The sequence below is a fragment of the Salinimicrobium xinjiangense DSM 19287 genome (assembly GCF_000423585.1).
Taxonomy (GTDB): Bacteria; Bacteroidota; Bacteroidia; order Flavobacteriales; family Flavobacteriaceae; genus Salinimicrobium; species Salinimicrobium xinjiangense.
Genome location: NZ_AUIG01000023.1, coordinates 1 through 87,657, shown reverse-complemented (window position 1 = coordinate 87,657; position 87,657 = coordinate 1). Strand labels below are relative to the sequence as shown.

Genomic DNA, 87,657 nt, shown 5'->3' with positions numbered 1-87,657 from the left:
GAATAAAATAAAAGTGCTTACAGGCGTAGCCTGAAGCAATTAAAGTATGTAGGTTCCCCCCTCCGGGGATCACCTTTAGGTAATCCCTCTTTCTCGCAAAGAAATTACCCTCACCGTCGAAGGCTAAAATTATCAGGGAGCAGAGAAAAAGTTATATTTCTGTAACAAATTATAGAAAATTCCTACTAAATAATAAAGTCTTTTGCTTAAATGCTTTTGGCGTGTCATAAAAATTTAGAAATATGATCTGGTATAACATTAAAGGATTAGAAGATCTGCTCATAAACGGAAAGCTTTCCGATAAAGTGGCTTTCAATTACCTCTTCATTCATGTCACACTGTTTACTGTGACAGGTTATCTTCCTGAAGGCGACGGACCTTTCTGGGCCACCTGGGCACATTTGATCATAAGTGTAGTGGCAGTGGTCTGGGGAGTTAGAAAGACCTTTCAGATCAACCAGGCAGGAGATGGCAAAGATTACTTTAAACGCTTCATTTCGCTCTCCTTTGTGGCCGCAATTAATACCATTTTTGTGGCATTTGGATTAACTTTCATCCTGGTAATTTTCTACTTTATAGCAGAATACGTTTTTATTCCTTCCAATCAATTTCCGGTTTGGAAAGAGATCATTCAACTAGTTATGTACGCCCTGTTGAATGTTTACTACTTCTACATTCTCATCTCCTCTTTTCGGCGAATAAATGCTGCCGGGGAAAGCACCGGTGCCGTAGAGGTAGCTTAACAAAATTATCTGTGTTGGAAAGAAATCAAAAACAAACCATCAGGATTAACTGTGCTTGCAAAGGGCACATGGTTTATTTATGGAGCTAGCCCGGGCATTACAATTTGTAGTAACTTTTAAAAACCAAAACCATGTTCAAAAATTATTACCTTCCTCTACTCCTTCCAGTTACAGTACTTTTATTTTCCTGCGAAAAAGAAGACAATGTTCCGCCAACCGACTACTCAATTGGATCTACTTCACATTTCGAGCTTATCGATCAACACGAGAACGGCTGGATAAAACAAGGCAGATACCAGCTTTCAGGGAATCCTACCGAAGAATTCGAATATTATGAAAACGGGTATATTAAATCGGCCAAAGTATACGCCAGTTATCCGCAGCACCACCTGTATATGGAAGTTAGCCGTAGTGAAGATAATAAACCGCTCTGGTCCAAATATTATCTACCCGACGGAACTTTATGGTTTGAAACAGAATATAAGAACGGACTTCCTTCAGTAAAGAAAATTTATAGTGAGGAAGGTACGGCCATTCACACCTATACCGATGGAGAGTTGAGTTTGGTTGAATTTACTGCGGCTGATGATAGCAGCACTGCCATCACCTCTTACAATCAACCCGAGGGAAGCCGGAATGTAATCGTTACAAGTAATGGAGAAACTGTTCTTGATGAAAACTATGCTTACCGGGAGCAGGTTGGTGCGGGAATTTACACAGGCACTCAGGTTCCGGTCGCAAATCCTTTTGGTGCTACTGAAACCTCCTACTTTAAAATTAATCAGTCATCTTCCCAAACTCCTTCCTGGGAAAACGATGCCGACCCAATAGCATTTATGTTTCCTTACCGGCTATTCGATGAATACTACAATCCAGGAAATTATTTTGCCACAAGGTTTGCTGTAAGCACTGAACTGTACCAGGCGGTCATTGAACAGTACCCGGTAACCGAAAGAGGTGTATTGATTGGTGGAGGCAAATATGGGGACGGTTATGAGTCCTTTCAAAACAATTGGGAGGTACGGGATTCTCTTGCCAAAGTGTATGATGAAAATCCGGAGCTGTACAAGCTGAAATACGGAAACGAATATGTTGAGAAGGTCGGCTACGGAAAGATATTTTTTGTAGTAGGAGCAATCCGCAATCTGCCTACCGGTGGTAATGTAGCCGATGATATAAAAGATATTGCCCGTAAACATATGGAGGCAATGATTAACGGCAGCACCGGCATCACATCCAAAGAGCAGGAAATTCTTAACAAAGTCTGGTTTGAGGTGAAGGTTTTCTCCACCTTGAAAGAACACCTGCAAGGAGTGGTGATCGATTCTGCTGAGGATTATAAAAATGCCGTTCAGAAAGTCAACGATGCAGAACTTTCGGTAATTCAACTGAAATACAGATCGGTTGATAGTTTATAGAGAGGAAACTTTAAATAGAGCAAAAGTCAAAAGACTTGCTAATTGAAATCATTGCTGTAAGGGAAAAGAATCAAGATCGCTGCGCTTCTGGAATCAAGAGCCAAGACTTTTTTGGTGTTTGATCCTTAGTAGTACTTGATTAATCTATTGTTTTAAAATGGAAAAATCACCAAGATCTAAAGACCACCCCCTATACGGAAAGAAACAACTTCAAACGTACTGTTTTCCAGGCTCCTGATATTCATTTATTTTTAATCGGACAACAATAAATTGAAATCTGCAATCCTGCCCGCCGGGCAGGGTCACGCCTGCTACAATTCTCTTACACCCAGATCTCTCAAGATTCTTAAAACCCTTGAGGTCTGATTTTAAACTCAAATATCATCGACAAGAAAAAGATGCAAATTCCTCTGTGTAGAGGTTAAACAGATCACCTCTTTTTAATTCACGGTTGGAGTGTTAGAAGAAGTTCAGATTAGAGGATATCTTATCCTTTTAATTTATCTTTATAAAGCTTTACTCCACAATGGAAAATACAGGATTTGACTTCTGGATGTTTTTTGCCGGTTTGGGGATCTTCCTCTTTGGAATGCGTCATTTGGAGGATAGCATAAAGGCCCTCGCAGGAAAATCTTTTAAAGACTTACTACAACGCTTTACAAACCGAAGCTGGAAAGGTATTCTCACCGGCACTGCAGTTACCGCAATTCTACAAAGCAGTACAATGGTAACATTATTGGTACTGGCTTTTTTGGGTGGAGGGATTATTGCTCTTAAAAATGCTGTAGGTATAGTTTTGGGAGCTAATCTCGGCACTACCTTCACCGCCTGGATCGTCGCCACCTTTGGTTTTAAACTTGATATAGCAGATTTCTCCTTTCCATTTCTCGCAGTAGGTATTTTGAGTTACCTGTTTCTGGATACAAGACCGTTTCTACGGAATACCGGCGGACTCCTTGTGGGTTTCGGTCTGCTATTCCTGGGACTGGATTTTATGAAGGTTTCTATTGAAAATATCGCTGCCCAAATAGATCTCTCTCAATTCGCGGATTACGGATTGTGGATTTTTTTACTATTGGGCATTTTAATTACTGCCCTTATACAGTCTAGCTCTGCGGTTATAGTCATCATCTTAAGTGCACTTAATGCAGATCTTATTGATATTTATCAGAGTGTGGCGATGGTTATTGGTGCTAATATTGGCACTACCTCCACCCTTATATTTATTTCTATTGGCGGCAATGCAGATACCAAACGACTTATGCTGGCGCACGTGATCTTCAATGTGACAACAGGTATGCTGGTCTTCTTTTTTATAAAACCTCTTGTACATATTACTTATTCTGTTTTTGGAGTTGACGATCCTTTAATTGAGCTTGTACTTCTTAATACCGTTCTTAATGCTTTGGGAATTCTTCTGTTCTATCCTGTTCTCAATCACTTCGGAAAATTTCTCAACAAGCGGTTCAAACATGCTGCACCACCCGGAGAAACACTCTATATAAAGAATATCTCTCCCAAAGTGGCCGATGTTGCTCTCCAGGCCCTGGATAAAGAAATATTCCAGGTCTATACTTATACCGGTAATTATATAACTGAGAATTTTGGCAGAAAGGAAGCAGATAAACCTTTGGAATCCAGGTGGAAAAAACTCTTTGCGAGCGCCGGTGACCTTGCTAAAAAATACGAAAGGATAAAACGTCTTGAGGACGAACTCACCTCCTATTATGCCAGGCTACACCGGGAAAATCTGAGTCCGCAGGAAGCTGAACAATTAACAGCAATAATGATGGGCCTGAGATCACTTATATATAGTGCCAAAGATATCAAAGATATCACCCATAACATTATGTTCATGAGAGAGCAAAACGATCCCATAGCCTCCCGAATCATTCAGGATCTAAGGCAGGTTATTAATCAGAGGCTGGCAGAGATACAGCAGGCACTCGAAACAGAGGAAAATATGGAACAGCCCGAAAAATGGCTGCAGGAAAATGAACAGGCCTACAATAAATTGATCGAGGAACTTTATGAGCATATTAAAACTCACAGTACGGCAGTGCCGGTAAGCACCATGACTAACGTGATCAATCAGTCAATTTCATCTCTAAATAATCTTTGCAGTGCGATAATCTACTGGAAATTCCGGCACGTAAATGCTCTTGACGGAGAGATAAAAGGAGAAGAGGATACTTCATCCTGAATTCCAATACTTTGGTCCGGAAATTTAAAAAACACAACCAATTCCAAAAAATATTTTGGAAGTTAAGAAATTCCCTGCATAACAATAGACAGGAAGAATTGTACTATCAAGAAACTTCCTACAGCTTCTGTTAAATGCAGGTTAAACCCTACAGTAGAGTTATTATTCGTAGGATAAAAAAATTTAAATTGGGAAGCAAAGCATTAGCCTGAAAAAGGCACATAAGTGAGAAGTGTATCCCCCTACAGTACTCTTCTCACTTTTTTCTACCTGTTATGATGTTCTTCAAGATAATACCTTATGACATCAGATGTGGTAACAATACCCGTGAGACAGTCGTCATCCACCACAGGAAGGGCGTGAAATTCATATTCCAGGAAGAGACGGGAAGCTTCGGCCACCGTGGTTTTTGAAGAAATCCATTCCACTTTTTTAGTCATTACCTGTTCTATGGTGAACATATCATAAACAGAAGTCTCTACTTCCTCTCCCTGGGCATCCACTGCATCTGCAAAAGAGATCCTTAACAGATCGTTGAGACTCACCATACCTACAATACGCTCATTTTCTACCACCGGTAAATGCCTTATATGGTTTTTCTTCATCAGTGACTCAGCAGTAGAAAGATCGTCCTTTAAAGAAAGCCGCAGAATGTTCTTTGTCATTATTTCTGAAATGGGGATATCTGTTTTCATAAGGCGAAGATTTAGTCAATCCTGTTCCTTTAAAAATACGACAAAATCCTCTTATTTCTGAATTGTTGAAGCTAATTTTTATTACCTGAAGTAAGGTTTTCAAAGGATAATTCCGAAGTTTCTCAAAATCTATTATCTTGGCTGCCTTATCTTAAACTATAAAACAAAAATGAAAAAAGTATTAATATTTTCTCTTGCTGTAAGTCTTATTGGATGTAAGGCACAGCAGTCGCGGGATATCGGCGATGCAAATCCTATGGAATATGCCAACACCATAACAGCGGGAGAACTTAAGGAACATCTTTACACCTTTGCAAGCGATGAATTTCAGGGAAGGGATACAGGAGAACCCGGACAAAAAATGGCTGCAGAGTATTTAAAAACCGAATACAAAAAACTGGATATTGCTTCTCCATTTGGGGAAGATGACTATTACCAGGAAATTCCCGGCTCCTATTTCACCCGTGGAGAGATCAAGGACACTGAAAACGTGCTGGCATACATTAAAGGCAGCAGTAATCCTGAGGAAGTACTTGTTATTTCCTCTCATTATGATCACGTGGGTGTGGATGCCGAAGGAAATATCTTTAATGGTGCAGATGATGACGGTTCGGGAACGGTAGCCATTCTGGAAATAGCTGAAGCTTTTAAGAAAGCTCAGGCTGATGGATATACTCCCAAAAGATCCATTCTGTTCCTGAATGTCACCGGTGAAGAAAAAGGCCTCGTAGGTTCAAAGTTTTATTCTGAAAATCCTGTTTTCCCACTTGCAAACACAGTTGCCAACCTGAATATTGACATGATTGGAAGAATTGGAGAAGGAATGGAAAGTGCCGGAGATTACGTATACCTGATTGGAAGTGACAGGTTAAGTACCGAACTTCATGAGATAAGTGAGGAAGTAAATAAGAAATACATGAACCTCAACCTGGATTACACTTTTAATGAAGAAAACGATCCAAACAGATTTTACTACAGAAGTGATCACTATCACTTTGCCAAGCATGATATACCAATCATCTTCTACTTTAATGGAGTACACGAAGATTATCACAGGCCAACAGATACACCAGATAAGATAGAATATGACCTGCTTGAGAAGAGAGCAAAACTTATTTTTCTTACTGCCTGGGAAATTGCTAACCGGGAAACAAGACCTTTTGTTGACAAACCAACCTTGACAGAGGCGGCGGAGTAATTCCTGTCGTTACGATAAAAACAAACCTCACACGTCTTTGAGACCTGTGAGGTTTTTAGTTTCCACAACCGCTGTCAGGGTTTGTAACCGCTGACAGGGTTAATCTCACTCCGAAGCTGCGTGAAGTCTGCGACATTGCGTGAGGTCTGCCCCTCGCGCCTATTAAATTCTGACAAAAGTAAAAAGCTCTTGAAGTCCCTGGACTTCTTGTTACAGTATTTTAAATAAGGCTATTACTTCTTATCAAAAGTAGTTTCAACGTCAGGAGACGTTGTTGAGCATTCGACTTTGAAACGGACTGTATAAAGCTCAAAGTCATGAGACTTTGAGCAGCGGAGAAAAAGGTCGGCTGCGCTCAGGACAGGCTTCTCACCCGGTCTTCCACTCTGTTCAAGATTAATTTTTTTGCAAAAAAAAGCTCCTTTGTTTCCAAAGGAGCCTTTAAAACGGGTGGAAGACCGGGTTCGAACCGGCGACCTCCTGAACCACAATCAGGCGCTCTAACCAGCTGAGCTACAACCACCATTTTAATCGGAGGCAAATGTAGCATAAATCCTTTCTTTTACAAAAGAAAAAATTCTCTTTTTTTACTTCAGATCAAACAATGAATCCACCGCCACGTAACGGCTGGTGTTGAATCCTTCAGCATATTCCACATCAATTAATCTGCCTAGATCTCTGGCCCTGTAGCTAATACTGTCGAAAAAATTGCTGCTTGAAATTGGCGTTTCCGGCTCCTCACTGTTCTCATCAAAAAATTGAGATCTGTAGGCTTTTACCGCTTCCATTTTCTTTTCCATAAATCCGCTGACATCCACTACCACATCTGGTTTCAGATTTTTCCACTGAATATAATGAAAGACCTGTTTTGGCCGCCAGGCCTTTTGCGAATTTCCATTGTAAATGGTCTCGATCTTTCTCAGGCCGCTTAAAAAACAAGCATCGTTTGCGAGCTGTGCTCCTTTAGCGTGATCTATATGCCGGTCTTCTATGGCGTTACAGAGCACAATTTCCGGTTTATACCTGCGCAGCACTTTAATGATCTCCAGTTGATGAGCCACATTATTCACAAAAAATCCGTCACTGAACTCCAGGTTTTCACGCATGGATACTCCCAGGATACGGGCAGCATCCTGCGCTTCCTGATCTCTGATTTCGGCAGTTCCCCGGGTTCCCAATTCTCCCCTGGTAAGATCCAGGATCCCGACCTTCTTTCCGCGGGAGATCTCTTTCGCCAGAGTGGCGGCACAACTGAGCTCTACATCATCGGGATGGGAACCTATGGCAAGTATGTCTAATTTCATTATTTTATTTTGTCAATCTTTATTCTCATTCCTTTTCCCGGCTAAAAGTAGCCACAGATACACAGGTATTTTTTATTCTCTGATCACTGACCACTGACCACTCTTTCGCCTTGTGACTCTCTATTTTAGCCACGGATACACGGATATTTTTTATTCTCTGATCACTGAACACTGAACACTGATCACTCAATCAGTCTAGATTCTAGTCTCCAGACTCTAGCATCTTTTCTAAAGCCTCACATCCAGCATATCCTTCCTGGTTTCTTCCAGCGCCTGCTCTATATCTGCAATGAGGTCTTCGGGCTCTTCAATCCCCACAGAAAATCTCATTAGCTGATCGCTTATCCCCTGCTCTTCCCTTTCTTCAGGAGAAAGCAGTCCGTGAGAGGTTTTAGCGGGAGAAAGAATTGTAGATTCCACTCCGGCAAGGCTCATAGATGGCTTTATTAACTTCAGGTATTTCATAAAAGTGGTGGCGTCAAGATCCTTCAGCTCAAAAGAAAGCATTCCTCCAAAGCCTTTCATCTGCTTTTTCGCCAGCTCATGGTCTTCATGCGAAGGCAAGCCCGGATAATAAACTTTTTTCACCAACTCATTTCCTTCAAGGAATTCTGCCAGGTGTTGGGCATTGGCATTCTGTGCTTTCACTCGTATACCCATTGTTTTTATACTCCTTTCCAGAAGCCACACCGTGTAATCACTCAGGCTTCCCCCAAAGTTCTTGGCCAGTTGAAAGACCCGGTCAATGTTCTCGCCCGAAGAGATCACCGTTCCTGCCAGGATATCACTGTGCCCGCCCATGTATTTGGTCGCAGAATGAATTGCCACATCAATTCCAAAATCCAGCGGATTTTGATTCACGGGAGAAGCAAAAGTATTATCTATCATACTTATGAGTCCGTGCTTTTTGGCAAGGTTCGCCACAGCATCCATACCGGTTATAGTAAGCAAGGGATTTGAAGGAGTCTCAATATAGATCACCTTTGTATTCTCTTTTATCTCATCTTCAAAAGCCTGAACAGAAAGATCTTTTGAAAAGCTAAATTCGATCCCGAACTTCTCAAACTCCTCGGTCACCAGATTACTGGTACCACCATAGAGTGTTTTTTGAAGCACCACGTGATCGCCTTTATGAAGAAAAGCGAGAAGGGAAGTACTCACAGCTGCCATTCCGCTGCCAAAAATAAGGGCAGCTTCCCCGTTTTCCAAAGCGGCCATTTTTTGCGCCAGGGCTTTTTGATTGGGAGTATTAAAATATCTGGGATATCTTTTGACCTCCACATCCTCGAAGGCATAAGAGGTTGACATATAGAGGGGTGAAACCGCACCTTTGAAAGTCTCGTCCTTTAGCTCGCCTGTGTGGGTGCAAATGGTATTTATTCCGGGTTTTTTACTGCTCATGATCGTATAAAAAATTCTCCTCTAAGGTAAAAATAATTACTGAAAACACAGGGGTCTCAAAAATACCATTTTTAGCAGCTTATTATTGGAAAGCCTGCGGTTTCTCTCACTTCTTTTCTATATTTACTCTATGAAAACTTTATTTACGAACCTTAAACAGCTTGTACAGGTTAGAGAGGAAACACTTAAGCCTTTAAAAGGCAGTGAAATGAAGGAACTTCCGGTGTTGAACGACGCCTGGCTGCTGGTAGAAGACGGAAAAATAGCCGACTTCGGAAGGATGTCAGAAATTCCCTTTTTTGAAGATGCTACGGAAATAGACGCCTCCGGAAAAATGTTGTTACCCGGTTGGATCGACTCCCACACACACCTGGTTTACGCCGGAAACCGTGAACAGGAATTCGTGGACCGCATCAACGGCCTTACTTATGAGGAAATCGCTGCAAAAGGCGGAGGTATAGTAAATTCGGCTAAAAAACTACAGCAAACTTCTGAAGATGATCTTTATCTGCAATCGGAAAGCCGGCTTAAAGAGGTAATGAAAATGGGAACCACGGCCATCGAGATCAAATCAGGCTACGGCCTTACCACGGAAGCCGAACTTAAAATGCTTCGGGTCATCCAAAGATTGAAGAAGAATTTTGATCTGCCAATAAAAGCTACTTTTCTGGGAGCACACGCGCTTCCGCCGGAATATAAAGAGAATAAGGAGGCTTACATAGACCTGCTCATCAATGAAATGATGCCACAGGTCATGGAAGAAGGACTTGCCGAATATGTAGATGTCTTCTGTGAAAAAGGATATTTCTCGGTAGAAGACACAGACAGAATTCTGGAAGCCGGCAAAAAACTGGGCTTGATCCCCAAGATACATGTGAATCAGTTCAATGCGATTGGGGGAATAAAAACTGCTGTACAACATGGTGCATTGTCTGTAGATCACCTGGAGGTGCTGCAAACAGATGACCTCGATGTACTGGAGGACAGCGAAACGATGCCGGTGGCACTTCCCTCCTGCTCGCTTTTCCTTGGAATTCCCTACACGCCGGCGCGAAAGATCATTGACACCGGATTACCCCTGGCGCTGGCGACCGACTATAATCCAGGCAGCACGCCAAGCGGAAATATGAATCTCGTGGTATCCCTCGCCTGCATTAAAATGAAGATGAATCCCGAGGAAGCTATAAACGCCGCCACCATCAATGCGGCATACGCAATGGGGATTCTTGACACTCACGGCAGTATCACTAAAGGCAAGGCTGCAAATTTAATTCTCACAGAGCCTATCCCTTCCTATGGTTTCCTGCCCTACTCTTTTGGTGCAAATCATATTGATTCGGTTTATATTAACGGAAAAAAGGTGTAGATGAAGGAGCTAAAGCTTTATTCTGAAAAACATCTCTCCCGCTATCTTTCCGTGAGACCTGGTGAGACCAAGCTGGGTGAGAAAGTGCAATTCTGCAACAGTTTCGAAGATCTGGAAAAAACTCCGGCTAAAATTGTCATTTTTGGGATCCCTGAAGATATAGGCGTCCGGGCTAACTATGGAAAACCGGGAACTGCCGGAGCCTGGAAAGAATTTTTGAAGTCATTCCTGAACGTGCAGGAAAATGAATATAATTCAGGTGATAAAATACTGTTACTTGGAGAGATCACCACTTCAGAATTAATGCAAAAAGCCGGAAATATCGATATTTCAGATCCTAATTATGTTCAGAAGCTGGGAGATCTTGTGCTGCAGCTTGACACCATGGTCAGTGAGGTGGTCAAAAAGGTGATTTTAGCAGGGAAATTTCCGGTGATCATTGGCGGCGGACACAACAATGCCTATGGAAATATCAAAGGAGCTTCGGAAGCCTTCAGCAAACCCATAAACGTCCTGAATATCGACGCCCACACCGATCTGCGGAAAACCGATTATCGCCACAGCGGAAACGGCTTCAGCTACGCCTTCAAAAATGGCTTTTTAGAGAGGTATTCCGTTTTTGGTTTACATAAGAATTACACTCCGCATTACATTTTTGAGGAAATGAAACAATCGGAAAATATTCATTTCAACCTGTTGGAAGAACTTCCGAAGCAAGGCAGAGAAAAGACTTTTCTAGAGCATCTGAATTTTGTGAGGAGTGAAAAATTTGGGCTGGAATTGGATTGTGACGCTATTGAGAATTTTCCCAGCAGTGCAGTTTCTCCGGCAGGATTAGGTATGGAAGAGATCCGCAAACTGCTGCAGGAGGTGGCAAATGAAGAAAATTGTTGCTACCTTCATATTTGCGAAGCAATGGCTGCGGAGTATTTTTCCACAGGAAAGGCCCTTAGCTATTTAGTGACCGATTTTCTAAGACACAGAACCTATGCATGAGATCATTAAAGAATACATAGATATTGCAGCTTTAATTATTGAGGTTGCCGGAGTTTTAGTAATGGTTATCGGACCTTTTTTCGCACTTTGGAGGTATTTTTTTGAGCAACATGAAGATGGTAGTACCTACCGCACCTTTCGCCATGATCTTGGAAAAGCAATTCTGCTGGGACTGGAATTTCTTGTAGCTGCCGATATTATTGCCACCGTAAGCACAGCACCAACGATGGAAAATGTGCTGGTTCTTGGAATGATCGTATTGATAAGAACCTTTTTAAGCCTTTCTTTGCAGGTGGAACTCGAGGGAAAATGGCCCTGGCAAAAAAGAGAAATAGGAGAATAATTAATGGAGATTATAGCATACGAACCCAGATTCGCGAAAGATTTCAGGGATCTGAACATTGAATGGCTGGAAAAATACTTTTGGGTTGAACCTCACGATGAGGAAGTTCTTGGAAACCCGGAAAAATACATCATTGAACCCGGCGGCACGATCTTTTTTGTGCGGGATCACAGAAACATTGTGGGGACAGTAGCCCTAATGAAAATAGACGAGGGAATATTTGAGCTTACTAAAATGGCTGTTGTACCGGCTGTACAGGGAAAGAATGTGGGCCAAAGACTTATGCGTTACACGCTCGATTATGCGAGGAGTAAAGGATGGAACAAACTCATCATCTACTCTAACCGGAAGCTCGAAAACGCTATTCATATTTATAAAAAATCTGGATTCAAAGAAATTCCCATTGGAGAAAACAATCCGTACGCCCGTGGAGATATAAAAATGGAACTATCACTTTCTTAAAGTACTATTAAATCAGTGGTAAAAAGATTCATTTTTAGGTAGTTTTATTCAAACTTCTTAATTATGAAACGAATTCTACTAGTCTTTTTAATTTCACTGATCTCACTTTCCTGCAGAGATGAAAAAAGTGACACACCTGCCGTTACAGGACAGGATGTTTTACAGGGAGAAACCCGCGCAACCGCTGAAAGTTCACAGATTGAAATAAATCCCATTTCTCATGCCACTGCAGTGATCAACTGGGGTGAAACCACTATTTATCTAGATCCCGTGGGAGGAGCGGAAGCTTTTTCGGGCATGGACAGGCCGGATATGGTCCTGATCACAGATATTCATGGAGATCATATGAGTGCTGAAACATTAGGGAATCTCCAATTGGGAAATGTTCCTATAATAGCACCCCAGGCCGTTAAAGATGAACTGCCGGACTCTCTTGCCGCAAAAATCACCGTCATGAATAACGGCGAAATGAGAGATCAAAACGGAATTTCCATTGAGGCCATTCCCATGTATAATCTGCGGGAAGAAGCAAAACAATTTCATCCCAAAGGTCGCGGAAATGGATATTTACTGGAAAAGGACGGACAAAGACTTTATATAGCCGGCGACACAGAGGATATTCCCGAAATGCGGAACCTGGAGGATATAGACATTGCTCTGGTTCCTATGAACCTGCCTTATACCATGCCTGTGGATGCCGCAGCAGATGCCGTAATAGAATTTGCACCCGAAAAAGTTTACCCTTATCATTTCAGAGGACAGGATGGAAAGGCCGATGTTCAAAGATTCAAGCAGCTGGTAAACGAGGGCAACTCTGAGGTAGAGGTTGTTATGGCCAACTGGTATCCTGAAGATTCCGAATAATAATTTCAACCAGTAATACCTGAACCCCGCCTTCATCGCGGGGTTTTATTTATCCTTTCAGTAATGAAAAACTTTTTCTCAAACCTTTACAGTTTTTACCGGAAGCTAAAAAGTAAAATAGCTTTTTACCCTACCCTATTTGCTCTTTCAGGCTTAGTGTTCGCATTTCTTATGATGTATCTGGAGAAACGGGGAATCTCCGATTATCTTGTGGAGAACGCACCTTTTCTCGTAGTCAATAATGGCGATACTGCAATGGTGATCCTCAGCGCCTGTATCACGGGACTTATCTCCATGATGGTTTTTAGTTTCTCAATGGTTATGCTACTTCTTAACCAGGCAGCCAATAATTATTCTCCCCGCCTGCTTCCCGGATTAATATCTGATTACCGCCACCAGATCATCCTGGGAATATATCTGTTTTCAATTCTCTACTGTATATTTATACTTTTCTATATACAACCTACTGGAGATAAATATCAGATCCCCGGCTTTTCGGTCCTTTTGGGAATTTTAGCAACGGTTGTTTCCTTATACTCCTTCATATATTTTATTCACAATATCTCGCAGAGTATACAGATCACCTATATTCTTGATGAGATCTACAGCTCGGCAAAAACGAGACTACATGAAGTCCTGGAGCGGGAAAAGAATGTTTCAACCGGATTTCCTGATTCTCATGACTGGCAAGACTATTACACTAAAACAAGTGGATACTTCCGGCACCTGAACCGGCAAAAACTCATTGCATTCTGTAAAGAAAAAGATACACTGATAGAAATTCTTCCGGTGCGGGGTATGTTTGTACTTCAGGGAATTTCGCTGTTCCGAAGCAAAAAAGCCTTAACCCAAAAGGAAATTGAAACCGTTCTGGATTGTTTCCATTTTTCCCGGAAGGAATTGGTTGCTGATAATTATGTGCTGGCGTTTAAACAGATTGCCGAAGTAATTGCCAAAGCTATGTCTCCGGGTATTAACGATCCCGGAACTGCTTTAAATGCTATAGATTATCTCACCGAACTTCTACGAATGAGGATGTTGATGACCGATGAGTCCTATATTCATGACAATGGAAAAACCTATGCGCGGGAACGGCCCGTAAAATTTGAAGAATTGCTGTACAATCTCCTGGCATCTATTCGAACCTATAGTAAACAGGATATTGTGGTGGTGCAAAAATTGGGTTATATGTTTATTTACCTCCAACAACAAGAAGCAAAAGAAAAAGCATATCATAAAAACCTGAATACTGAAGCAGAAAGGCTTCTTCTCGATGCCCGTAATTCTCTGGATAATAAAACGGATATTGATGTAATCGAAAAACTGGCAAAAAAACTGAAACTTAATCTCCCAATGGAAGAAAATAAAAAACTGCCCTAGAATTCCTTCAGGGGCAGTTTAATTTTAACCTGTAAATTTTATCTCACAAGCTTCTTATACTTGATACGTTTTGGAGTGACATCTCCAAGCCGCTTCTTCTTGTTCTCTTCGTATTCAGAGAAGCTGCCTTCAAAGAAATAAACCTCAGAATTTCCTTCGAACGCCAGGATGTGAGTACAAACCCTGTCCATAAACCAACGGTCGTGAGAGATGATCACCGCACAACCGGCGAAGTTCTCTAAACCTTCTTCCAGGGCACGTAAGGTATTTACGTCAAGGTCGTTGGTAGGCTCATCCAGTAACAGCACGTTTCCTTCTTCTTTCAGGGTCATGGCCAGGTGAAGACGGTTTCTTTCCCCTCCGGAAAGTTTACTAACTTTCTTGTTTTGCTCACTTCCGCTGAAGTTGAACCGGCTTAAATAAGCTCTCGAGTTTACTTGTCGGCCGCCCATGAGAATCAATTCCTGCTCATCGCTGAAGTTTTGCCAGATCGTTTTCTCGGGATCAATATTGGTATGACTTTGGTCCACATAAGCGATCTTAGCTGTTTCCCCTACTTCAAAAGTTCCTTTGTCGGGCTTTTCTTCTCCCATGATCATCTTGAAAATTGTGGTTTTACCGGCACCGTTTGGTCCAATAATACCCACAATTCCTGCCTGGGGAAGTTTAAAATTGAGATCGTCGTAAAGTAACTTGTCTCCAAAGGCTTTGCTCACACCTTGAGCCTCGATCACATTAGTTCCCAGGCGGGGCCCGTTTGGAATATAGATCTCCAGCTGCTCATCCATTTGTTTCTGATCCTGGCTTAGCAGTTTGTCATAATTGTTAAGACGTGCCTTTTGCTTGGCCTGTCTTCCTTTCGGTGCCATTCGGGACCATTCAAGCTCCCTTTCCAGAGTCTTTTGGCGTTTGCTGGCCTGTTTCTGCTCCTGTGCAAGGCGCTTAGACTTTTGATCCAACCAGGACGAATAATTCCCCTTCCACGGAATACCCTCTCCCCTGTCTAATTCAAGGATCCAGCCAGCAACATTGTCAAGGAAGTAACGGTCGTGCGTTACGGCGATCACAGTTCCTTTATACTGCTGAAGATGTTGTTCGAGCCACAGCACAGATTCCGCATCCAGGTGGTTTGTAGGCTCATCGAGCAGAAGCACATCGGGCTCCTGAAGCAATAGTCTGCAAAGGGCAACCCTTCTTCTTTCCCCACCCGAAAGCACACCGATCTTTTTATCGGGCTCAGGAGTTCTTAGCGCATCCATTGCTATCTCCAGTTTTGTATCCAGTTCCCAGGCGTTGCTGGCATCGATCTGGTCCTGAAGTGCAGCCTGTTTATCCATAAGCTTCTGCATCTTATCGGGATCTTCATAAACTTCGGGAAGGCCAAACATGTCATTGATCTTATTGTATTCCTCCAGGATAGCTACTGTTTCGGCTGCACCTTCCTTGACCACTTCCAGAACTGTCTTATCATCATCCAGCTCGGGCTCCTGCTCCAGCATCCCAACAGAATATCCCGGTGCAAATACAACATCCCCCTGGTAATTCTTTTCTTTCCCTGCTATGATCTTTAAAAGGGTGGATTTTCCTGAACCATTCAGTCCAAGGATACCAATCTTAGCCCCATAAAAGAAGCTGAGATAGATATTTTTTAAAACCGGAGTATTCTCCCCCTTGTAGGTCTTTGTCAAACCAGACATGGAGAAAATCACTTTCTTATCGTCTGCCATAAAATGTAATTTTTAATTTTTTCTGAAGATCTTCCAGACCTCCACTTTATTTTCCTGTAAACAGGCAAATATCACAATTTTAGACCGGATAATAATACAGCTGCGGAATAATTTCAGGAGGAATGAAGTCCCAGGTGCCTCAGGATTATTAATAACTGACCGCTATGATATGACGTGTGCTCAATTACCAGCAGGATCTCTCTGAATATAGTATGCTCCTCATTTGATGGCACAGGGTCATTAAGGGCAGTGTCTTCAGAAAGGATTAGTCTACTCAGCTTTTCCCGGTCTTCAAAAAAGGCCTTTTGCAGCTCTATCCACTCAGGCTCCCTGGCAGGGGCCACTTTTTTTGGCCAGTAATCATCTGGCCAGGAAGGCGAAGAATAAGAAGAATTTGTGCAGTACCCGAGAATATCCTTTTGAGTGAACCACATGTGAAAAAAAAGCTCATAAAACGAGTAAGGCAGGCCCTTTGGGCGTATATGAACCTGGGTAAAAGAAATTTTCTTCAGCATTTCATCAACCGGCATAAAGGCTTCCCCTCCAAAAAGCTGCTTTTCAAGTTGTTTTTTAATTATATCTTCCTTTGCCATAGTTTTCAGTTTGATTAAAAAGATAAAGAGAAATTCTGAGAGTTAAATTTTAAGAAGGGCAATATTTTTCTCATTTGAAACCATATTTTTGGAACTCTGTAACAATTGTGGGAACCTATAGTCTCTATAGATGTGAATTAAAAAAAAATCAAAACGATCAAAATGAAAACAAAATTTTATTTACCGCTAATGTTTCTGTTCTTCCTGGGTCTGACCTCCTGTTCGATTGATGACGATAACGGCGAAATAGGTTCTGTTGAAGCTCATTTAATGGGAAGATGGGATCTGGAAGGATACACTGTGAACGGAACTTTTATGGCTGCTCAAGGTGATATTCTGGAGTTTAAAACCGGAGGGGTAGTTGTGTGGCATTCGGGGGAAGAAGAAGTCACAGGTAACTATACTCTTTCCGGAAATCAGCTGGCTTTAAATTTTCCTGACGGGGGAGATATCTTTACTATGCAAACCCTGAACATTACTACACTTCTTCTTTACAATGAAGAAGAATTTGACGATGTTGAAGGTGTTGATGAAGTTCAATATCATTTCAAAAAGTTGCCCGAATAGTCTAATGGCCTGTCCAAATAAAAGTGGGTACCGATAAGACCGGTACCCACTTTTGTTTTCAAAGAAATATGGTTCTATACTCTTCCTTTTAAGGCATTAAATGCCCAGGACATTACAAAAAATCCAATTCCCACTGTAGAAAAGCCTATCGCGTAATCTTCATATTTAAGTACTCCTAATAATACCAGGGCGATCCCTATTAAGAGCATACAAAAAGATGCCCAGGCAAAAATCGAATTCTTATTCATTCCCATTGGACTGCAGTTATTATAATTAATCTAGAAAAATTGCTGATTTAAGGGGGTAAATTTATCTGGGCGCAGCAAACGATCCTATGACAAATATCGCATTTTTAATTATTTTTCTGAACATTTTTAGTTGCGGGGTTTTTGTATTTTAGCAACCATTCCTGATTTCGCCCCCAAAAGGGGCCCTAATTGCGAAGCAGAAACTAAAAACCCGACTATTAAATCTTATTAATGGACATCCAATTTAACAAAAACGAAGACCACAATAAATTATTAGTATCAGATCTTAAACAACGTTTAAAAGAGATCAAACTCGGAGGCGGTGAAAAGCGTATTCAAAAACATCACGCAAAAGGTAAAATGACCGCCCGGGAGAGGATAGATTATCTTCTTGACGATTCTAAGGAAGCAATTGAGATAGGTGCTTTTGCAGGGGACGGAATGTACGAAGAGCACGGCGGCTGTCCCAGTGGAGGTGTGGTAGTGAAAATTGGAAAAGTCTCGGGCAAACAGTGTATAGTTGTGGCCAATGACGCCACCGTCAAGGCCGGAGCCTGGTTTCCTATTACAGCAAAGAAAAATCTTAGAGCGCAGGAAATATCGATCGAAAACCGGATCCCAATAGTTTACCTTGTGGATTCCGCCGGGGTTTATCTGCCTATGCAGGATGAAATATTTCCAGATAAAGAACATTTTGGAAGGATCTTCAGGAACAATGCGGTTATGAGCAGCATGGGAATTACCCAGATCTCTGCCGTAATGGGCAGCTGTGTAGCCGGGGGGGCTTATTTGCCAATTATGAGTGATGAAGCCTTAATTGTGGAAAAAACCGGAAGTATTTTTCTGGCAGGAAGTTATCTTGTCAAAGCAGCAATTGGGGAATCCATAGATAATGAAACCCTAGGCGGAGCTACAACGCACAGTGAAATTAGCGGAGTAACCGATTATAAGGCAAAAGACGATAAGGACGCACTTGATACCATCAAAGGTTTAATGGACAAGATTGGTGACTATGACAAGGCAGGTTACAATAGAAAAACACCGGTAAAACCCGCAAAAGATCCACAGGATATCTACGGAATTCTTCCGAAGCTGCGACACGAGCAGTATGACATGCGGGAGATCATTGCCAGATTAGTGGACAATTCAGAGTTTCAGGAATACAAGGAAGGTTATGGCCAAACCATCATCACCGCCTACGCCCGAATCGATGGCTGGGCAGTGGGAATAGTGGCCAACCAGCGGAAGATCGTCAAAAATGCTAAAAAAGAGATGCAATTCGGCGGAGTGATCTACTCAGATTCTGCAGATAAAGCAACAAGATTTATTGCCAACTGTAATCAAAAAAAGATTCCGTTAGTGTTTCTTCAGGATGTGACAGGTTTTATGGTGGGCAGCAAAAGTGAACATGGTGGGATCATAAAAGACGGTGCAAAAATGGTAAATGCGGTGAGTAATTCGGTGGTACCGAAATTTACTGTGATCATTGGGAACTCCTATGGGGCCGGAAATTATGCTATGTGCGGAAAAGCATATGATCCAAGACTCATCTTTGCCTGGCCAAGTGCAGAACTCGCCGTGATGGGGGGAACCCAGGCAGCAAAAGTGCTGGCACAAATCGAAACCGCCTCCATGGAGAAAAAGGGTCAAAAAGTCGACGCCGAAAAAGAAAAAGAAGTCTTTGAGGCAATTAAAGCGAGATATGACCGGCAAACTTCCGCTTACTATGCTGCAGCACATTTATGGACAGATGCCGTGATAGACCCTTTAGAAACCAGAAAGTGGATCTCTACAGGTATCGAAGCAGCCAACCACGCTCCTATTGAAAAAGATTTTAATCTTGGTGTAATTCAAACATAAATGAAACTTTTTCCGCTCTTTATGTTCCTGTTTTTAAGTCTTGGTTTTAAATCTTATACCCAGAAAGTTCCTGAAGAGTTTGATCATAGTAAAGTCCGCAGGTATATATCTTTAAAACATATAAAGGAAAGAGAAATTGCTTTAACTAAGATGGATTCCAGCAATTTTCAATATCGGGAAGGTGATACCTTAGTTTTAATTAGTGCGGCTCTAAAAATGTATTTCCCTGATGGAGTAAAGGTTCAGATTGAGCCCCAGGATTCTCTTTTTATAGAAAAATATAAAGCTGCTGTCTATGGTGCCAGGAACAAACGGGATCGTGCAAAACAAAGTATTAAGGTATGGAAAGAAGGAATTAGAATTCATTTTGATGAGTCGGTTCCGGAAGAACATCAAAAAGAGCTAATCAAATTCGGAAAAGAGCTGGCATCGCAAATTGACTCTTTAAATATGAGAGAAGTTTCAAATAGAAATGAAGCCAATTATTTCGTCTTCTACAGGAATGATCCGGACGATTTCGATCTTGATCCGAGAATAACGGATAAGGAATCGGGATATTATCTTAATTGGGAAAGACATTATTTCACTCGAGCTTCCCTCAAGGTTAATACATACGCTTATGCATACGAACAACAAGCTTTAATGAATCTCAAAAAGCGCTTTTTTGAAACCCTGGGTTATTTTAAAAGTATTCTTTCAAATTCCTGTAAAAGTTTTCTGGCTGCATGTGGAATAGTTAAGGAATTATCTGCCGAAGATCTTGAGATCCTCAAGTATCATTACTCCTATCAAAACTGTATTGGTATAGGCATAAAAGAATTTGAAACCCAGCATGAATATCGCCGAAAGAGATTTGCAGAACATCCTTATATCGTAATGTTTGTTTCTCATCCTAAACATTAAATTATAATGAAAATTTACCTTCTTATCCTGCTTTTGTTCTCTTCGGCCTGTTTATCGGCTCAGGTGTTATCAAATAAAAAACAATTTACTGAAGCCGACACTTTGCGGGGTTCTCTGCGGCCCGAAAGGAATTACGATGTTCTCAAGTACAAGCTCGATGTGCGGGTAGTTCCTGAAGAGAAATTCATTTCGGGATCCAATACAATTACCTTTAAAGCTGAAGAAGATCTGCCGGTAATGCAGGTAGATCTATTCCAGAACATGAAAGTGGATTCCATCCTGTACAAAGGAGAGAAAATGGATTTCAACAGGAGATACAATGCGGTCTTTGTTGATCTGGTTCCAAAAATGACAAAAAACACTACAGATTCCATACAATTCTACTATTCCGGAAATCCTGTTATTGCGAAAAATGCACCCTGGGACGGCGGCTTTGTCTTTGAAAAGGATAAGGAAGGTTATGACTGGATCGCAGTTGCAGTGCAAGGTACAGGAGCCAGTCTTTGGTATCCTAACAAGGATCATCAAAGTGATGAACCCGAAGAAGTAGAAATAGGAGTTGCAGTTCCCAATGAACTCATGAATGTTTCAAATGGCCGGTTCACCGGGAAAGAGGTACTTCAGGATGGTTACACCCGCTGGAACTGGAAGGTTGAAAGTCCCATCAACAATTACAATGTAGTAGTAAACATTGGCAATTATGTTCACTTCAGAGATAAGTTCAGAGATCTTGATCTGGATTACTACGTGCTACCTTACAATCTCGAAAAAGCAAAAGATCAATTTGAAGAAGTGAAATTCATGATGCATTGCTTCTATGACAAATTCGGCGCTTACCCTTTTGAAAAAGATGGTTTTAAGCTTATTGAAACTCCTTACCTGGGAATGGAGCATCAAAGTGCCGTAGCTTACGGAAACGATTATAAGATGGGATACCTTGGAAGAGATCTTAGCGGGACAGGAATAGGTCTTAAATGGGATTTCATTATTATACATGAAACAGGTCACGAATGGTTTGGCAATAGTATTACCGCAGAAGACATAGCAGATATGTGGATACATGAAGGTTTTACTTCGTATTCTGAAGCCGTTTATGTAGAATGCCGATGGGGCAAAGAAGAGGCCCTGGAATATTTAAAAGGAATTAGATCAGGAATTGGCAACACCCGGAAGATCATTGGAGATTATGGTGTTAATAGTGAAGGCTCGGGAGATATGTATCATAAGGGAGCAAACCTGCTCAACACTATCAGGAGCATTTATGATAATGATGATCTATGGTGGAAAACACTAAAGGATTATACGGAGTCAAATCGTCATAAGATCATCACCACAGGTACTACCGAGGATTTCTTCAACACTGCCATATCTTATGACCTGCAGCCGGTTTTTGATCAATATCTGCGTCATCCTGCTCTTCCTGAATTACAGTTCAAAAAGGAAGGAAAGAAGATCATGTACCGCTGGAAAGCCAATGTTGAAGGTTTTGATATGCCGGTAGATGTGTTGGTCAGGGGAAAGGAAATTCGTCTTCATCCCACTCCCGAATGGCAGTTAATGGAGCAAAAGCTGTCCTCCCCCGAAGAAATTGAAGTGGTAGAAAAAGAATTCTACATCAATAGAAAGAACCTCTAAAATTTTTAAAACAACAGGAAAATTGTAATTACCAAAACTAAATCGCGATCCTTTTTTATCACTCAATTCCATAAGTCCTTAATTTTTAGTACATTATAACTTCAAAAAACAGAAGTTATGACGACAATAAAATCATTGAACAAATGGGCCAATGCGCATACTTCCTATCCGCTTGACCTGCTGAGAATCGCCCTGGGTGTCTTTTTTTTCCTGAAGGGAATTCAGTTTATCTCACAAACCCACATGCTAACAGAACTTATTGCACCTCTTAAGGGCTATGGCGGAGTAATGCTGTTACTGCATTATGTTGCTCCCGCACATTTAGTGGGAGGATTGCTAATCGCTTTTGGACTGCTTACCCGCTGGGCTTTAATTGCTCAGGTCCCAATTTTATTAGGAGCAATCCTTATAAATTTCCTGGGTCCATTGAGTTGGGGAAATTTAATTTTGGCAGTAGTAGTTCTGGCCATAACAGCTTTTTTCATCTATTATGGATCGGGTAAACACTCACTTGATTACTATTTCAAAATGCAGGTTTAGACCATCCTGCTTTTTAAGGTATTCGCACGGTGGATCTTTCCGTTGGGAGTTTCTTCAAACTTTTCAACGAAATAGATCTTTTTGGGCACCTCAAACTTACCCAGTTTGCGGCAGTTTTTGATCTCTCTTTCCAGATTATGGAGTGCAGTTTCAGAAAATTCACTCTCCACCATTAAAACCAGTTTTTCACCAAGGGCGGCATCAGGCAAAGAGGTGACAAAAAAACGATGTGCAATTATGGGGGCCAGTTTGGCTTCTATCTCTTCAGGGTGAAGTTTTACTCCGCCGGAATTAATCACATTATCTATTCTGCCTTTCCAGATAAAATTTTTATCGGAAAGTAATTCCACAACATCATTGGTCACCAGTACCTCATCTGTTAACTGGGGAGCCTCAATAACCAGGCATCCGCGATCATCTGTAGATAATATAACATTGGGAAGTGCAGTAAATGGCAGCGGTTCCTCCTCTTCTTTTTTAAAATTGACATGTCTTGCGGCAATATGCGATACGGTCTCTGTCATTCCATAGGTTTCGTACACTTCGGTACTAATCCCCTGCACAAGACTCCGCAGATTACTGGACACTGCCCCTCCTCCAACTATTAATTTCCTTATAAGATGTAGACGACTCAAAGAATTATCCAGTTGGAAAGGTGTCATGGCACAGAAATCATAGATCTTAAAGATCCGGTCCAAAGGATTAGCTTTTGGTAATTCAAGGTCAAGTTTCCACCCTAGCAACATTGCCCGCACCAACATCATCTTTCCTGCAATGAAATTAACAGGCAGACAATGCAAGGCTGTGGTACCTGCCGGAAGATCGAAAAATTTTCCGGTAGCTCTGGCGCTGTTGATCATATATTGCTTTCGGATCTGTATTTTCTTTGGAGGCCCTGTGGAGCCTGAAGTTTTTACTTCGACATAATCCTTATCATTAAGCCAGTCGAGCAGAAAATTTCCTGCCTGGCCTTCATAGGGTTCTCCTTCTTTTATAAGACTATAGGCTACCGCAGCCAACTCCTCGTTAGTATAGTGCAGACCGTTAAGTCTGAAATCGGGATGAGTTTCTGGTAAGCTGAATTGGTTTTGCATAACTTTAATAAAGTTTAACTGCTAAAACCCTAAAGTTAACAATTTGGGTAGAAAAACTAAATTTCTTCAGAATACTTTAAGGTTTCCGGCCGCCTTACCTTACCAAACAACTTCTCTTTCCAGTTGGTCCAACGATAGGTTTTTGCCATTAGAAAAAGAAATATTGGGTAAACTATTAATACCGGTAAAAGGATATCCAGTCCCGCAGAAGGTTCAGAAACGTCTTTAAGTACAGAATTAGTCTCAAATGCTGTCCAGTCGGCGGTTACTAATAATGCTCCTACCAGGTTGTTACCGGCATGAAACCCAAGGGCGAGTTCGAGACCTTCATCCATAAGGGTCATGATGCCCAGAAGCAGACCCGTACCTATGTAATAAACCATTATTATATATCCCAGTTTTTCAACTTCGGGATTCCAAAGGTGGAGACTTCCAAAGATCACTGAAGTAATAATTAACGGAAACCAGCGGTTTCCGGCAAGAACGCCGAGACCCTGCAATAAATATCCCCGAAAGAGATATTCTTCAAAACTTGTTTGGAGCGGAACCATGATCAATGCAATAGCCGCCAGTATGAGAAATGGTACGGTCTGGAAATTCCATAAAAAATCTTCGGGTCGCAGGTTATAATCGACCAGGGTGGTCACTATGGTGAATACGGCGATGATACTGAATCCAAATAAAAATCTACCCCAATCGACCTTCTTTCGGGTTGTGGTCGCATCTTTGATGGACTGATTGTGCAGGAATTTTATCACGACAAAAAGTGCCGCCAGGCCTACAGCAAAAGACAGTAATAACAGGAAGAAAGCAAGATTTGATTCCAGGACCTGCATCATCTCTTCCTGAGTTAGGGTAAGAACCTCGGGACCTGCTTCAAGAAATATTGCTGCCATAAAAGGCAAAGCACCAAAAAGTTGCCAGGCAAGAAAAATAACAACGATCCCGATCAAATATCGCCACCACTCGGTTTTTGCTTTGTAGGCTTGTTGTATGAACATTGTAAATTCTATAGGTTAAAAATCCATTTTTTGGACGGTCTGTACCATAACTGCCCTGAAGCAACTTTTAAAGGAGCTTCAAAATTGTTGGTATATAAACCTCCGGTTCCCAATCCCTGGGGCATATTGTTCTTTAAGGTGTACGTGTATTGTGCTATTGCATTCAAACCTACATTGCTCTCAAGGGCACTGGTTATCCACCAGCCGGTATTTTGACCGGCAGCAGTCTCAATCCACTCCTCAGTTCCCTTAAACCCTCCTATTAAACTTGGTTTAAAAATTAGGTACTGAGGTTTGATAGTTCGTAAAAGATCTTCTTTTTCTCTTTTATTTGTAATCCCAATTAATTCCTCATCAAGCGCAATAGGTAAAGGTGTGTCTTCACACAGGGCTGCCATTTCCTCCGGCTGTCCGGCTTTTATGGGTTGCTCTATGCTGTGAAGAGACAGATCACTCAGCCGCTTCAGTTTCTCCATAGCTTGACAGGGTGCAAAAGCGCCATTTGCATCTACCCTTACCTCCATTTCGGCTGCACCAAATTCTTTTCTAATAAATTTGAGGAGGTTCATTTCGGTTTCAAAATCTATCGCGCCTATTTTCAGTTTTATACAATCAAAACCCTGATCTATCTTTTCCAGGATCTGTTGCTTCATAAATTGCTCCTCTCCCATCCACACAAGCCCATTAATGGGAATGGAATCTTTGCCACGGGTAAATTCCGAAGGAAACAGCAGGAATGGATCCCGGGTCTCCAATGATCTGAAAGCCATTTCCACCCCAAACTGAATGCTGGGAAAATCCCGGAGTTCCTCCCAAAGCTGTTTCGGCCCCAACTCAATATGATCACAAACCCATTTCAACTTCTCTTCATAGCCGGGCCTGTCATCATAACTGAGACTTCTTAAAATGCCACACTCTCCTATTCCGGTGCGACCATTTTGCTCCAGAATTATAAACCAGGATTCCTTTTGAGTAAGAACCCCTCTTGATGTGCCACTTGGGCGTTTAAAATTGAGGATGTATTGGTGGTAATTTGCCTGCACTTATTTTAATTACAATTCTATACTTTCTCCCACTTCCAGAAGCATGAGGTCTTTACCTTTCTCATAAAATTTTCGCTTTGCCTCTTCATGGTCTATTTCTATATAGCCAAAAGTATCATAGTGACAACCCAAAACCTTATCACACTCTACAAAATCGCTGGCCAGGATAGCATCATCTACTCCCATGGTAAAATTATCGCCTATTGGCAGGATTGCAAGATCCAGTTTGGTGTGCATTGGGATCAATTTCATATCCATTGTGAGTGCGGTATCACCGGCTATATAGATATTCTTATGCTCCCCTTCAATTACAAATCCGCCGGGTTGTCCACCATAGCTTCCGTCCGGAAAGGAACTGGTATGGATAGCATTGACATATTTTACTGTTCCGAAATCAAATGACCACTTTCCGCCGTGATTCAGTGGATGGACTTCCAGTCCTTTATTCTCATAATGGGTCGCTATTTCGAAATTACTGATAATAACCGCGCCGGTCCTTTTGGCAATGGCTTCAGCATCAAGAGTATGGTCCTGGTGAGCATGCGTTAACAGGATGTAATCTGCCTTGAGATCATCAATATTTACTTTTTGCTTTACTTTTTCATTACCGGTTATAAAAGGATCTACCAGCAGGTGAATTCCTTTAACTTCAATTGAAAAAGTGCTGTGTGCGTAATGAGTAATTTTCATGATGTTGAATTTTCAAAACAAAATACAAAATCCCGGTCAAAAAGAACGGGCAAAAATGCCATTTTTGGACCTTATAATATTTGTCCCACAGCAAAAAGTATTGCCAGTAAAAAGGTACTCAGGGCAAGCTTTTTTAGTTCGGGATCAAGTAATACGGGATTGTCATTTTCCATCACTCGTTTTAGATGGAAGAGTAAAGGCACAAAAGCTATTAGATAAAGCAGGTCATCAATTCCGGTAAAGGAAAAAGCTGAATACAGGATGAGACTTGAAAAAGCAGCCAGAATTAAAATGTAATGGTACTGTTTGGCATTCTCCTCTCCCATTTTCACTGCCAGGGTATTCTTTCCGGCTTTTTCATCGGCAGCTCTGTCCCGCATATTATTCAGATTAAGAACCCCGGCACTTAAAAATCCAATTCCGGCAGCAGGCAAAAGTACTCTCCAATCCCATTCCAGGGTATAAAGGAAATAACATCCATAAACCCCCACCATTCCAAAAAACAGAAAAACAAACACATCTCCGAGTCCGCGGTAACCATAGGCAGAATCGCCCACTGTGTACTTAACGGCAGCCACAATAGCAGCTATTCCCAGAAAAAGAAATAACAGTCCGTAAAAAATACTTTTTGCTCCAAAGGCAACATAAATAAGAGCTACAGCAAACATAAATGTGAGGATTCCGGTGCCCACCATACCCCAGTACATTTCTCCACGGCTAATGAGGCCACTTTGCATGGTTCGCTTTGGCCCTACCCGTTCTTCATTATCTGTTCCTTTTACAAAATCCCCGTAGTCATTGGCGAAATTTGAAAGGATCTGCAAACCGAGGGTAGTAGCTATTGCCAAAGCAAAGATCACGGCGTGGAAATCATCATGTGCTGCTGCTATCGAACTTCCTACCAGAATGCCCGAAATTGAGAGCGGAAGGGTGCGCAACCTTGCGGCGCTTAACCAGGAATCTAAATTTGCCATTAACGCATAATTTTTACGAGTAATTCTTTTAGGAGATCCCCCTGCGGTACATTTGCAGCCCCTACTCCCTTGCCTTTTACATCGGCTTCTCTCAAAAATGAAATGATGCTGCTAACCTTTTTCATGTTATAATTCTTTGCCGCCGAAACATAATCGCTAACAAAATAGGGATTCACCTTTAAGACCTTTGCTACATTCCCCTTAGATTGATCGGCAAGTGCATGGTATTGCTGCAACTGTGAAAAGAAGCTAAAGAGAAGCGCCACGGTAACCACCATGGGATTGTCCTTTTCGTTTTGTGAAAAATAATTGATGATCCTGTGAGCCTTCAGGCTATCTTTCATTCCTATGGCCTTTCTCAACTCAAAATTGTTGAAGTCTTTGCTTATCCCGATATTTTCCTCAATAAGCTCCGGAGTTATTGTGGTGCCTTTTGGGACAATAAGCTGCAGTTTTCGCAGCTCGTTATCAATTTTTCCCAGTTCATTTCCAAGAAATTCCAGTAGCATCTGGGCAGCCTTAGGTGAAATCTGAAAGCCCCGGGAGTGCATCTCTTTTTGAATCCAGTCCACCACCTGGTTATCGTAAAGACGTTTGTTATCATAAATAACACCTGATTTAGCTATAGCCTTGTGCAGCTTTTTTCGCTTATCCAGTTTTTTATACTTATAGTTGACAACAAGCACAGTAGTTGGCTGCGGATTTTCGGCATAAGAGGTAAGCTGCTCAATGCTTCGGGAGAGATCCTGGGCTTCCTTCACAATGATCACCTGCCGCTCGGCCATCATCGGATAACGTTTGGCGTTTCCCACAATATCATCTATTGTAACATCCCGCCCGTAAAGGACCATCTGGTTGAATCCTTTTTCTTCCTCCTGCAACAGGTGATCTTCAATATAGTCGGAAATTTTATCAATAAAATAAGGTTCCTCCCCCATTAGAAAATAGATAGGTTTAACCTCTCCTTTTTTAATGGCAGATACTATACTTTTTACGTCATCCATTTACTGTGGTTTTCCTGAAGGTTAAATACAGGGATTTTTCTTCTGAAAAAATTTTACTTTTGAGCATGCATTCACTCAATTTTCCCCGGTACTCTTTCAGGCTCAAAAATAGCGAAAATAAAATAGCCGTTTTTGACGAGCTTCGGAAAAAATTTATTTTGCTTACTCCCGAAGAATGGGTGCGCCAGCACGTGGTTCATTTCCTCCTGAAGGAAAAGAATTTCCCCAAAAGTTTGCTGAATGTGGAAAAGCAGCTTAAGATCCACGACCTGGTTAAAAGATATGACGTGATTGCATATAATCCCGATGGTTCAATTCATCTCATCGTCGAATGTAAAGCGGCCTCTGTACCCATTACCCAGGACACCTTTGACCAGATTGCCCGTTACAACCTGGCTCTAAGAGCGCAGTTCCTTATGGTGACCAATGGACTGCAGCATTATTTTTGTCAGCTGGACTACGAAGCGGAACAATATCATTTTCTAAAGGACATTCCGGAGTGGGCCTGAAAAATGCCTTTTTTGACACCTTGTGCTTCCAATATTCCCGGGTTACTTCAATTTTAACTTAATTTGCAGCTGTGAAAGTAGCAGTAGTCATATTAAACTGGAATGGAAAAGCTCTCCTTGAAGAATTTCTGCCTTCGGTAGTAAAGAATTCAGCAGAAGCTGAAGTCTATGTAGCCGACAATGCTTCAACAGATGATTCTGTTGCCTTTCTCGAAAATCGTTTTCCGCAGGTAAAGATCATTCAGAACAAAATTAATGGCGGATTTGCAAAGGGATATAACGATGCCTTACAACATCTTGAGGAAGATATCTTTGTTCTTCTCAACAGCGATGTAGAAGTAACTCCCAACTGGCTTCCTCCTTTACTGAAAGAGTTTGAAAAGGATAAAAATGTTGCTGCAGTACAGCCAAAGATCCTGGATTATCGCAGAAAAGATCACTTTGAATATGCAGGAGCGGCCGGGGGATTTATTGATGCTTTTGGATATCCCTATTGTCGCGGACGAATTTTTGACACTCTGGAAAAGGACAGGGGACAATATGATGACATTGTAGATGTTTTTTGGGCAACAGGTGCATGTATGGCGATAAGGAAGAAGGATTTTATGGATGCGGGCGGTTTTGATGAAGATTTTTTTGCACACCAGGAAGAGATCGATCTGTGCTGGCGTCTTTTTAACCACAGAAAAAAAGTCAAGGCGGCAGGCAATTCGACGGTTTATCATCTTGGTGGCGGCACATTAAATAATATGCATCCCCGTAAAACATTTTTAAACTTTCGGAACAGTCTTTTTACCCTTGTGAAGAACGCTCCCAAAAAAGGACTTTTAACAAAAATTCTTTTTCGACTCATTCTGGATGCAGCAGCAGGGATAAGGCTGCTCCTGCTCCTAACCCCCTCACATACAGCGGCAATCATTCGCGCTCATTTCAGCTTCTACAGACACCTGAAAAAAATGTGGAAAAAAAGGGAAAAATTTCAGAATAATGAAAAATATTACCACCAAACTACCGTTGTAGGGGCGTATTATCTGAAGGGAATTAAGAAGTTTTCAAAGCTTTAAAATCTTTTATTTAGATGCAATAAAATTTCGCAGAGACCTCAGATTTTGTATTTTTGACACGTTTAACATTTAATCACAACAATTAGGAATTATGAAAAAATTCATGCTTTTATCGGCCACCGCTGCCCTCCTATTTTCTTCATGTGTATCATCGAAGAAATATGCCGAGTTGGAAGCTCAACAAAGAGAGACTCAGGATAAGCTAAACACTGCTACAGTGAAGCTTAATTCTTGTCTTGACGAAAAAGAAAGATTAAACCAGCAGATTGGCCAATTGAGCAACCAAAATACTGCTTTATTGAACAATGTTGGAGACCTTGCTACTTTATCTAAGAAAGAAGCTGAAAACCTTGAACGTTCACTTGAAAGTATTAAGGAAAAGGATATGAAGATCCAGCGTATGCAGGATGCTATCACTAAGAAAGATTCTGTAACCCTTGCTTTGGTAACAAGTCTTAAAGGTGTGCTTGGAAATATGAGCGATGAAGACATCCAGATCAATGTAGAAAAAGGTGTAGTATATGTTTCTATTTCTGACAAACTTCTTTTCGAAAGCGGAAAGTATAATGTAACTCAACGTGCTAAAGAGGTACTTGGAAAAGTTGCTGCTGTAGTTAAGAACCGTCCTGATATTGAATTTATGGTAGAAGGTCATACAGATGACAAGCCTATTAGAAATGCAGTTCTTCAGGACAACTGGGATCTTTCTGTGAAGAGAGCTACTTCTGTAGTTCGTGTACTTCAGGAAGACCATGGTGTAGCGCCACAAAGAATGACTGCCGCAGGTAGAAGTTATTATGTGCCGGTTGCAACTAACGAGACTGCAGAAGGTAGAGCCAAGAACAGAAGAACGCGTATTGTGATCCTTCCAAAGCTTGACCAGTTCTACAACCTTATTGAAGAAGGTATGGAGTCTGCAAAATAAGCAGAACCTAAAGATTTTTTAAAGCCCGGCCTGCGCCGGGCTTTTTTATTTCCACATATTCCTTCAGCCTTTCCTACAACTTTAACATGTTAATATTCAGTTAACTACACTCTTAAAGCATTTCCTTCCCTTATTTTTACAGCACCCTACCCAATACTTAAAAAAACCTGCTATGTTACGTATCTGCACAAAAATTCTGTTGCCGGTGCTGTTGATCTTTTTGGGAACAGCCTGTGAACCTGAACATCTGGAAAATCCTGCGGTAGAGACTGTATTTACCGTTGAAAGCTTACTTGCGAAAATTCCGGATGAGCCATCAAAAGCCGTTCTTATAACAACTCCGGAAGATTTCTCTCATAATGAAAACCTGCAGGATCTATTGCTGAATGCTATTTCCCCTACAGAATGTGGAGCTACAAAATTAGCGGAAGTGAGCGGCCGTTATTTCGAGAAACTGCTTGCAAACCCTGAAGCTCTAGATCACCTGGCACATTATAAATACCTCAACCGGCAGGCAGCTAAATTAGGTATCGGCAGTGACTATTATGGTAGCAACAGTATACACACGCAATTCGTGGGAAAGCTGGAAAGGGACCTGGAGAGATTCTGGAATATAGACCGGGAAATAAATATTTTGGGACAACATAATCAAACCCTCGAGGATCGGGAGAGTCTTGCCGATATTTACTGGTACTCCATAAATGACATGGAATCCAAAGAAGAAGCTTACCGACTTGCAGATGCGATAATTGCTCTCAACCAAAAATTCCCGGAGTTAATAAGATCTCCCTTTATCTCAAGCGATGGATTTGCTGCCCAAAACGGAAAAATTGTAGTTGGGGATGGCCTTATTAAGCTATTTGCCGAAACAGGACTGCAGAACGATATTGTCTGGACGGGTATAGTCACACACGAATGGGCACACCAAATTCAGTTTCACTTTATGAACTCCTGGTATCCATCAGATAACCAAATGGACGCGGCAGAAAGAACCCGTATGCTCGAGCTGGAAGCCGATTTCTTTTCAGGTTATTACATGACACATAAAAGAGGTGCAACCTTTAACTGGAAGCGTGCAGAAGAATTCTTTGAACTTTTTTACCAGGCCGGAGACTGCTCTTTTGAATTCGAACAACACCATGGAACTCCTCTCCAAAGAAAACAAGCCTCTTTTGAAGGATATTTATTAGCAGAAGCTGCAAAAAAGAAGGGACAGATCCTTTCTCCTCAGGAATTACATGACTATTTTCTCCTTAAAGTCTTACCCGAAACAGTTAGAGAACTACAATATTTCTAAACTGCCCTTTCCTTCACGGATAACCTCGGGCTCGGCAGTAGTGAGATCAATTACGGTAGAAGGAATATTATCTCCGTAACCTCCGTCAATGACTATATCGACCAGCTTATCCCATTTTTCAAGGATAAGTTCCGGGTCTGTTGTGTATTCAAGGACTTCATCGTCGTCTTTTATTGAGGTGGAAACAATTGGATTACCTAATCCGGAGACAAGAGCCCGACATATATTATTATCGGGAACTCTTATTCCGACCGTTTTTTTCTTCTTAAATACAGAGGGAAGATTATTATTTCCAGGTAGCACAAAAGTATATGGCCCTGGCAGATTCCTTTTAAGGATCTTGAAAGTCTGGTTATCTATTTGCCTCACATAATCGGAGAGATTACTCAAATTTTCACAGATGAAGGAAAAATTGGCCTTCTCCAGTTTTACTCCTCTTAGATGAGCTATTCTTTCGAGTGCACTATTATTGGTGATATCGCAGCCCAGACCATAAACTGTGTCTGTGGGATAAATGATCACTGCCCCGTCTCTCAGGGCGTCAACTACTCTTTTTATTTCTCGCGGATTGGGATTTTCTTCATAAATCCTGATAAGTTCTGCCATAATTCATTGATTTAAATGCATCAAAAATTACGAAATTTCAAAGGCTTATAACAATTCTTTCTAATAAAAATCAGTCAGTTCTTTCCACTTCGCTTTCCAGCTTCAAAACTTCGTTACCATTATCCTGTTTGATATAAAGGGCCTTATTCTCAGGTTTTCCCTTACGGGTGACACGGGTGCCTTTGATAGTGTGAGTGACTTCATGGTCAAAGGTATTCTGTACCTTTCCCGTTGCTGTCCCTTTGCCCCATTTCCATTTAACCTCTGTGCCTTCTCTAATCATTTTTCTTTTAAAGATAAAGACAAGGCAGCAGCTAACCTAAAGAATAACAATTACTTAACCTCAGGACAGGATCTTTAATTTGGCAAATTTGAGCAATAGCTTCTTAATACCACCATTCTCAAAATCAATTTCGGCCTTTTTGTCCTGCCCTACACCTTCAATATTTAACACCTTTCCTTTTCCAAAACGCATGTGCTCGACCTCATCTCCTCTCTCCAGTTTAACAGAGGGAGCTGCAGAAGGTGCTTCAGGTGCACCGGCCGGCCTTAATTTCCGGAGTTTGCGCAATTGTTCATCTGTGGGTTTATGTGAGGGAGGCGGTGTGCCATTAACAGGCTTCGTTTGGCGAAATTTACTTTTATCCACCTCTCCAAAAATATCAGTATCAATTAGGGGCTTGTATTTATAATCATCCTGAGGAATCATATAATCAAGAAACTTTGGTTCTATTTCTTCAATAAAGCGGCTGGGCTCGGCATCTACAAGTTTGCCCCAGCGATAACGGGACTGGGTATAGGTAAGAAAGGCCTGCTTCTCTGCTCTGGTTAGTGCCACATAAAAAAGGCGTCGCTCCTCTTCGAGCTCCGAGCGGGTGTTCATACTCATAGCCGAAGGGAAAAGGTCTTCCTCCATTCCTACAATATACACATAAGGAAATTCGAGCCCTTTAGCGAGGTGAATAGTCATTAGCGCTACGTGGTCTTCGTCTCCCGTTTCCTTATCCATATCTGTCGCCAGGGCTACATCTTCAAGAAATTCGGTAAGGGAGCCGGTCGTATCTGCCAGTTCTTTTTGTCCTTCTACGAAATCTCTGATCCCGTTAAGAAGCTCCTCTATATTTTCAATTCGTGCTATACCTTCGGGAGTTCCGTCTTTTTTAAGTTCCTGTAAAAGACCTGTTTTCTTGGCTACAGTTTCGGCTATAGTAAAAGCATCTGCCGTCTCGTTCATGATCTGGAAACTTTTGATCATGTTGGCAAAGTTCTCCAGTTTATTTTTAGTTCCCCGGTTGATCTTCAAATCAATTTTATCAAGATTTTCAATGATCTCAAAAATTGATCTTTTATAATGATTTGCTGCTATCGTAAGACGGTCAATGGTAGTTTGTCCAATCCCACGGGCGGGATAATTTATCACCCGCTTTAGCGCCTCTTCATCCTTTGGATTGATCAACAATCTTAAATAAGAAAGTACATCCTTGATCTCTTTTCTCTGGTAAAAGGAAAGTCCCCCATAAATGCGATAAGCAATATCTTTTTTCCGCAGGGCATCCTCCATTGCCCGGCTTTGGGCATTGGTGCGGTAAAGAATAGCAAAGTCTCCATTCTTCATTTGCTTTTCCATCTTGTTGTCAAAAATGGAACTTGCTACAAAACGTCCCTCTTCCCCATCGGTGAGCAGACGGTTGACTACGATCTTTGGACCTTCGTCATTTGCCGTCCATACTACCTTTTCCAGGCGGGTCTTATTTTTTTCTATAATGGAATTTGCAGCCTCTACAATATTTTTGGTCGACCGGTAATTCTGCTCCAGGCGGTACATTTGTACATCATCATAATCCTTCTGGAAGTTCAGGATGTTATTGATGTTTGCTCCCCGGAAGGCGTAGATACTCTGAGCATCATCACCTACCACACAGATATTCTGAAATTTATCTGAAAGTGCTTTTACAATTAGGTACTGGGAATGATTTGTATCCTGGTACTCATCAACAAGTATATACCTGAAGCGGTTCTGATACTTCTGAAGCACATCGGGAAATCTGTTAAGAAGTTCGTTTGTTTTAAGCAGCAGGTCGTCAAAATCCATTGCTCCCGCCTTAAAACAGCGATCTACGTACTCTTTGTAGATCTCCCCCAGCCTTGGCTTTTTAGACATGGCATCGGCTTCCATTAATTCGGGATTTTGAAAATATGCCTTCACCGTGATCAGGCTGTTCTTATAGGAAGAGATCCTGGAGTAAACTTGTTTGTATTTATAAACATCCTTATCCAATCCCATTTCCTTTATGATGGCCGAGATGAGCCTTTGGGAATCCTGTGTGTCGTAAATTGTAAAATTGGAAGGATAGCCGAGTTTATCTGCTTCAAACCTCAACATCTTGGCAAAGATGGAGTGAAAGGTTCCCATCCAGAGATTCTTGGCTTCACTATTACCTACAATTTTGGCAATACGCGTCTTCATCTCCCTTGCCGCCTTATTGGTAAAGGTCAAAGCGAGAATATTAAAGGCGTCGACACCCTGACTCATAAGATAAGCGATCCTGTAAGTAAGTACCCGGGTCTTTCCGGATCCTGCGCCGGCAATCACGATCATGGCTCCATCTTTCTGAAGAACGGGAGCTCTCTGCGCATCATTTAATTCGGCTAAATAAGATTCCAATATAAACTTCTTTTAAGGGGTGAAAATAACTAAAATGGACCAAAAACTAAACCTGTTGCTCATATCTTTTCAGACTCAATAACACAGCGGCCTGCTATCTTATATTTTTTTTAAATGAAATTATTTTGAAACAGCTGCATTATAAAGTAACTTCTATTTTTAAGTCAAAAAATTAACTATGGATAATATTCTTAGCTTTTTAGGAGATATTTCCTGGTGGATGTGGATCATCATTTTCCTGGCGTTTGTCATAATCTACGATGTCTTTATAAATAAAAAGCACACCATTCTGCACAATTTTCCCCTGGTGGGACATTTCAGGTATATGCTTGAAAGTATTGGTCCCGAGCTACGCCAGTACATCGTGGCCGGAAACCGGGAAGAAAAACCTTTTAACCGGATTGAAAGGGGATGGGTTTATGCTTCTTCTAAGAACGAGAATAATTATGAAGGTTTTGGTACAGATCAGGACATCTATGAAGTAAACTACGTCTTTATCAATAATGCGGTCATCCCGTATCGCATGCCTACAGATCATATTAACCGAAAGGATCCTTACTTCCTCGCCTGCGCCAAAGTAATGGGAGAATACCACAAAAGACGCAGACCGTACAGACCGGCATCTGTAATTAATGTCTCGGCCATGAGCTTTGGCTCCCTTTCGGCAAGAGCTATTGAATCCTTAAATAAAGGCTGCAAAAAAGCATACGCCTTTCACAACACAGGAGAAGGCGGATTATCCCCTTACCATAAAAAGGGTGCCGATGTAATTTTTCAAATAGGTACCGGTTATTTCGGAATACGAAATCCGGATGGAACCTTCTCTATGGACAAACTGGTGAAGCTTGTGGAAGACAATCCGCAGATCAGAGCAATTGAGGTGAAGCTTTCGCAAGGAGCAAAACCTGGGAAAGGCGGAGTGCTTCCGGCATCAAAAATCACCAAAGAGATCTCAGAAATAAGACATGTTCCCATGGGGAAGGACGTTCTTTCCCCTCCTTCCCACAGCACTTTCAGCAACATGCAGGAGATGGTTGACTTCATAGAAGATATAGCCGAAAGTACCGGGTTACCTGTTGGTGTGAAAGCAGCTATCGGAAAACTGGATGAGTGGGAGGAATTGGCAACTATAATGGCCGAAACTGACCGGGGACCCGATTTCCTGGCCATTGATGGCGGCGAAGGAGGAACGGGTGCTGCACCACCAAGTTTTGCCGATCATGTGGCGCTCCCATGGACTTATGGATTTACAGATGTCTATAAAATATTCCAGGCCAGGGATCTCACCAACAGAATAGTGTTTATAGGTAGTGCCAAACTGGGCTTTCCTGCCAAAGCTGCTATGGCATTCGCCATGGGTGCCGATTGTATAAGTGTTGCAAGGGAGGCCATGCTCAGTATTGGCTGCATACAGGCCAAATCCTGCCATACCAATACCTGCCCTACGGGAGTTGCGACTCAGAACAGATGGCTGCAGGCAGGAATAAATGTTAAGGATAAGTCTGAAAGAGTCAATTATTATTTCACCAATTTCAGGAAAGAGCTCCTGGAGATCACCCATGCCTGCGGCTATGAACACCCGTGCCAGTTCACCATGGATGACGTAGAAATTAATCTCGGAGACAGGTTTATTGCGAAAACACTGGCCAAGACCTTTATGTACAACAAAACAAAAGTTCCTTTCGATTCTGTTGCTACTTTGGCAGGATGTCCTAACTTAGGGGGCTCATACAGAAAAGGAGAAGAAACCGACGTAAAAGAAGTGGAAACCGAAGATACTTCGGTCTCAGAACAATAGTAAACCTATGACAGAAGATTCTATTTTACAGTTGCTGTTCTATTTATTACCGGCAGTAGTTGTAGGCGTCATTGCCTTCTATTTTTTTAACCTTCACACCCGAAACGAAGAACGCCGGCGGAGATTCCTTCTTCACAAGGAGGCCCAGAAACATGCATTACCTGTTAGGTTGCAGGCTTATGAACGTATGGCGTTGTTCCTCGAGCGAATTGCCCCCGGTAATCTTTTGGTAAGGATTAAACCCGTTAGAAATAACAAGGAAGATTACGCTACGCTGCTTATCAAAACGATTGAGCAGGAATTCGAGCACAACCTTGCGCAGCAGATATATATCACAGACGAATGCTGGAATGTCATAAAGGCATCCAAGAACGCAACGATCAATAACATACGTAAGACTGCAGCCAAAGAAGAAATTGAAACCGCAGATGCATTAAGGCAGCAAATTTTGACCTCTCTTATCGATCAACAACCGCCAAGTGAAACAGGACTGGGTTATATCAAGAAGGAAGTGAAGAATTTATGGTAAACCGGGTTCAAGGTTTAAAGTTCAAAGTTTAAGGTCTGTGGTTTGGTTGCAGGTGGCGGGTTTCAGGTGCGGTTGCAGGTTCCAGGTTGCGCGTTGCGTTGCGTGTTCCGTGTTGCGTGTTCCGTGTTGTGAGTTTTAACTGCCCTCTGCCCTCTGTCCACTTTCCACTGTGCATTAATTTCTTTGTGTTCTTAATTCTTCTTATTTTGCTTAGTGTGAAATCTGGAAAATTTTCTCTATAAGAAAAACTGTATGGAGATGTTTCCCGCTGATCTCGCTGATTTCCGCAGATTTCAATAGACATCATAACAAACAGCCTATTCTTCTCATTCTTTTCATTCTCAAATTTTCAAATCAACACATTCTCAAATCTCTTTTTGGAATTTGGTGCTTGTAATTTGGAAATTCGGGAAATACTGCCTACTACTTACTGCGCACTGCAGACTTCTTCTGACCACTGATCACCGATCACTGACCACTAACTAACCCTTGCTCCTGAAGCTTTTTGAGCAATTCGCGTGAAAATGCACGAAAACGGCTGTTATGATGCAGTGTAGCTTCCTGAAGGTTTTGGATTGTATTCTCATCAAAAGCATTGAGCTGATACAAATAGCCAAAAGCCTTTTCTCTTACCTGGAATTTTTGATAAGGTGCTGTATATTCTGAAAGCTTCTTAAAATATCGCCTTTTTGACGCAGCAGGAACTTCGGCTGTGGCGAGACTAAGCGCCAGCCAAAGAGTTTCAATATTCTTGTCGGGCAGACCTTCAATTCCTTGTAGTGAGTTCAAATATTCCATCCTGTCTTCCGGAAAATTCATCCACAGGTTATATAAAGCCATTTCCCGGGTGAGATAAGAATCATCTTTAAGCAAACCTTCATATTCAGATTTTAATTGCGGCGGAATCTGCTGTAAGGAAAAGGCAATAGCCTGCCGGGTAAAAAGATTTCCGCTTGAAAAAGCCTTTTTGTAAAGGTCGGCCACCTCAACAGGATCTTCCAGAGCTAATTGCAATACCGCTTCCTGCCCCAGGTAATCATTCACCGGAAAACGAAAAGCATTCCGCAGCAAATTTCTTTTATCTGAAACAGGAAAAGGCTTGGCAGCCGCCAGCTCCAAATATTTTTGAATGAAAGGAGACTTTTTGAGAGATTCCAGGGCTTCTGTTCCCTGGAAAGCAGATTGCCTTAACCAGTTTTTTTCAAAAGCTGAAAGATCTTTTCCACTTGCCAATTCCATTTCGGCTAAGAACTGCGCGGTCGAAGCCGTAGCGAATTGATACTTCTCAAGGTAATTTTTTACTCCCAGATCAAAGGCCGATTTTCCAATGGTTTCATTGAGAATATGCAGAGCCCAGGCTCCTTTCTGATAGTAGGTGAGCGAACTTCCATTGCGGCCTACCAAAGCTTGTCCTTTACCTGAGTCACTGAGTTGTTTGAGCTCTTCGGCCGTTTTGAATAATTTCCGGTAGTAGTAATCATCTCCAAAAATTTCTTTTTCAGCAAGAAGAGCGTAATAGGTTGCGAAACCTTCCTGCAGCCAGTGATCTTCAGGCGAAGCAGCTGTTATCAGATTCCCGAACCATTGATGAGCTAATTCATGTGCATTAATATTTATATAATTCTGGTCATTATAACCAATGGAGTCAATCAGGAAAATATCTGAAAAAATAGTAGTGCCGGTGTTTTCCATCCCCGCATAAAGAAAATCCTGAACGGGGATCTGCTTGTAATTATTCCAGGGATAGGCAAAACCTGTTTCCTCTTCAAAGAAATCCATAAGAAATTCGCTGTGTCGGTAAGTGGGTTCTACCCTTACCTCTAAACCCGGAGGAAAATAAAACTCCATGGTAATTCCGCTTTTCGAATACCTGGTCTCATTCTCGAAATCACCTGCTGCCATTGCCACAAGATAACTGCTCATGGGCTTATCCATGTTGAACTGCCACAGCGCAAGAGAATCCTTTCTCTCTTGATGTGCCTCTAATTCGCCGTTGCCAATAATCCATTTGCCTGAAGGATAAATGTAGGCGATATCAAACTCCAGTTTTTCTGCAGGATCATCGAAGCTGGGAAGCCAGTGAGACGTATTTTTCCCCTGCCCCTGTGTCCAAACCTGAAATTCCGCTGCCTCTTCCTGCGGACTGGTCCTGATGAAATACATGGTTTGCTTCGGCTCAGCAGTGTATCTCATGCTAAGCTGCTGCTCTTTTGCCGGCGAAAATTTTCCGGTGAGCCAGAATCTTTTTTCATCGTTACCGTACTTCACTTCTTCTCCGTTCAGAAATACTTCTGAAAAGTTCATTTTTTGAGCATCTATAAAAATGGAGTCGGTTTTTGTCAGTACGTCGAAAGTGAAAAGAAGATCACCTGCAACTGCTTGTTTCAAAGGATCAATCGTTACTTCAGCCCGTAGGTGAGTAAAATCAACAGCAGAAGTTTGCTGTGCAGACACTCCTAAGGTATACAGCGTCAAAAATGTCAAAAAATTGTGGGCTTTCATTATTCAAATATAGGTTACCTGTTCCAAACTTTTAAAAACTCAGCTTCCTAAAAGGCTTTTTTTTATCTTCGTTTCCATGAATCCCAACCTGCTGCAGACACCCATTGATTACCTCAAAGGTATTGGGCCCAACCGGGCAGATATTCTGCGCAAGGAAATTGGAGTCCACACCTATGGCGACCTGCTTAACTTTTTTCCCAATCGATACCTGGATAAAACCCGTTTTTATAAGATCGCGCAACTGGAGCGCAATTCTGCTGAAGTACAGGTTGTAGGTAAGATCGTACACCTGCGAACTGTGGAGCAGAAGAAAGGCAAGCGCCTGGTGGCTGACTTTGTGGATGATACAGGCAAAATGGAACTGGTATGGTTTCGGGGACAAAAATGGATCCGCGAAAACCTTAAGATCAACACTCCTTATATTATCTTCGGAAAGACCAGCTGGTACAACGGGCTCTTTAGTATGCCGCATCCGGAGATGGAGCTGGTAGAGGAGTATAAAAAAAGCCTGCGTCCGGCAATGCAACCTGTTTATCCTTCTACGGAAAAACTCGGAAAATCCGGAATTACAAACCGGGTAATTAGTCGGTGTGTACAGCAACTTTTTTCTGAAAGTGGGGGGAAATTCATAGATCCCCTGCCGGAAGGTTTGAGGGAAGAGTTGCATCTTTTACCCAAAGCTGAAGCCCTTTTTAATGCACATTTTCCAAAGAACCAGGAGCTGCTGGCAAAAGCGGAATTCAGATTAAAATTTGAAGAGCTTTTCTACATTCAGCTGCAGCTTTTGATGAAAAACCTCATCCGGAAGCAAAAGATCAAAGGATTTCTTTTTGAAGCCGTAGGTTCCCACTTCAGTGACTTTTACGAAAATCATCTTCCTTTTGAGTTGACCAATGCGCAAAAAAGAGTAATAAAGGAAATAAGACACGACCTTGGCACCGGTGCCCAAATGAACCGGCTGTTACAGGGAGACGTAGGTTCGGGAAAGACCATTGTGGCTTTAATGAGCGTTTTGCTCGCGTTAGACAACGGATTTCAGGCTTGTCTTATGGCTCCTACAGAGATCCTTGCAATACAGCACTATAACGGAATTTCAGAACTGGTGAACGATTTGGGCATCAAGGTCCGCCTGTTGACAGGTTCTACAAAGACCTCAGAAAGAAGAGAAATTCATGCAGCTTTAGAAAGCGGCGAACTTCATTTATTGATTGGAACCCACGCCCTGTTAGAGGAAAAGGTTAAATTCAGCAATTTGGGACTGGCCATTATAGATGAACAGCATCGGTTTGGAGTAGCTCAGCGAGCCCGGCTGTGGAAGAAAAACCATTTGCCACCACATGTACTGGTGATGACCGCCACCCCTATTCCCAGAACATTAGCGATGAGCCTGTACGGAGACCTGGATGTTTCGGTAATTGACGAACTGCCGCCGGGAAGAAAGGAGATCAGAACTGTTCATAGGTATGACAGTAACAGGTTAAAAGTATTTAAGTTCATTCGGGACGAAATCAAGAAAGGAAGACAGGTATATGTAGTATATCCACTAATTCAGGAGTCTGAAGCCCTGGATTACAAGGACCTGATGGACGGCTATGAAAGTATAGCCCGGGAATTTCCGATGCCCGAATTCCAGATCTCTATTGTTCATGGGCAAATGAAACCTGCCGATAAAGATTACGAAATGGACAGGTTTGTAAAGGGGGAGACCCAGATCATGGTGGCTACTACCGTGATCGAGGTTGGAGTAAATGTCCCCAATGCCAGCGTCATGATCATAGAGAGTGCCGAGCGCTTTGGCCTTTCCCAGCTGCACCAGTTGAGAGGCCGTGTAGGCCGTGGTGCCGAACAAAGTTATTGCATCCTTATGACAGGGCATAAATTGTCAAATGACAGCAAGACCCGATTGGAGACCATGGTCCGGACCAGCGACGGATTCGAGATCGCGGAAGTAGACCTGAAACTCCGCGGCCCCGGTGATCTTATGGGCACCCAACAAAGCGGAATCCTCAATCTCAAGATTGCCGATATTGTAAAAGATAATGACATTCTTAAAACGGCCAGATACTACGCACTACAACTCCTGAAAGAAGATCCCAACCTGGAAATGGAGAAAAACCGGGTAGTGAAATTCACCTATTCCCAATTGGTGAAGGAGAAAAACATCTGGAATTATATCAGTTAATCCCCACACGTCGATTATTCTTACAATCTTGTCGAATAACTGGTTCCCAGTGATTTGCGAAGGGTTTTTTGGCTTAGATTAGCTTTCTAATTTAACCAAAACTACCAATTATTATGAAAAAAATTTATTTATTATTTGTAGCTGCGACATTGGCAGCTTGTAGTGCAGAGCCCATTCAGGATGAACTTACATCTTTAGATGCTGCTGTAACCGGAAAGAACAAATCTACAGTTCAGAACGCAGGAGAGTCATTTGATATCCCTGAATCCTTTTGTGCGGGTGAGGAAGCAACTTTTACTTTTAATTTTCCTCAAAACACAAATCCTCAAGGAAAAGAGCAGGCAACTCATATTTTCCTGCAACTTTTAGTTGAAGGTGATGATCCGCAAACAACAGAAGTAGAGGAGAGTTACTATTATGATGTTATCAATACACAATACCCAGGAGCTGGACCTGTCGACGTAAATTATACTTTCGACCAAGCGGGAACTTATCATCTGCAGTATAAGATCGGAAGTGGGGGGACAACCCAGTTTTCTGTGACTGTAGACAATTGTGGTTGCACAAATGAACTTATTGCAGATTTTTCCTGTGAAGAAAATGGACTCTTGACCCTTACCTTTACAGCTGAAGAAGAGGGACCTATAGTTATTCAGGGTGGTCTTACTAATGGGACTTCCATAACAAATGCTACTAGTGACGACGTATTAACTCGCAATTTAGATCATCCCTCAGTTCTGAACAGTGAGTCTTCTGTAACTAGGTGGGAAGGATATGTAGGAGCTTGCCAAGTGGTCACCATTACAATTGAGTTTACCGGAGGTAACGGCATAGGTGACTGGTCAGCCAAAAGAAAAATTGATGATGAAGAAGTTACTCTTGGATCAACAGAGGAAATAGAATGCCAATAACTGAGACCTTTTAAAAAATGAAAAGGCCCCACTCCGGGGCCTTTTTTCATTTAAGGGTTTTCCCCCGTTTTTAAATACTTATATGATTTTCTAATAACAAACATCTTAAAATTCAGTAAATTTAAAATGTAATAAGTTAAAATTTAGGAAGTTATGAGAAAGAAAGTATTTACCACCGCATCCACTATTCTGCTGCTTATCCTGTTTGTTGCAGGAGGATATGCGCAGGAAAAAACAAGCACTTCCATACAGGAAGACATCTACACGGCATATAAGTCCAATGGAGTAGAAAATGCCATAGCTAAATACCGGGAGCATAAGAAAAAAGGCGACTACGAATTATCACAGGCAGAATTGAATGCAGTAGCATACCGGATCATGAATGAGGACGAAGATCTCGATGCCGCAGAGAGGATATTTCGACTTAATATGGAGGAGTATCCAAAAGCAGCCAATCCCTATGACTCTTACGGTGATTACCTGGTTAAAAAAGGAAACGAGAAAGAAGCTAAAGAATACTTTAAAAAGTCGGCTGAGATTTCTAAGGATTCCAAAGATGAGTGGGAAAAGAACTCTCTATACCCTCAAACCAGAAGTAAAATGGCAAAGATCGACAAGAAGCACAAACAAATGGATTTTCTTCTTGGAGACTGGAATATAGATGCCACAGCCTATGAAAATGGTAAGGAAGTCCAAAAAATGAAGGGAAAAGATAAAATTGAATTCAATGAAGAAACTAATTCTATTTTTCTTCATCACTATAACGAGCAGAACGAACCTGATGGGATAAGGATCATTACCTATGATGCAATTGATGACGAATTTGACGTAGCCTATTTTAATCCAAACAGGTTAAGAGGCATAGAGGTTTCCCACATGAAAATGAAACCTGCGGGTGATAATCATTATGAATTTACAGATTCTTACACCACTATGGAAGGAAAGAAATTAGACTTAAAACATGAAATAAAGAAAATCTCAGACAGTGAAATGGATTGGGTCATCTTTGAAAAAGATGATAGTGATCAATGGCAACGGGTTTATGCAATGAACATGACCAAATAAACGTATTTTTGTTCATACCCAAGGAAGGAGGATTTGTTCTCCTTCCTTTTTTATTATGCTAAAACCATTCGTAATACTATCTTTGCGGCTGGAAAATTTGATTCAATGAAAATTTCATATAACTGGCTTAGACAGTTCATTAAAGTCAGCCGCAGTCCCAAAGAAACGGGAGAATTGCTTACAGATCTGGGACTTGAAGTTGAAGGCATTCAGGAATTTCAAAGTGTAAAAGGAAGCCTTCGCGGAATTATTGTGGGGGAAGTGCTCACCTGCGAACGGCATCCTAATGCAGATCGGCTTAAAGTGACCACAGTGAACCTCGGAAACGGAGAACCTGTGCAGATCGTTTGTGGAGCTCCAAATGTTGCTGCGGGACAAAAAGTACCTGTTGCAACTGTGGGCACGACCTTATATGATGAAAAAGGCTCTCCCTGGGAGATCAAAAAAAGTAAGATTCGCGGGGAAAGCAGTCATGGGATGATCTGCGCTGAAGATGAACTTGGCCTGGGGCAAAGCCATGAAGGCATTATGGTACTGGATAGCGATCTCACTCCCGGAACTCCGGCAGCCGATCTTTTTGAAATTGAAGATGACCATGTCTTCGAAATTGGACTTACGCCTAACAGGGCAGATGCTATGAGCCACTGGGGTGTTGCCCGTGATTTAAAAGCCGGTCTACAGCAACAGGGAGAAAATCAAGAATTGATCACCCCTTCTGTTAGTAGTTTCCATGTGGACAGCCGCAGCAAAAGAATTCCGGTTAAGATCCATAACCCCGAAATGGCGCCTCGCTACTGCGGAGTTACCATTACAGGAGTAGAAATTGCTGAATCCCCTAAATGGTTACAGAATAGGCTTAAGGCTATAGGTATAACACCAAAAAACAATGTGGTGGATATTACCAACTACGTAATGCACGAGTTGGGGCAGCCACTCCACGCCTTTGATGCCGACAGGATTACTGGTAATGAAATTAACGTTAAGACGTTACCTGCAGGAACGAAATTTACAAGTCTTGACGACGTGGAACGTGAACTCCATGAAGAGGATCTTATGATCTGTGATGCAGAGAAGCCTCTTGCTATTGCCGGAGTTTTTGGAGGAATTGGAAGCGGAGTAACTTCAGGAACTAAAAGCCTGTTTATAGAAAGTGCCTACTTTAATCCTGTGACCGTAAGAAAAACAGCCAAACGGCACGGCCTGAATACCGATGCATCCTTTAGATATGAAAGAGGCATTGATCCAAATATCACAGAATATGCTTTAAAACGCGCAGTGCTGCTTATTCAGGAACTGGCTGGTGGAAGTGTTGCGAGTGATATCGATGATTACTATCCCAAGAAGATTGAGGATTTTCCTGTATTTCTCACCTTTGACAAGATCAATACCCTCATCGGGCAAAATCTTTCTAAGGAGACTATTAAATCTATTCTTGCCTCTCTGGAAATAAGAGTGAATAATGTTACCGAAACGGGAATGGGATTAACCATTCCGGCTTATCGTGTAGACGTCAAAAGAGAAGCAGATGTAATTGAAGAGATCTTAAGAGTTTACGGTTACAACAATATAGAGTTTGGGGAAAAGATCAATGCATCTGTAGCAAACTCCGGAAGGTTTGAAGATTATAAAATTCAGAATTTAATAGCAGGACAACTTGTGGGACAAGGGTTTTTCGAAACTATGGCCAACTCTCTTACCAGTCCGGCACATTTGGGTCTAAGCGAAAATTTAAAGGAAGAGCAGGCTGTAAAGATGCTCAATCCCCTAAGCCAGGAACTCTCTGTTCTAAGGCAGTCTCTGTTGTTCTCTGGACTGGAAGCAGTAAGTTATAACCTCAACAGAAAACGCTCTGATCTTAAATTCTTTGAATTTGGAAAAACTTATCATAACTATTCGGGTGGAAGGCAGGAAAACAAACATCTTTCCATTTTTATTTCCGGAAACCGTAGCCGGGAAGCGTGGACTGCTGCGAATAAGCCGGGGGATTTCTTTTACCTAAAAGGAGTAGTAACCAGTGTGCTTGAAAGACTTGGGATTAGGAATTTAAAGACCTCACCTGTCAAAAATGACATTTTTTCTGAAGGTGTTTCCCTGAGTTTCAATAAGACACGGCTGGTTGAATTTGGAGTGGTTAAAAAGAAGATCCTAAAGAATTTTGATATCGGGCAGGAAGTATTATATGCCGATTTCAATTGGGACCTGGTAGTGGAAACTTCCCGCAATCAACAGAATAAATTCACTGAGATTTCCAAATTCCAGTCAGTACGAAGAGATTTTGCACTACTGCTTGAGAATGAGGTTAAATTCGAAGAGATATATGACATTGCATTCCGCACTGAAAAGGATATTTTAAAAGAGGTAAACCTTTTTGATGTATATGAAGGTGCAAACCTGCCACAGGGCAAAAAGAGTTATGCCGTAAGCTTTATTCTTCGGGATGAAAAAAAGACGCTTACAGATAAGCAAATTGACAAGATCATGAATAAGCTTCAGCAAAACCTGGAAAAGCAATTGGGAGCCGAGCTTAGATAAATATAATTAGATAAATATAAAAAGAGGCTGTTCTATCGAACAGCCTCTTTTATTTTAAAGCAGTTTTTTTTTGTATTAATTTGGACTTCTACTTTGGCAACCTCTCAAAAATTGCGTCTATGTACGTCCTTAATTCAGCTTCCAGGTTGTTACGCTCAATCACATCTTCAGCAGTACCTCTCCAGACGATCTCATTGGTTCTACGGTCAATCAGGTCAATAACCAAAGTTCCTTCCTTATACGATATTTGCTGTACCTTGGTCCCTACAATACGAGGAACGGTAAAGTAATTATTATAGGCGTAATTGCGGTAGTAAGGTCCTACATAGTGCCCTGGCCTGTAGTAACTGTAATTGGTATAAACGGGATTCGCATTTACTGCATTTTCCTCATCCATCATCAGGTGATAATATACCAGTAGATCGGGTTGGTTGCGATCCAGGCGATAATTCTTTTCCTGCATATTGGTCCTTATCTCATCAATCACGACTTCATTAACCCGGGCGTTGTCATAATTTGAGGTTTGTATGGTATCCTGGTTGGGGAGAAATGCGTAGCTGTTATAGCTGCTCATACTTGCAACTTTTTTATCTGCGTCTACTTTTGGACCACAGCTTGCAACAAGAAATCCCGTTAAAATACTGAGGCTTAAAAAGTGTTTAAAAAATCTCATCTTTCTTTTTGTTTTTGAATTACCTCCTCAAGATAAGATTTCCCCGCCTATTCCTTTTGGTCATAGGAGGGTTTAAAGTTATTTTAACCCTGCAATCTTAAAATTAACAGTATGAATATTTAATAAAAAGCCAAAAATCGGAGTTTTGTTTGTTTTATAGTTATTGTCTAGTTTTATTAGCTTAAATGCAAAAGAAGATGCTGACAGACAGAATAAACCTTCAGAAAAAACTCGAAAACCTGAGAAAAAAGGAAATGAAGCAGGAGGCGCTACTAGAAGAAGTGCGTGAAATCCTCAGAAAAGCCGGTTCTCAACAGGAAGTCCTTCATCGGATAAACAGGGAAGATCCCGAAGAAATTCATAACAATGCTTTTAATTTTGACTTGCTTGAAAGCGGAAGGATCTATCACATATCTCAGATCAAAAAGATTTGTATACAATACCGCCTGCGGTTTCTCAGCACGAAATATTTTAAGGGCGAAATACCGGGTGAAGCGCTGGAAGCAGTCAGCAGTACCGAAAAACAACATGATATTGTATTGAATGGATTCACTATCCTTGCCCCTGCAAAATATTTTAGATTGGAGAATGCAGACGATCCAATGCTGTTTGCGCCAATAGGAAACAACTATTACTACCTGCTGCACAAATGGGGAACAGATATTCATCCACTTAGAAAGATCGCCATGTGGCCCTTGCGAAACCTAGAAAATCTGATCATTTTTTCCTTTTTTGCAAGTTTCTTTCTCACCTTCGGAATAAGGGAGGTTTTCTTTTCGCAATTTCAGGAGACTTCTCAATTTCTTATTCTCTTTATGTATACCTTTAAGTCCCTTATAGCTTTGATCTTTTTCTACGGAATTAGTCTCGGAAAGAATTTTAGTTCAGGAAACTGGAACAGTAAATTTTATAATGCCTGAAAGTGTTAATTTCAGTTTAAATGCAGCCTGAGAAATCAGATTCTCATTAATTTTAAAACAAATCTTGAAATATGAACGAAGAAGAGGAATACAAAAGAGTTTATACCGGAAGTGAAGTGAACGTCCAGCATTTACAAAATCTTTTGGCAGAAGAAGGTATACCCACCAGGGTAAGAAACGACTTTGATTCCGGCTTAAGAGCGGGATTTGGAGGAGGGCTTCCCGGGCAGGTCCTGTTATTTGCCAAAACTTCACATTTTGATAAAGCACTTAAGATCACACAGGAAACATTTCCCGAAGAGAAAAAATGAAAATGAGCACTGCCTCGGGTCGAAATTATTTAAATTTATTTTTGGGCATCGCCTTTTTAGGCTACGGTGGCTACAGGATCTTTACTTTTATCAATGGAGCTGAATACACCACTTTCAGGATCATCATAGCCATTGGATTCATTATCCTTGGAGCTTTTGACCTGTACAAGTTCTTCAGAAACAGACCACCACAAATATAAAGAGGTCCCAAAAATGCATTTTCAGAACCTCCTTAAAAGTGCTTATTTTAAGCTTTACGAGCGCAAATACATTTTTTGCCGCTGCTCTTTGATCTTTTTATCACTCATATATTCATCAAAAGTAAGGTAACGGTCAATAGCACCATTTGGAGTCAGTTCTATAACCCTGTTGGCTACTGTATGAGCAAATTCATGATCATGAGTAGTAAATAATACCGTGCCTTTGAAATTCTTGAGAGAATTATTGAAAGCCGTGATCGATTCAAGGTCCAAATGGTTCGTTGGTTCATCTAGCATTAGCACATTAGCACGCATCATCATCATTCTACTCAACATACAACGGACTTTCTCACCCCCGGATAATACCCTTGATGTCTTTAAAGCCTCTTCCCCGCTAAAGATCATTTTACCTAAAAAGCCACGGATATAAACCTCTTCCCTTTCCTCTTCTGTCTTCGCCCATTGGCGCAGCCAGTCCACCAGAGTGAGGTCATTATCAAAAAACTCTGAATTATCTAACGGCAGGTAGGATTGATTGGTGGTAACTCCCCAATTGAATTTTCCGGCTACCGGTTTTTGTCTTTCATTAAGAATTTCATAGAATGCAGTGGTTGCCCTGGAATCTTTGGAATAAACAACTACTTTATCTCCTTTTGCAAGATTGATATTCACATCCTTAAAAAGAGTTTCTCCCTCAATAGAGGCTTCCAGACCTTCTATATTCAAAATCTGGTCTCCGGCTTCTCTTTCTCTCTCAAAAATGATCGCAGGATATCTTCGGCTTGATGGTTTAATATCATCAATGTTAAGCTTTGCAATCATCTTTTTACGGGACGTTGCCTGTTTTGATTTGGCTACGTTGGCACTAAAGCGTCTAATGAACTCTTCAAGTTCCTTCTTTTTCTCTTCGGCCTTTTTGTTCTGTTGAGAACGTTGACGGGCTGCAAGCTGGGAGGACTCATACCAGAAAGTGTAATTCCCGCTATAATGGTTGATCTTCCCAAAATCGATATCTGAAATATGTGTACAAACGGCATCCAGGAAGTGACGGTCGTGAGAAACTACAATTACAGTGTTATCATAATTCGCCAGGAAATTCTCAAGCCAGCTTATCGTTTCATAATCCAGATCATTGGTTGGCTCATCCATGATCAAAACATCAGGATTTCCGAATAAGGCCTGGGCTAAAAGGACCCGAACTTTAAGTTTGTTATCTAGATCGGCCATTAAGGTGTAATGGTTTTCCTCTTTTATTCCCAGGTTGGAAAGTAAAGCTGCAGCTTCACTATCGGCATTCCAGCCATTCATTTCCTCAAACTCCACCTGCAATACTCCTACCCTTTCTCCATCGGCATCACTAAAATCCTCCTTGGCGTAGATCTCATCCATTTTCTTTTTGATCTTGAATAAGGGTTTATTACCCATGATCACTGTTTCCAGAACGGGATGCTCATCATAAAGATTATGGTTTTGTTCCAGCACAGACATCCTTTTACCCGGTTCCAGGTGAACATGTCCCGAGGTAGGATCGGACTGACCGCTAAGGATCTTTAAAAAAGTGGATTTTCCGGCACCGTTGGCACCTATAACTCCGTAACAATTGCCCTGGGTAAAAGTGGTATTCACTTCATCAAATAGTATTCTTTTCCCAAACTGTACAGAAAGATTTGAAACTGATAACATATAGTATATTCTAATTTTTTGCAAAAGTAGATAATTAAGCTCATTACCTAAAAGATTAACTTTTATAATTACCTATTTAACGATGAGTTAACATAGTAATGAAGGCTTCAAATCTACATTTGCTTTCCCGTAAATTTGGCCCTCCAAACCATTGAGAAAGTTAGGATTAAATAAGTACTTTAGTGCTGCGTCAGCACTGCTTTTGCTGAGCACTGTAATCTTTTATTACAGCTGCGGAAATTTCTCAGATCCTACACCTTCCTATGCCTATATTGGCGGGGAAATTATTAACCCCACCATTAATCATGTTATAATAAAGCGTAAGGGGGTTGTTCTGGATACGGTAAAGCTTAATAATAAAAACAAATTCAGTTATAAAATTGAGAATGCAGAACAAGGCTTGTACCTTCTTTTACACAAACCGGAGACGCAAAATATCTATATCTCACCCGGCGATAGCCTCTTGTTGAGAGCCAATACTCTGGCATTTGATGAATCCCTGCATTTTAGTGGCAAAGGCAGAGCACGAAATAATTTCATGGCCGAAATGTATTTGCATGATGAAGCAAATTCAGATCTACTTCTCAATTTTCAGGAATATAATCCGGGCCTTTTCGAGAAAAAAGCAGATTCCATTCATCAATCAAGGCTCGATCATCTTCAGCGCGTAGCTGAAAAGAATAAATTTTCAAATGACTTTGTTGCTCTTGCAAAAGAGGTTATAAAGTATGAAAATAATGACCTTAAGGAACGTTATAGTTATCTGGTGTCCAAGTACTATAAAGAATATTCCAAACAGTTCCCGGAGAATTTCCACTCTTACAGAGATGACGCCAATTTCAACTCTGAAAACCTCCAGTGTAGCCCGGGCTATAAAAGATTTCTGGAGAATTACCTTATAAATTATTCTTTGTCCTGGTGTGGCAGCAGTGGTTTAGATAGCGATGACTGTTCAAATCTTTCTAACGTCGAAAATGTTAACAGTAGAATAAGAAAGGCCGGGGAACTGGTCCAATTACCTACGTTGCGAAAAGATTTACTAAGAAAAATCGCAATAAGAGGAATCGTTTCGGCTTCCAGCAGGGAAAATATTATCTCGATCCTGAACGAATTAAAAAACCAGGATCTTCCCGAGGAGGATCTGGACGAGATGCGGCAATTGGGAAGCATTCAGCTTGCTTATCTCCCGGGAACAAGCCTCGGCAATGTAAGATTGCTCAATATGGATGGTCAATTTGTTACTATGGACTCAATTATAAAAAAACCTTCCATTATTTATTTGTGGTCGGTTTATAAATTGGGACATGTTGAGGAGCATCAGGATATAGCGAAGTACAGGAAGAAATATCCCGAAATAGATTTTATTGGTGTCAACCTTGATGTCTCCGAAGAGCCTGCATGGAGAGTAGCAGTGAGAAATAATTTCTATGATCCCGAATTTGCCTATCAGCTTGCCCCTACCAGAATAAATAAGCAATTTTTTGACTATTACCTGGATAAAGTGCTGTTTATTAATTCTTCGGGAGAGGTGGTATCCGGAGATATTTATCTCGGTTCTTCTCAATTTGAAACCAAGATCCTGGAATTTATCAACCAGTAAAAAAGCCTTTCTTCCGAAGAAAAAAGACTTGTTTTAATGGCTGGCCTTTAAGAATTTAATTTCCCTTCTTGTGATCTGCCAGGAATTTCTCCAACCCTATATCTGTTAACGGGTGGTTCAAGAGTCCGGTAATGGACGACAACGGTCCAGTCATGACATCTGCACCAATCTTAGCACAGTCGATCACGTGCATTGTATGTCTTACTGAAGCTGCCAGAATCTGAGTATCAAAACCATAGTTATCATAGATCTGACGGATCTCCATGATAAGATTTAAACCATCTGTAGAAATATCGTCGAGTCTTCCAATAAATGGAGAAACATAGGTAGCCCCGGCTTTAGCAGCAAGCAGTGCCTGTCCCGCAGAAAACACCAGGGTACAGTTAGTTTTTATTCCTTTATCACTAAAATATTTTATCGCTTTGATACCTTCTTTGATCATTGGCACCTTAACTATAATTTGATCGTGAAGCGAAGCTAACTCCTCCCCTTCCTTTACGATCTCATCAAAGGTAGTAGCAATTACTTCGGCACTCACATCTCCTGTTGTGATCTCACAGATCTTTTTATAATGTTCTAGAATGTTCTCCTTCCCGGTGATCCCTTCTTTAGCCATTAAGGATGGATTGGTAGTTACCCCGTCAAGAACTCCCAGATCCTGGGCTTCTTTGATCTGGTCAAGATTTGCTGTATCAATAAAAAATTTCATAGTGTGTTGTTATAAATAATTAAAATGTTGGTGAAAAAGTATATTTTTTGCACTTCGGCAAAATTACAATTTATAATGCTTTAAGAGCAATCTCTCATAAACTTTGTCGGGCAGAATTCTTTTAAGGGCGATTGAAAATTTTTGAAGAGGTTCCCCCACTTTGTAATGTGCTCTGGGTTCTTTTTCCCGGATGATCTTCAAAACCGCCCGTGCCATTAACAGAGGATCCTTGCCTTCATCTACGTGCTGGTTCATGATCTTAAGTGTATTGCCGTAAGGTTTTTCATAGGGAGAACCTTCAGTTACAGGAGCATGATATCTTCCGGCCGCTATATTTGTTGCGAAATCTCCGGGGGCAATATTGGTCATCTTGATATTAAAGTCTTTCAATTCCATACGAAAAGCCTCTGTGGTAAGTTCTAAAGCCCCCTTTGAAGCTGAATATATTCCGCGGTAAGGAAGTCCCATATAACCTGCAATAGAGGTAACGTTAATGATGAGTCCTTCTTTATTCCTGCGCATTTCGGGCAGCACAGCTTTTATAACATTGATTGGACCAAAATAATTCGTGTTAAAAGCCTTCTTGATCTCCTCATCTGGCGTCTCCTCTATTGGGCCCGTGATCCCTATACCTGCATTATTTACCAGTACGTCGATCTTTCCTGCGGAAGCGATTACTTCCTCAACTGCAGATTTAATAGTTTCAGGTTTTGTGACATCAAGAGCCACAAGAGGAAACGAAGATTCCTGGTTAGAAGGATTTCTGCTGGTTCCAAAAACGATAAAATTCTTTGATTGAAGGAATTCGGCAATGGCTTTTCCAATTCCTGAAGATGCCCCGGTAATAAGGACCACTTTTGAAGCTGTTTCTGTCATGCTGCAAAGATGCAATAAATCTGACTTATGGAAACAAAAAATGGCAAGCTACCCACATCACACCGCTACGACCGCCTACCCTTGCTGCGTTCCCGCCCTGGGGGAGTTCAGCAGGAGCTGGTTGTGTGGGACTTGCCGGGGCAAATATACAACCTTTCATACTTTTTGCAAGTATTTTCTAAACCGAATTAGTTAATTTAGCTCGAATAAAATTGTAGTGAAAAAATGAAGAATTATAACCTCCTCTTTTTGTTTGTTTTAGGTGTTCTTTCCTATTCATGTGGAAACGATTCCGATGAGCCGGAGACCAGTTATGTACTCGAAATAAACGAAAATAAGAGAGAATTCAAGCTTGGGGAAAATCTGCAGGCGCAGGTGACAGGCCCAAAAGATTCTGTAGTTTACTTCCTGGGAGAACAGCGCCTTGAAAAAACTGTTGGTAATGAAAGTCTCAATTATACATTCAGAAATGAAAAGCTCGGGAAATGGGACCTCAGAGCCCTCATTTATTCCGGTGGAGCTTCTAAAGAAAAACAACAGGAAATCACACTTTTCAATGATACAGCGCCGGTGGCATACACTTATGAAGTGATCAACACCTATCCCCATGCACCCGATGCCTATACCCAGGGCCTGGAGTTCTATAAAAATGAACTTTATGAAAGTACAGGCCAATATGGAAGATCTTCTTTAAGAAAAGTAGATCTTCAAACGGGAGAGGTGCTTGAAAAGGTGGATATTTCTTCAGAATTTTTTGCTGAAGGAATTACCATACTCAATGACAAGATCTATTTGCTGACCTGGAAAAAAGGCAAAGGCTTTATTTATGATGTAGATAGCTTCGAAAAGACAGGTGAATTTCAATACGGGGAAAGTAAAGAAGGCTGGGGTCTAACTAATGACGGAAGCAGAATTTATAAGAGTGACGGCACCGAAAAGATCTGGTTCCTAAATGCTCAAACCCAGGCAGAAGAAGGATTTATTCAGACTCTTACCCACCGTACCATTGCCACTCAATTAAATGAACTGGAATGGGTAGAAGGAAAAATTTATGCGAATACTTACCAGAAGGATGGAGTAGCAATAATAAATCCTGAAAACGGAGCCATTGAAGGCATCATAGATTTTTCCGGACTAAGAGATCAACTGGGAAATACTGCAGATCTTGATCCTTTAAACGATGTGCTTAACGGTATCGCCTATCACAAAGACACTAAAAAATTATATGTTACCGGAAAGGACTGGGATACGCTTTTTGAAGTAATCATAAAAGAGAAATAGCATGGTAGTACCTGCAGAAACTTATACTCACAAACTAAAAGTAACAAAAGATGATCTTGATGATCTTCATCACGTTAACAACGTGCGCTATGTGCAATGGATTCAGGACATAGCCAAAGAACATTGGGAAGTGAGAGCCACAGAGCAGTTGAAAAAAGATTTTATCTGGGTTGTGATAAGACATGAGATTGACTATAAAAAGCAGGCTTTTTTAGGAGATGACATCCTGGTCGAAACATATGTGGGTGAGACTACTTTTGTTACATCAGAAAGATTTGTAAACATTAAGAATGCCGGGACAGGGGAAATTTTGGTGGCCGCCAAATCGATGTGGTGCCTGCTGGATGCCGATTCCAAACGCCCGACAAAAATCACTGAAGACCTTCGGACGGTTTTCCATAAAAAATGAGAGTTGCAGCGGGTTCCCTCTTATTGTTCCTTCTGGTGCTCTGGAGCTCCTGCCGGAGTGATTTTGAAGCGGATGAATTTATGGGGCAGCTCGAATTTTCCAAAGACACTGTATTTCTCGACACCGTTTTCTCAAACCTTAGCACCTCCACTTATTCCTTAAAAGTTTACAATACCGGCAGGGAAGACATCTTTATTCCCGAAATCACTCTGGAAAATGGAGAGAACTCCCATTACCGACTTAATGTCGACGGCATTCCCGGCAAAAGCTTTGAGAATATAGAGGTCCTGGCTCGTGATAGTATTTACATCTTTATTGAAACTACTGTTGGTTCAAATAATTCCGAAGAGCAGGAATTCCTTTATATAGATAAACTTCAATTCAAGTCTGCCACCCATCTTCAGGAAATACCTTTAGTGACGCTGGTCAAAGATGCTGTTTTTATGTTTCCTTCAAAAAATGCTGAAGGCTTACCGGAACAGGTACCGGTGGGAGAAGATGAAAACGGAAATCTTCAGCTGGTACCCGGATTCTATCTCCAGGAGGGACAGCTTAATTTTACTGCCGGTAAACCTTACGTGATCTATGGATATGCAGCTGTACCCGAAAATATGACATTAAAGGTAGAAGCCGGTGCAAGGATTTACTTTCATAAGAACAGTGGGATCATAGTTTCTAATAATGCTTCTCTCCAGGTGCAGGGAAAATTAAGTGAAGATCCTCAAAAAATGGAAAACGAGGTGATCTTCCGTGGAGACAGACTGGAAAATATTTACAAAAACCTCCCGGGACAATGGGGAAGTATCTGGTTAAGAAAGGGCAGCAAAAATCACATTTTTGAATATGCTACAATAAAGAATGCCACAGTGGGAATTCTGGTGGAAGGAACTGCAGCATCCCCTACTCCACTAACTCTAAAAAATGTACAGATATACAACTCGGCCATCTCGGGGATCAGGGCAGAAAATGCAGAAATCTGGGCAGAAAATCTAGTCATCAACCGCAGCGGACAAGCCTCTTTACATTTAACGGGAGGAAAACACAGCTTTATCCATTCCACTATTGTTAATTACTGGCAACAGGGCTTTAGAGAATATCCTGCCCTCTTCCTGCAAAATTTTTCTGATGAGGGACCTGCTCCCCTGGAAGCTTCCTTTTATAATTCCATCATTTTCGGAAATGAGAGCAGGGAACTGGGTTTTAACCATGATGAAAATGTATCTCTGGATATCTTTTTTAGCCACGGTCTTTTAAAATTTACGGGAAGCAATGAGCCAGAGCCTTTTTATGATTTCGGAAACAATATGATATACGATAATATCCGGCTAAACCAGGAGCCAATGTTCCTTGATCCGAAAGAAAATGATCTCAGGTTACAGGAAAATTCAGCAGCCATAGACTTTGGGGATTCCGAAGTGGCAAAACAGGTACCTACCGATCTTTTCGGACATAACCGCACCATTTCCCCCGATCTGGGAGCACATGAATTTGTAAAAATCAAGGAATAAAAAAAGCTGCCGAAAATCCCTTTTTTGAGACCTTAGGCAGCTGTTTTTTTAATAGACAAGATCGCTTCGCCTGCCTGCCGGCAGGCAGGCTACAAGAGCCAAGAGTCAAGACTTATTAAGACATTACATTTGAAAAAGGGGTCTGCCCTGCATTAATTCAAGCACCTCATTTCCTATAGCTTCGAGCTCATCCTCGTTTTGATGGTTGGTGATCACCCTGTCCACAAGATCAACAACAGTTTTCATGTCTTCTTCTTTTAAACCACGAGTGGTAACTGCAGGAGTGCCAATCCGGATTCCGGAAGTTACAAAAGGAGATTTGTCGTCAAAGGGAACCATATTCTTGTTCACCGTAATATCGGCCTTTCCAAGAGCTTCTTCAGCTTCTTTTCCGGAGATATTTTTGTTCCGCAGATCGATCAACATCATATGATTATCTGTCCCGCCGGAGATCACGTGGTAATCTTTTTTCATAAATGCTTCAGCCATGGCTTTGGCATTCTTTTTCACCTGTACAGTATAGTGCAGGAATTCATCTGTAAGCGCTTCTCCAAAAGCCACTGCTTTGGCAGCTATAATATGCTCCAGAGGTCCCCCTTGATTTCCGGGGAAAACTCCGCTGTTCAGTAAAGCCGACATTTTCTTCGGATTTCCATTCTTTAATGTTTCACCAAAAGGATTATCAAAATCTTTCCCCATCATGATGATGCCGCCTCGCGGTCCACGCAGGGTTTTATGAGTAGTAGAAGAAACCACATGGCAGTGTGGAATTGGATCGCTCAAAAGCCCTTTTGCAATTAATCCCGCCGGGTGTGCAATATCTGCAAAGAGAATAGCGCCTACACTATCGGCTATTTCCCTAAACCGCTTGTAATCTATCTCCCTGGAATATGCTGAAGCGCCTGCGATGATCATCTTTGGCTCCTCTTTTTCGGCTATTTTTTGAACCTCATCATAATCGATAAGACCTGTTTCCTTATCCACGCCGTAAAATACCGGCTGGTAAAGCTTTCCTGAGAAATTAACCGGAGAACCGTGAGTTAAATGTCCGCCGTGAGATAGGTCAAAGCCAAGGAATTTGTTTCCGGGCTTCATACAGGCATGAAACACTGCAGTGTTAGCCTGTGAACCGGAATGAGGCTGTACATTGGCATATTCTGCATTAAAAAGCTCTTTTAGCCTTTCAATCGCAAGATTTTCTACCTCATCGACTACTTCACAGCCCCCATAGTATCTTTTTCCTGGATAACCTTCGGCATATTTATTAGTGAGTACAGAACCTGCTGCTTCCAGCACCTGTTCACTTACAAAATTTTCACTGGCAATAAGCTCTAAACCATTTAGTTGTCTTTCTTTTTCTGCTTGTATTAGATCAAATAATTCGTTATCCCTTTGCATGTGCATTTTTTTCGTTAAATAATACTCAAAAATAGCAAATACATTCGGTTCTTAGTAAGAAAATAATATATTTGGTTCGAATTGATTTTAACAAAATACCAACATTTATTATGTCCATTACAGCTAACGACCCTACACGAAAAACATGGCTGGAAGTACCTGAAAACTCTGATTTTCCTATTCAAAATATTCCCTTTGGCGTATTTCTCACCAGGGATGATATAATTACCATTGGAACCCGGATTGGAGATACCGCTATTGACCTTGGCGCCCTTCATCAACTCGGCTATTTCGAAGGAATTCCATTGACCGATGATATTTTCCTTCAGGATACTCTCAATGATTTCATCTCTGATGGAAAAAAAACCTGGAGACTGGTAAGAAACCGTATCGCAGAAATTTTTGATATAAATAATAAAACACTGCGGGATCATGAAGAGCATAGAAAAGTAGTTCTTTTTAGTCTTGATGAAATCGAAATGCAGCTGCCGGTACAGGTGGGTGATTATACAGATTTTTATTCAAGTAAAGAACACGCCACCAATGTGGGAAGCATGTTTAGAGATCCTGATAATGCACTGTTGCCGAACTGGTTGCACATCCCGGTAGGGTACCATGGAAGAAGCTCTTCCATCATTCCGAGCGGTATTCCAATACACCGGCCACAGGGACAAACAAAACCAAAAGACTCTGACGAGCCGGTTTTTGGTCCTTCAAAAAGAGTGGATTTTGAATTGGAGATGGCTTTTATTACTACAGATGCAAATCACCTGGGAGAACCTATCCCCATTGAGGAAGCAGAAGATTACATTTTTGGTCTGGTACTGTTCAATGACTGGAGTGCCCGTGATATTCAAACCTGGGAATATGTACCATTGGGACCATTTTTAGCGAAGAATTTCGCCTCTTCGATTTCTCCATGGATCGTCACCCTTGATGCTTTAGAGCCATTTAGGGTAGAGAGTCCAAAACCTGAAAAAAAACTCCTGCCTTACCTCCAAACCACCGGCAAGAAAAGTTTTGACATTAAGCTGGAGGTTTTTCTTCAACCCGAGAATGGAGAAGAGAATAAAATTTCAGAAAGCAATTTCAAATACATGTACTGGAATATGAGTCAGCAACTGGCTCACCATACCGTCAACGGCTGTCCGGTTGTTTCGGGAGATATGATGGGATCGGGAACTATTTCGGGCCCAACACCAGATTCTTATGGTTCCATGCTGGAACTTTCATGGAAAGGAGAAAAACCTGTAAGACTGAAAGATGGAAATACCCGTTCCTTTATTGAGGATAATGATACAGTGATCATGAGGGGCTTTTGCCAAAAAGAAAATTATCGAATAGGTTTTGGTGAAGTTAGTACCAAACTACTTCCGGTTTTTGAACCTAAAAAGAAGTAAAATAAAAGAGCCGCTGTGAAGCGGCTCTTTCTATTTCATGGGGAAAAGATTAAATTCTTTCTTCCCTGTTACTGCGATCATCTTTGTTCCTATCGCGTTCCATGTCTCTTTCTCTTTCTGCGTCCTCCTGTCTTTGCTTATCGCGATCCCCGGCTGCATGTTGAGAAGGATTTCTTCTCTCTTCCTGCTGTTGGTTACGCCTTTGCTCTTCCTGACGGTCTTGTTTGTTTCTGTCTTCTCTTCTCTCTTCCATAATACAAGTTTTTTTAGTTATTAATTAATTTTTACAGTAACTAATATAAAGAGATATATCCCGCATATCATCCTGATTATAAAACTTTTAACTGCATTTCAGAAGATTAACATAAATGAATAAGAAATGAGTTAAACACGCTCTTTTACATCCTGCATATGAATAGAGTGATGAGAAGCATGATGTACCACCTTTCCATCTTTCAGAAGTATTAGTTGCGGACTTTCATGTCTCACTCCAAATCTTTCAGCAACCTCATTAGAGATATTCCTGTTGGCAATAAGATCAAGGAAATAAAGTTTTACCTCCTTATCCTTTTCCAGGTCATATTCTTTTTCAAAGCTGTTCAAAACCATCCTGCTAATACCACAGCGGGTGGAGTGTTTGAAAATCCCAATGAGCTTGTCATTTGACTCTTTTTCAATCTCCTCCAGTTGCCGGCTTTCAGTAAGCGCATGCCAGGGCACTTCCTCTATCTCCTTCTTAACTATATCTCTTTCACTTTTAAAAACCTTATCAAATAATCCCATTTTTGAGTCTTTAGTTATACATAATTATGACTATGTAAAATACAATTTTTCACGGATATAGAACAAAACCAAATCGAAGTTTAGTATCTTTATAAGAGACAAAAAGTCATTTATTTTTCGATATTATAAGCCATTTTGTCTGCTCCCCTCCACTGGTACATGCTTTGCTTACTTCAGAAGAAAAGAACAAACAACAACGACTATGAACTTGAACAATTTTACCATTAAAAGCCAGGAAGCCATCCAACAGGCCCAGCAACTGGCTCAGGAATTAGGACATCAGCAAATAGAGAATGAGCATATTTTCAAAGCGATCACTTTGGTAGAGGAAAATGTCACTCCTTTCCTTTTAAAAAAGCTGAATATTAATGTAGGGCTGTTTCAACAGATCCTCGACAAAACCTTACAAAGTTTCCCCAAGGTAAGCGGTGGTGATATTATGCTTTCAAGGGAAGCTTCCCGCACTCTTAACGATGCCTCTTCTGTAGCTAAAAAAATGGGAGATGAATTCGTTTCAGTAGAGCATTTGATTTTAGCCATTTTTGGATCCTCCAGTAAAGTAGCGCAGATCATGAAGGATCAGGGAGCGACAGAAAAAGGTTTAAAAGCGGCGATCGAAGAACTTCGCAAAGGAGAAAAAGTGACTTCACAGAGCGCTGAAGAAACATACAATTCATTAAATAAATACGCAAACCACCTCAACAAGCTGGCCGAAGAAGGCAAACTGGATCCGGTTATTGGCCGGGATGAGGAGATCCGAAGAGTCTTACAGATCCTTTCAAGAAGGACAAAAAACAATCCTATGCTGGTAGGAGAGCCCGGAGTTGGTAAAACAGCTATTGCCGAAGGTTTGGCGCACCGCATCATTGCAGGAGATATTCCCGAAAACCTGAAGGATAAACAGATCTATTCTTTAGATATGGGAGCTTTGATCGCCGGGGCAAAATATAAAGGTGAATTCGAGGAGAGGTTAAAAGCTGTTATAAAAGAGGTTACTTCAAGCGAAGGGAATATCGTGTTATTTATTGATGAGATCCACACCCTGGTAGGTGCCGGTGGCGGACAGGGCGCCATGGATGCAGCTAATATTTTAAAGCCTGCCCTTGCCCGCGGAGAACTAAGAGCCATTGGAGCAACCACTTTAGATGAATACCAGAAGTATTTTGAGAAAGATAAAGCCCTGGAAAGAAGATTTCAAAAGGTAATAGTGGATGAACCCGATACCGAAAGTGCAATTTCCATCCTTCGCGGAATTAAGGAAAAATATGAAACTCACCATAAGGTTCGTATCAAGGATGAGGCGATCATTTCGGCTGTGGAATTATCACAGCGGTATATCACTAACCGGTTCCTGCCCGATAAGGCAATTGACCTTATGGATGAAGCGGCTTCAAGATTGCGAATGGAGATCAACTCCAAGCCCGAAGAACTGGATGTACTTGACCGAAAGATCATGCAGCTGGAGATCGAAATGGAGGCTATAAAACGGGAAAATGATGAAAACAAATTAAAAGCCTTGCGCGCAGACCTTGCCAACTATAAGGATGAGCGGAATGAACTCCACGCCCAGTGGAAAAATGAAAAAGAAGTAGTGGATAACATCCAGACTTCCAAGGCAAATATAGAAGACTATAAACTGGAAGCAGAACGTGCAGAAAGGGAAGGTAATTATGGAAGGGTAGCCGAGATTCGCTACGGAAAGATCAAGGAAGAACAGGAGCGTTTGGCAGACCTTCAGAAGCAACTGGAAGAAAATCAGCAGGGGAAATCTCTTATTAAGGAGGAAGTCACCAATGAGGATATTGCTGAAGTGGTTGCCAAATGGACCGGAATTCCCGTCACCAAGATGCTGCAGAGCGAGCGTGAAAAACTACTGAAGCTTGAAGATGAGCTACATCGAAGAGTAGTAGGTCAGGAAGAAGCTATCCAGGCTGTGAGTGACGCCGTCCGCCGAAGCCGTGCCGGACTACAGGATCAGAAAAAACCCATAGGTTCTTTCCTTTTCCTTGGTACCACCGGAGTTGGTAAAACGGAATTGGCTAAAGCCCTTGCTGAGTATCTTTTCGATGAAGAAACTGCGATGACCAGAATTGATATGAGTGAATACCAGGAGCGACATGCCGTGAGCAGGCTGGTTGGTGCACCTCCGGGATACATTGGTTATGAAGAAGGCGGCCAATTAACAGAAGCAGTAAGAAGAAAGCCTTATTCTGTGGTACTTCTTGATGAGATAGAAAAAGCGCATCCCGATACCTTTAACATTTTGCTGCAGGTGTTGGATGAAGGACGATTAACAGATAATAAAGGAAGGCTTGCAGACTTTAGGAATACTATTATAATAATGACTTCGAATATTGGTTCGCACATTATTCAGGAGAAATTTGAAACGGTGAAGGATCTTGACACAGCTATGGAAAGTGCGAAAGTTGAAGTCCTTGCTTTACTAAAGCAAAGTGTACGGCCCGAATTCATCAACAGGATCGATGATATCGTGATGTTCTCTCCGCTAACGCAGAAGAACATCAGGGAAATTGTGGGACTTCAGATAAAAGGAGTTACTAAAATGCTTGCCAAGCAGGGAATTACACTGGATGCAACAGATGAAGCTATTGCTGATCTTGCTAAAAAGGGATTTGATCCTCAATATGGTGCACGACCCGTGAAGAGAACCATCCAAAAAGAGGTGCTGAATAAACTGTCAAAGGAAATTCTCGGTGGAAATATTCATACCGATAGTATTATTCTTTTGGACTCCTTTAATGATGAACTGGTCTTCAGGAACCAGGAAGAAATAGCAGAGAGTTAAAAAAAACGGCCCCGAATTTCGGGGCCGTTTCTATTTAAAAAGGTTTTACCATCTGTCGATCTCACGCTTCAGTTCTTCTTTGTCGCGGCCTGTCCTTTCCTGAAGGCGTCCCAGCATTTCATCGAACTTCCCTTCAGAATAAGTTACATCGTCATCTGTGAGATCTCCATATTTTTGTTTGAACTCACCTCTTATCTGTTTCCATTTTCCTTCTAATTGATCATTATTCATAGCTTTAGTTTTTTAGTTACTCCAAATTACCAAAAGAACCTCTTCCCGTCCCTTAAATTATGTTATTTTGCTCTTAGGATTTTGTTATTTTTATCGGCATGAAAAAATTTCTTCTTCTTATTTTCCTTGCCTCTGCCATGATAGGCTGCAAAAGCACCAGGACCGGCAGCACTCAGAACCTTGAGGTGCGCTTTCTGCACGATTACAATTTGCCCGAAGACCTTGAAGTGAAAGGAACTGCAGTAGGTGGACTTTCAGGTATCGATTATCACGAAGAAACTTTCTACATGGTGAGTGATCACCCTGCAACAGCTAGAATATATACTGCAGAATTTGATATTTCGGGAGAAAGAATAGACAGCATCAGGATTACTGATGTCATCATTCTCGAAAAAAGTCATAATTCTCTGAAAGAGCAACATCTGGATCTTGAGGGTGTTCTTTTTCAGCCGAAAGAAGAAACTTTCCTTCTAAGCAGTGAAGGAAATATAAAATCCAATAAAGATCCAATGATCTTTAGTGTGTCAAAAGAGGGAAATTTTGATCGTTCTTTTTCAGTGCCAGAGAATCTCCTGGCAGAAAGTATAAGAAAACCCAGAAATAACGGAACTTTCGAGGGCCTGGCAGCATCTTACGACGGCAAAGGAGTATGGGCGGCAATGGAACTCCCGCTGGAGACAGATGGTCCAAAACCTAAACTATATCCCACCAAATCCCCGGTAAGGATCACCTATTTCGATAAGAATTCAGGAACTGCAACAAAACAATTCCCCTATAGATTAGAACGCATTGCAAAGATCCCGTGGTTATATTTTGCCGTGAACGGAGTGACCGACTTGCTGGAATACGCTCCCAATAAATTCCTGGTAATTGAAAGAGGTTTTGTCGCCGGTCATGGGCGCAAAGGAAATACCGTACGCATTTTTGATGTAGATGCCACCCTTGCCACCAATACTCTGGACATAAACAACCTGAGAGTTTCCTTTAATAATCCTGCTAAAAAAACCTTGCTTTATGATTTTAAGTGGGCAAAAGATTACCTTAGTCAGGAGATCATTGATAATATTGAAGGAATCACTTTTGGACCAGTCCTGTCCAATGGCAACCAAAGCCTGATTCTTATTTCTGATAATAACTTTAATTCCATGGGGCAACAACTTAACCAGGTGATCTTGATGGAATTTATTCCTAAAAAGTAAAGTATGAAGGCATTTTTTATTATTCTCCTTTCCTTAATATCTTTAGGATCAATGGATACAGCAAATAAACCTCCCGTGCAGGAAACTACCACTTACTTTTTTATTCGTCATGCCGAAAAGGCTGAAAGTGATCCTCAAAACAAGGATCCTGAACTTTCAGACGCGGGATTGAAAAGAGCCGCAGAATGGGTAACGTATTTTGAAGATGTACAGTTCGATATGATCTTTTCCACCAATCTCAACAGAACGCGTACAACAGCTTCCAAAATAGCAGATTCTCAGAAAAAAAATGTAGAGTTCTACGATCCCAAGAAATTAAATGATCCTGAATTCCGGCAGAAAACCCTGGGAAAAACAGTGCTTGTAGTAGGTCACAGTAACACGAATCCGGCCTTTGTCAACCTGATTTTGGGAGAGAATAAATATCAGGATCTGGATGAAAAAGAATACGGAAGCGTTTTTATGGTTACTGTTTACCCTGATGGGGAGAAGACTTCTGAGGTACGGTACATCAACTAAGGTCTCAAAAAGGGCAAATTCGACCTATGTTTGGTTCAAAGTGAAAGGTTCAAGATTTGAAGGTTCAAGGGTTAAAGTTCAAAGTTTAAGGTTGCAAGTTCCCTGTTGCCAATTACCAAGTGACTGATCACCGACCAATGACTACTGAATACTGAACCATTAACATTGATCATTGATCATTGTTTGCTATTTTTGCGGCTAAATTATTCTCATGAAGAAATGGATTCTATTATCACTTCTAGGAGGCATTGTCTTTCTTAGCAGCTGCAATAACAAATCTCAGAAAGTTCAGGCAAATGAATCTGAAGTTGCTTCTCATGCACCTGTAGAAACTGAAACAAATTCCAATGGAGAGCCGTGGACCGAGCAACAGCTAATGGAACCCCGGGAGTTGGCCCAGGTCATAAAAACATCCACCGACAGTCCCGTGATCATTAGCCTTGGAGCGGGCGGTATTATTCCCGGGTCTAAAGACACAGGAGCCTCGGGAGAGAAAAAAGGCCTGCAAAATCTTAAAGAAGAACTGGAAGCTATGTCAAAAGATACTGAAATAGTCCTCTATTGTGGCTGTTGCCCTTTTGATATATGTCCTAACGTGCGTCCCGCTTTTAGTCTGCTAAATGACATGGGATTTAAAAATCACCACTTACTTAACCTTCGTGATAATATTAAGGTGGATTGGATAGACAGAGGTTATCCTACAGGAAATTAACTGATTCCCATTATATCAAAAATTTGTGAACAGGAGGGTCATAATTTTTTTTCATCTCCATTTTGCGAATTAGTTATTACTCCAATTCGCTCAGCAAATCGTCAATATGGAGCGCTTTGGTGTACATATTCAGCGAGCCGTCTCTATGTAACGGCCAATCTTCTTTTGGACGATCATAATATAGCTCCACTCCGTTACCATCGGGATCGTTTAAATATAAAGCTTCAGAAACCCCATGATCTGCTGCACCGGTTAGAGGATATTCGGCTTTGATCAGCCGTTGCAGGATCCTGGCCAGTTCTTTGCGGTTTTCATATACTATGGCCGTATGATAAAGGCCTACTCCCCTTTTGGAAGCATCGGGTGCACCTTTAGAGTGCCAGGTATTAAGGCCAATATGATGATGATATCCACCCGCCGATAGAAAAGCTGCAGAATCTCCTATTCTCTGAGTCACTTCAAATCCCAGGAGCCCGTGATAAAACATAACGGCAATTTCAAGATCGGAAACCTTGAGGTGTACGTGTCCGATTTTGGTGCCACCGGGAATGCGATAATTGTCATCAATAGCCATGGCTTTTTTTTTGGTCCGCAGCCGGTAATAATTTTTTTTGACTGACTCTCATCAAGATACCAAAGCTAAAAGAAAAGCTCTTTTAAAGGAATCATAAAACAAAGATGTCAAAGAGGGGAATTTATAAACATGTATTTGAACCCGGCAAAAAATGATTTCTTATCTCTTTTATTCCATTAAATTTATTTCACTAAAGATCAACATCATGCAAACAATATTAGGATCCGGGGGTCCGGTTGGAAATGCACTGGCCCGGGAGTTAAAAAGTTTCACTCCAAACATTCGCCTTGTAAGCCGCCATCCGGAAAAAGTCAACCAGGACGACGAGCTGCTAAAAGCTGATCTATTGAATAGCGAGGAAGTTATAAATGCGGTGAATGGGTCAAAAGTAGTTTATCTCACCGCAGGATTGCCTTATGACCATAAAATATGGGAAAAAGACTGGCCGGTGATCATGGATAATGTATTGAATGCCTGCGAAAAACATGCTGCCAAACTGGTATTTTTTGACAATGTCTATATGTACGATAAGAATGAAATTCCACACATGACCGAGGAAGCCAATATTGCCCCACCCTCAAAAAAGGGAAAAATTCGGGCAGAGATCGCAGCTGAATTAATGCAGCGGGTAAAAAATGGAAAACTTGAAGCATTAATTGCCCGCTCTGCCGATTTTTACGCAGCCGAAGATTTGAAAAACAGCATTTTGGCAGAGACTGTTTTCAAACCACTTCATCAGGGAAAAAAAGCTAACTGGCTGGGAAAAGCAGACAAGGTCCATTCTTTTACCTATGTTCCGGATGCCGCAAAAGCCACTGCTCTCCTAGGAAATTCGGAAAAAGCGTTCGGGGAGATATGGCATTTACCTACTGCAGCAGAGCCTCCATCGGGAAAAGAATGGGTAGAAATGATCGCAACAGAATTGGGTGTAGCAGCTAAATACCGTGAAATACCAAGATGGATGATTAGAATTATGGGGTTGTTTATGCCGGTAATGCGCGAGACAGTAGAGATGTTCTACCAGAATGACAGAGATTATATTTTTGACAGCAGTAAATTTGCAAGTGTCTTTCATTTTGAGGCTACACCATACTACAGGGCAGTGACAGAAATAGTGGAGAAGCAATTCTCAAAACCATCTTAACATTTTTTAAGCACAGATTAACAAGAGCTTAACCGCAGGAACTACAGGGACTATTGGCAGAATCTACTTTTCTTTCGAAATTGGGAAAAAAGAAAATGCTTTCGATACACCTGGAACACAATTTTATTTACACGATAGCCGAAGATAAATTGACTGATGAGGATTATGACCGGCTCATTCCCCTGCTTGAGGAGAAAATAAGAAGTTTTGGGAAGGTAAGATGGTATTTTGAAATGAAGGAGTTTGAAGGCTGGAGCCTCAGTGCCATGTGGAGAGATTTAAAATTTAATTTCAGGAACAAGGAAAATCTTGAAAGGATCGCCATGGTAGGAAATAAGGAATGGGAAAAGCAACTAACGCAGCTTATGAAACCCTTTACAGGTGCAACTTTAAAATATTTTGACAGCAGCGAACATGAGGAGGCAAAAAACTGGATCAAAAAAATAGAGTTATGAAGATTGGAGATTCATATAATGCCTGGGCAGATTCCTATGATTCCATGAAAAACAAGACCCGTGATCTTGAAGGAAAGGTGCTGAGGCAAACTTTTTTAAACCCTCATTATGGAAATATTCTCGAGTTGGGTTGCGGAACCGGAAAAAATACAGGCTGGCTTTCTGAAAAGGCAGATTTTGTTACGGCCCTGGATATTTCCCCTAAAATGATCGAAATAGCCCGAAAAAAAATCACTGCCGAAAATGTCACTTTTACCGAAGCCGATCTCCAGGTGGATTGGCCGGTAAAACCGGGATGGGCAAATCTAATCACCTGCAGCCTTGTTATCGAGCACATCAAGGATTTGGATTTCATTTTTGCTGAAGCTGCCAGGGCTTTAAAGAGAAATGGAAAATTTTACATTTGCGAACTGCATCCGGGAAAGCAATATGCCGGCAGCAGGGCCAAATTTGAGACTGAGGAAGGAGTTCATAATCCCGAAGCTTATGTGCACCACATTTCAGATTACCTCAATGCTGCAAAACATAATAAGTTCTCTCTACTCGATCTTAATGAGTATTTTGATGACCGGGAAAAGGAAAATATACCCCGGTTAATTTCCCTGGTATTCGAAAGTGGAATTTGAATTATGTTAAGATAATTTCCCGATTAAAAACCTCCTGGAAAAATCTGAAGGTATCCCTGGCTTTTTCTACAGCTTCATTTTCTTCAGCGTTAGAAAATGTATACTGCTCAAGTTCTTTTTTGAAATGCTTCCAGTCCTTTAGATTGTCTTTATTCCCGTTAAAGAAATGATGCCGGTCTATAGAGACAAGATGTTTGCATTTGTCAATATTCTTTGCGAGAAGCATTCCTCCTAATGTCGATCCCTCCACCACATAGGCAGCTCCAAGAGCTTCAGCTTTAGAATGACATTCAAAAATGATATTTTTGGAGTGTCTTTCCGGGGAAACTCCCAGATGTACTAAATCCTGTTTTAGCTGAATATGCTTTTTTCCGCTATAGTCCGCAAGGTAATTCTGTATGGCATTCTCGGTAGCCTGATAAGCGATATAGTTCTGAAGCAAAAGCTGCTTATAGGTATTTAGATCAATACTGTAATCCATTATCAATCTTGCAAGATTCTGCTCCTCCACCTGTTCATGTAGATCCCGTGTTTCCTCCTTAAGCCTTTGAATCATCTCCATCTTTCTCCTCATTGAATTCCCTTATCGTGTCCTTTAACTTTCCGATATTCTCCCTTTGCTCTTTATTGTCGGCTTTAAGGCTGTCGAGATAATCATAGATCTGGTTAATGGCAATCTTGTTTTTACGAAGTCTCTCCCTTACCTCATCTTTGGCTACCATATTGAACACCACCTTTTTTAGTAATGGCTTCAGCTTTTCCTCCAGCTTATTCATATGCTTCTTAAGAATATATCCTGAGGCACCGGCAAGAATAGTGTTCGCCGCCAGTTCTTCATCATGAACAGTGCCGGTAAGAAAGATAAGCGGCAAGGCCGGATCCTTTTCCTTAACAAGTTCCAGGACATCCAGTCCTGTACAGGTAGGTAAATTATAATCTGATATTACCAGATCGGGGATAAAATTCACCAGTTTCTCCCGGCAGGAAGAAAGGTCTTCAACAACCACAATAAGCGGGGCTTCTACAAGCTTTTGAATACTGCGCCGTGTAATCAAAATATCGGCCTCATTATCTTCTACTAATAATATTCTTAATGGAACTTTAATCATTTATATCACCTTCTGCTTACGGAGATCTCCAAGATAAAAATAAAATTGGGAACCTTCTCCGGGAATACTTTCTACCCAGACCTCTCCCATATGTTTTTCCGCGATCTTTTTCACAATAGCCAGACCAATACCCGTTCCTTTGAAACGGCTTCCTACAGCTCTTTGGAAGGTTTCAAAGATCCTTTCTTTATCACCGGGATCAATACCAATACCATTATCCCTCACATAAAATACTTCACTCCCTTTTTTTACTGTTGTTCCTACTTCTATTAGAGGTTTTTCTGTTTCGGCGGAATATTTCAGCGCGTTATTGAGCAAATTTGCCCAGAGTTGAAAAAGCATCCTGCGATCCCCATACATAGATGGCATTTGCGGCTGAAGTTTTATTTCTGAATTCGGAAAACTTTGCTCTAAATGAAAGAATTCCAATACTTCCCGAATCAACTTTGAAGTTTCGACCTCTTTTATTTCTATTCCTTCAGAATGGCTAAGGCGGGAATATTCCAGAATATCATCGATGAGATTATTCATTTTCTCTGTTAATGCACGGGTCATGTGAAGCATTTGCTTTCCTTCATCATTTAAATCCTTTGCATAATCTTCCTCAATAATGGAAAGATAACCATCCATCCCTCTTACCGGCGCTCTTAGGTCGTGTGATAACCCATAGCTAAAAAGCTCCAGTTCTTTATTGGCCTCTACTAATTTTGAATTTAGCGCCTCAATCTCTTCCCGCTGTTGCGCCAGCAAAAAATGACTTATATCCTCTCTGAGGGATCGTGCAATACTTTTATCAAGCTCACCCCAGGGCTGAGAAATTCCCGTTAGCTTCTGGCTCCATTTTTCAAATGACTTTCGCGGACTCAGGCGTTGTTTCTCCTCGTTGTAGAAGGCTTTATTCCCTGGATTTCCACCCCAATTCACCACCTGTACCTCTTCAGGTTTAAACCAGAATATGTACTTATTCTCTGCAATTCTCAGACTGAGAAGGCCTGATGCCTTAGCCTGATAAGCTTTAGCTTCAGGAAAATGATCTGAAAGATTTGTGGTAAGAAAAATACTTTTGGGCTGTTTTTCTATAAAATTGTACAATAGACTTTTTAGCTGTTCAACATTGGGAGTATTTCCTTTTAATTCCCATTTGTTCATTATAAAGACGGCATCCCCTCCACAACTAATAAGGTCGGTAAATTGCACACTATCCCTGGTTAAGGCATGTAAAAGGTCTTTGTGGTATTTCATTTGAGCCACGAGCTGTCTTCTTATGTTCTCTGCAAGCTCAAAGCTTTTTATCTGGCCGGTTGTTTCAAAAAGAGCAAGTTCGCCGGATAATAAATGTGCCAGAAACCTGACGCTTTCCCTTTGGTAAAAATGAGGAAATTTCTTAGTTATATGATGGCAGGCAATGAGTCCCCATAATTTTCCTTTAACCACTATGGCAGAAGTTAAAGAGGCTCCTACTCCCATGTTCTGCAAGTACTCTATATGGATTGGAGATACAGCTCTAAGCCCGGAGCGTGACAGGTCCAGTGGCTCTTTGGTAAGAGGAGATATCTCCGGTAAAACAGGAACCGGTTTATAGTTAACATCAGTAATGACCCTTATCCTATGTTCTAAGAAAAGTTTTCTTGACTGTGCCGGAATATCGGTCGCAGGATAATGCAAACCAAGCCAGGAGTCCATGTCTTCCTCCTTTTCTTCGGCTATTACTTATCCATTCCACTGGGAATCAAATCTGTAGATCATCACCCTGTCATATCCCAGCATCTTTTTGGTTAATAGCGCTGCTGCCTCGCATAATTCATTTACAGATCCTGCTTGCTGAAAAGTGTGCAGAATAGAAGATAAATGATTTTGAAAGATCAGGGGATCCAAAACGTCTTCAAGAGGCTCAAATTCGAGCAAAAGGCTGGCCCTGGAATGGTGGGCTAACATCAGAAACCTTCTGTTATTCACACTCACCTCCTGGGGTACTACTACCTTTTCTGTCTGGAGGGTGTTTAATTTAGTTGCCTGGTCCCTACCTATAAGAAAGGAAAGCTCTTTCCCTAGAAGATCCGTTGCAGAGATTCCTAAAAAATGCCCGGCATTATCACCTGCCTGAGTAATTTTCAGACTTTTCGGATCACAGACAATCAGCACTCCGAATTCCTGCGTTTTACCTATGAAGTGAATAGGTTCCCTTTCACAATTCTCGAGATTTACCCGATCTGGATAAGCAGTAGACTCCGCAGACATTAGATTTTTTAGGACTTAAGTTTAAAATAAAAAGAACTTCCAACTCCTTCCTGAGAATCTACCCAAATAGTACCATTGTGCAGCTGTACAATTTTTTCCACGTGAGCCAGTCCCACACCGGTCCCCTCGTACCCATCATGGTTTTTCACACGGTTGAAAATGGTAAATATTTTTTGCTGGTCTTCTTTTGCAATTCCCATCCCGTTATCAACAACAGAGAATATCCAGTATTCCCCTTCCTGGTAGGCAGAGATCCTCACTTCAGGATTTCTTTCAGGTGGCGTATATTTTATTGCATTTGATATTAAATTCTGAAAAAGTAACCGGAGCTCAATTTCATATCCCATGATCTTGGGCAATTCCCCTGCATGTATGCGGGCACCGGTATCTTTAATCCTTTTTCCCAGATCATATTTAACTACCTCTACTACTTCCCTGGTATTTACCAGTTTCTTTTCACCGTTTCTACCTATTCGGGAATGTTCAAGAAGAGCCCTTATCTGTTCTGATAGCCTCGTCGATGCCTGTTTGATATAATTCACATAGTTCTGCCCTTTCTCGTCGAGTTGTGGAGCGTAGATCTTACCCAAAATATCAATACCGAATTTTATTGTGGAAAGGGGTTCCTGCAAATCGTGAGAACATATAGAAACAAACTGCTCCAGGTCCCGGTTTGCCCGTTCAAGGTCTGCCTTTTGCTCTCTAAGCTGGTCTTCTGCCCTTTTTAAAGCACCTATTTCCACAAAAGTATACCTAATGGTTATCACCCGACCCTCTTCATCTTTTTCGGCTGTAGCGTTAAGGATCACCGGCACACTCTCGCCAGATTTGGTAAGAATACTTTGTTCAAGGTTTACCAGACTTCCTGTTTCAGCAAATTCTTTATTTGATTTTAAGGCCTCAACCTGAGATTCTTCTGTGTAGAGGTCATAAATAGATTTTTCTGTAAGTTCTTCACGGGATTTGTAACCCAGCAGCTTAATTGCCATTTTATTGCAGTGAAGGATCTTATAATTCTGCGGATTCACGCTTATGTGCATTACAGGATCTTCTTCGTAGAAACTCTTGAACCTTTTCTCACTTGCCAGGAGCTTCTCCTTAGACTTCTGAAGGTTTTCAATATCAATAAAAGTGATTACCACCCCATCCACATCCTGGGCAGAGTTCACATAAGGAGATATCCTTCTCAGGTAATGGACCCCATCCTTTGAGGTGACCGATTTTTCAAGAGTACTTCCGGTTTTCAAAACTCTCTTACATCTTTCCACCAAATTACTTTTTCCGATATTTCCTGTAAAATGGCTGATAGGCCTTCCAATATCGGAATTGAGAAAACTAAAATGTTGCTTGATGGCAGGAGTAAATTTCCTGATACACAACCCGGAATCTAAAAAGATTGTACCAATCTGCGTACTTTCCAGAAGATTATTAATATCTGCATTTAAAGCCGCCAGATCATCCATTTTTTGCAGGTTCTCGGCATTTACAGTATTTATTTCCTCATTAACGCTCTGCAGCTCCTCATTAGTGCTTTGTAATTCTTCGTTGGAAGCCAAAAGCTCTTCATTTGCTGCCTGTAATTCTTCATTACTGGTCTCTATCTCCTCAAGAGAAGTTTGAAGCTCTTCTTTGGTCTGCTTTAGTTCCTCCTCAAGATTGGACACATATTCTTTGGTTCTGGTTGTAAGGGTAATATTATCGACAGTCTCTACTTCATTTAAATTCAACCCTTTCTCAAGGAAAGTGATCATGAAATTGGTCTCAGGATCAAGATGCTGCTGATGGAATGGTTTTACAATTATATCCACTCCCTTTTTTTCGCCATTGTGAGTATAAACGGCATCCTTATAATATATTTTTTCCTGAAGTTTTTTCGCCTTTTTAAGACTGTTCTGTACCAAATATTTAAGATCTGTACCCAACATATCCAGAAGATTGGTCGAAAATCCACTAACCGGAAGGTTTGCGTACTTCCGGAATTCTCCTATCGCTTCCAAAATATTATACTCCGAGTCAACATAAACAGTGGCGGCATTAAAATGATCCAGTACGGTTTCATTAAAATCGCTGGTAAGTTTGGTATAAGCAGTCATTCCCTGATTCTGATAGGTACCCCTTTCCGTCACCAAAGATTTCTTGACTGGTTTTTGGGAAGGGGCCGGGGAATGTGAAATGCCTGGCTCTAATCTTTTAGTGGGCCGCACATTTTGATAGATCTTCCATTTACGATCTATCTCCATAAAATTATTTTGTTGTGTATGTACACTTTCACTTGTTCCCAGCACCAGGATTCCATCCTGTCTAAGGCTATAGTGTAAAACACTTAAGGCCTTGGTTTGAATTGCCGGTTGAAAATAAATAAGAAGATTACGGCAGGATACAAGATCCATATTACTGAAAGGAGGATTCTTAATTACATTGTGCCTGGAGAAGATAACGGCACTTCTAAGCTTCTCCACCACTTCATATTTATGGGGTTTACTAACGAAGTATTGTGCAAGAAGGTCCCCCGGTACATCTGCCGCAATACTTTCAGGATATAAACCCTTACCCCCAATCTGTAAATGTTTCTCTGCTATATCTGTTGCAAAGATTTTAAGTTGAATTTGCTTCTTCTGTTTTTCGATCTCCTCAAAAAAGCACATAGCGTAAGAATAAGCTTCCTCTCCGGTACTGCAGGCTACGTCCCAAATCTTCAGAATTTCGCCATTTTCCTTCTCCTTAACTATTTGCGGAATTACTTTTTTACGCAGAAGTTCCCAAACCTTGCTATCCCTAAAAAATTTTGTGACCCCTATAAGAAATTCGCGGTAGAGAATATCGACTTCACCTTCAGTATTTATAAGATAAGAGTAATATTCGGCCAGGGAACGACATTTACACACACTAACCCTTCGGGCTACGCGACGGGCAAGTGTGGATCTTTTATACTCCCGAAAATCAAGTCCCGTTTGTTCATCAATAAAGTTGAGAATCTTCACCAACTCAGATTGATCATAGGCCACATCTCCCTCATTAAAGTGAAATATCGCCGGTGCCGAAAGAAAATTGAATAGCTCCTCACCCATTTCTTTGACAGGTAGTACATAATCCACCAGACCTGTGTTTATAGCACTTTTTGGCATTCCATCAAACTGGGCTTCCGCGGGTTCCTGCACCATGATCATGCCATCGTTTTCCTTTATAGCACGTGCTCCACGTGTACCGTCACTGCCGGTACCACTAAGAATGATTCCAATAGCCTTCTCTTTCTGCTCCCTTGCCAAAGACTCAAAAAACATATCTATCGGCAGATTGAGAGTTTGGTTTTTAGGTTTATCGGAAAGATATAAACGATTATTTCTAATTACAAGGTTACTTACCGGCGGGATCAGATAAATATGACCCTGGGTAATTTCCATTCCATCTTCAACCTCCATTATTGGCAAACTGGTGCTTCTGGATAGCAATTCGCCCATCATACTTTTATAATCCGGAGAAAGATGTTGAATAACTATATAAGAGTTTTTAGAACCTTCAGGAATATTTTCAAAAAAAGCCTTGAGCGCCTCCAGTCCTCCTGCACTGGCTCCAACGGCAACAATTCTTGCGCTGGAAGAAGTTTGGGGTATTGGAGATTGTAAAGACGGAGATTTTGTGATGTTCTTACTCATATTAAAACAGAGGCTGTCAAAGATTGGAAACGTCAGGAATTCCTTCTGAAAAATTAAATTTCAAAAGACAAAGCCAGCCGTCTTACTACCCATAACAGAAACCAGGAAAATTAAGAGCTTATTAAAAAATAAAAATTAATTCTGGCCGTGAAATTAATTCTATCCCCAATTTTTTGCTGTTAAGGATCTGTTAAGTAAAATTCGGCTTGTAGGAAATTTAATCATAAAGTCCTACAGTTGCCAGTATGCACCTCTTTTAGTGTGCTATGTTAAACTTTCACCTGCAGAATTTATTTTTTGCAAATGGAGAATGGGAATGAAGAAAGAGAGAAGAATAACGCGACTTCTTCCCCTTTAAAAGGCACGTTAGTGGTCTTACTCTCTTTCTGAAAAAATAAATTAGAATTTATTGATTATCAGTTATATAAAGATAATATTTCGTGAGAAACCTCACAAAAACCCCACCTGGGGAATTCCCCCATAATAATTCTTGATTTATCAACAAGTACCTCTCCAGATCTCAATCAATCTCATATGGTAGGAAACTTCTTTAATCCTGTGAAATAAGTCTAAAATTCAGTATCTTAGGAATCAGATATTTTAATACCCTGTGCCATGAAAAATTCAGTTCAATTTAACCTCAGGAACCTGGTGGTGCTGTTAATGTTCTTCAGTTTGTCTACCGCAGGTTCCGCAACTCTCCAGCAAACTCCCACAGCCAATTTTACAGAATATAAAGGCAAAGTAGTTAACAGCAGAAACCAGGATCCATTAAGTGCCGTCTATCTCTCGGTGCAAAACACCAATATTTCTACAGTAACTAATAACGATGGAGAATTCTCTCTTAAGATCCCCGACGACCTGGATAATGTAAATGTCATTGTCTCCCACCTCGGTTATCAAAGCCGTACCCTCCCATTGAGTTTCTTTAAACAACAACCCGTAGTGATCGAGCTACAGGAATCAATGGAGCAACTGAGCGAGGTGGCTATTTTTACTTATACAGATCCCGAAGCTCTGGTAAGAAATATGCTTAAGAACCGTGCTACCAATTATTTTACAGATCCTGTTACCATGACAGGTTTCTACCGGGAATCGATTAGAAGAGGCAGGAAAAATGTTTCCCTCTCTGAAGCTGTAGTGAAAATTCACAAACAGCCTTACGACTCCAATGCCGATGATGATATTTCCCTTGTCAAAGCACGTAAAACTGCCGATTATGAGCGGCTCGATACTTTAGCTTTAAAATTAAGAGGGGGGCCTTACAATCCACTGAGTATTGACATCATGAAAAATCCGACTCATATTTTCAATGAAAGGGATCTGTCTAACTTTAGGTTCAGTTTTGATCCTCCTACAAAGATTGATGAGCAATATTTATATGTGGTGAATTTTGAAGAGCTAACGAAAGAATTACCATGGTACTACGGAAAATTATTTATTGACGCTGAAACCTTTACCCTTGTAAAAGCCTCTTTTAATTTAAATGTAGACAACAGATCTGCAGCGACAGATCTGTTTGTTAAGAAGAAACCCGGCGGCACCAGGGTCTATCCTGTGGAAGTAAATTATGACATCACCTACCGCCAAAAAGATGGCCGCTGGTATTTTGGCTATGGTCATACCGAACTGGAATTCGTTGTGAACTGGAGGCGTAAACTCTTCAACTCACGTTACAGGGTCAACAGCGAACTGGCAGTGACCGACTGGAAGGTGAATACGGAGGGGAAAGTAAAAAAAGATGATTCATTTATTAGCCGCAGGGTCATTATGAATGATGATATCGCAGGCTTTGGAGATATCGCTTTCTGGGGAGAAAATAATATTATTGAACCCGATGAATCCATTGAAAGCGCCATAGAAAAAATAAGGAGCAAATTAGAGAATAACTAATTCGGATATTAGCTTTAAAACAATGCTTCTGAAAAATGATATTTTTCAGAAGCATTATTCTTTCAATAATTATTGCCGGCGTACCAGTCCTTTATTCCTCTACCAGATTTATCTGATGCGATTCACCGGAGCTTCTCAGCTGCAAAATATATACTCCCGGATACCATCTTCCCGTATCAACTGCCCAGAATAATTTAGCTCCACCCAGTGGGACATTGAAATTATTTTGTGCTAATAAGCGGCCGTTGAGATCATAAACAACTTAGTTTCAGGCTTAAAGTTACAGCGGGTTATCAGCTTTAAATATTTTTACCTAAACCTTCCTCAGTTATTCTAACTAGAACTGAACCGTCACTTCATTTGAACAATTAGCAGTTCCGGCTTCACAAACTTTATAAGTAAGAGAACCACCTCCTTTAAAGTTTGTAATGTCTTTATATGTTCCGTTATTTTCGGTGCTTTCATAAAAACTCCCATCCCTGAAAATGTCAACCTTTGCTGAGGTTCCTGCAGGCGTCCAGGATAGATCACTTCTCCATTTGCCCTGTTGCTTATATCCTGTTGCGCTTAGAACAATTTCCTCAGGAGATGGACTTATTGTGCCTACTGTGATTTCTTTATAAACCGTGCTAGACTGTTCGTGGTTATCTGTTACAGTTAACTTCGCTACATAATTTCCGGGTTCTTTGTAAGTGTAGACAAAATTTCCTGTAGTTGTATAGTAACCGTCACCAAAATATAATCTCCATTTAATAATCGTTCCATCTTCATCTGTACTGGTATCTGTAAAAGTTACTTCCAGATCGTTAATTTCATATGTAAAATCGGCAATGGGTGGTTGGTTAGGTTCAAAATCTGCACTTCCATCATAATCAGGCACAACTTCTGCTGAACAATTGCTGTAATTTACCTCACATACCTGAAATGTATCGCTGTTTTTTCCGGTGGTTTCTATTTTAAACTCTCCTGTGTTTTTATACATGCCGCCAATAGAAGAACCGTTACGGTAAATGTTCACGTAAGGATCCTCGGTTGGTTGCCATACCAGGTAAATGGTGTTCATGTTTTTTTCTTTAAAACCGTAAACCTTCAACATAAGATCTGGAGGAGAAGGCGGAGTAAATTCCACAGTTTCCCAAAGACTATGCACCAAAGAAGTGGTACCTGAGGGTACATTTTGAATGGCATCCTTTGTCGCATTCTCTAACACTGCAGTATGGACCTGTGCAGGTGTTGCAGCTGTGTTTTTTTCAAGATAAAGAGCTGTTAAACCAGAAACGTGAGGAGCTGCCATTGATGTACCGTTTAACTCGCGAACAGAAGAATCATCAATATGGGATGCTGAAACTATTTTGGTTCCCGGGGCGTAAACATCCAGACAATCTCCAAAGTTTGAAAAACTTGCTTTTTGATTATCGATCATACTGGCCCCTACTGTAATTGCTGAAGGCGTTCGCGCCGGACTATAGTCGCAGGCATTGCTGTTGGAATTTCCGGCAGAAAGCACATAATTGATACCGGTTGCAATGGAGTTTTCTATAGCTACATCAAGAGGTTCATATCCATTGCCACCAAGGCTCATATTCACTATGGCAGGTTGAATTGCATTTGCTGTGATCCATTCCACAGCCTGAATAACTCTGGATTCACTGGTAATTCCTCTACAGCTAAAAACACGTACAGATATAAGATTGACAGCTTTTGCAACTCCGAAGTTCTTTCCACCTACCGTACCTGCAACATGAGTTCCATGGCCGCTGCAATCTGCTCCATCCTCAATTTCAGGATCATCCACATCATATTCCTCATCCGGATATAGACGTACGAAATCTACCCCCAGCTTGGCTCTACCCTCAAACTCGGTATGTGAATATCTTATCCCCGAATCTACTATATATGCATTTACACCACTTCCTGTGGCTGTAAATGAATAAGCTCTATTCAGCAGCGATTCCCGCTGATCTATTCTGTCAAGACCCCAGGAAGGATACTCCTGAACAGTTACGACAGATGTTTCATCTATACTTTCTAATTCAATGATCCTGTCTGGTGTAATTGAAAGTATTCGAGGATCTTTTTGAAATTTTTGCACCTGAGCCGGTGTTAATTTCGCAGCAAACCCGGTTAAAGCATGTTTATAAACTCCTTTCATCCGGGCTCCGGGAGTTGACCTTACCTCTGCAACGATAGATTCCAGTATTTCTAATGCCCGGCTGTCCATTTTCCCCGGCTTTTCAGATAAAAGAACTACATATTGATCCTCTATGATCCCGGAATTGCCGACGTCGTCGGCAACAAGATCAATAGTCTCTATTTCCTCCTGCTCTAAAGGCTCCAGACTACATGAATAAATCAAAAAAAGACTGATAAAAACGAATAACAGGTTTCTTAAACGGTAATAATTAAAATTCTCCATGACCAAGGATTTAATGAGATTTAAAAATATAAGTAGCAGGGAATTACAAATAAGGAAAAATTAAACTATACTATTTATTTTACCTTTCTTGTTCTTCTAAGTTAAACTAAAGTTCAAAGCAGGACAATCACCTAAAAGGGTGATACAAATGCTTTTTAAAGCGAAGTAGTTGACTGAACATATTACAAATGAAAAAACCGTCTTCAGAAATTACATCCTCCCCCAAAGATGTTTTTACTGAAAACGGTTTTAATAAAATCTTACTATAAAGATAACTGCATTTCAGAAATCCCACAATCACCTTTTAGGGGGATATAAAAACCAGCTCCGGGAATTTCATCCTTCCCCATAAATGATCCTCCCGAAACCGGTTTAATTTTCCTGCCAACCTAAAAGTTAATTCTTCATAAGCTGGATCTGATATTCTTTAGAAGGTCCTTGTAATTTGAGGATATACACTCCCTGGTCCCAGCCACTGTGGTCGAGATTCCAGAATTGTGCTCCTCCCCCGGTACTGACCTCAATTTGTTTTTCCACCAGTAACCGTCCGTTAAAATCAAACATTCGGACCTGAAAAGTCTGTCCGCCAAATTCTGAGGAGAAATCAATCCAGAAACCATCTCCAGCCATTGGGTTAGGATAAGCGGTAACGGAAAGTGTTTTAGATTCAAACTCACCACTTATTAATTTATCTCTTTCCTGAGTGGTTTTATTTTTGCCGTTTGTGGTATGCACCTTTATGGAACCCTTTGTGAGTAAAGTCACAGGGTCTGCTGTCTCATCGAATCCTATTTCATTGTCGTAAATTACTTCTTCCGAGATTTTATGCCATATTTTTATTCGGAACTTATCACCATAGGTGTCGTCATCAATGGCAGAGAGTAAGAATCCGTACATTTCTGCTTGTCCACCCACAATTCCTTCTCCTTTGAACATTCCCTTACTTCCGGCTACAGTCAACCACTCATAAGAAGTACTTTCAAAATGGAAATCACCCGCCAAAAATTCAAACTGTGTACGACCTTCGGGTACCTTTGCTCCTTTTTTGTACTTCGACACGAAACCGAAGTTAGCTTCTCCTTCCAATAAAATATCAGCCAAATAAGCTCCCGGGGGAGAGTAAATGAATCCTCTTCCTGTTACAAAACCGGCTGAAGGATCATAGATCACCACGTACTGATATTCCAAAGTTGAACTAGCACCACAGTCGTCTGTTAGAGTGACAACAATTGTGTAAACTCCCGGCAGCGAGTAGAGATGACTTCCAGTGGCGATTCCTTCACTAAAGCTTCCTTCCTTTGTAGTGCCATCTCCCCATTTCCAGGTGACTGAAGCCAGATTGTTATCGGAGTAAGAGGCGGTAAGAAGGATTTCCTGGGTTATAGGTTGCGGATCCTCGGGAGCGGTAATGGAATTTATCACCGGATCCTCATTGGAAATAATTACGAGCTGCTCGTCCGTTACGCTTTGGTCACCATCTTCTATTTTCCAGGTTATAATTGTTGTTCCAGGAGCATAAGAAATAGGTGCATCATTAGTTACTATGGCCTCGGCAGATTGTCCTTCCAGAACAGGTTCTCCAAGATCTATTGCTGCGGTACAGGAAGATAGATAAATATCCTGCGGTGCGATAATAGAAAGTGCAGGCTTGTCTGCTCCATCACAATCCTGATCAATTCCATCTCCAGGAACTTCTTCCGCTCCCGGATATGTTGAGCCATCCTCATCATTACAATCCAAATTATTACCTACGTACCCTGTAGAAGGAGCATCACAGGCAAAAAGTGATTCACTATTACTATCCCCAAAACCATCATTGTCCCCATCAGGATACCATGCCGTAGCAGGACCAACTTCAGGAGTAGTGTCATCACAATCTTTATTATTATATACATAACCCTCAGGTTGAGTACATGACAAGGTGGTTTCAGTATTATCTCCAAAACCGTCCACGTCCTGATCCCTGTACCAGGTTTTTACACCTAAAAGCTCTGCATCGGTGTCATCACAATCAAAATTATTCTCTACATATTTATCCGGTTGTAAACAAGCAGTAGCACTGTTTTCAGGATCACCTAAACCGTCTCCATCAAGATCTGCATAAAATGTTGTACCTGCTTCCTCAGCCAATACTTCAGCAATAACAGTTTTTGTTAAACCATTGGCATCTGTAACAATTACTGTATAAATTCCTGCAGCTATATGCTCCAGATCTTTAAAATCAGCTTCTGAGTCTTCCTCTCCGGTACCATCATTGTCCCAATCATAACTATAAGGAATGTTTCCCCCGGTGACAGTCAAATTAATTTTCCCATCCGCGAGATCTGTACAGGACGAATTTGTAACAATATGGTTTACATTAAGCTCCTCAACAAAAACTGCGGTAACAGATTTATTACTATCCATCAACAGGGTTTCTAAAGGATTGGCAGATTCCAGATCTCCCAACCATTGAATAAACACCTGACCTTCCGCAGGAATTGCTTCCAGAGCGATTTCCTCATTTAAGGAGTAGGTGTCTTTGTCAGGTGTTTTGGTGACCTTCCCATTACCCTGGACATCAACAATAACTGCAAATTCACTCACAGGAATTTGTTCAAAAATTGCAGTAATTTCTTTACTGCCATCAATATTTAGTACAGCGGGGTTAGCATCACCTGTAATAGCTCCTGTCCAGTTTTTAAAGTACCAGCCTTGTGCCGGCACAGCTTTTAATTCAACCTCTGTATTAATTTCATATTTGCGCAAATCAGGGTTTTTCTTTACAATCCCCTGGCCAATTGCTCCTACTGTTACCGCATACATTTCTACTGTACAGAACTCGCTTCTTATGCTGTTGTCCAGTACATCATATTCGGGTTGGGTAGAGTTTTGAATTTCTGCATAAATGCTGTAGGTATTACTTACTGCCGTCCAATTTATTCCTGTAGATACAATGGCATTTGCACCAATAGATATGCTTTTGCGGTCAATAGGAATTGTATCAGAACTGGCAATATAATAGAATTGTATTTCTGCTTCTGTTCCCATATCTCCTTCATTCTCGATAGTAGCGGTAAGAGTTACTTCCTCACCATCTTCCGGACAATTGAAATCTATATCCAATCCCGTAAAGAACAGGTTAGGCGCATCCCCAACGATTATAGCCCGAGACGCTTGATTATTGGTTTCATTGGACTCTATAATAAGGTTTTCCGGGTCCACGAATCCTCTTATGATCCTAATTCCTCCTGTGGTACTACTATAAGGTGCTGCGATAGCAATTGTGCCGTTTTCTCCCGGATTAAGGGCAGGTACGGCAACATCCTGTCCCAGTTGTACATCGTCTACCTTCACACGTGCGACAAAAGCATCAGATCGCATAATTCCAACATTATCGAAAGAAAGGAATATGTTTATTGGCTCATCCAGATCCGGATTTAATTCTGTAGGAGAAATATATTCTGAGATCACCCTAAGGTCTGGCAATGGAGGTTTTACTACAATGGATTTACTGAAGATGTTATTACCTTCATTACATTCTGTATAGGAATCTTGATCATCGACCCGTACACTTAATTCAAAAACCCCATCTTTTTCAAAAATGTAAGGTAGACTTATGCCTATTGAGCCCGAACTCTTACCATAAGGTCCTATCTTTGCAACTGTTGTTGCTGCTATTTCCTCATTGTCCAGATAGAATTTCACTGAGACATTCTCTGCAGTAAATAATCCCATATTTTGAAGGATCAGTGTCAAATACTGCTGCGTATCCCGGTAAAATCCACCGTTCCAGACAGGTCCGGTAATTGAGGGCCTAAAATCCAGACATAATGGTGCAGTCGTCGTATTATCTGCTTTGCTTTTCTCCGTTATTTCATTTAGCGGATCCAGTTTTACCTGTAATTTATGATTTCCATAAGTTGCCAGGCTGGTGGTGACCTTTCTGCTAAGCACCTGTCCCACAGCTACATTTTCTGAAATTCTCAGGGTTTCGGTCCTGTTAATCCCCGCTTCCGTGATTATGAAGTCAACATCAAAAGGTCCGGTAATATCTGCCGTACCGTTGTTGCGGAAATTAGCAGAAATTTCAAAGTTTTCTCCTTCCCCTGGTAATACAGGCAGAACATTGAGGTCTGAAACTCCTATTTGCAAATTAGGCTCTGTGATAACGACCAGGTTCTTGACCGTTTTGGAAAACGTGTTATTGGTTTCCCTGAATTCATCTATGAGTCCGGCTTCATCTACATTAGCAGTAATTACATGATCGTTAAGATCTGGGAAAGTATAATTGACGTTGAAAGAAAAATTATCGCAGCCCGAAAGATCAGAGATATTTTCGGTGTGTATAAGCGCACCGTCGCTATAAACATTTACCGAAAATGCACCCGCAGGTATTCCTCCAATATTGTCAACTCTAATATTAAAGCTTACCGGTTCGGCCATTTTTAGATAAGTTGGAATATAGGTCTTTTGCAGCGTTAGGTCGGGCTTGGCAGGAAGCACGGTTAAGTTGCTCTGACTCACATTATTATTTTCATTACTCTCCGCGGTAGAATATCCTGAATCTGCAAAAGCTACGAAGGGACAATTTCCGGGATTTAAACAATCTGAAACTGAATTGACTGTAACTGTAAATGGAAACTGCAGGGATGCTCCCGGTTCAAGGGAAATAATAGTTTCCTCCCCAAGTAATTCTTCACAGTTATAATATTTAAAGACAAAATTTTCTGCTATTAAATTACCCCGGTTAGTTATAGTTGCAGTTCCTGAGACCTGTTCTCCCTGTAGAATTGTAGCTTTATTCAGTGTAATGTTGCTTACCAGGTCAGGCATTGGAGCAGGCTCAATAACTTCAAAAGAAAGCGGACCAAACTCAGTGGACAACGTGTAATCTGTAATATTTCCGGAGACTGTGTAGAATCCGGGAGTGTTTGGTGCGGTCAAGTATAGATCATATGTACCGTCAGACCTGGTATAGGTTTGGCCAGACATACCTCCAAGGATAATGGCTTTCACGGTTGCACCTGCCACATCTGGATCGACGCCTTCTTCTATTCCATAATATACAGCGTTCCCTGATATTCGTATGGGCTTATTCGGTTCAACCTGAAGCGGTGCCAAAGAAGCAGTGATCTCTATTCCTCCGGGAAGAACATAATCACCCACAATAATTGGTCGAATTGCAAAGTTATTCAACTCATTAGTTTCCTGAAGCACATCGGTTTCGTCAATCACAACTTTAATTGGAACAAAATCGGATGTAGAGAAACTTTGTTCCCATTCCAGTGTAATACTTCCCTGTGCCGCTATTTGGGGAATTGTTTGAGTAGAAAGCTTTTCATCCTCAGCATACAGAGATACAACAAAATTTTCTGCAGCAAAATCTGAGGTATTCTTGATCCTTGCATAGATCGTAATTGGTTCTCCAATAGCCGGATTGTCCCTGCTAAAGGAAATATCACTCGCATAAATTGCAATGTCCAGTAAATTATCAGACACAAAAGGTTTCATATCAAAGGAGGTATTAATAATACAACCACTTGAATTTTCTGCAACTATTCTTGATTTCCATTGCAAAGGCGACAAACCACTTATGGTTACCGTGTAAACTTTTCCATCTGTCACATCTGTGTCTGTTAAGTCTCCCTGCTCCATGACCTGGATCAAATCCAGAGGATCCAGAGCATCTCCATCACCGTTGGCATCGAGTTCTACCCTCGGATAACCTGCAGCTGGTAAAGAGCCGGATTCGTCGGCATAACTAACTTTAAAAGTGAATTCTGTTACTGAAGAACCCTGTTCCGGGGAAACAAAAACATCAACAGGATAGCTGGAAACCGAGGTCAGAGTAGTTGCGCATCCCGCTATAACTTCAATTTGTTGAGTGGCGGTTGCTTCATTTCCTGCAGCATCAGTGGCGACCCAGGTTACCACAGTAATTCCAAGATTGAATTTATAGGTATTGGGATCGATCTCTTCATTATTTACAAAAGGAACTATTGATACAACCCCACAATTATCTGATGTAACGGGATTAGTAAGAACGAAATTGCTACTCTCATCTTCAGTAATCATAACTGGTGCGGGAGTAACTATGACAGGAGCTATCTCATCCAGTAATACCACATTAAAGGAGGTTTCTTCGCTGTTCCCAAAGGAATCTGTAACCTTTAATGTTACTGCCGTGGTACCGGTAATAGTGGTTCCAGATTCAGGAAGCTGAGTTACTACAGGATTTGCATCACAATTATCGGCTACAATTGCCAGGCTGGTATAATCGGCAAGAATTGCTCTACATTCCTCATCGCCGCTAATCGTCTGTTCAGCTACAGCATCAATGGTAGGAGATATCTGGTCACCAAGATCACCTTTTAATGGGGTGGTATTAAAGTAGGGACTCTCTGCTGTTCCATTATACTCAAAGATATTTACCTGATAATTTGTAAATTCCTGAAGGCTATTCAAAGTTACAGTCTCTCCGGAGCCATTATAGACTACGAATCCATTACCCAAAGCATCTCCAGTACCATATACGGGATTTGCTGAATAACTGGAATGATTTACCGGCAGCGTATTAAGTTCGTCCGGACTTATCACTACAATTCTTCCCGACCCGTTCCCGGCAGTCCAGGTAAGGGTGGGTTTTGTTGTGCAGGAAGCGGTAGCAGCAAAATTTGTTGCTATTTGGGAAGGCGCCCCTAAAGTTATCTGAGATGCAGTATATGCGGGAGCCATATAAAGCTCTCCGTCTGTAGACATGGAATATTCGTAAAAAGCGAAATGATAATTTTTCCCCGGGTTAAGACCGCTAAGGGAAAAATTCTCTCCAAAGTCATTATAGACCACAAAATTGCCGGTGCCAATCTCTGTACCTTCACTAAAAGTACTGTTGGCCGGATAGGAAGTAAAGTCTGCCGGCCCGGAACTTACCGGTCCTCCTTCTCTTGCCAGAACTAATCTGCGGGAACCGTTCCCAGCAGTCATGCTTACGTCAAAAGAAGAAAAGTCAACATTACTAAATTGAGCGTTTGACACCTGTACGGTAGGGCGTTCTCCAAAAGTTTCAAGCGCGAAGGCATAGCCTGGGCGCAGGTACAATTTTCCGCTGTTTCCATTGTATTCAAAGAGCGCGAAGTGATAATTCGTACCGGCCTCCAGATTGGTGATATTTACGTTGTTACCATTTCCTGAATAAAGAACATAATTTCCAGAGCTTCCAATCTGCGAATAATAATATCCATAAGAACTATAGGCATAATAGTTGACAAGATCTTCCGGCTCTAAATTTACGGGCCCATCCTTTCTTCCTATGAGTAATCGATTACTCCCGTTTCCTTTTGTCCAGGATACATTTAAAGAAGTCGTACTTCTACTGCTAAGGAAAGCATTGCTGGATTGAACAGTGGGATTCGAGAGCGTAGTACCGCTACCTTCTGCAAAACTATCTTTTAGGTAATAAGTATTAGAACCACTTCCATTGTATTCGAACACTCTGAAATAATAGGTTGTATT

73 protein-coding genes, 1 tRNA gene and 1 other RNA gene are annotated in these 87,657 nt (G+C 41.2%); 41 read left to right on the top strand and 34 right to left on the bottom strand.

Annotated elements, in window-relative coordinates; genetic code table 11:
* Positions 1-242: 242 nt before the first annotated feature.
* The 3 genes from G564_RS0109870 (at position 243) to G564_RS0109855 (ending at position 4,364) form a co-directional block, all read left to right on the top strand.
* Complete coding sequence (locus tag G564_RS0109870) at positions 243-743, top strand: hypothetical protein (protein WP_029037525.1); 501 nt, start codon at positions 243-245, stop codon at positions 741-743.
* Positions 744-874: 131 nt separating this feature from the next.
* A complete protein-coding gene (locus G564_RS0109865) occupies positions 875-2,161 on the top strand; it encodes a toxin-antitoxin system YwqK family antitoxin (protein WP_029037524.1) in 1,287 nt (428 codons plus the stop codon).
* A gap of 526 nt (positions 2,162-2,687) precedes the next feature.
* On the top strand, positions 2,688-4,364 hold the full coding sequence (locus tag G564_RS0109855; protein ID WP_029037523.1) for a Na/Pi cotransporter family protein: 1,677 nt from the start codon (positions 2,688-2,690) through the stop codon (positions 4,362-4,364).
* A gap of 266 nt (positions 4,365-4,630) precedes the next feature.
* Here the strand turns inward: G564_RS0109855 and G564_RS0109850 are convergent, their stop codons facing one another.
* Positions 4,631-5,059: a CBS domain-containing protein gene (locus G564_RS0109850; RefSeq protein ID WP_029037522.1), complete on the bottom strand. Its 429-nt coding sequence runs from the start codon at positions 5,057-5,059 to the stop codon at positions 4,631-4,633.
* Positions 5,060-5,228: 169 nt separating this feature from the next.
* On the opposite strand from G564_RS0109850, the gene G564_RS0109845 reads away from it, so the two are divergent.
* Positions 5,229-6,257 (top strand): M28 family metallopeptidase, encoded by a 1,029-nt coding sequence (locus G564_RS0109845; protein WP_029037521.1) that lies wholly within the window; start codon positions 5,229-5,231, stop codon positions 6,255-6,257.
* A gap of 448 nt (positions 6,258-6,705) precedes the next feature.
* Here the strand turns inward: G564_RS0109845 and G564_RS0109840 are convergent.
* From G564_RS0109840 to G564_RS0109830, 3 genes are all read right to left on the bottom strand, one after another.
* Positions 6,706-6,781: transfer RNA gene (locus G564_RS0109840), tRNA-His, on the bottom strand.
* A 63-nt stretch (positions 6,782-6,844) separates the two neighbouring features.
* Entirely contained in the window at positions 6,845-7,561 is a 717-nt protein-coding gene (bshB1, locus tag G564_RS0109835; protein WP_029037520.1) for a bacillithiol biosynthesis deacetylase BshB1, read from the bottom strand.
* A 228-nt stretch (positions 7,562-7,789) separates the two neighbouring features.
* Positions 7,790-8,962: a trans-sulfuration enzyme family protein gene (locus G564_RS0109830; RefSeq protein WP_029037519.1), complete on the bottom strand. Its 1,173-nt coding sequence runs from the start codon at positions 8,960-8,962 to the stop codon at positions 7,790-7,792.
* Positions 8,963-9,092: 130 nt separating this feature from the next.
* Here G564_RS0109830 and hutI point away from each other — a divergent pair, with 130 nt between their 5' ends.
* The 6 genes from hutI to G564_RS0109800 all read left to right on the top strand — a co-directional run bounded on the left by hutI (position 9,093) and on the right by G564_RS0109800 (position 14,373).
* Entirely contained in the window at positions 9,093-10,328 is a 1,236-nt protein-coding gene (gene hutI / locus G564_RS0109825; protein WP_029037518.1) for an imidazolonepropionase, read from the top strand.
* Complete coding sequence (locus tag G564_RS0109820) at positions 10,329-11,324, top strand: formimidoylglutamase (protein WP_029037517.1); 996 nt, start codon at positions 10,329-10,331, stop codon at positions 11,322-11,324. It abuts the gene before it with no gap.
* On the top strand, positions 11,317-11,667 hold the full coding sequence (locus G564_RS0109815; RefSeq protein ID WP_029037516.1) for a DUF1622 domain-containing protein: 351 nt from the start codon (positions 11,317-11,319) through the stop codon (positions 11,665-11,667). Before G564_RS0109820 ends, G564_RS0109815 begins: the two co-directional genes overlap by 8 nt.
* Positions 11,668-11,670: 3 nt before the next feature.
* Positions 11,671-12,129, top strand: coding sequence for a GNAT family N-acetyltransferase (locus tag G564_RS0109810; protein WP_029037515.1), 459 nt, complete (start codon positions 11,671-11,673; stop codon positions 12,127-12,129).
* Between the two features lie 63 nt (positions 12,130-12,192).
* Positions 12,193-12,993: an MBL fold metallo-hydrolase gene (locus G564_RS0109805; protein ID WP_029037514.1), complete on the top strand. Its 801-nt coding sequence runs from the start codon at positions 12,193-12,195 to the stop codon at positions 12,991-12,993.
* Between the two features lie 63 nt (positions 12,994-13,056).
* Positions 13,057-14,373: a DUF2254 domain-containing protein gene (locus tag G564_RS0109800; RefSeq protein WP_029037513.1), complete on the top strand. Its 1,317-nt coding sequence runs from the start codon at positions 13,057-13,059 to the stop codon at positions 14,371-14,373.
* 38 nt (positions 14,374-14,411) lie between these two features.
* Here the strand turns inward: G564_RS0109800 and ettA are convergent, their stop codons facing one another.
* Entirely contained in the window at positions 14,412-16,100 is a 1,689-nt protein-coding gene (gene ettA / locus G564_RS0109795; protein WP_029037512.1) for an energy-dependent translational throttle protein EttA, read from the bottom strand.
* Between the two features lie 113 nt (positions 16,101-16,213).
* The gene (locus G564_RS0109790; protein WP_029037511.1) at positions 16,214-16,693 is read right to left on the bottom strand and encodes a DinB family protein; all 480 of its coding nucleotides are present in this window, start codon (positions 16,691-16,693) and stop codon (positions 16,214-16,216) included.
* A gap of 162 nt (positions 16,694-16,855) precedes the next feature.
* On the opposite strand from G564_RS0109790, the gene G564_RS0109785 reads away from it, so the two are divergent.
* Positions 16,856-17,260 carry a hypothetical protein gene (locus G564_RS0109785; RefSeq protein WP_156879213.1) on the top strand — a complete coding sequence of 135 codons (405 nt, stop codon included), beginning with the start codon at positions 16,856-16,858 and terminating at the stop codon, positions 17,258-17,260.
* Positions 17,261-17,334: 74 nt separating this feature from the next.
* On the opposite strand, the gene G564_RS0109780 is transcribed toward G564_RS0109785, so the two are convergent.
* Positions 17,335-17,514 carry a CAL67264 family membrane protein gene (locus tag G564_RS0109780; RefSeq protein WP_029037509.1) on the bottom strand — a complete coding sequence of 60 codons (180 nt, stop codon included), beginning with the start codon at positions 17,512-17,514 and terminating at the stop codon, positions 17,335-17,337.
* A 225-nt stretch (positions 17,515-17,739) separates the two neighbouring features.
* Here G564_RS0109780 and G564_RS0109775 point away from each other — a divergent pair, with 225 nt between their 5' ends.
* From G564_RS0109775 to G564_RS0109760, 4 genes are all read left to right on the top strand, one after another.
* A complete protein-coding gene (locus G564_RS0109775; protein WP_029037508.1) occupies positions 17,740-19,368 on the top strand; it encodes an acyl-CoA carboxylase subunit beta in 1,629 nt (542 codons plus the stop codon).
* Positions 19,369-20,271 (top strand): hypothetical protein, encoded by a 903-nt coding sequence (locus tag G564_RS0109770; RefSeq protein WP_029037507.1) that lies wholly within the window; start codon positions 19,369-19,371, stop codon positions 20,269-20,271.
* A gap of 6 nt (positions 20,272-20,277) precedes the next feature.
* On the top strand, positions 20,278-21,906 hold the full coding sequence (locus G564_RS0109765) for a M1 family metallopeptidase (RefSeq protein WP_037373808.1): 1,629 nt from the start codon (positions 20,278-20,280) through the stop codon (positions 21,904-21,906).
* Between the two features lie 117 nt (positions 21,907-22,023).
* On the top strand, positions 22,024-22,446 hold the full coding sequence (locus G564_RS0109760; protein WP_029037505.1) for a DoxX family protein: 423 nt from the start codon (positions 22,024-22,026) through the stop codon (positions 22,444-22,446).
* On the opposite strand, the gene G564_RS0109755 is transcribed toward G564_RS0109760, so the two are convergent.
* The 6 genes from G564_RS0109755 to holA all read right to left on the bottom strand — a co-directional run bounded on the left by G564_RS0109755 (position 22,443) and on the right by holA (position 28,252).
* Positions 22,443-23,540: an AMP-binding protein gene (locus tag G564_RS0109755; protein ID WP_029037504.1), complete on the bottom strand. Its 1,098-nt coding sequence runs from the start codon at positions 23,538-23,540 to the stop codon at positions 22,443-22,445. The genes G564_RS0109760 and G564_RS0109755 overlap by 4 nt on opposite strands.
* A gap of 56 nt (positions 23,541-23,596) precedes the next feature.
* The gene (locus tag G564_RS0109750) at positions 23,597-24,541 is read right to left on the bottom strand and encodes a CPBP family intramembrane glutamic endopeptidase (RefSeq protein ID WP_029037503.1); all 945 of its coding nucleotides are present in this window, start codon (positions 24,539-24,541) and stop codon (positions 23,597-23,599) included.
* A gap of 8 nt (positions 24,542-24,549) precedes the next feature.
* Positions 24,550-25,584, bottom strand: coding sequence for an o-succinylbenzoate synthase (locus G564_RS0109745; protein WP_029037502.1), 1,035 nt, complete (start codon positions 25,582-25,584; stop codon positions 24,550-24,552).
* A gap of 9 nt (positions 25,585-25,593) precedes the next feature.
* A complete protein-coding gene (locus tag G564_RS0109740) occupies positions 25,594-26,274 on the bottom strand; it encodes a metal-dependent hydrolase (protein WP_029037501.1) in 681 nt (226 codons plus the stop codon).
* A 71-nt stretch (positions 26,275-26,345) separates the two neighbouring features.
* Entirely contained in the window at positions 26,346-27,248 is a 903-nt protein-coding gene (gene menA / locus G564_RS0109735) for a 1,4-dihydroxy-2-naphthoate octaprenyltransferase (RefSeq protein WP_029037500.1), read from the bottom strand.
* On the bottom strand, positions 27,248-28,252 hold the full coding sequence (gene holA / locus G564_RS0109730) for a DNA polymerase III subunit delta (protein WP_029037499.1): 1,005 nt from the start codon (positions 28,250-28,252) through the stop codon (positions 27,248-27,250). Before holA ends, menA begins: the two co-directional genes overlap by 1 nt.
* A 65-nt stretch (positions 28,253-28,317) precedes the next feature.
* On the opposite strand from holA, the gene G564_RS0109725 reads away from it, so the two are divergent.
* From G564_RS0109725 to G564_RS19915, 4 genes are all read left to right on the top strand, one after another.
* A complete protein-coding gene (locus tag G564_RS0109725; protein ID WP_029037498.1) occupies positions 28,318-28,761 on the top strand; it encodes a type I restriction enzyme HsdR N-terminal domain-containing protein in 444 nt (147 codons plus the stop codon).
* A gap of 71 nt (positions 28,762-28,832) precedes the next feature.
* Positions 28,833-29,825 carry a glycosyltransferase family 2 protein gene (locus tag G564_RS0109720; RefSeq protein ID WP_029037497.1) on the top strand — a complete coding sequence of 331 codons (993 nt, stop codon included), beginning with the start codon at positions 28,833-28,835 and terminating at the stop codon, positions 29,823-29,825.
* Positions 29,826-29,916: 91 nt separating this feature from the next.
* Positions 29,917-30,750, top strand: a complete 834-nt coding sequence (locus G564_RS0109715) for an OmpA family protein (protein ID WP_029037496.1) — start codon at positions 29,917-29,919, stop codon at positions 30,748-30,750.
* Between the two features lie 172 nt (positions 30,751-30,922).
* Positions 30,923-32,047: a hypothetical protein gene (locus G564_RS19915; protein ID WP_029037495.1), complete on the top strand. Its 1,125-nt coding sequence runs from the start codon at positions 30,923-30,925 to the stop codon at positions 32,045-32,047.
* Here the strand turns inward: G564_RS19915 and G564_RS0109705 are convergent.
* The 3 genes from G564_RS0109705 to G564_RS0109695 all read right to left on the bottom strand — a co-directional run bounded on the left by G564_RS0109705 (position 32,033) and on the right by G564_RS0109695 (position 35,318).
* The gene (locus G564_RS0109705) at positions 32,033-32,653 is read right to left on the bottom strand and encodes an L-threonylcarbamoyladenylate synthase (RefSeq protein WP_029037494.1); all 621 of its coding nucleotides are present in this window, start codon (positions 32,651-32,653) and stop codon (positions 32,033-32,035) included. The genes G564_RS19915 and G564_RS0109705 overlap by 15 nt on opposite strands.
* A 70-nt stretch (positions 32,654-32,723) precedes the next feature.
* Positions 32,724-32,936 carry a hypervirulence associated TUDOR domain-containing protein gene (locus G564_RS0109700; protein ID WP_029037493.1) on the bottom strand — a complete coding sequence of 71 codons (213 nt, stop codon included), beginning with the start codon at positions 32,934-32,936 and terminating at the stop codon, positions 32,724-32,726.
* A gap of 60 nt (positions 32,937-32,996) precedes the next feature.
* Positions 32,997-35,318: an ATP-dependent helicase gene (locus G564_RS0109695; RefSeq protein WP_029037492.1), complete on the bottom strand. Its 2,322-nt coding sequence runs from the start codon at positions 35,316-35,318 to the stop codon at positions 32,997-32,999.
* Between the two features lie 178 nt (positions 35,319-35,496).
* Between G564_RS0109695 and G564_RS0109690 the strand changes: the two genes are divergently transcribed.
* Both G564_RS0109690 and G564_RS0109685 read left to right on the top strand, forming a co-directional pair.
* On the top strand, positions 35,497-37,116 hold the full coding sequence (locus G564_RS0109690; RefSeq protein WP_029037491.1) for an FMN-binding glutamate synthase family protein: 1,620 nt from the start codon (positions 35,497-35,499) through the stop codon (positions 37,114-37,116).
* A gap of 7 nt (positions 37,117-37,123) precedes the next feature.
* Positions 37,124-37,645 carry a DUF7935 family protein gene (locus G564_RS0109685; protein ID WP_029037490.1) on the top strand — a complete coding sequence of 174 codons (522 nt, stop codon included), beginning with the start codon at positions 37,124-37,126 and terminating at the stop codon, positions 37,643-37,645.
* 468 nt (positions 37,646-38,113) lie between these two features.
* Here the strand turns inward: G564_RS0109685 and G564_RS19010 are convergent, their stop codons facing one another.
* On the bottom strand, positions 38,114-40,147 hold the full coding sequence (locus G564_RS19010; protein ID WP_051205388.1) for a M1 family metallopeptidase: 2,034 nt from the start codon (positions 40,145-40,147) through the stop codon (positions 38,114-38,116).
* Positions 40,148-40,223: 76 nt separating this feature from the next.
* On the opposite strand from G564_RS19010, the gene recG reads away from it, so the two are divergent.
* From recG to pheT, 4 genes are all read left to right on the top strand, one after another.
* Positions 40,224-42,329, top strand: coding sequence for an ATP-dependent DNA helicase RecG (gene recG, locus G564_RS0109670; protein WP_029037488.1), 2,106 nt, complete (start codon positions 40,224-40,226; stop codon positions 42,327-42,329).
* A gap of 113 nt (positions 42,330-42,442) precedes the next feature.
* On the top strand, positions 42,443-43,240 hold the full coding sequence (locus G564_RS0109665; protein ID WP_029037487.1) for a hypothetical protein: 798 nt from the start codon (positions 42,443-42,445) through the stop codon (positions 43,238-43,240).
* Between the two features lie 153 nt (positions 43,241-43,393).
* On the top strand, positions 43,394-44,305 hold the full coding sequence (locus G564_RS0109660) for a tetratricopeptide repeat protein (RefSeq protein WP_029037486.1): 912 nt from the start codon (positions 43,394-43,396) through the stop codon (positions 44,303-44,305).
* Between the two features lie 105 nt (positions 44,306-44,410).
* A complete protein-coding gene (gene pheT, locus G564_RS0109655) occupies positions 44,411-46,837 on the top strand; it encodes a phenylalanine--tRNA ligase subunit beta (RefSeq protein ID WP_029037485.1) in 2,427 nt (808 codons plus the stop codon).
* Between the two features lie 88 nt (positions 46,838-46,925).
* On the opposite strand, the gene G564_RS0109650 is transcribed toward pheT, so the two are convergent.
* On the bottom strand, positions 46,926-47,510 hold the full coding sequence (locus tag G564_RS0109650; RefSeq protein ID WP_029037484.1) for a DUF4136 domain-containing protein: 585 nt from the start codon (positions 47,508-47,510) through the stop codon (positions 46,926-46,928).
* Positions 47,511-47,707: 197 nt separating this feature from the next.
* Here G564_RS0109650 and G564_RS0109645 point away from each other — a divergent pair, with 197 nt between their 5' ends.
* The 3 genes from G564_RS0109645 to G564_RS20165 all read left to right on the top strand — a co-directional run bounded on the left by G564_RS0109645 (position 47,708) and on the right by G564_RS20165 (position 48,941).
* Positions 47,708-48,430, top strand: coding sequence for a hypothetical protein (locus G564_RS0109645; RefSeq protein WP_029037483.1), 723 nt, complete (start codon positions 47,708-47,710; stop codon positions 48,428-48,430).
* Between the two features lie 71 nt (positions 48,431-48,501).
* A complete protein-coding gene (locus G564_RS0109640; RefSeq protein WP_029037482.1) occupies positions 48,502-48,741 on the top strand; it encodes a putative signal transducing protein in 240 nt (79 codons plus the stop codon).
* Entirely contained in the window at positions 48,738-48,941 is a 204-nt protein-coding gene (locus G564_RS20165) for a hypothetical protein (RefSeq protein WP_084625617.1), read from the top strand. The genes G564_RS0109640 and G564_RS20165 overlap by 4 nt, the downstream gene beginning before the upstream one ends.
* Positions 48,942-48,995: 54 nt before the next feature.
* On the opposite strand, the gene G564_RS0109630 is transcribed toward G564_RS20165, so the two are convergent.
* A complete protein-coding gene (locus G564_RS0109630) occupies positions 48,996-50,624 on the bottom strand; it encodes an ABC-F family ATP-binding cassette domain-containing protein (protein ID WP_029037481.1) in 1,629 nt (542 codons plus the stop codon).
* Positions 50,625-50,775: 151 nt separating this feature from the next.
* Here G564_RS0109630 and G564_RS0109625 point away from each other — a divergent pair, with 151 nt between their 5' ends.
* Positions 50,776-52,224 carry a TlpA family protein disulfide reductase gene (locus tag G564_RS0109625; RefSeq protein ID WP_156879212.1) on the top strand — a complete coding sequence of 483 codons (1,449 nt, stop codon included), beginning with the start codon at positions 50,776-50,778 and terminating at the stop codon, positions 52,222-52,224.
* A gap of 55 nt (positions 52,225-52,279) precedes the next feature.
* Here G564_RS0109625 and fsa read toward each other — a convergent pair whose 3' ends face one another.
* The 3 genes from fsa to ffs all read right to left on the bottom strand — a co-directional run bounded on the left by fsa (position 52,280) and on the right by ffs (position 53,947).
* Positions 52,280-52,933 (bottom strand): fructose-6-phosphate aldolase, encoded by a 654-nt coding sequence (fsa, locus tag G564_RS0109620; RefSeq protein ID WP_029037479.1) that lies wholly within the window; start codon positions 52,931-52,933, stop codon positions 52,280-52,282.
* 63 nt (positions 52,934-52,996) lie between these two features.
* On the bottom strand, positions 52,997-53,809 hold the full coding sequence (locus G564_RS0109615) for an SDR family oxidoreductase (protein ID WP_037373804.1): 813 nt from the start codon (positions 53,807-53,809) through the stop codon (positions 52,997-52,999).
* Positions 53,810-53,847: 38 nt separating this feature from the next.
* Positions 53,848-53,947: signal recognition particle sRNA small type (gene ffs, locus G564_RS20160), an RNA gene on the bottom strand.
* An 87-nt stretch (positions 53,948-54,034) separates the two neighbouring features.
* Here ffs and G564_RS0109610 point away from each other — a divergent pair.
* The 3 genes from G564_RS0109610 to G564_RS0109600 are packed head-to-tail and all read left to right on the top strand — an operon-like array spanning position 54,035 to position 57,007.
* The gene (locus G564_RS0109610; protein ID WP_029037477.1) at positions 54,035-55,090 is read left to right on the top strand and encodes a glutaminyl-peptide cyclotransferase; all 1,056 of its coding nucleotides are present in this window, start codon (positions 54,035-54,037) and stop codon (positions 55,088-55,090) included.
* Position 55,091: 1 nt separating this feature from the next.
* Positions 55,092-55,499, top strand: coding sequence for an acyl-CoA thioesterase (locus G564_RS0109605; RefSeq protein WP_029037476.1), 408 nt, complete (start codon positions 55,092-55,094; stop codon positions 55,497-55,499).
* Positions 55,496-57,007, top strand: a complete 1,512-nt coding sequence (locus G564_RS0109600; RefSeq protein WP_029037475.1) for a hypothetical protein — start codon at positions 55,496-55,498, stop codon at positions 57,005-57,007. Before G564_RS0109605 ends, G564_RS0109600 begins: the two co-directional genes overlap by 4 nt.
* Positions 57,008-57,130: 123 nt before the next feature.
* Here the strand turns inward: G564_RS0109600 and G564_RS0109595 are convergent, their stop codons facing one another.
* Positions 57,131-58,405: a serine hydroxymethyltransferase gene (locus G564_RS0109595; RefSeq protein ID WP_029037474.1), complete on the bottom strand. Its 1,275-nt coding sequence runs from the start codon at positions 58,403-58,405 to the stop codon at positions 57,131-57,133.
* A 110-nt stretch (positions 58,406-58,515) separates the two neighbouring features.
* Between G564_RS0109595 and fahA the strand changes: the two genes are divergently transcribed.
* Positions 58,516-59,805, top strand: coding sequence for a fumarylacetoacetase (gene fahA / locus G564_RS0109590; protein ID WP_029037473.1), 1,290 nt, complete (start codon positions 58,516-58,518; stop codon positions 59,803-59,805).
* Between the two features lie 49 nt (positions 59,806-59,854).
* Here fahA and G564_RS0109585 read toward each other — a convergent pair whose 3' ends face one another.
* Entirely contained in the window at positions 59,855-60,058 is a 204-nt protein-coding gene (locus G564_RS0109585; protein WP_029037472.1) for a hypothetical protein, read from the bottom strand.
* A gap of 131 nt (positions 60,059-60,189) precedes the next feature.
* Positions 60,190-60,588, bottom strand: a complete 399-nt coding sequence (ytxJ, locus tag G564_RS0109580; protein ID WP_029037471.1) for a bacillithiol system redox-active protein YtxJ — start codon at positions 60,586-60,588, stop codon at positions 60,190-60,192.
* A gap of 202 nt (positions 60,589-60,790) precedes the next feature.
* On the opposite strand from ytxJ, the gene clpB reads away from it, so the two are divergent.
* Positions 60,791-63,394 (top strand): ATP-dependent chaperone ClpB, encoded by a 2,604-nt coding sequence (gene clpB / locus G564_RS0109575; protein ID WP_029037470.1) that lies wholly within the window; start codon positions 60,791-60,793, stop codon positions 63,392-63,394.
* Positions 63,395-63,439: 45 nt separating this feature from the next.
* On the opposite strand, the gene G564_RS0109570 is transcribed toward clpB, so the two are convergent.
* Positions 63,440-63,625 carry a CsbD family protein gene (locus G564_RS0109570; protein ID WP_029037469.1) on the bottom strand — a complete coding sequence of 62 codons (186 nt, stop codon included), beginning with the start codon at positions 63,623-63,625 and terminating at the stop codon, positions 63,440-63,442.
* A gap of 98 nt (positions 63,626-63,723) precedes the next feature.
* Here G564_RS0109570 and G564_RS0109565 point away from each other — a divergent pair, with 98 nt between their 5' ends.
* The 3 genes from G564_RS0109565 (at position 63,724) to G564_RS19005 (ending at position 66,055) form a co-directional block, all read left to right on the top strand.
* Positions 63,724-64,824: an esterase-like activity of phytase family protein gene (locus G564_RS0109565; protein ID WP_245583680.1), complete on the top strand. Its 1,101-nt coding sequence runs from the start codon at positions 63,724-63,726 to the stop codon at positions 64,822-64,824.
* A gap of 3 nt (positions 64,825-64,827) precedes the next feature.
* Complete coding sequence (locus G564_RS0109560; RefSeq protein WP_029037467.1) at positions 64,828-65,343, top strand: SixA phosphatase family protein; 516 nt, start codon at positions 64,828-64,830, stop codon at positions 65,341-65,343.
* 211 nt (positions 65,344-65,554) lie between these two features.
* Entirely contained in the window at positions 65,555-66,055 is a 501-nt protein-coding gene (locus G564_RS19005) for a rhodanese-like domain-containing protein (protein ID WP_211224626.1), read from the top strand.
* 76 nt (positions 66,056-66,131) lie between these two features.
* Here G564_RS19005 and G564_RS0109550 read toward each other — a convergent pair whose 3' ends face one another.
* On the bottom strand, positions 66,132-66,629 hold the full coding sequence (locus G564_RS0109550; protein WP_037373801.1) for a VOC family protein: 498 nt from the start codon (positions 66,627-66,629) through the stop codon (positions 66,132-66,134).
* A gap of 205 nt (positions 66,630-66,834) precedes the next feature.
* Here G564_RS0109550 and G564_RS0109545 point away from each other — a divergent pair, with 205 nt between their 5' ends.
* From G564_RS0109545 to G564_RS0109535, 3 genes are all read left to right on the top strand, one after another.
* Positions 66,835-67,773 (top strand): NAD-dependent epimerase/dehydratase family protein, encoded by a 939-nt coding sequence (locus G564_RS0109545; RefSeq protein WP_029037465.1) that lies wholly within the window; start codon positions 66,835-66,837, stop codon positions 67,771-67,773.
* A 95-nt stretch (positions 67,774-67,868) separates the two neighbouring features.
* Positions 67,869-68,228, top strand: a complete 360-nt coding sequence (locus G564_RS0109540) for a SpoIIAA family protein (protein WP_029037464.1) — start codon at positions 67,869-67,871, stop codon at positions 68,226-68,228.
* Positions 68,225-68,854: a class I SAM-dependent DNA methyltransferase gene (locus tag G564_RS0109535; protein ID WP_029037463.1), complete on the top strand. Its 630-nt coding sequence runs from the start codon at positions 68,225-68,227 to the stop codon at positions 68,852-68,854. Before G564_RS0109540 ends, G564_RS0109535 begins: the two co-directional genes overlap by 4 nt.
* Position 68,855: 1 nt before the next feature.
* Here the strand turns inward: G564_RS0109535 and G564_RS0109530 are convergent, their stop codons facing one another.
* Genes G564_RS0109530 through G564_RS0109515 form a run of 5 tightly spaced genes read right to left on the bottom strand, consistent with a single transcriptional unit; the run spans position 68,856 to position 75,854 of the window.
* A complete protein-coding gene (locus tag G564_RS0109530; protein WP_037373799.1) occupies positions 68,856-69,416 on the bottom strand; it encodes a biliverdin-producing heme oxygenase in 561 nt (186 codons plus the stop codon).
* Positions 69,394-69,963, bottom strand: coding sequence for a response regulator (locus tag G564_RS0109525; RefSeq protein WP_029037461.1), 570 nt, complete (start codon positions 69,961-69,963; stop codon positions 69,394-69,396). Before G564_RS0109525 ends, G564_RS0109530 begins: the two co-directional genes overlap by 23 nt.
* The gene (locus G564_RS19000) at positions 69,964-71,646 is read right to left on the bottom strand and encodes an ATP-binding protein (protein WP_051205385.1); all 1,683 of its coding nucleotides are present in this window, start codon (positions 71,644-71,646) and stop codon (positions 69,964-69,966) included. It lies immediately after the preceding gene.
* A gap of 27 nt (positions 71,647-71,673) precedes the next feature.
* Positions 71,674-72,201, bottom strand: coding sequence for a phytochrome family protein (locus tag G564_RS19910; RefSeq protein ID WP_051205384.1), 528 nt, complete (start codon positions 72,199-72,201; stop codon positions 71,674-71,676).
* Between the two features lie 8 nt (positions 72,202-72,209).
* The gene (locus G564_RS0109515; RefSeq protein WP_029037460.1) at positions 72,210-75,854 is read right to left on the bottom strand and encodes a chemotaxis protein CheB; all 3,645 of its coding nucleotides are present in this window, start codon (positions 75,852-75,854) and stop codon (positions 72,210-72,212) included.
* A 615-nt stretch (positions 75,855-76,469) separates the two neighbouring features.
* Between G564_RS0109515 and G564_RS0109510 the strand changes: the two genes are divergently transcribed.
* Entirely contained in the window at positions 76,470-77,747 is a 1,278-nt protein-coding gene (locus G564_RS0109510; RefSeq protein ID WP_029037459.1) for a carboxypeptidase-like regulatory domain-containing protein, read from the top strand.
* 337 nt (positions 77,748-78,084) lie between these two features.
* Here G564_RS0109510 and G564_RS19905 read toward each other — a convergent pair whose 3' ends face one another.
* Positions 78,085-80,163 carry a S8 family serine peptidase gene (locus tag G564_RS19905; protein WP_051205383.1) on the bottom strand — a complete coding sequence of 693 codons (2,079 nt, stop codon included), beginning with the start codon at positions 80,161-80,163 and terminating at the stop codon, positions 78,085-78,087.
* A gap of 396 nt (positions 80,164-80,559) precedes the next feature.
* The gene (locus G564_RS18990; protein WP_211224625.1) at positions 80,560-87,636 is read right to left on the bottom strand and encodes a CARDB domain-containing protein; all 7,077 of its coding nucleotides are present in this window, start codon (positions 87,634-87,636) and stop codon (positions 80,560-80,562) included.
* Positions 87,637-87,657: the final 21 nt, after the last annotated feature.

Excerpts from the sequence above, each read along its gene's own strand:
- G564_RS0109530 (WP_037373799.1), bottom strand. The coding sequence starts at position 69,416 with ATGGAGATGATTCAAAGGCTTAAGGAGGAAACACGGGATCTACATGAA.
- G564_RS0109545 (WP_029037465.1), top strand. The coding sequence starts at position 66,835 with ATGCAAACAATATTAGGATCCGGGGGTCCGGTTGGAAATGCACTGGCC.
- G564_RS0109800 (WP_029037513.1), top strand. The coding sequence starts at position 13,057 with ATGAAAAACTTTTTCTCAAACCTTTACAGTTTTTACCGGAAGCTAAAA.
- G564_RS0109865 (WP_029037524.1), top strand. The coding sequence starts at position 875 with ATGTTCAAAAATTATTACCTTCCTCTACTCCTTCCAGTTACAGTACTT.
- G564_RS0109780 (WP_029037509.1), bottom strand. The coding sequence starts at position 17,514 with ATGGGAATGAATAAGAATTCGATTTTTGCCTGGGCATCTTTTTGTATG.
- G564_RS0109815 (WP_029037516.1), top strand. The coding sequence starts at position 11,317 with ATGCATGAGATCATTAAAGAATACATAGATATTGCAGCTTTAATTATT.
- G564_RS19910 (WP_051205384.1), bottom strand. The coding sequence starts at position 72,201 with ATGTCTGCGGAGTCTACTGCTTATCCAGATCGGGTAAATCTCGAGAAT.
- G564_RS0109785 (WP_156879213.1), top strand. The coding sequence starts at position 16,856 with ATGAAAACAAAATTTTATTTACCGCTAATGTTTCTGTTCTTCCTGGGT.
- G564_RS0109790 (WP_029037511.1), bottom strand. The coding sequence starts at position 16,693 with ATGGCAAAGGAAGATATAATTAAAAAACAACTTGAAAAGCAGCTTTTT.
- G564_RS0109665 (WP_029037487.1), top strand. The coding sequence starts at position 42,443 with ATGAAAAAAATTTATTTATTATTTGTAGCTGCGACATTGGCAGCTTGT.
- G564_RS0109565 (WP_245583680.1), top strand. The coding sequence starts at position 63,724 with ATGAAAAAATTTCTTCTTCTTATTTTCCTTGCCTCTGCCATGATAGGC.
- G564_RS0109515 (WP_029037460.1), bottom strand. The coding sequence starts at position 75,854 with ATGAGTAAGAACATCACAAAATCTCCGTCTTTACAATCTCCAATACCC.
- G564_RS19000 (WP_051205385.1), bottom strand. The coding sequence starts at position 71,646 with ATGGACTCCTGGCTTGGTTTGCATTATCCTGCGACCGATATTCCGGCA.
- G564_RS0109595 (WP_029037474.1), bottom strand. The coding sequence starts at position 58,405 with ATGCAAAGGGATAACGAATTATTTGATCTAATACAAGCAGAAAAAGAA.
- bshB1 (WP_029037520.1), bottom strand. The coding sequence starts at position 7,561 with ATGAAATTAGACATACTTGCCATAGGTTCCCATCCCGATGATGTAGAG.
- G564_RS0109570 (WP_029037469.1), bottom strand. The coding sequence starts at position 63,625 with ATGAATAATGATCAATTAGAAGGAAAATGGAAACAGATAAGAGGTGAG.
- G564_RS0109810 (WP_029037515.1), top strand. The coding sequence starts at position 11,671 with ATGGAGATTATAGCATACGAACCCAGATTCGCGAAAGATTTCAGGGAT.
- G564_RS0109805 (WP_029037514.1), top strand. The coding sequence starts at position 12,193 with ATGAAACGAATTCTACTAGTCTTTTTAATTTCACTGATCTCACTTTCC.
- fsa (WP_029037479.1), bottom strand. The coding sequence starts at position 52,933 with ATGAAATTTTTTATTGATACAGCAAATCTTGACCAGATCAAAGAAGCC.
- G564_RS0109605 (WP_029037476.1), top strand. The coding sequence starts at position 55,092 with ATGGTAGTACCTGCAGAAACTTATACTCACAAACTAAAAGTAACAAAA.
- G564_RS0109855 (WP_029037523.1), top strand. The coding sequence starts at position 2,688 with ATGGAAAATACAGGATTTGACTTCTGGATGTTTTTTGCCGGTTTGGGG.
- G564_RS0109750 (WP_029037503.1), bottom strand. The coding sequence starts at position 24,541 with ATGTTCATACAACAAGCCTACAAAGCAAAAACCGAGTGGTGGCGATAT.
- G564_RS0109650 (WP_029037484.1), bottom strand. The coding sequence starts at position 47,510 with ATGAGATTTTTTAAACACTTTTTAAGCCTCAGTATTTTAACGGGATTT.
- G564_RS0109870 (WP_029037525.1), top strand. The coding sequence starts at position 243 with ATGATCTGGTATAACATTAAAGGATTAGAAGATCTGCTCATAAACGGA.
- G564_RS0109690 (WP_029037491.1), top strand. The coding sequence starts at position 35,497 with ATGGATAATATTCTTAGCTTTTTAGGAGATATTTCCTGGTGGATGTGG.
- fahA (WP_029037473.1), top strand. The coding sequence starts at position 58,516 with ATGTCCATTACAGCTAACGACCCTACACGAAAAACATGGCTGGAAGTA.
- G564_RS0109715 (WP_029037496.1), top strand. The coding sequence starts at position 29,917 with ATGAAAAAATTCATGCTTTTATCGGCCACCGCTGCCCTCCTATTTTCT.
- G564_RS0109560 (WP_029037467.1), top strand. The coding sequence starts at position 64,828 with ATGAAGGCATTTTTTATTATTCTCCTTTCCTTAATATCTTTAGGATCA.
- G564_RS0109850 (WP_029037522.1), bottom strand. The coding sequence starts at position 5,059 with ATGAAAACAGATATCCCCATTTCAGAAATAATGACAAAGAACATTCTG.
- G564_RS0109700 (WP_029037493.1), bottom strand. The coding sequence starts at position 32,936 with ATGATTAGAGAAGGCACAGAGGTTAAATGGAAATGGGGCAAAGGGACA.
- G564_RS0109510 (WP_029037459.1), top strand. The coding sequence starts at position 76,470 with ATGAAAAATTCAGTTCAATTTAACCTCAGGAACCTGGTGGTGCTGTTA.
- G564_RS0109640 (WP_029037482.1), top strand. The coding sequence starts at position 48,502 with ATGAACGAAGAAGAGGAATACAAAAGAGTTTATACCGGAAGTGAAGTG.
- G564_RS0109525 (WP_029037461.1), bottom strand. The coding sequence starts at position 69,963 with ATGATTAAAGTTCCATTAAGAATATTATTAGTAGAAGATAATGAGGCC.
- G564_RS0109540 (WP_029037464.1), top strand. The coding sequence starts at position 67,869 with ATGCTTTCGATACACCTGGAACACAATTTTATTTACACGATAGCCGAA.
- G564_RS0109725 (WP_029037498.1), top strand. The coding sequence starts at position 28,318 with ATGCATTCACTCAATTTTCCCCGGTACTCTTTCAGGCTCAAAAATAGC.
- G564_RS0109615 (WP_037373804.1), bottom strand. The coding sequence starts at position 53,809 with ATGACAGAAACAGCTTCAAAAGTGGTCCTTATTACCGGGGCATCTTCA.
- recG (WP_029037488.1), top strand. The coding sequence starts at position 40,224 with ATGAATCCCAACCTGCTGCAGACACCCATTGATTACCTCAAAGGTATT.
- G564_RS19010 (WP_051205388.1), bottom strand. The coding sequence starts at position 40,147 with ATGAAAGCCCACAATTTTTTGACATTTTTGACGCTGTATACCTTAGGA.
- G564_RS0109645 (WP_029037483.1), top strand. The coding sequence starts at position 47,708 with ATGCTGACAGACAGAATAAACCTTCAGAAAAAACTCGAAAACCTGAGA.
- G564_RS0109685 (WP_029037490.1), top strand. The coding sequence starts at position 37,124 with ATGACAGAAGATTCTATTTTACAGTTGCTGTTCTATTTATTACCGGCA.
- menA (WP_029037500.1), bottom strand. The coding sequence starts at position 27,248 with ATGGCAAATTTAGATTCCTGGTTAAGCGCCGCAAGGTTGCGCACCCTT.
- G564_RS0109760 (WP_029037505.1), top strand. The coding sequence starts at position 22,024 with ATGACGACAATAAAATCATTGAACAAATGGGCCAATGCGCATACTTCC.
- G564_RS0109705 (WP_029037494.1), bottom strand. The coding sequence starts at position 32,653 with ATGGCAGAACTTATCAGGATTTATGAAGAAAATCCCAATCCGCGAGAA.
- clpB (WP_029037470.1), top strand. The coding sequence starts at position 60,791 with ATGAACTTGAACAATTTTACCATTAAAAGCCAGGAAGCCATCCAACAG.
- pheT (WP_029037485.1), top strand. The coding sequence starts at position 44,411 with ATGAAAATTTCATATAACTGGCTTAGACAGTTCATTAAAGTCAGCCGC.
- ytxJ (WP_029037471.1), bottom strand. The coding sequence starts at position 60,588 with ATGGGATTATTTGATAAGGTTTTTAAAAGTGAAAGAGATATAGTTAAG.
- G564_RS0109550 (WP_037373801.1), bottom strand. The coding sequence starts at position 66,629 with ATGGCTATTGATGACAATTATCGCATTCCCGGTGGCACCAAAATCGGA.
- G564_RS0109845 (WP_029037521.1), top strand. The coding sequence starts at position 5,229 with ATGAAAAAAGTATTAATATTTTCTCTTGCTGTAAGTCTTATTGGATGT.
- G564_RS0109755 (WP_029037504.1), bottom strand. The coding sequence starts at position 23,540 with ATGCAAAACCAATTCAGCTTACCAGAAACTCATCCCGATTTCAGACTT.
- holA (WP_029037499.1), bottom strand. The coding sequence starts at position 28,252 with ATGGATGACGTAAAAAGTATAGTATCTGCCATTAAAAAAGGAGAGGTT.
- G564_RS0109765 (WP_037373808.1), top strand. The coding sequence starts at position 20,278 with ATGAAAATTTACCTTCTTATCCTGCTTTTGTTCTCTTCGGCCTGTTTA.
- G564_RS0109820 (WP_029037517.1), top strand. The coding sequence starts at position 10,329 with ATGAAGGAGCTAAAGCTTTATTCTGAAAAACATCTCTCCCGCTATCTT.
- G564_RS0109770 (WP_029037507.1), top strand. The coding sequence starts at position 19,369 with ATGAAACTTTTTCCGCTCTTTATGTTCCTGTTTTTAAGTCTTGGTTTT.
- G564_RS0109660 (WP_029037486.1), top strand. The coding sequence starts at position 43,394 with ATGAGAAAGAAAGTATTTACCACCGCATCCACTATTCTGCTGCTTATC.
- G564_RS0109740 (WP_029037501.1), bottom strand. The coding sequence starts at position 26,274 with ATGAAAATTACTCATTACGCACACAGCACTTTTTCAATTGAAGTTAAA.
- G564_RS19005 (WP_211224626.1), top strand. The coding sequence starts at position 65,555 with ATGAAGAAATGGATTCTATTATCACTTCTAGGAGGCATTGTCTTTCTT.
- G564_RS19905 (WP_051205383.1), bottom strand. The coding sequence starts at position 80,163 with ATGGAGAATTTTAATTATTACCGTTTAAGAAACCTGTTATTCGTTTTT.
- ettA (WP_029037512.1), bottom strand. The coding sequence starts at position 16,100 with ATGGCAGACGATAAGAAAGTGATTTTCTCCATGTCTGGTTTGACAAAG.
- G564_RS19915 (WP_029037495.1), top strand. The coding sequence starts at position 30,923 with ATGTTACGTATCTGCACAAAAATTCTGTTGCCGGTGCTGTTGATCTTT.
- G564_RS0109630 (WP_029037481.1), bottom strand. The coding sequence starts at position 50,624 with ATGTTATCAGTTTCAAATCTTTCTGTACAGTTTGGGAAAAGAATACTA.
- G564_RS0109600 (WP_029037475.1), top strand. The coding sequence starts at position 55,496 with ATGAGAGTTGCAGCGGGTTCCCTCTTATTGTTCCTTCTGGTGCTCTGG.
- G564_RS0109535 (WP_029037463.1), top strand. The coding sequence starts at position 68,225 with ATGAAGATTGGAGATTCATATAATGCCTGGGCAGATTCCTATGATTCC.
- G564_RS20165 (WP_084625617.1), top strand. The coding sequence starts at position 48,738 with ATGAAAATGAGCACTGCCTCGGGTCGAAATTATTTAAATTTATTTTTG.
- G564_RS0109830 (WP_029037519.1), bottom strand. The coding sequence starts at position 8,962 with ATGAGCAGTAAAAAACCCGGAATAAATACCATTTGCACCCACACAGGC.
- G564_RS0109585 (WP_029037472.1), bottom strand. The coding sequence starts at position 60,058 with ATGGAAGAGAGAAGAGAAGACAGAAACAAACAAGACCGTCAGGAAGAG.
- G564_RS0109775 (WP_029037508.1), top strand. The coding sequence starts at position 17,740 with ATGGACATCCAATTTAACAAAAACGAAGACCACAATAAATTATTAGTA.
- hutI (WP_029037518.1), top strand. The coding sequence starts at position 9,093 with ATGAAAACTTTATTTACGAACCTTAAACAGCTTGTACAGGTTAGAGAG.
- G564_RS0109610 (WP_029037477.1), top strand. The coding sequence starts at position 54,035 with ATGAAGAATTATAACCTCCTCTTTTTGTTTGTTTTAGGTGTTCTTTCC.